The sequence below is a fragment of the Mycobacterium sp. IS-1556 genome (assembly GCF_001499985.1).
Lineage (GTDB): Bacteria > Actinomycetota > Actinomycetes > Mycobacteriales > Mycobacteriaceae > Mycobacterium.
Genome location: NZ_LQIM01000001.1, coordinates 1 through 111,533, shown reverse-complemented (window position 1 = coordinate 111,533; position 111,533 = coordinate 1). Strand labels below are relative to the sequence as shown.

The window sequence follows — 111,533 nt, the reverse complement described above, 5'->3', positions numbered from 1 at the left end:
TGGGGCGGCCTCGGCAACTGCGCATTCCGCGCAGTGTGGTCAAGCTCGTCGCACCGTACGGGGTGACCGCATTCGGCGATACGTGGTTGCCGCTGTCGAACGCCAAGGCCAAGGACGAACTGGGTTGGACGCCCATTCCCCGGGTCTGACTAATCCCCGGTGAAGTTCGGCGGCCGCTTCTCGAACGTCGCGCTGATCCCCTCGGTCAGGTCCTGCGACGGGAGGAACGCGGAGTTCCACGCGGCGACGTAACGCAGGCTCTCCGAAACGCGGGCGATGCGCTGCTGGTCGAGCACGTCCTTCACGCCGGCGACGGTCAGCGGAGGGTTGGCGGCGATCTCGGCGGCGGTCCGGTGCGCGGCGGCCAGGGACGCCTCGGCATCGTCGTATACGTCGTTGACCAACCCGATCTTCTCCGCACGCGCCGCGTCGATGTCCTTGCCCGTCAACGCGAGTTCGCGCAAGTGCCCGTCGTTGAGGATCAGCGGCAACCTGGCCAGGCTGCCGACGTCGGCCACCATCGCGAGCTTGATCTCGCGCACTGAGAACTTGGCGTCGGCGCTGGCGTATCTGATGTCGACCGCCGAGATCAGATCGACCCCGCCGCCGATGCACCAGCCGTGCACCGAGGCGATCGTCGGCGTTCGGCAGTCGGCGACCGCGCTGATCGCGCCCTGCATGCGTAGGACCGTCGCGTGGAATTCGGCGCGCGGCCGGGCGCTCGCACCCCCGGACAGCACGCCTGAGAGCGTTCCGCCCATCGCGGGCAGGTCGAGCCCGTAGCTGAAGTGCTTGCCCGAGCCGGTCAGTACGATCGCGCGCACCTCGCGGTCGGCGTCGAGTTCGGCGAACACCTCGGGCATCTCGGCCCAGAACGCGGGCCCCATGGCATTGCCCTTGCCGGGACCGGTCAACGTCACCCGCGCGACGTGATCGGAGATGTCGACGGTGAGCGATTCGTAAGCACCGGTTTCAAGACCCATGGGGCAACACGCTAGTTCGTCACGAATGGGCGCTTGCGCGAAGACCCGGTCTACGGCGGCGGCTTGCCCAGCAGGATCTCGCTCACCGTGGCGCTGGGCAGGAACTGGCAGGCGGCCTCGGCGAGCATCTGGCCGATGCCCTCCCCGTTGGGCCCCAACGGGTTGTTCTCCTGCTCGAGGATCGCGCGGATCACGGCAAGCCGGGTCGCCTCGTCGAGCCCGTTGAACTCCTCGCACGTCATCGACACGGCGTTCGGGGGAGGCGGGACGACCGGGACGTCGGTGTCACGGGTCGGCAGCGGTAGGCCGGGAATCTCGAAGTCGGGCAGACCGGGAATCGACGGCATCGCCGTCGGCGCCGGAGAGGTCAACGGCGGCCCCGGTTCGGTGGTCATCGCGACGGAACCCTCCGTCGTGCGCTGGCATGCCGTCGTGACGCCGACGAACACCAGCATCGCCGCCGCAACTCGCACGCGCGTCCTCATCCCGGCAACGATATGCCCAACGGCGACGTAGCGTGGCGGCATGCCCGAGGACTTGCGCCCAGGACCCGATTCGCCACCAACCGACGAACTGCGCAGCGCGGAGAAGTCGTTCGCCGTGTTGCAGCACGTCCTGCACGGCATCGCCGCCGACGATCTGCACAAGCAGACGCCGTGCCGGGAGTTCGACGTCGCCGCGCTGACCGACCACCTGCTCAACTCGATCACCATCATCGGCGGGATGGCCGGCGCCGAATTCGGTGAGCGCGACCGCGACGCGTCCGTCGAGCAGCAGGTGGTGTTGGCGGCGCGGCCCGCGCTCGACGCCTGGCAGCGCCGCGGCCTGGACGGCACGGTTGAGTTCGGCGGAAACGAGGCTCCCGCCAAGGTGATGGTCGGTGTGCTGTCGCTCGAGTTCCTCGTGCACGCTTGGGATTACGCCGAGGCGGTCGGGCGTGAGGTCGACGCTCCGGAGTCGTTGTCCGACTACGTGCTGGGGTTGGCGCGCAAGATCATCACGCCGGAGGGTCGCGTCAACGTCGGCTTCGACGACCCGCTCGAAGTCGCCGACGAGGCCGATGCGCTGACGCGCTTGCTCGCGTACACCGGCCGCCGCGCCTAGCGTCGAGATTGCAAGCAGGGCTGTGGTCACAACCAACAGCCCTCAGCGCAATCTCGTCCCTAGCATCGCGACGATTACACCCGCTCGAGGTAGAAGTACAGGTGCCTGCCCTCATCGAGGGCGCCCTTGCCGTTCATGATTCCGACGACGGCGTTCTCGTCGACGACCTTGAAGTGGTCATGCACCGGAGCGCCGTCGTAGACCATCGACGCGACCACCTCGCCGCGAAACTCCTCCATCCACAAGCTCGCCTCGCCCTTCATGGCTTCGGTGTTGGAGAACTTGTTGCCGTCGTCGTCGAGGCACACCAGCGGCTTGGCGTCGGTGGCCGACACGAACGTCTTGCCGAACCAGTTGAGTCGCTCCATGAAGCCGTTGGCCTTGTGGCCGGTGTGAAACTCGCCGCCTTTCCACTCGCCGATCATGAAGTCGATGGTGGCCGGCTGCAGCGTGGCCCAGAACTCGTCGAGTTCGGCGTCCGAGATCTGGCCGCTGCGCTTCGTGAGGTCGGTGAACGTCTCGCGGGCAGTGCGCGTCGAAGTCATGTGTTTCCTTTCCACTGGCGGGCGAACTCGATGAACGCGTCGTTCTCGTGCGTCGCGGCGACGGTGACACGCACCCCGTCGTCGCCGTAGGGCCGCACGATGATGCGGTGGTCCGCCGACGCCTCAGCGAACTCTTGAGCGCGCCCTGGCATCGGCAGCCACACGAAGTTGGCCTGCGAGTCCGGCACCGTGTAGCCGGCCTCACGCAGTGCCGCCGTGACGCGGACCCGTTCGGCGACGACCGCATCGGTGCGCTCGAGCAATTCGTCGGCGGCATCCAGGGACGCGATCGCGGCGGCCTGGGAGATGCTGGTCGCGGTGAACGGGACGTACACCTTGCCGAGCGCGGTGATGACGTCCGGGTCGCCGACCGCGTAGCCGATGCGCAGCCCGGCCAGCCCATATGCTTTCGAAAACGTCCGTAAGACAACAAGGTTCGGGTGTGCGCGGACCAGGCCGAAGCTGTCCGGCAGCATGGGCGCGCGGATGTATTCGACGTAGGCCTCGTCGAGCGCGATCAGGATGTGCGGCGGCACCGCCGCGACGAAACTGGCGAGCGCGGCCGGCTCGACGACGGTGGAGGTCGGGTTGTTCGGATTGCACACGAAGATCAACCGGGTGCGGTCGGTGATCGCGGCGAGCATCGCGTCGAGGTCGTGCGTGTGGTCGGTCAGCGGCACCGGCACGGCGGTCGCCCCTGCCGTGCGCACCTGCAGCGGATAGATCTCGAAGCTGCGCCAGCCGAACAACACCTCGTCGCCGACGGTCGAGGTGATCTGGATCAGCTGCTGGCACAAGCTGACCGATCCGCAGCCGACCGCGATGTGCTCGGGAGCGAAGTTGACGTGTTTGGCGAGCCGCTCCTTGAGTTCGACGTAACCGTTGTCGGGATAGCGGTTGATGTTGCCGGCGGCCTTCTCGATCGCAGCCCGCACGCTCGGCAGCGGCGGATGCACCGTCTCGTTGCTGGCGATCTTGATCGCGCCGGGAACGGTTCTGCCGGGGGTGTACGCAGGCAGATCAGCCAGTTCGGGGCGCAGCCGGACGGTCACCGCACCAGTTTATGGGTCGGGCGAATGCGCTTTGCCTCGCGCGGTGGCCGATGTGTACGCTGTCGGATCGGCGGTAATCGTCGAGGAGGCGTGCCAGAGCGGCCGAATGGGGCTCACTGCTAATGAGTTGTCGCCCTCAAAGGCGACCGGAGGTTCAAATCCTCTCGCCTCCGCCGCGGCTGACCCGTCAGCCACACAACTCAAGATTGACCAGGCGCCCGTAGCTCAACGGATAGAGCATCTGACTACGGATCAGAAGGTTAGGGGTTCGAATCCCTTCGGGCGCGCTTTTTCTTGCCGCCGAACCTGAAGTAGTGCTCGACTTCCAGCCAGACTTCGCACACAAGCTCAGGTTCGTCGTCGGCGTCGCCACCACTAGATTGGCCGGTATGCGGCTGCTGCTCATCGCCGATACCCATGTCCCCAAGCGCGCCCGAGATCTGCCCGCCAGAGTGTGGGACGAGGTGGCCAAGGCCGACGTTGTCGTCCATGCCGGCGACTGGGTCGAGCCGTCGCTGCTGGACACTCTGGAGGCCCGCGCCACGCGACTGGTCGCATGCTGGGGCAACAACGACGGCGCCGAACTACGAAGGCGACTGCCCGAACGCGCCGACGTGACGCTCGGCGGGCTGCGGTTCACCGTCGTCCACGAGACCGGTGCGGCGACCGGTCGCGAGGCCCGCATGGCCAAGGCGTACCCCGACACGGACGTCCTGGTGTTCGGTCACAGTCACATACCGTGGGACACGACGGCGAAAACCGGTCTGCGCCTGCTCAATCCCGGCTCACCCACCGACCGTCGCCGCCAGCCCTACTGCACCTATATGACGGCGACGGTGCATAACGCCACGCTGACCGACGTCATCCTGCACACCTTGGACCGCCATGCGTGACCGACCGGCGCGGGTGGCCGACGTGCACGAGATTGCCGCGTCGATGCCGCACACCAGACGCATCGAGGGTCCTAAGGGCAACCCGATCTACCAGGTGGGGGGCAAGTCGTTCGTGTTCTTCCGCACGCCGCAACCCGACGCCGAAGATCCCGAGACGGGCGAACGCTACGCCGATGTGATCATGATCTGGGTGGAGTCGGAAATGGACAAGCTGGCGCTCGTGCAGGACCCCTCTTCGCCGTTCTTCACCACCGACCGCTTCGAGGGCCACCCGTCGGTTCTGGTGCGGGCCAGCAGGTTACCCGAGATCGGCAAGGTGGAGCTGACCGAACTGATTCAGGACGCGTGGTTGTCGCGGGCCTCGCGCCGCCGTGCGGAGCAGTGGCTCGCCGAGCACCAGAGTTAGGGCACGATCACGTCGGCGTGCTCAGCGCCGCAGATGAAAACGGCCATGCGGGCGGGCTTGTCGCCCGGATTCTTCCACCGGTGCCGCGTGCCGTTCTGTACCACCGTGTCACCCGGGTGCAACGTCACCTCGGCGCCGTCGTCGAGTTCGAGCACCACCGTGCCGTCGAGAACCACCTCGAAGTCGACGGTGGGAGTGGTATGCATGCCCGGATCGGTGTAGTCCATGTAACCCAGCATCCCGGGCAGCTTCTCCTCCATCTCGGCCATCGCCTCGTCGACGTCGAGACCGGCCGGCGCCTCGGCCGTGTGCGACGGCGGCAGCGTCAGCATCGCGAACCGGAATCCGCCAACGGGCGGGAAGTAATTGCGCCACTGCGGCATCGAGCCGTCATCGGGGAATCGGCAGGGCTCGTCGCCGCCCCACAGCAGATGGTTCTCGAAGCCCCGCATCAACATGGTCTCGATGGGCGCGACGTGAGTGTCGCTGACGAAGACGGACTTTCCGGACGGGTCGTGTCCGGTCACCACTCGACGTACGTGCATGGGCTCAGTGAACCAGCCACACGCCGATGCCGGGGTGAATATGGCGTCACCCGACTCAGGGAATTCCGCCGTCGACGCGGATGATCGAGCCCGACGTATAGCTCGACGCATCCGACATCAGATACAGTGCGGCGCCGACGATCTCGGGTGGCTCGCCGAGCCGCTTCAAAGCGAAATGCTGCGCGCCCGCCGTCGTCGCCGGAATGTCCCAGGCCTTGCTGATGTCGGTGAGGAACGGGCCGGGCATCAGCGTGTTGACCCGCACCGTCGGGCCGTACGCCAGCGCGAGCCCCTCGGTCAACGCGTTGAGGCCCGCCTTGGCCGCCGAGTACGGCAGCTGCTCAGGGCGGGGCCGGCGCGAACCGCTCGAGCTGACGTTGACGATCGAGCCGCCACCGTCGGCGACCATCCGTTCGCCGACGAGGGCGGACAACCGGAACGGGCCCTTCAGGTTGAGGTTGATCACCGCATCGAACAGCTTCTCCGGCACCGACGCCAGCGACTCGTACAGCGGTGACATGCCGGCGTTGTTCACCAGGACGTCGACCTTGCCGAACCGTTCATAGGCCGCGTCGACCAATCCGTCGAGCTCATCCCACCGCCCGACGTGCACCTGATACGGGAGCGCGGCGCGACCCGTCGCCGCGGCGATCTCCTCGGCCGTCGCCACGCAGGAGTCGTACTTGCGGCTGGCGATCACCACATCGGCGCCGCAGCGCGCGGCGGCGAACGCCATCTCCCGGCCCAGCCCGCGGCTGCCGCCGGTGATCAGCACGACGCGGTCGGTCAGGTCGAACAGTTGGTCGGCGTACCCGCGAGAAGACACCGCCATATGGTGTCACGGTGCAGTTGCTCATCATCCGACACGCGCTGCCCCTGCGCAGCGAGCCCGGCCAGGGCTCCGACCCCGACCTCTCCGAAGAAGGTGTCGAACAGGCCAAACGCCTACCCGATGCGCTCGCCCGGTTCCCGATATCGCGGCTCGTCAGCAGCCCGCAGCGGCGCGCGATCCAAACGGCGCAGCCGGTCGCCGACGCGTTGGGGCTCGAAATAGACATCGACGACCGCCTCGCCGAGTACGACCGCGACCTGTCGCACTACACCCCGGTCGAAGAGATCTCCGAGGAGGACATGCGCCGCCTGGCCAACGGCGAGCTGCCCAGCGGGGTGGACCAGTCGGCGTTCATCACCCGCGTCAAGGCCGGGGTCGCCGACATCGTCAAGGCCGCCGACCGGGAGGACACCGTCGCGCTGTTCAGCCACGGCGGCGTCATCAACGCATTGGTCCACGACGTCATGGGCACCGAGCGCCTGCTGTGCGTGCAGGTCGACTACGCGGGCATCACCCGGCTGCTGTGGTCGTCGTCGCGCGAGACGTTCTTCGTGGCGGGGGTCAACGCGACCGAGCACGTGTGGGATCTGCTGCCGAGAAATCAGCAGTGGTAGACAAGTCCGGTGACCACTGAGCCGCGCCCGTCCGAGCCCGCCCGGCTGGAAGGGCTCGACCTCGACGCCCTGGACCGTCACCTCCGTTCGGAAGGCATCCCGCGGTCGGGTGACCTACGCGCCGAGTTCATCTCCGGCGGCCGGTCCAACCTGACCTTCCTGATCGCCGACGACGCCTCGAAGTGGGTGCTGCGCCGCCCACCGCTGCACGGGCTGACGCCGTCGGCGCACGACATGGCCCGCGAGTACAAGGTCGTCGCCGCTCTGCAGAACACCGCTGTACCCGTCGCCCGCGCCGTGACCATGCGCAACGACGACTCCGTGCTGGGAGCGCCGTTCCAGATGGTCGAGTACGTGCCGGGCCGCGTCATCCGCCACACCAACGAACTCGAGGCGCTGGGCGGCAAGGACGAGATCGACGCCTGCGTGGACGCCCTGATCAAGGTGCTCGCCGACCTGCACGCGCTGGACCCCGAAGAGGTCGGCCTCGGAGACTTCGGCAAGCCCACCGGATACCTCGAACGACAGGTCAAGCGCTGGGGTGGCCAGTGGGAGCTGGTGCGCCGCGACATCGATGGCGGGGACGAACGCGACGACGACGTCAAGCGGCTGCACTCGGCGCTGGGCGAGGCGATCCCGCCGCAGCGCCGCAGCGCGATCGTGCACGGCGACTATCGCATCGACAACACGATGCTCGACGCCACCGACCCCGCCAAGGTGCTGGCGGTGCTGGACTGGGAGATGTCGACCCTCGGCGACCCGATCAGCGACGCCGCGCTGATGTGCGTCTACCGCCATCCGATGTTCAACCTCGTGCACGCCGACGCGGCGTGGGCCTCACCGCTCATCCCGACGGCCGACGAACTGGCGCAACGCTATTCGGTGGCATCCGGTCAGCCGCTGGACCACTGGGACTTCTACATGGGGCTGGCGTACTTCAAGCTGGCGATCATCGCCGCGGGCATCGCCTACCGCGGCCGGGTGGGCGGCGCGGACGCGGAGTTCGTCACCATGGTCGACGATGCGGTGGCGCCGTTGATCGCCGCGGGTCTCGAAGCGGTCTCGCGCCGAGCGTGAGACCAGTGCGAGCGAGGCCCAAAGGCCTACGGCCGCGGACCCAGTCCCTTGAAGTTCTTCTTGGCCGCGCGACGCAGCTGAACGATCCTGGCCGTCCCTGCCGCGACAGTCAGCAACCCGCCGCACACGGCGGCCAACAGAATCGCCACGCCGACAGGCAAATGCCACTCCCACGCGAAGAAGTTGATGGTCGTCGAGTCGGTGTTCTGCATGATGAACACCAACAACACGATCAGGATCACGAAGCCTGCGAACAACGCCGACCACAGCGCCGCGGCGCGGGTGAACTTCACCGCCGACTCCGGTTTGACGAGGTAGTCACCCGGGGTCGCGGTCGGATCGGGTGGTGTCCCGCGCGAGGACTCCGGCGACGGGACGGACGGCGGCACTTCAGCGGGATCGCTGGTCATGCCCACATCTTTGCCCGTTCCGGCACTCGGGAAACCCAGTTCGGAGAATCGCGGCGAGATTCGGGCTGAAACAAACCCGGGTGGAGCTGCGGTGCGATGGATAGTTTGGGCCTATGACAGCCTCGTCCGCGGCCCCGCGACGCCGGCACCGTCCTTTCGTTGTTCTCGTCCTGGTCGCGGGAATGCTGTCGGCCTGCGGAAGCTCCAACCCGCTCGGCGGCGGCGAGATCTCCGGTGACCTCAATACGATCGCCGTCGGGTCGGCGGACTTCACGGAGTCCAAGATCATCGCGGAAATCTACGCCCAGGCGCTGGAGGCCAACGACTTCACCGTGCGCCGCCAGTTCGGCATCGGCAGCCGCGAAACCTACATCCCTGCCGTGCAGGATCACTCCATCGACCTGATCCCCGAGTACACCGGCAACCTGCTGCAATATTTCGACGAGGACACCACCGCCACCACCCCCGACGACGTATTGCTGGCGCTGTTCGAGGTGCTTCCCGGCGACCTGTCGATCCTGTACCCGTCGCCGGCACAGGACAAGGACACCCTCGCGGTGACCGAGGGGACCGCGCAGCGGTGGAACCTCAAGACCATCGGCGATTTGGCCGAGCATTCCGCCGAGGTGAAAGTCGGTGCGCCGTCGGAGTTTCAGACGCGCGTCACCGGCCTGGTCGGGCTCAAAGACGCCTACGGCCTCGACATCGCACCCGCGAACTTCGTCGCGATCAGCGACGGCGGGGGCCCGGCGACCGTCGACGCCCTCAACAGCGGGACGGTCACCGCCGCGAACATCTTCAGCACCTCACCGGCGATCGAGCAGAACAACCTCGTCGTCCTCGAGGACCCCGAGAACGTCTTCCTCGCCGCCAACGTGGTGCCGCTGGTGGCGTCGCAGAAGAAGTCCACTCAGCTCAAGACGGTGCTCGACGCGGTCAGCGCGAAACTCACCACCGAGGCGTTGATCGCGCTCAACACCTCGGTGGAGGGCAACCGGGGCGTCGACCCCGACGAAGCGGCCCGAAAGTGGATCACCGACAACGGATTCGACAAGCCGGTGGGCAGTTGATGAGCGCTTGCGCGAAGAACAGACAACCATGATCACGTTCTCCGACGTCACGAAGCGCTACCCGGACGGCACCGTCGCGGTCGACGACCTCACCTTGGAGGTACCCGAGGGCACGCTGACGGTCTTCGTCGGTCCGTCGGGCTGCGGCAAGACCACCTCGATGCGGATGATCAACCGGATGATCGAGCCGACCTCGGGCACGCTGACCGTCGACGGCCGGGACGTCAGCGAGGTGGATCCGGTCAAGCTACGGCTGGGCATCGGTTACGTGATCCAGAGCGCCGGGCTCATGCCGCACCTGCGGGTCGTCGACAACGTGGCCACCGTGCCGGTGCTGCGCGGCCAATCACGGCGCAGCGCACGGCGATCCGCGTTGCAGGTGATGGAACGGGTGGGGCTGGACACCAAACTTGCCGACCGCTATCCCGCCCAGCTCTCGGGCGGTCAGCAACAGCGGGTCGGGGTGGCCCGGGCGCTGGCCGCGGACCCGCCGATCCTGTTGATGGACGAGCCGTTCAGCGCCGTCGACCCGGTGGTGCGCGAGGACCTGCAGACCGAAATCACCCGCTTGCAAAGTGAATTGCGCAAGACCATCGTGTTCGTCACCCACGACATCGACGAGGCGGTCAAGCTCGGCGACAAGGTCGCGGTGTTCGGCCGCGGCGGCGTGCTCCGCCAATACGCCGACCCGGCGTTCGTGCTGTCCAACCCGGCCGACGAGGAGGTGGCGGCGTTCGTCGGCGCCGACCGCGGCTACCGCGGCCTGCAGTTCTTCCACGCCACCGGACTGCCGCTGCACGACATCGACCACGTCCCCGAGGATCAGGTCGACGGGCTGAGCCTACAGCCGGGCGCGTGGACGCTGGTCACCAAGGGAAACGGCAAGCCGTACGCGTGGATCAACGCCGACGGTGTGGCGCTGCACCGCAGCGGAAGTTCGCTGCACGACAGCACCATCGGCGGCGGATCGCTGTTCCGGCCGGACGGCACGCTACGGCATGCGCTCGACGCGGCGCTGTCCTCGCCGAGCGGCCTCGGCGTCGCGGTCGACGAGCACGGACGGGTGATCGGCGGGGTGAAGGCCGACGACGTGCTGGCCGCACTCGACAAGCAGCGTCGTCTGCCGGAGTTGGGGTAGCGCATGCGCTACCTGCTCACCCACCTCGATGACCTGTGGGCGTTGACGCTGATCCATCTGCGGCTGTCGCTGATCCCGATCGTGCTCGGCCTGATCATCGCGGTGCCGTTGGGCGCCGCGGTCCAGCGGACCACCACGCTGCGACGGTTGACCACGATCACCGCCAGCGTCGTCTTCACGGTTCCGTCGCTGGCGTTGTTCGTCGTGCTGCCCCTGGTCATCCCGACGCGCATCCTCGACGAGGCGAACGTGATCGTCGCGCTGACGCTCTACACCGTCGCGCTGCTGGTGCGAGCGGTGCCCGAGGCCTTGGACGCGGTGTCGCCGACGGTGCTCGACGCCGCGACCGCGGTCGGTTACCGGCCCTTGACCCGGATGGTCAAAGTCGAACTGCCGCTGGCGCTTCCGGTACTGACAGCCAGCCTGCGGGTGGTCGCCGTCACCAACATCTCGATGGTGTCGGTGGGCTCGGTGATCGGCATCGGCGGGCTGGGCACCTGGTTCACCGAGGGTTATCAGGCCAACAAGAGCGATCAGATCGTCGCGGGCATCATCGCGATCTTCCTGCTGGCGATCCTCATCGACACGTTGATCATGCTGACGGGCAAGGCGCTCACACCCTGGACGCGCGCCTCGCGCACCGGTCGAGTCAAGGCGGTCTCCGCGTGAGCCCGATGAGCTTCTTGGCCGAGGCGCTGTCCTACACCTTCACCGCGGCCAACTGGGACGGACCGGCCGGGCTGACCGCCCGCCTGCTCGAACACCTGCTGTACACCGTCGTCGCGGTGTTCTTCTCGGCCCTCATCGCGGTCCCGATCGGGATGCTCATCGGCCACACCGGCCGCGGGATCTTCCTCGTCGTCACCGGGGTCAACGCGTTGCGGGCGCTTCCGACGCTCGGCGTCCTGCTGCTCGGCGTGCTGCTGTGGGGGCTGGGCCTGATACCGCCGACGGTCGCGCTGATGTTGCTGGGTATCCCGCCGCTGCTGGCAGGCACCTACGCGGGAATCGCCAACGTCGATCCCGCGGTCGTCGACGCCGCGCGGGCGATGGGTATGACCGAGCGGCGCATCCTGCTGCGGGTGGAGGCGCCGATCGCGTTGCCGCTGATCCTCGGCGGGTTGCGCACCGCCACACTGCAGATCGTGGCCACCGCAACGGTTGCCGCGTACGCCAGCCTCGGCGGGCTGGGCCGCTACCTCATCGACGGCATCAAGGTGCGGCAGTTCCAACTGGCGTTGGTCGGCGCGCTGATGGTGACGGCGCTGGCGTTGCTCCTCGACGCCGCGCTCGCGTTCGCGGTGTGGGTTTCGGTGCCGGGGACCGGTCGGCTCAGGAGATCGCCCATGCCCCAGCCGCTGCTCAGTGACGAAGTCGTCCTCGAATCCCGCCCGCGCGCAACATCACAGAACGCCGGGAAAACCGCCGTCCAAGCACGTTACGAACGGGGCGATCCTTCGCATACGGTATAGGGGTGAGTGAAGCAGGTGGCTCCGAGAAGTCATGGCCGGCGATCCTGACCTGGCGGGCGCATGACGTACCGCGGATGGAATCGGTCCGGCTTCACGTGTCGGGTAACCGCATCAAGGCCTACGGCAGGATCGTGGCCGCCGCGACATCGTCGCACCCGGCGTTCTCCGCCTCCTACGATCTGGTGACCGACGAGGCCGGCGGCACCAAGCGGCTTTCCATGACGGTCACTCTCGCCGAGCGGGAACGGCAGCTGTCGATCGCTCGCGACGAAGAGAACATGTGGCTGGTCCAGCAGCACACCGGGGAGTCGCGGCGCGCTGCGTACGACGGTGCGCTCGACGTCGACGTGATCTTCAGCCCGTTCTTCAACGCGCTGCCGATCCGGCGGACCCGGCTCTATCAACGCTCGGATTCGATCAGCTGTCCGGTGGTGTACGTGCGACTGCCGGAGATGTCGGTCGAAGCCGCGGTGATCAGCTACAGCAGCGCCGAGGACGGCATCAAGCTGCACTCGCCGGTCGCCGAGACGACGATCAGAGTGGACTCCGACGGGTTCATCCTCGACTACCCAGGGCTGGCAGAGCGGATCTGATCACCCCACCGGCGCGGCCCGCGGCGGCGAGTTCCTCGCGCCACCTGTCCTGCCCGACGACGACCGTGACGATGTCGGGCCTGCTGAAGCTGTCGTAGCGGATCCGGGCGGCGTGGCCGGTCTCGACGAGGTCGGTCAACGGTTTGCGCTCGGCGAGTGCGTCGCGCGCATGGTGAAGCAGGCTCAGCGTGCGTTCCAGGACCGGCAGCAGTTCGTCGGCGTTGGCCTCACACATCGCCCGCACCAGATCCGGTGCGGTCGCTGCCACCCGGGTGCCGTCGCGAAACGACCCCGCCGCGAGCGCGAACGCCAGCGGCACCTCTCCCGCGGTCGCGGCGAGCGCCTCGGCCAGCAGGTGTGGCAGGTGCGAGATCGTCGCTGCGGCGGCGTCGTGTTCATCGGATCGGGCCGGGACGACGACTGCGCCGCAATCCAACGCGAGGTCCATCACCAGGGTCCAGACCTCGGGGTCGACGTGGTCGTCGACGCTGATCACCCAGGGCGCCCCGACGAACAACCGGGCGTCGCCGGCCGCCCACCCGGAGTGCGCCGTGCCCGCCATCGGATGACCTCCGACGAACCGCTCCAGCAGGCCGAACGACTGAACTTCCTGCAGCACAGCGGTTTTCACGCTGGTCACATCGGTCAGGGGGCATCCCGGCGCCGTTTCGCGGATACGGCCGAGCATTTGGGCCAGCGCGGGCACCGGCACCGCCAGCACGATCAGCGCATTGCCTGCCGCCGCGCGGCCGAGCGTGGCATCGAGGTCTTCGCTGGCGTCGAACCCGTCGACCACCGCCGCCTGGACGGCCTCCAGCGACCGGTTGTACCCGAAGACCTCGCGCCCGGCGGCCGCCGCCGCACGCATCACCGAACCCCCGATCAGCCCGAGACCGAGCACGCAAACCGGTGTGTTCGTCACCCTTCAAGGTTGGCACATCGAGAGCCGTCGGCAGACGTCAGGCTTGGTGCCTTTTCCTGGTCAAGGGCCTGGTCGGCGACTACCGTAAGCCGACATGGGAGCACAGCGTGCACCGGCGCGGGAGCAGTCCGTCGAGACCCCCGACGGCTTCGGCGTGGCGGTCGTCCGGGAGGACGGCAAGTGGCGTTGCGCTCCGCTGCGCCGCGCGGCGTTGAGCAGCCTGACTGCCGCCGAGACCGAGCTCCGCGAGATACGCAGTGCGGGAGCGGTGTTCGGGCTGCTCGACATCGACGATGAGTTCTTTGTGATCGTGCGGCCCGCACCGTCGGGCGCTAGGTTGTTGCTCTCGGATGCGACCGCAGCGCTGGACTACGACATCGCCGCAGAGGCGCTGGAAAAGCTCGACGCCGACATCGAGCCCGAGGAACTCGAGGAGGCCGAGCCCTTCGAGGAGGGTGACCTGGGCCTGCTTTCCGACGTCGGCCTGCCCGAGGCGGTGCTCGGCGTCATCCTCGACGAATCCGATCTCTACGCCGACGAACAATTGGGCAGGATCGCGCGGGAGATGGGATTCGCCGACGAACTGTCGGCGGTGCTGGATCGTCTGGGTCGGTGAACCTGATCGACGACGAGGCGCTGATCCGCGCCGCCCTCGAGGCTGCGTCCGCCGCAGGACCCCGCGACGTGCCCGTCGGCGCGGTCGTCGTGTCCGCCGACGGCACCGAACTGGCCCGTGCCGCCAACGCGCGAGAAGCGTTGGGCGACCCCACCGCACACGCGGAGATCCTCGCGATCCGCGCGGCCGTGGCGGTGCTCGGGGACGGCTGGCGGCTGGAGGGTACGACGCTGGCGGTCACCGTCGAGCCCTGCACGATGTGCGCGGGCGCGCTCGTGATGGCGCGCGTGGCGCGCGTGGTGTTCGGCGCGTGGGAGCCCAAGACCGGAGCCGTCGGCTCGCTGTGGGATGTGGTGCGCGACAGGCGGCTGACGCATCGGGCCCAGGTGCGCGGCGGGGTGCTGGCCGAGCAGTGCGCGGCACCGCTGGAGGAGTTCTTCGCCCGGCAGCGATTGGAGTAGATGGGCGGGTGCCCGGTAAGCTGCCACACGGTGGCGTGTCCGAGCGGCCTAAGGAGCACGCCTCGAAAGCGTGTGACGGGTAACCCCCGTCCGAGGGTTCAAATCCCTCCGCCACCGCCACAACGACTCAGGCACTATTGTCGGATTTCGTCACTGAAGCAGAGGTCGAGGCGACCGCGGTGACCAACGCGAGAGAATTGGTTACATATGCGTGCGCTTCATGACCAAGGCCCGTCCGCCTCGGCCGGTGCCGGCGCTGCCGTGCGCCCCTTTTCGGTGCTCCTCGTCGAGGACGATCGCGGCGACGCGATTCTGGTCGAGGAGTTGATCGCCGATGCCGCCGTCGAAATCGATGTCTCGTGGGCGGCCTCGATGGAGGACGCCGAACGGCAGTTGGACACCTCTCGGCCGGATTGTGTGCTGCTTGATTTGAACCTGCCCGACGCGAACGGCATCAAGGCCCTCGACCGGATCACCAGGCGCGACATCACTTTGCCGATCGTGGTGTTGACGGGGCTCAACGATGAGCACTTCGGCATCTCCGCCGTCGCCGCCGGCGCTCAGGACTACCTCGTCAAGGGCCGAGTCGAACCCGAGACGCTCCGCCGCGCGCTGCTCTACGCGGTGGAACGCAAACGCGCCGAGCTCACCTCGGTCGAACTGCACGCCAGCGAGCTGCGCGCCATGGAGAACGCCCGCCTCGAGCGTGGGCTGCTGCCGTCTCCGCTGCTACTTGACTCGCCCGGCGTCGACATCGTCGCCGAGTACCGGCCCAGCAGACAGCATGCGCTGCTCGGCGGTGACTTCTACGACTTCGTGCAGACGCCGGACCGCACCGTGCACGTCATGGTCGGCGACGTGGCCGGGCACGGCCCCGACGAGGCCGCGCTGGGCGTAACGCTGCGCATCGGCTGGCGCGCTCTGACGTTCGCCGGGTTGCGCGGCAACGAACGCATGCGACAACTCGAACGGATTCTGAGCACCGAACGGCCGGGTTCGAGCATCTTCGCGACGGTGATCAGCGTCGCGATGTCGACCGACAGCCTCAGCTTCAACGTGGTGTCGGCAGGCCATCCCGGCATGCTGCTGCACGGTCCAGACACCGTGGAGTGGCTGGAGCCGAAGGTCGGTCCCGCCCTCGGCCTCTATGGCCACGAGTGGCCGCTGAACGTCCTCGAGCTGCCGCCGGGGTACGGCCTGGTGTTGCTGACCGACGGGCTGTTCGAGGGACGCTCCGGTGAGGGCACCCAACGCCTCGGCGAGAAGGGCCTGCTCGAAGTCGCGCGCGGCTATGCGCATCTGCCCGGCGCCGAGTTCGTCAGCGCGCTGATCGACGATGTGGAGCGTCGGGCGCAGTCAGTGGGCGGCATCAGCGACGACATCGCTGTCGTGCGGGTGGAGCGGACGACGACCGGATGAGATCACGCCTCACCGTCCAGGGCTGGCAGAACCTGGTGTTGTCGATGATGGGTGTGGTGGTGATCGCCGGTGCGATCGCCGGTGCCCTGCTGCTGAACCGGACCGACGACGTCTCGCGTGAGCTCAACCTCGGCATCCAACCCGCCCGCGTTGCGGCGTACCAGCTGCAGGCCGCTCTCCGTGACCAGGAGACCGCGATTCGCGGATACGCCATCGCCGCCGACCGCCAGTTCCTCGAACCGTATTACGCCGGCCAGGAGGCCGAGCGTGCCGCCGCGCAGCAGGTCCGCGACGGAATCGGCCACCGGCCCGAGTTGCTCGCCGACCTCGAAGCGATCGAAGAGGCCGCTGCCGCGTGGCGCTCGACGTTCGCGGACCCGGTTCTCGCGTCGGTGACGCCGGGGTCCCCGAAGGTTCTGGACGCCGAGACGGCCGCGCGCGGCAATGCCGAATTCGACAGCCTACGAGCGTTGTTCGAAGCCCAGAACCGCGATCTGACCCAGGCCCGGCAGGACGCCGTCGATGAGCTCGCCCGGGTGCAAACCTGGCGGAACAGCGTGCTCATCACGGTTGTGGCGACATTCTTCTTGGCCGCGATCGCGTTGGCGGTGCTGGTGCGTAGCGCCGTCACCCGGCCGCTGGAAGCGCTCGCCGCGGCCTGCCGCAAGATCACCGAAGGCAGCTTCGGCGAGAAGATCACGGTGGGGGGTCCGCGCGACATTCAGTCCATCGCCGCGGACGTCGAGGACATGCGGCAGCACATCGTCGACGAACTCGAAGCGGCGCGGCAGGCGCGGACCCAGCTGGCCGACCAGGCCCTCGAACTGCAGCGATCCAATGCCGAACTCGAGCAGTTCGCCTATGTCGCGTCGCATGACCTGCAGGAGCCGCTGCGCAAGGTGGCGTCGTTCTGTCAACTGCTGGAGAAGCGCTACGGCGACAAGTTGGACGAGCGCGGCGTCGAGTACATCCGGTTCGCCGTCGACGGCGCCAAGCGGATGCAGGTGCTGATCAACGATCTGCTGACGTTCTCCCGCGTCGGAAGGCTTCATTCGGTGCACGACGACGTCGACCTCTCAGCCGTGTTGGACGACGCGATGGACAACCTGGCCACCACGATCGAGGAGGCCGGCGCCGAGGTGGTGGTCCACAACGGACGGCCGCTACCTTCGGTCAAGGGTGACCCGACCCTGCTGACGATGCTCTGGCAGAACCTGATCGGTAACGCGGTGAAGTTCCGCAGACCGGGCGTCGTACCGCGGATCGTCATCGACTGCGCGACGGGTGAGGACGCGCAGGACGGGTCGTGGGTGTTCACCGTCACCGACAATGGCATCGGGATCCCCGACGAGTTCACGGAGAAGGTCTTCGTGATCTTTCAGCGCCTGCACGGCCGCGAGTCGTCGTACTCCGGCACGGGTATAGGGCTTGCGCTGTGCCGCAAGATCGTCGAGTACCACGGCGGCAGCATCTGGATCGACACCACCTACACGGACGGCACCAGGTTCCGTTTCACCATTCCCTGCGTCGTCGACGAGCCCGTCGAGGCCGATATGGAAGGATCAACCGCATGACATTGGACGGTCGAGCGATCGACGTTCTGCTGATCGAGGACGATCCGGGAGATGAGCTGATCACCCGGGAAGCCTTCGAGCACAACAAGATCAAGAACACGCTGCACGTCGCCCACGATGGCGAGGAGGGGCTCGACTTCCTCTACCAACGCGGCCAGTTCGCCGACGCGCCGCGCCCCGATCTGATCCTGCTCGATCTGAACCTGCCGAAGTACGACGGCAGGCAGCTGCTGGAGACCATCAAGTCCGACGCGGACCTGAGCCTCATCCCGGTGGTGGTACTCACGACATCGTCGGCGGAGGAAGATATTCTGCGCAGCTACAAGCTGCACGCCAACGCCTACGTCACCAAACCGGTTGACCTCGACCAGTTCATGAACGCCGTTCGGCAGATCGACGAGTTCTTCGTTCAGGTGGTTCGGCTGCCCCAGTCGTGACGCCCGTCGGTGACCTCGAAGTCGATCCGCACGGTGGTGCCGCTCGCTGAACCCGCGACGTCCACCCCGTCGCCGACGGCCCGGATGATCGGCAGCCCGCGACCGCGCGTGGTCGGTTCGGTGCTCGGTGTTCGCCACGCACCGTGATCGGAGACGCAGACGATGATCCGCTCGTCCTCGACGGTCGCGTCGATGACGATCACGCCGTCGTCGCAATCCCGATAGGCATGTTCGACGCAGTTGGTGGCCGCCTCATTGACCGCCAGCACGACATCGGCGACGACGGGATCGGGGACTCCGATCGGGGTCATCCAGTCGAGCAGTCGGTGGCGGATCTGTGCCAATCGATCCGCGGTGGCCGGTACCTCGATACGCAACGGGTCTGCCGGCCGCAGGCGCACGTCGATCACCACGCCCGTGTTGTACCCCGCTTGGCCCGATTCCTCACGCATGCCACGCATATGCGATCGATCTCGAAACGGTAGCGAGGCCTAGATCACACCTCGCGCACCGTCGAGACGGCGATCACGGGGCCTCGCCGCCGGCGCCTTTCGAGCGCCTCAGCCGTAGAACATCACGCGGTAGTCCGGGGTCCAGGCACCTTCGAGGCAGCTCAGCGGAACGCCGTCCGGCGACTGCGCCACCCCGGTCGCGTCACCGCAGGGCAGCCGATTGGTCCGGATGCCGACCAGCGGTGGTGATGCGATCCATCGGCTGCGCGAGTTGCATGCGAGGGTGTTGCCCGACGCGTCGATCCCGAAGTTGTAGCGGGTGTTCTGCACGCAGTGCGTGCCCTCCACCGCAGTCCGGTCGATATACGGGACGCAATCCGCGCCGTCGCAGTAACCCGGGGACGCCGGCGCATTCGCGGCGGTGAACATCGGCGCGGCGACGAACCCGCACGCCAGCGCAGCTGCAGCCATGAGCCTCATGGGGTTAGCGTATGTGCCCCGCACCGGCGGCGGGCACGGAATAGGCTCATATGCCATGAAGCGCGTCATCGTTGCTTTGGCCGCCGCCGCTGCCGGTGCCGGCGCTCTCGTCTGCGCCCCGCCGGCCGGCGCCGACGTCGTCGCCTATCTGGTCAACGTGCACGTGCGACCCGGCTACAACTTCCCGAACGCGGACGCGGCCATCGGCTACGGAAACAGCATCTGCGACCGGGTCGCAGCCAAGATGGGTTACGCCCAACTCGTCGATCAGGTGAAGGCCGACTTCCGCACCGCCGACTATTACCAGGGCGCCTACCTGATCAACCAGGCCGTCAACGAGCTGTGTCCGGCGCAGATCTGGCAGCTGCGGCAGTCGGCGGCCGGCTACACCGGATGACGAACGGCGGCGCCCCGGTCCGGGACGCCGCCGCCTTTCGTGCACGCTTTATCTACGGGCAGCTGACCTCGATCTCGAACGGCTTGTTGACCGGCTGCAGCGGGTTCGCCATGTCGACGCCCGTCGCGGTGCCGCTGATCTTGTAGGTGTTGCCGTCCTTCTCCACCTTGGCGTCGCCCTGGCCCGTACCGCTTTGGTAGCCCAGCGTCACGCCGTTGACGTTGCCCAGGCCGACGGACTGCACGGTGGGCTCGTCGCCGGAGCTGACCACCGCGCCGATGCCGGTGGTCGCGTCACCGATCGCGATATTGGTGTTGCCGCCGACCGAACTGCACACGACCGTGCCCGTTACGGCCTGATCCTGGCCGTCGATCGTGACGGTGGTCTTGCCTTCCGCTGCTGCGGCCGTTGACGTCTCACCCGTCGTCTCTGACTTCTTGTCGTCGGAAGAACAGCCGGACAGTCCGGCGATGACGAGAGCCGCGCCGCCTACCGCGACCAGGAAACCACGCTTCACCACAGTTCTCCTTTTGTTGTCGTGACCCGTCAAGATCGGATCATCTAGAGCAGTATGGTTCGCGGCACCCCTGCGAACAGCGGTTTCGCGGAAAAATTGATCTTGCCCCCGTTAGCAGGACACCCGGATGTGGAATGGGCCGGAAGTGCGAAAGCTCGGCGAGTCGGTCTTGAAGCCGTGGGCGGTGCCCGAGATGTCGTAGGTCCGGCCGGTCATCTGAACCTCAGCGGCCTCAGCTCCCGCGCCGCCCGCCCCGGCGTTGTAACTACCGGTGAAGCCGCCGACGTTGTTGATGCTGACCGACTCCGCGGCCAGTTCGTCTTCGGCCGACACCATCGCCGTGACCCCGGACGTCTGATCGCCGGTGGTGATGGTGGTGAGCCACCCCGTCGTGTCGCACTGCACTGTCTCGGTGACGCCGGCGTCGTGGCCGTTGACCGTCACCTGCGCCGTGCCCGCGACGAGTTGGCCGGCCGGCGGTTGGTAGTCCGGCGGATCCGACGAGCATCCGGCCATCACCAGCACGGTCGCGGCTGCGCAGCACGTGGGGAACCACCGGTTTCTCACAGTGCAGAATCTACGGCGTGGCCGTGCCGAATTCTCCCGCTCCGCAAGAGTCGTCGGCACCGTCGTTCAGCGTGGTGACCGAATTGCCCGGACGCTTCGGCCGCACGGGCGTCATCCGCACCCCGCACGGCGAGATCCACACCCCGGCGTTCATTCCGGTGGGCACCCAGGCGACCGTCAAGGCGGTGCTTCCCGAGATGATGAAAGAACTTGGTGCCCAGGCGATCCTGGCCAATGCCTACCACCTCTATCTGCAGCCCGGCGCGGACATCGTCGACGAGGCCGGCGGGGTGGGCGCGTTCATGAACTGGTCGGGGCCGACGTTCACCGACAGCGGCGGGTTCCAGGTGCTGTCGCTGGGCGCCGGGTTCCGCAAGGTGCTGGCGATGGATACCGAACGCGTGCAGGCCGACGACATCATCGCCGAGGGCAAGGAGCGGTTGGCCAACGTCGACGACGACGGGGTGACGTTCCGGTCGCATCTCGACGGCTCGACCCACCGGTTCACCCCCGAAGTGTCGATCGGCATCCAGCATCAACTCGGCGCCGACATCATCTTCGCGTTCGACGAACTGACCACGCTGGTCAACACCCGCGGCTACCAGGAGCGGTCGGTGCAGCGCACCCACGAGTGGGCGGTGCGCTGCCTGGCCGAACATGAGCGGCTGTCGACCCTTCGCCCGGACAGGCCGCGGCAGGCGCTGTTCGGTGTGGTGCAGGGCGCGCAGTACGAAGACCTGCGCCGGCAGGCGACCCGCGGGCTGGTGTCGATCGGGTTCGACGGCTACGGCATCGGCGGGGCACTGGAGAAGCAGAACCTGGCCACCATCGTCGGCTGGGTCTGCGAGGAACTGCCCGTCGACAAGCCGCGCCATCTGTTGGGCATCAGCGAGCCCGACGACCTGTTCGACGCGGTGGCCGCCGGCGCCGACACGTTCGACTGCGTATCGCCGTCGCGCGTCGCGCGCAACGCCGCGCTCTACTCGACCACCGGCCGCTTCAACATCACCAACGCACGGTTCCGGCGCGACTTCACACCGATCGACGCGGACTGCGACTGCTACACCTGCGCCCACTACACCAGGGCTTATCTGCATCACCTGTTCAAGGCCAAGGAGATCCTCTCGGCGACGCTGTGCACCATCCACAACGAGCGGTTCGTGGTGCGCCTCGTCGACCGGATGCGCGCGGCGATCGACGCGGGCGAGTTCGAGGAGCTGCGCGCCGACGTGCTGGGCCGGTACTACTCGACGCGCACGCGGTAGTTTCACGCCATGCCAACCGAGCTCACCGCCGAGCAGGCCGCCGCGCGGCTCGCGACCGACGACGCCCTGGGGATACCGCTCGGACCCGGCCAGCCGCCGGCGGTCCTGCGGGCGCTCGGTGAGCGCGAGGACTGGACGGATCTGGGGGTGTACGGCGCGTTGCTCGCGGTCGGTACGGAGCTGTTCGCCCGTCCGGGCGTCCATTACCTGTCGGGGTTCTTCGGTCCGCTCGAGCGGGCCCTGCGGGACGCGGGTGCCAATGTCGAGTTCGCACCCGCGGACTTCCGCCGGTTCGGGCCGCTGCTCGAGCAACAGTCGCCGCGCGTGATGACGACCGTCGCCGCCCCGCCCGACGCCGACGGGTGGTGCTCGTTGTCCCTGCACGCGGGCGGCACGGTCAACGAATTGCGCCGTGCCGGAAGCGATCCCGAGCGGCTGCTGATCGTCGAGGTGTCAACCGCCTACCCGCGGACATTCGGGCTCGATGACCACCGGCACGCGCTGCACGTCGACGAGATCGACATCCTCGTGCAATCGACCGATGCGCCGCTTGCACTACCGGGCGGTGACGCGGCGCCCACCGAGGCCGACACGGCGATCGCGCGCCACGCGGTCGAGTTCATCACCTCCGGTGCGACCCTGCAGACCGGTATCGGTTCGATTCCCAGCCAGATCGCGACCCTGCTGGCCGAGGGCGACGGTGGCGAATACGGTTTGCACAGCGAGATGTTCACCGACGGCTGCATGAAACTGCATCGCGCGGGCAAGGTCACCAACACCGGCAAGGGCATCTACGACGGTGTCAGCGTGACGACGTTCGCATTCGGGTCGGCGGAACTGTACGCCTGGCTCGACGGCAACCGCGACGTCGCATTCCTGCCCGTGGAGATCGTCAACGCGCCCGGTGTGATCGGGGCCAACAACGACATGGTGTCGATCAACGGTGCGCTCGCGATCGACATTCAGGGCCAGGTCGTCGCCGACACGATCGGCGGCAACCAGTTCAGCGGAGTCGGCGGCGCCGAGGACTTCGTCGCCGGTGCAGGTCTCGAGCTGTCGGACCGCTCGCTGATCTGCCTGCCTTCGACGTTCGAGAAGGACGGCGAACCGCAGTCGCGGATCGTGCCGTGGTTCGGTCCGGGCGCGGTGATCACGACACCGCGACACCACGTCGACGTGATCGTCACCGAGTACGGCGCTGCCGAATTGGAGGGCAAGACGGTCCGCGAACGCGGTGAGGCGCTCGCCGCGATCGCACATCCGCTGTTCCGCGACGACCTGCTTGCGGCTGCCGAGCGCGCTGCGAAGGGCCGCTCACCCGTCATTTAGTCGGCGCGAGTGACCCCTAAACCCCGCGAGCGACCGCGCTTGTACAACGACGCGCCGCCGATGGCGGTGCAAACACGGTCGCTCGCGCCGGTCAAGTGACCGGGTAGATCCATGGCCGGCGGGGCAGTTCGGCCGGGTCGAAATCGGCCAGCATGCCCTCGAGGTCGCGGGCCTGCCAGCCCAACGACGCGCTGATCTGCGCGAGCGCGCGCTGGACGCCGATCTCGGCGAGGGTCACGGCGCCGTCGCGCTTGGCCAGCCGGGCGCCGTCCTCGTTGAGCACCAGCGCGACGTGGGCGTACGTCGGCTCCGGAAATCCGAGCATCCGCGCCAGGTACGCCTGGCGCGGCGAGGAAGGTAGGAGGTCGTCGCCGCGCACCACCTGGTCGATGCCCTGTGCCGCGTCGTCGACGACGACCGCGAGGTTGTACGCGGGCACGCCATCGCCCCGGCGGACCACGAAATCGTCGACGATGCCGGTGTAGTCGCCGTGCAACAGGTCGTGGATGGTGTGCACGATCGCGTCGGTGCGCAGCCGTAACGCGGGCGCCCGTCCGATCTCGTCCCGGCGCGCCGCGCGCTCGGCGTCGGTGAGGTCGCGGCAGGTTCCCGGGTAGGCGCCCTGGGGTGCATGCGGTGCCCGCGGCGCTTGCGCGATATCCCTTCGGCTGCAATAGCATTCGTACAGCAGTCCGCGGCTCGTCAGCTCCTCGATCGCCGAGGAGTAGCGGTCGGGCTGCTCGGACTGCCACTCGACGGCGTCCCACGTCAACCCGATCGCGGCGAGGTCGGCGAGTTGCCGCCGGCCGATCTCGGTCGAGGTGCGGTCGTCGAGGTCGTCGACGCGGATCAGGAACCGGCGGCCGGAGGACCGGGCGAACAACCACGCGAGGACCGCGGTGCGCAGGTTGCCGATGTGCAGGTCGGCAGAGGGGCTCGGGGCGAACCTGCCAGCGCTCACCACCGAAATCTAGCCATTCGGCGCATGCCGTCGATCAACGGCGCCTGCCGCGAGGCGATCCGGGGTACTCGCCTGAAGCGCTGGTACTTTGCTCGTGCACCGAGAAACACGGCCCTCCGCCGGCGCTCGCCGTGCCTAGGCGTCCCGGGGGCCGTGCCCGACGGACGCGAGGAGGCACGCGCGTGCACCCCGAAGGCTCCAGCAACCCGCAGCACGAGCCCGAGCAGGAGTCGCCGCCGGGCCAGGTGAAAAAAGCCATCGCGGCGTCGGCCGTCGGCAACTTCACCGAGTGGTTCGACTACGGCCTCTACGCCTACGGCGTCTCCTACATCTCCGCGGCCATCTTTCCGGGCGACGGAGCCACGGCGACGCTGCTGGCGCTGATGACGTTCGCCGTCTCGTTCCTGGTCCGGCCGCTCGGCGGATTCGTCTGGGGGCCGCTCGGCGACCGACTCGGTCGACGGCGGGTCCTCGCCATCACGATCCTGGTGATGGCCGGCGCAACGCTGTGCGTCGGGCTCGTTCCCAGCTATGCCGTGATCGGGCTCTGGGCCCCCGCGCTCATGGTGATCTTGCGGATGATCCAGGGCTTCTCCACCGGTGGAGAGTACGGCGGGGCCGCGACCTTCATGGCGGAATACGCGCCGACCCGTCGTCGGGGAATGCTCGGCAGTTTCCTCGAATTCGGCACCTTGTCGGGCTTCTCGGTGGGCGCGCTGTTCATGCTCGGATTCTCGCTGGTGCTCACCGACGACCAGATGAACGTATGGGGCTGGCGGCTGCCGTTTCTGCTCGCCGCGCCGCTCGGCCTGATCGGGCTGTATCTGCGCACCAGACTGGACGAGACGCCGGTGTTCAAGGAGTTGGCGAAGTCGGGCGAACGAGAGCGCGACGTCGGCGGCGAGTTCAAGGATCTCCTGGTCCAATACTGGGGCCCGATCCTGCGGCTGGGCGGTCTGGTCGTCGCGCTCAACGTCGTCAACTACACGCTGCTCACCTACATGCCCACCTATCTGGAGCAGTCGATCGGCCTGTCCACCGACATGTCGTTGGTCGTCCCGATCATCGGCATGCTCTCGATGATGGTGTTCCTGCCGTTCGCCGGCCTGGCGTCGGACAGGATCGGGCGCAAGCCGATCTGGTGGGTCTCCCTTATCGGGCTGTTCGTCGCGGGTATCCCGATGTTCATGCTGATGTCGACCGGCGCGGTCGGAGCCGTCATCGGCTTCGCCGTGCTGGGGTTGCTCTACGTTCCGCAGCTGGCGACGATCTCGGCCACCTTCCCGGCGATGTTCCCGACGCAGGTGCGCTATGCCGGTTTCGCGATCGCGTACAACGTGTCGACCGCGATCTTCGGTGGTACCGCGCCGGCGGTCAACGACTGGCTGGTCAACGCGACGGGCCACAACCTCGTGCCGGCGTACTACATGATGGCCGCCTGCGTCGTCGGCGCGATCGCACTGCTCAAAATGCCGGAGACCGCGCGGTGCCCGATCAACGGCACCGAGATACCCGGCACGCCCGAAGCGCCGCCGCAGTTGGATTACGAGCTCGAGGGCAGCCGCGGCTGACTACAGCGGCTGCAAGCTGATCGGGTTCTCGTGCCGGCTCGCGTTGGGATCGTTGCAGGCCCCGGGTTTCGACGTGTAGGTGGCGGTGCCCGCCAGGCTGGCGGGGTCGAACGCGTACGACAGATCCCCCGGCCCGGTACTACCGTCGGGACACGTCCAGCCGTTCGGGACGTCGTGGCGCTCGACGATCCACGGCCCGTCGGCCGCCCGGCTGATATGGGCGATCATGCCTGTGGAACTCGACACCGTCCCGGCGCAAAAGCCTTCGGGGTTGCATTGCGTGGTGATCGCCCACGTGTTGGACGTTGCGCCGTTGACGAATCGGTAGTTGCCCTCGAGGCGTCCGTCCGCCCATGCGGGGCTTGCCAATCCGATCGCGACGCCGGCGATTGCGGCCGCTGCTGCCGTCGCGCGTGTGAGCATCATGCAGGCAGCATCACACGTTCGGGACGCGAAGATACGCCTTCCGACGAAAGTACTTCCTCAGCCCAGCCCGGGGACGATGTCACCGAGCTTGAAGGTGACAGGTTGCTCGAGTTGTTCGTAGGTGCACGACCGAGGGTCCCGGTCGGGCCGCCAGCGATTGAATTGTGCGGTGTGGCGGAATCTTTCGCCTTCCATGTGGTCGTAGCGCACCTCGACGACCAGTTCGGGTCGCAGCGGGACGAACGACAGGTCCTTGCCGGCGTTCCAGCGTGAACCCTCGTTGCGGCGGGGCGTGCGGTCGCCGGCCATGTGTGCGGCCCAGTTCCATGGGTGATCGGCGAATGTCGTTACCAGCGGCTGTAATTCGGTGAACAGCTCGCGGCGCCGGGCCATCGGGAAAGCGCCGATGACGCCGACGGATGCGAGCGTTCCATCGTCCTTGTACAGCCCGAGCAGCAGCGAACCGATCGCATCCTCGCCGGACTTGTGCACCCGGTAGCCGGCGACCACACAGTCGGCGGTGCGTTCGTGCTTGATCTTGAACATCACTCGCTTGTCCGGCTGATAGGTCAGTTCCAACGGCTTGGCGATGATGCCGTCGAGGCCCGCGCCCTCGAACTCGTCGAACCAGCGCTCGGCGGTGGCCAGGTCGGTGGTCGCCGGGGTGACGTGGAACGACGGCCCGGCGTCGGTGAGCGCGTCGATGAGCGCGGCGCGCCGCTCGCTGAACGGCCGGCCGGTGTAGTCGTCATCGCCGAGCGCGAGCAGGTCGAACGCGATGAACGATGCCGGGATCTGCTCGGCAAGCATGCGCACCCGGCTGGCGGCGGGATGCAGGCGTAGCTGAAGCGCCTCGAAATCCAGGCCGCGGTCGGTAGCGATGATGATCTCGCCGTCGATGACGCAGCGATCGGGTAGTTCAGCCTTGGCTGCGTCGACGACCTCGGGGAAGTAGCGGGTCATCGGACGCTCGTTGCGACTGCCCAACTCGACCTCGTCGCCGTCACGAAAGCAGATGGTCCGGAAGCCATCCCATTTCGGTTCGTAGGAGGCGTCGGCGGGAATCGACGTGACCGGTTTGGCCAGCATCGGCGACACCGGAGGCATCACGGGCAGGTGCATCCCGCCATTGTCGCAGCGAGCCCTGCGGCAGCGTAATCCCTTGTGCCACAGTGGTTTCATCAGTCACAAACAGAGCCGAGTTGTCAGTGGTTCGAACTAGCGTTCGGGTATGTCGTTCGAACGGATCGGTGAGCGGATCGCGGTGATGAGCCGCGAGTTGACCGGGTTGCTGGCCGAGTCGTTCGAGTCGTTGAGCACCGCCGAGCAGTTCGCGGTGGCCGCGCAGTGGGAGACGTTCACCCGCGCGCAGGCCGCGGTGGGGCACCGGTTGGTCGCCGAGCTCGAGCGCACGCCGATCGCCGAGTTGGGTGCGCCTAGCGTGGCCTCGGCATTGACCGTGTTGTTGCGGATCTCGAAGACCGATGCGAACCGTCGGGTGCGACAGGCGCGCGAGTTGGCGCCGCGGCGGGCGATGACCGGGGAGCAGTTGGAGCCGGTGCTGGCCCGGACTGCTGCTGCGCAGGCGCGCGGGCAGATCGGTGTCGAGCATGTGCGCATCATTGGGAAGTTCTTCGCCAAGCAGATACCGGTGTCGGTGCCCTTTGACGTGCGCGAGGCCGCCGAAGCGCAGCTGGCCGATATCGCTGCCAAGCTCACCCCGGAGGAGTTGCGCGAGGCCTGTGAGCGTCTGGCCGCCTATCTGCATCCGGACGGGGATTTCTCCGACGAGGAGCGCGCGCGTCAGCGCTGGCTGCGGTTGGGGCGCCAGCGCGCCGATGGGATGCGCGAAGTGCGCGGGTTGCTCGATCCGACGACCGGCGCGGCGTTGGAAGCCGTTCTCGCCAATGCGGCCGCGCCGGGGATGAACAACCCCGCCGACGAGAAGCCGTGTGTGGACGGCGAACCCTCACCCGAAGCGGTGTCGTCCGATACGCGGACGGTCGGGCAGCGCAATCATGATGCGTTGAGTGCGATGTGCCGGGCGTTGTTGGCGTCGGGGACGCTGGGTAGCCATAACGGGTTGCCGGCCACGATGGTCATCACCACCACGCTGCGGGAGTTGCAATCCGGAACCGGTCACGGCGTCACCGGCGGGGGCAGCTTGGTGCCGATGAGTGAGGTGATCCGTCAAGCCTCGGCGGCCTATCACTATCTGGCGGTCTTCGACGAGCACACTGAAGAACCGCTGTATCTGGGGCGGGCCAAACGCCTGGCCACCCCCGGACAACGGCTGGTGCTCTACGCCAAAGACCGCGGCTGTACCCGGCCGGGATGTACTGCGCCGGCCTATCACTGCCAGGTGCATCACGCGGTCGCGGACTGGGCTGATGACGGTAAGACAGATATCACCGATCTGACGTTGGCCTGTGGGCCCGACAATCGGCGGGTCAAACCCGGCGGGTGGCGCACCCGAAAACGCAAAGACGGCCGCACCGAATGGCTGCCCCCACCACAACTGGACACCGGCCAAGCCCGCGTCAACAACTTCCACCACCCCCAGCGCTACCTCATCCCCGACGACGGAGACGACGAGACTGCCGACGGAGACGCCGAGTAGACGCGAATGGCTCCGAGGCATCTTGAAAGTGAGCCATTTGGCGGCTGCTGGTGCCCCGATGACTTAGCCCGGTTTGGCGGGTCTACCTGAGTATGGACAGCGGGCATGTTGCAGTGCATCGGGCGCCGGAACGGATCGCGAACGGATGGACGACACCATGACGAAGCAGGAAGGTCCCGGCATTCCGTCACCATCGATGCAGCAGGACGAAATCGCGCTGCCGGAAATCGTCTCGCATGACGAATGGCAGGCCGCCCGTGAAGATCTGTTGGAAGAAGAGAAGGCGTTGATGAAGGCGCGGGATCGCCTCGCTGCAAAGCGTCGGCGGCTACCCATGACCCCCGTGCGCAACGACTACCGCTTCGTCGGGCCTGACGGCGAAGTCGACCTCCTGGGCTTGTTCGCCGGGCGGCGTCAGCTGATCGTCTACCGCTTCTTCTATGCCCCTGATGTTGAGAACTGGCCGGACGGGGCGTGCTCGGGCTGCTCGCTTTTCGCCGACACCGTGATCCATCCAGCGCACCTGGCTGCCCGTGACACGAGTCTGGTGTTTGTCACCGCGGCCCCGCAGGAGCGCATCAGAGGGCTTCAAGCGCGGATGGGTTGGGAGCAGATTCCCTTCTTCACCCTTGTCGGCGACGAGTTCTCTCAGGACTTCGGTGTCGCGGAGATGTTCGGGCTCAACGTCTTCATCCGCGACCGCGATCGCGTCTTCCGCACCTATTTCATCAACGGGCGCGGCATCGAGGAGATCGGTCCGGTCTGGTCGTTCCTCGACATCACACCGCTCGGCCGACAAGAAGATTGGCAGGATGTCCCGCCAGGCAGACCGCAGGGTCCCCCGTATGAATGGTGGCGCCTGCACGACAACTACGGCGACATAGTCTCCGGCGGCAATGACCGCCGATGACATTGCCCGGTGTCGTCGGTCTCAATTGCCGTGGACGCAATAATGGGCCGGGTGGACCTTCCGGTACTGCCGCCGCTCGAACCGATGCTGGCCAAGGCCCAGGCCAAGGTGCCACCCGAAGCGGGCGTGTGGTCCTTCGAGCCCAAGTGGGACGGCTTCCGCGCGCTGGTGTTCCGCGACGGCGACAAGGTGGTGCTGCTGTCCCGCAGCGGTAAGGACCTGGGCCGCTACTTTCCCGAGGTCCTCGAGTCGGTGCGCGAGGAACTGGCGACGCGCTGTGTGCTCGACGGTGAGATCGTCGTGCCTCGCGAGATCGGCGGCCGCATCCGGCTGGACTGGGAGTCGCTGAGTCAGCGTATCCACCCCGCCGGCAGCCGGATCAAGATGCTGTCCGAGCAGACGCCGGCCCACTTCATCGGTTTCGATGCGCTTGCCACCGGCGACACGGCGCTGATGAAGGAACCTTTCCGGGTCCGCCGCGAGGCGCTGCTCGATGCGGTGACCGATCGGCTAGCTGTTCGGGAGTCACAGTGTCACGTCACCCGCACCACCGAGGATCCCGAACTCGGCGCCCGATGGTTGGAGGAGTTCGAGGGCGCCGGGCTCGACGGTGTGATCGCCAAGCGCCTCGACGGTCCATACCTGCCGGGCAAGCGGGAGATGGTGAAGGTCAAGCACGCCCGCGACGCCGACTGCGTGGCGATCGGGTACCGCATCCACAAGAGCGGCGAGGGCATCGGGTCGATACTGCTGGGCCTGTATCGCGACGACGGCGAACTGCAGATGGTCGGTGGCGCGGCCTCTTTCACCGCGAAGGACCGGCTCAAGCTGCTCGCCGAACTGGAGCCGCTGCGTGAGGGCGACGAGATGCGTGAAGGGGATCCCAGCCGGTGGAACTCGGCCGCCGACAAGCGGTGGATTCCGATCCGGCCGGAGAAGGTGTGCGAGGTGGCCTACGACCAGATGGAAGGCAACACCGTGGACGGAGCCGGGTCGCCGGCGACATCAGGACCCGGCCGGCGTTTCCGGCATGCGGTGAAGTTCCGGCGCTGGCGGCCGGACCGGGATCCCAAGAGCTGCACCTTCGACCAGCTCGAGGTACCGCTGAACTACGACCTGTACGACGTTCTGGAGTCCTGAAATGGCAACGGCTGCTGAGGAAATCGACGTCGACGGCGTCCAGGTCCGGCTGACCAATCGCGACAAGCCCTACTTCCCGAAACTCGGCAAGGCGGGCACCAAGGGCAAGCTCTTCGAGTATTACCTGTCGGTGGCTGACCGGATGGTGATGCTGTTACGAGACCGGCCCACGCATCTGCAGCGTTTCCCCGACGGCATCGACGGCGAGGAGATCTACCAGAAGCGGGTGCCGCAGAAGCATCCCGACTACCTGCAGACGTGCCAGGTCACCTTCCCGTCCGGCCGCACCGCCGATGCGCTCAAGGTGACCCACCCATCAGCGATCGCATGGGCGGCACAGATGGGCACGATCACGCTGCACCCGTGGCAGGTGCGGTGCCCGGACACCGAGCATCCCGATGAGCTGCGCATCGACCTGGACCCGCAGCCCGGGACGGATTTCGGTGACGCCAGTTCGGTCGCGGTGGACGTGCTCAAACCGCTGCTCGACGAGTTGGGTCTGGTCGGCTATCCGAAGACCTCGGGCGGCCGAGGCGTACATGTCTTCCTGCGAATCAGAACCGACTGGGACTTCATCGCGGTGCGTCGTGCAGGCATCGCGCTGGCCCGCGAGGTCGAGCGCCGTGCACCCGATGCGGTCACCACTTCGTGGTGGAAGGAAGAGCGGGGTACGCGCATCTTCATCGACTACAACCAGAACGCCAGGGACCGCACGTTCGCCTCGGCGTATTCGGCGCGCAAGACTTCGATCGCCACCGTGTCGACACCTTTGACGTGGGACGAATTGCGCACCGCCGAGCCCGATGACTTCACGATCTCGACGGTGCCGGATTTCGTTGCGGGACGGCCCGATCCGTGGGCCGACATCGACAGCGATGCGCAATCGCTCGAACCACTGTTGAAGATGGTGAAAGCCGACGAGGAGCGGGGACTGGGTGACCTGCCGTATCCGCCGAACTACCCGAAGATGCCCGGCGAGCCGCCGCGCGTGCAGCCCAGCAAGAAGGTCGCATCCAACTGGGACGCCGACGGTAACCCGGTGAAACCCGACTGACGAAAACGCGCCATCGGCCGCGATGTGCTCTTAGCATCGACAAATCGCCAGCAGATGGTCATCAATTCACATCGCCATACGGGTCTGCGTAGCCGGCCTGACGGCGGTCGCTGTATTGAGCGCGCCGGTCGGCATCCCCTCCGCGGGGGCTCAATCCTGTCCCGACATCGAGGTGGTGTTTGCGCGCGGGACGGGTGACCCGCCCGGTGTGGGCGGCGTGGGACAGGCGTTCATCGACTCGTTGCGCTCGAAAGTGGGCGGCCGATCGGTCGGCCAGTACGCGGTCAACTACGCCGCCACCATGAACTTCCTGCGAGCCGCCGAGGGCGCCGCAGACGCGAACGGTCACGTCGGATACATGACCGCGAACTGCCCGGCCACCCGGTTGGTGCTCGGCGGCTTCTCGCAGGGCGCGGCCGTCATCGACCTGATGCTCGGCGTGACTCCCGGTCTGGGAGCCATCCCCGGATTGGGTGCGATACCGGGCCTGGAGGCCGTGCCCGGCCTGGATCTCGGCGCCGTTGCCGCGCCGCTGCCTCCGCAAGCCGCCGACCATGTGGCCGCCGTCGCGGTGTTCGGCAACCCACTGGCCAAGGTCGTCGGCCCGCTGAACGCGCTCAGCCCGGTCTACGGCGGCAGGACCATCGACTTGTGCAACGCCAACGACCCGATCTGCGGCGAGGGCGATATGGACAACCGGGCCGCGCACCATCAGTACGTACCCGGAATGACCGATCAGGCAGCAACTTTCGTCGCCGGTCTCCTCTAGTCTCCGGTGCGCTGGACGCGTGATTCGAAATCGCTGTTGAAGGGGCAACCGCCCGTGACGGTGTAGTGCCCGCGTCCGGTGAGCAGGGTGATCGGATCTTGCGGCGGCTGCGGCAGCGGGTAGCTCAGGCTGATTTCGCGGTGAGCGGGCGCACCGTTCTTGCACTGGGAGTCCGTCGAGGTGTTGGTCAGCGTCCACTGGTTCTGTTCGAACGCCAGGACTTTGACGTCGTTGGGGTTCAACCAGTAACTCAGGCACCGCTGACCGCTGCGCAGGCAGTACGTCTGGATGTCGAAACTCACTTCGGCGCTACGGTTTCCGTCGACATACGTGTCGACTTCCTGATAGCGGCCGTGCAAGGACTGCGCTGGGGACGCGACGCGCGCCGGCTGACTTGCCGGGTCGGCGACCGACGCGCCGGCCTCGGGGTCACCGGTGCGGGTAAAGGTCACCGGCTGGTTACTCGCGCAGCTTCCGCTGGTCGACCGGAGGACGAATTCGCCCTCCAGGCTTCCGTCGGGCTGAGACTGCAGCGAGAAGACCTCCCAGAGTTCGACCGGCTCGGCGCCCTGGCACGTGCCCTGTTTCGCGTTGACGGCCTCCCAACGGCCGTCGATCTCGTCGAGCACCAGAGTCGACGTTGTTGTGCGTGAACCGTTGACCTTTGTCGCCGACGCGACACACCCGCCGTCGCGGCACGCCGATCGGATCACCCATTTCTCGTTGCCGCCCTGCGCGTTCTGATAGGGCTCGCCGTTGGGCTTTGTCGGCGAGCCGAATTCGACGGCGAACGTCCCGTCGAGAGGTGCATCCGGCGACTGTGCGACGGGTCGGTCGGCGCCGTCGTCGCTGATCACGGTGAGGATGGTGGCCGCGGCGGCGATGATCAGAATCACGCTGATGGGCACGACGATCGCGGTCCGTCGCCACCAGGGCAGCGACCCGTCTTCGTCGGGTGTCCGGTCCGAAGGGCCGCCGGGAGGCGGCGTTTCGGCCTGGCTGACCGAATCGGCAGGCGGCGCCTGAGTCGCCGCGTAAGCCTGTTCGTCATGCGCAGCAGGCGCGGCATGGGTTGGCGCCCACGCTTTCTTCACATGTTCGGGTGGCCCGGCCTGTGTGGGGGCCGCGGGTGCATCGGCCTGCTGCTCCTGCGGACGAGCTTGGGTCGCCGCCCAGGCTTGCCCCGCCTGAGCCGTACTGGCAGCTGCGGTGGGCGCGGACGGGGCGGGTCCTGCGGCTGTCGGCGCTGAATGTGGTTGTGCCGGTTGGGTGGAGACGGCGGGATCGGTGATGGCCTTGCTTGCCGCTTGGGCCAGTTCGACGGTCGTTCCGTAGCGTTCCTCAGGGTCTTTTGCCATACCGGCCGCGATCACGGCATCCAACTCCGGCGTCACCTCCGGCCGCGAGATCGACGGTCGCGGTGGCGGAGTCGTCAGGTGACCCGCGATCTGCTGTTCGACGCTGTTGCCGGGGAAGGGGCGGCTGGACGTGAGGCACTCATACAACACGCACGTCAACGCATAGACGTCCGCGCGGGTGTCGGTTTGGCCGGTGGTGAACCGCTCGGGCGCCATGTATGGCCATGTGCCGACCACGTTGCCGGTGGCGGTCAACTTGGTGTCGCCCGTCGCACGTGCAATCCCGAAATCGATCAGATACGAGAAATCATCTTCGGCGACGAGGATGTTCGAGGGTTTGACGTCGCGATGCACGAGCCCGATTCGATGCGCAGCATGGAGCGCCGAGGCAATCTGGGCGATGATCTTCACCGCCCGTTCCGGCTCCAATGGGCCGCGGGCAAGCAGATGTTCGAGATCCTGGCCATCGATCAGCCGCATGTCGACATACAGGCGACCTTCGATCTCGCCGAAGTTGTGAATCGGCACCACGTGGGGATTGGTCAGCCCTGCGGCCGCGAAAGCCTCGTGCCGGAAGCGCTGTTCGAACACCGGGTCGGCGGCGAGATGCGCCGGCAGCACCTTCACCGCGACCACACGCTGTGTGGCCGTGTCGAATGCCTTCCAGACCTCGCCCATGCCGCCGCGGCCCAACAACTCGACCAACCGGTATCGGCCGAACGGCGCTCCGTCCACTACGCCTCCCGCGGACAGCTGCGTACCAGCGGATTCACAGTCATCACCATAAGCCGGTCGGGGGCTGCTCGTTCGCTCTTGGAAGGGTTGCTCTACCTGTACACCCACCGCTCAGGCGCCGTGGAAATGCCACGCGCCGCGGGCCAGGTCCGGCGCGCATGGTTCGCATTTGCACCAAAATTTGCTGTTTTTGCAGTTTTCGGAATGCTCGCAACTTTCGGCTGAAACAATTCGACGATCTGACCACTCGGGGGTCACCAGGTCAAAGGGGACAGTCGATGAACTCGTCACACCAACCCAAGCCGCGCTCGTCGATCGTTGTCGTGTTGGCCGCCGCTTTTGCCCTTGTCTGCGCGTCGGCGGCGCCGACGGCGCAGGCGTTCCAGATCCAGAACCATGACCGCATCACCCGCGACGCACTGGCGCCGCTGGGAGTCGACGAAGCCACCATGGGCCAGATCCTCGTCGGCCCACCGCCGGGCGCCGGCGTGGTAGGCAGCGACGCATTCTTCGCCGACGAGTTCCGCCACATCGACAACGCAAAGGACCCCGCCGACATCTGCGCCAGAACCCAGGAAGCGTGGAACTTCTTCACTCCGCTCATCCTCAACGGCGCGCAGCCCGCCGGTCCCGGTGGCAGCGACCTCGTCGACGGGCCCGGAGCCCGCGCCGCATTCGGCGGCCTGGCCCACGCTCTGCAGGACTTCTACTCCCATTCGAACTGGGTCGAGGACAACATCGCCGTCGGCCAGCTCGATCGGATGCCGCCACCGCTGATGCCGACATGCGATCCGGCGAGCCTGCCTCCCGGGCTGCACACCGGGTTCTACGCCTTCGGAGGCGACCACCACGACCCGCTCGGCGGCTGCCCGCCCGGTGGTCCGCCGCCCGGCTTCGTCGAGTGCCACTCGACGCTGAACAAGGACTCGTGGGACACCCCCCGCGGCATGATGCTCGTGCCCGGCACCAATCCGCCGATCAACAACTACGACCTGGCTGCACGGCTGGCGACGAAGGCCACCGCCGACCTGTACTGGCAGATCCGCAACCTCGTCGTCAGCGATGCCGGAGAGTGCGCCGCCGCCAACCTCTTCCAGGTCGAGCGACGTCAAGCCTGCTGGTGAGAAGAGGTTGACGTGCCTGGCGCAGTCAGTATCCCGCGCGTCCGCCACCTAGCGGCTGCGCTGGCTTCGGTGGCGGCCGTCGCGTTGATTGCGGCCGGCACCGGTGTGCAACCAGCGCTTGCCCAGCCGGACACGACCGCCCCGACCGAGACCGCGTACGCCCCCGCAGAAGAGGCGCCTGCCGAAGTCCCGACCTACGAAGCACCGCCGGCGGTTGAGGCACCGCCTGCGGTTGAAGCACCACCGGCGGTTGAAGCGCCACCGGCGGTTGAAGCACCACCCGCTGTTGAAGCCCCGCCGGCGGTTGAAGCACCGACGCCCGTGGCACCGGAGCCGCCGCCGGAACCTCAAGCGCCCCAAGAGCCGACGACGCAAGCCCCAGTCGTCACCGAAGAGACGCAAGCACCGGAGATCGCGACGACGACGGCCGCGCCGAGTCCTACTCCGACGTCGCAGGCAACACCGACGACGCAGGCGACGACCGAGGTCACGACGGCAGCGACGACACCGTCGGCGTCGGCCACCACGTCGCCGTCCGCGGGCCCGGCAACGACGTCGGGAACCCCGACGGTCACGAGTGCACCAGCCGGCCTGGAGCCCGAGACGACGACGGGCACCGCGTCGCCGAGTGAGACGGTGCCCGCGGGGGGATCGCAGCAGTCGAGTCCCGAGGAAACCGCTCCCGTCGGCGGAACGACGGATTCGTCGGGGGTAACGCAGTCGCCAAGTGCAGAACTGGCGGCGGGCGTGACCGAAACCCCTGAGCCGCAGAGGTCGGAAGCATCCCCGCAGGACATCAAGATCGCGCAGTTGGCTGCCCCCGTCCAGGAAATTCCACCGCCTGCGCCGCCCGCGGAGATCGACCGCCTCCGGAACCTGGTCGTCCCCGCGGCAGATCCCGGCGCCAACGCCCCGGCGAGCGGTGCCGCTGAGGCGGGCGGTGCGACCGCGCCGTTGAAAGTGTTGCAATGGCAGCCGGACTGGGTCGAGTACGACCGGTACTTCAGGCCGCTGATCTTCAACCCCTACCCAGAACCGCTGCAGCTGGTCTACGAGGTAGCCGGGGTGCCTCGGATCCTGCTCATCCCGCCGCTGGGGCGCATCGTCACCGAAGTGCGCGATCTCGGGTCGTACAACTTCACCGCACTGCGCCTCAATCCTTTTGGAATTCCGATCGACGTCGCCGTCGGCAACTTCTTCGGCGGTGGCTACTTCCCCGGACCCGGTCTGCCACCTCCACCGCCGCCTCCACCCGTGCGGACGCTCACCGATGTCCCGGTCCAGGTCAAGTACACGGACGCGACATACCGGCCGATCGTGGTCCGAAAGATTGTCGACGTCGGCCCTGACCCGGCCGTCGGCGGTGCGCACAAAGTCCTACTCGACGGCGTCACCCCGGCGTGGGGGGAATGGAAGCAAAACGACAGCGGGGTACCGCAATTCGAGGTGCACCAAACTCAGAGCTTCCCGGGTATGGAAGGCCCCGGGGAGGGACCGTTGCCCGGCGATTACGACTTGCAGCTGGTAAGTGATTCCTCGCCCACGGGCCTCAGTGGCAAGGACATCACGTTGATCGTCGCGGCCGCGCTGGTGGCGGCGCTGGGTCTGGGCGGGATCTTCCTGACGCTGTTCCTGGGTAGACGCCGCCGCATCAGGCACTGAGGGAACCGCCGTCGGTAATGCGACGGAAACGCCGCGCATCCGGTGGCCCACCAGGTTTCCTTGACGCATGCGCGTGTCGACGGCCGTCCGCAAGTGGTCCGCGGGACTGGCGCTGCTCGCCCTCGTCGCCGGCGGCGTCGGCATGGCGGCCGTGATGATCCTCGGAAGTGTCAACGCGCCCGAGCAGGCGCAGCGGGCGACAACGCCGCGCACGACGTTAGCCCCGCCGCCGGCGAAGGTTCCGACACCGGCGGAGTTCACGGTCAACGTGATCGTCACAGACCGGCAGTGCCCACCGGAAGCGTCCGCCTGCACCTACAGGTACACGATCGAGCCGAAATACATTGGATTGCACCTGCTTCCGGAGACACCGTTCACCGTCTTCTACGAAGTCGTCGGCGGCGCGGTACCGCAGAAGGGTGAATTCACCGTCCATAAGGATCAGGCCAAGATCCTCAAAGACGTTGTCCTGGAAGGGCCGCCCAACGCCCAGCTGAAGGCGACCGTCAGGGGCGTCAACGGTGCTGCGGTGCCTCCGCCGCGCCCATGAAACGGCTTTCGGCTAAGACCCGGGTCAGTTGGTCGGCCCGACCCCGCGGGCCTGGGGTAGCGGCAGGTCGTTGTAGGTGGCGATACCGGGTGCCGCGGCCACGACCGCCGGTATCGCGTGGATCGGCGGCATTGCGGTCATGATGTGCCCGAGCACGAAGAAGTCCTCGATCGACTTGGCGTTCTCGATCATGTCCGGCGGCGGCAGGAACCCGACCTGCATGTTGACCGTCGGCCGGCCGTCGACCGTGATCTTCCAGCCGTCACCGTCGAGCTGCCAGTCCGGATCGAGGGTCTGACCCTTTTTCCACCGGACGTTGATGTCGACGACGGTCTTCCCGTTCACCACGCCCTGCCAGCTGGCGTAGACGCCCGCAACATGTCTGGCCGGGATGGTCCACGACGCCATCACGAGATCCTCTGTGGTCTGAGCATATTCGGAGACACATTTGATCTCGTCGAGCTCGACGCCGATCGAGTCGGCGACCAGTCGCACCGCTTCGGCGAACACCGCGGTGCCGTTGGCGGCCATCGGGGCCAGGTTCGGGTCGTCGATCGCGGTGCCGAACCCGGTGGGCCGCTCCGTGTCGGGGGAGTCGTAGAGCGTCGTGTCGGCGGATTCGGAGATGGTGACCTTGTCGACCCGATCGCAGGCCGTCGACGCCACGATGGCGAGCAATTCGGCGAAGCCGGGGCTGACACCGGAACCGAACAGCGTCGCACCGCCCCGCCGGCACGCCTCGTCGAGTTTGTCCCGGCCGGCACCGAGGTTGTGGCCGGTGATGAAGGACGCCGACGCCACGACGTTGACGCCGGCCTCGAGGATGCGGACCAGTTCGTCGACGTCGATCCACATCGGGTTGTAGACCACCGCGTCGGGCTTCAGCGCGAGCAGCGCGTCGACGTCGTCGGTGGCCTGCACGCCGAGCGGTGCGATGCCGGCGAGCTCACCGGCGTCCCGGCCCACCTTGTCCTTCGACCACGCGTAGAGGCCGACGAGTTCGTAGTTCGGGTTCGTGGCGATCGCCTCGACCGAACTCTTGCCGACATTGCCGGTGGTCCACTGAACGACGCGATAAGGGGTGTTTGGCACGCGCACAGCATAGGGAAACGCGACGCGTCGCGAAGGCGTTTTTACCGACCGGTGAAAAATACGTTCGGCACGCTTTAGGGTGACCGTGATGAGCGGCCGCACCAGAGGTCGTCCACCCCGGATCAGCCGAGACCAGATCGTCGCGGCGGCGCGCGGCGTGGCGGGCCGAGACCTGACGATGCAGGCGGTGGCCGACGCGCTCGGGGTCAGCCGCAAGGCGTTGCACTACTACGTCGGTGACCGGGAGGGGCTTCTGACGCTGGTGGTCGCCGACCTGTTCGAACGCGAACTGACCAGCGTTGAGTTGCCGGTCGACGACGATTGGCGTGCGGTGCTGCGCGCGTACAGCGTCGCGTTCCGCGACGGCCTGGTTCAGGTCGGGGTCGCGACCGATTTCACGCGGTTGCGCGGAATCGGCGCCGCGGCCGCCTTGGCGCTCGCTGACCGGGTGCTCGACGCGCTGCTCGCCGCCGGCTTCGCGCCCGACGCCGCGCGGTACGCCTTGACCGCGGCGTCCAACATCGCGCAGTCGGCGGCGCACAGCAGCGTCGCGCAAACCGCGTCGGGGGTGCATCGGCACCGCGCCGACACGTCCGCGGCGCTCGAACACGAACCGCAGGACATCTACCCGGCGCTGCGCACGGTGCTGGCGTCGGCCGAATCGCAACGCCACGACGCCGAGCATCAATTCGACTTCGAACTGGGCCTGTTGATCGCCGGTCTCGACCGACTTCTGGACGCCTAGAGGGGCGTCAGGATGGCCTTGCCGGTGCGCTCCTGCCCGCTGCGGTCGATCCACGTCAGGTCGATCACGTCACCGGAGTAATGACGGTCCAGCACGTATGTCAGCGTGGTCGCCGAATCGAGGGGAGTGCCGTCGAGCACGACCAGCACGTCACCGGCGGCCAGTCCGGCTCGGTCGGCGGGCCCGCCGCGCAGCACCTCGGCGATCTGCACGCCAGGGCCGCGTTGCGCCGAGCGGACGCCGACACCGAGCAACACCGGCGGCCCGATGTGCACCTCGGCGGAGGGGGCGCGGGACCGGATCTGGTTCGCGACGGGCAGGGCGTCATTGATCGGGATCGCGAAGCCCTCTCCGCCCGGGCCGAACTGGTAGTTCACCGATGCCGCGGTGGTGATTCCGACAACCTGTCCGGCGCTATTGACCACGGGTCCACCGGAATCACCCGCGACCACCGGCGCGGCGAACTCGAAAAGCCCGGCGAGTTGGTCCTTGCTGCCGGTCAACGTGTCTTCGGCGTTGACAGTGCGGCCGAAGGCGGTGATCTGTCCGACCTCGCGGGTCAGCGGTCCGTTCGTGCCGTTGGCGTTGCCGATCGCCACGACGGGTTCGCCGGGCACCAGCTGCGCGGAGTCCCCGATCGGTGCGACGGGCAACCCGTTGGCGCCGATCAGTTGCAACACCGCGATGTCGCGCCTGCGGTTGTAGCCGACCAGCTCGGCGGGATAGGACCGGCCTCCGACGCTCGCGGTGATCCGGTCGGCACCCGACACGACGTGGAAGTTGGTCAGCACGTGGCCAGCCGGATCGATCACGAAACCCGCGCCGTTACCGACGGCGCCCTGGTAGTCGATCTCGGTGTCGATGCGCACGACGGCCGGCTCCACCTGCGCCGCCGCGGCGATCGGGTCGGCGGGGGCCGCCGTGGCGGGGAAAACCGGTATGACCATGGCCAGCGCCGCGGCCAATGCGATCAGTAGCGGCGCGAACGGACGACGGACGGGGATTTTGCCCATGAACCCATATTGCCCGATGCGCGGGCGGCTAATCGTCTACGACGACGCCGCCACGTAGCCGCCTGCGGCGACGGCGGGTCGGCTCAGGTCGGCGATTGCGCAGCTTGCCGTCGGTTTGCTCGGCTTCTTCAGTGGCGGTCGAGGCGGGTTCCTGGGCGTCGGAGTCGGGCTCCTCAGCGACGGTCTTGTCCTCGTCGTCCGCGTCGGCGTCGGGCTTCTCAGACGCTGAGGCGTCCTCGTGCTCGGCGTCCTCGGACGCTTCGACCCCGGCTTCTTCGGCCTTGGCCTCTTCCGCCTCTTTCTCCTCACCAGCTTCCTCGGCGTCCTTATCGGCGCGCTTGCCCCGGCCGCGCCGCTTCTTCGGCGCCTTGACCTTGAGAGGTTTCGGCGGCGGTGGCGGCATCTCGGCGACCCAGGCCAGGTAGAACGCGAAGACGCCGAGCAGCGCGATCGCCGCGGCGGCCCCGTATATGCCGAACAACCACCGGCCCGCGTCGTCGAGCGACAGCCAGATCTCGCTGATCGCCGCGCCGAGGATCAGGACGCCCGCCAACACGTGCAACACGATGGACCAGGTCCGCAGCCTCAGCGCCAGCAGCGGTGTGCCGAACTCCGGCCTGCGGGTGCGCAGCAGCGTGAAGACCACCGGCAGCGCCGCGAGCCCGATCAGCGCGCCGACCACAATGCGCATCGCGGTGCCCAATGTGTGGGGGATGTCGCCCGATAACTCATACCAGCGAGGCAGGACGAAGAAGAAGTACAGAACACCGGCCACGACGGTGAACGATGCGTGCCAGATCACCGCGACGGTGCGGCTCATACTCCTCCTAGACATTTGGTTGGACGGGGTGCGACCGGGCGAGGCCTGCAGATCGCACCCCGTGCCGAGTGCGGAGGATGCGGGATTTGAACCCGCGAGGGCTATTAACCCAACCCGCGTTCCAGGCGAGCGCCATAGGCCACTAGGCGAATCCTCCGCGGGCCATGGTAACCGACCCTGCCGATGAGCCCGTCCGGATGCGCGTGGCTCTGGTATTAGACTCGCCGTGGACCCCGCGCGGCGTCCATCCTGTGAACTCCCCCAGGGCCGGAAGGCAGCAAGGGTCAATGGGCTCTGGCGGGTGCGCGGGGTCCCCTTCTTCCACCGTTCGAAAGGCTTCCGGTGTCTTTTCTGTCGCTCGGCCGAGATGACCTCTCCGCACAGCACGAGCAGCAGAAGCGCAACTACGCCGAGCTGCAGGCCAAAGGCCTCAAACTGGACCTCACCCGGGGTAAGCCGGCGCCCGCGCAGCTGGAGCTGTCGAACGGGCTGCTGGACCTGCCCGGCAAGGACGACTTCCGCGACGGTGACGGCACCGACACCCGTAACTACGGCGGTGTGCACGGGCTACCGGAGTTGCGGGCGATCTTCGGCGAGCTGCTGGGCATCCCGGTGCAGAACCTCATCGCCGGCAACAACGCCAGCCTGGAGCTGATGCACGACGTGGTGGTGTTCTCGATGCTGCACGGCACCGCCGACTCGCCCCGGCCCTGGAGCCAGGAACCCACGCTGAAGTTCCTGTGCCCCGCTCCCGGCTATGACCGGCACTTTGCGATCACCGAGAGCCTGGGCATCGAGATGATCACCGTGCCGATGCGCGAGGACGGCCCGGACGTCGACCTGATCGAGGAACTCGTCGCCGCCGATCCGGCCATCAAGGGCATCTGGTGCGTGCCGGTCTACTCCAACCCCACCGGCGTCACCTACTCCTGGGAAGTTGTGCGCCGGCTGGTTCAGATGCGAACGGCCGCAACGGATTTCCGAATCATCTGGGATAACGCGTACGCGGTGCACACGCTGACCCACGACTTCGTCCGGCAGATCGACGTGCTCGGGCTGGCAGAAGCCGCCGGCAACGCGAACCGGCCGCTGGTGTTCGCGTCGACGTCGAAGATCACGTTCGCCGGCGCTGGGGTGAGCTTCCTCGGCGGGTCGCTGGGCAACATCGCGTGGTATCTGCAGCATGCGGGCAAGAAGTCGATCGGCCCCGACAAGGTGAACCAACTGCGGCACCTGCGCTTCTTCGGCGACGCTGACGGGGTGCGCCTGCAGATGCAACGCCACCAGCAACTGCTCGCGCCGAAGTTCGCCGCCGTGCTGGAGATCCTCGAGGACCGCCTCGGCGAATCCAAGATCGCGTCGTGGACCGACCCCAAGGGCGGCTACTTCATCAGCCTCGACGTGCTGCCCGGAACGGCCAAGCGCACCGTGGCGCTGGCGAAGGACGCCGGCATAGCGGTGACCGAGGCCGGTGCGACATTCCCGTACCGGAAAGACCCCGAGGACAAGAACATCCGGATCGCACCGACATTCCCCGCCGAACCGGAGCTACGCGCGGCGATCGACGGTCTGGCCACCTGTGCCCTGCTGTCGGCCACCGAGTCGCTGCTCTCGTAGGCCCGTTTGTGAATCTGACGACGAAATCCGCCCGAAAACGTCGCCAGATTCACAATCGAAACCCCCGCGAATACAACGCGCTCTCGACCCTGGCCACATAGGTGGAGCGCCGATAACGCAGCAGGTCTCTGCTGACCCGGATGATCAGCCAATCCAGCCCGGTCAATACGAACTGCTTGTCGATATCGCGCTGCCGCACTGCGGGATCGGTCCAGTGTTGCGGCCCGTCGTATTCGATACCGACTTTGAAATCCTCATACGCCATGTCGACGCGTGCGACGAACTGCCCGTACTCGTCGAATATCCGGACCTGCGTCTGCGGGGCCGGAAGGCCCGCATCGATCAACGCCAGCCGGGCAAGCGTCTCTTGCGGGGATTCCGCACCGCCGTCCATCAGCGGAAGCACGCTGCGCAGTCGCGGAATGCCGCGGGCCCCCGCGTGTGCAGCGATCACCGCCTCCACGTCGACGTGTTTGAGACCAGTCGCATTGGCCAGAGCGTCGAGACGTTGCACTGCGACGGTCCGAGACTCGAGATGGCGACCGAGGTCGAACGCGGTGCGGGCCGGCGTCGTCACACGCATCTCGCTTATCGTCACGAGTTCGTTCGGCAGCACCCGTTCAGTCCTGACGACGAGTTTCGGTGGCGGCCTCCGATTGTCGTGGACCAGCTCCGCGGCCTCCGACGGATCGATCCACTTGGTACCCAGGACCGCCGCCGCCGACAGGCCCGCAACGACTCCGCGCCGCTTCGACCACAGCCAGGCCGCCTGGGCACGATGCTGTGCCGACACGGTGGCGTCGCGTGGGACGTAGATTCCCGGATACATCGGTGCGTACAGGCGGCGCATCGTGCGCTCGGAGATGCTGCCTGTCGACAACACTTCGGTTCCGACGAACGGCCACGGCAGCTCGGTCATGCCCGTACGGTGCACGCGTGGACCGACGGATCAGGGCTGCGGTCGGCGAGTCATCCACAGAGTTGCGCCGCCCGGCCGAGCCCGTTTGTGAATCTGACGACGCGTATCGCCTCCCAACCGTCGTCAGATGCACAATCCAGCGACGCAGTGGTGGCCCACTGGGCCGTCAGACCGCATCGGTAGCCTGCTGAGCGTGGCGCTCTACCGCAAGTACCGGCCTGCGACGTTCGCCGAAGTCGTCGGACAGGAACATGTCACCGAGCCCCTTTCGACGGCCCTTTCGTCCGGCCGGATCAACCACGCGTACCTGTTCTCCGGTCCGCGGGGGTGCGGCAAGACCTCGTCGGCGCGCATTCTGGCCCGCTCGCTGAACTGTGCGCAGGGTCCGACGGCCACCCCGTGCGGGGTGTGCGACTCGTGTGTGGCACTCGCGCCCAACGGGCCGGGCAGCGTCGACGTCGTCGAACTCGACGCCGCCAGCCACGGCGGCGTGGACGACACCCGCGAGCTGCGCGACCGCGCGTTCTATGCACCGGCGCAGTCGCGGTACCGGATCTTCATCGTCGACGAAGCGCACATGGTCACCACGGCCGGCTTCAACGCGCTGCTCAAGATCGTCGAGGAGCCGCCGGAACACCTGATCTTCGTGTTCGCGACCACCGAACCGGAGAAGGTGCTGCCGACGATCCGCTCGCGCACGCACCATTACCCGTTCCGGTTGCTGGCCCCGCGCACCATGCGGTCGCTGCTGGAGGGCATCTGCGCGCAGGAGGGCGTGACCGTCGACGATGCGGTGTATCCGTTGGTGATCCGCGCCGGTGGCGGATCGCCGCGTGACACGCTGTCGGTGCTCGACCAGCTTCTGGCGGGAGCCGAGGGAAATCACGTCACCTATGCGCGGGCTCTGGCGCTGCTCGGTGCGACGGACGTCGCGCTGATCGACGACGCGATCGACGCGCTTGCCGCCAACGACGCCGCCGCCCTCTTCGGGGTTGTCGAGGCGGTGATCGACGCCGGCCACGACCCGCGCCGGTTCGCAACCGACCTGCTGGAGCGGTTCCGCGACCTGATCGTCCTGCAGTCGGTGCCCGACGCGGGAGCGCGTGGCGTCGTCGACGGGCCGGAGGATGTGCTCGAGCGGATGCGTGAGCAGGCGACGCGCATCGGGACTGCGACGCTGACCCGCTACGCCGAGGTGGTGCACGCCGGGCTCGGCGAGATGCGGGGCGCCACCGCGCCTCGACTGCTTCTCGAAGTGGTGTGCGCGCGGCTGCTGCTGCCGTCGGCCAGCGACACCGAATCGGCGCTGCTGCAACGTGTCGAGCGAATCGAGACCCGGCTGGACATGTCGATCCCGGCCGGAGAGGGCGCCGCGGCGCAGGGCAGCGGGCCGCCGAGGCAGTACGCCCGCAAGAGCAGGGCGGCCGAACCGCCTCAGGCTGCGCCCGAGCCCTCGGCGCCCACCGAACCGGCGTCGGAAGTCAAGGCCCCGGAAGTCAAGGCCCCGGAAGTCAAGGCCCCCGAAGACAAAGCGCCCCAAGAGAAGGCGCCGTCACCTCCACCGGTGCGTCCGCCGTCGGACCCGGTGGTGGAGGCGCCGGCGGCGGCCGGCGAGCCGAACGCGGCCGCCGTGCGCAGCATGTGGTCGACGGTGCGCGACAAGGTCCGCGAACGCAGCCGCACCACCGAGGTGATGCTGTCGGGCGCGATCGTCCGCGCGATCGAGGGCGACACGCTGGTGCTCAGCCACGACTCGGCGCCGCTGGCCAAACGGTTGGCCGAACAGCGCAACGCCGACGTCATCCGCGAAGCGTTGAAGGACGCTCTCGGGGTGAACTGGAAGATCCGCTGCGAGACCGGTTCTGCGGATCCTGCGCCCGCTCAGACCAAGCCGGTTGCCGACGTGGCGGCGCCGCAGCGCGACGAGGACGAGGAAGACATGTTGGCCGAGGCCGGCAGCGACACCTCCGACACCCCGCGCCGGGATCCCGAGGAAGCCGCGCTCGAGCTACTGCAGAACGAACTGGGCGCGCGGCGCATCGACGGCTGACGCCTACGGCGTCCACCAGGGCCGCAGCGGCAGCCCGCCATCGCGCCCGTCGCTGTCCAGCTTGACCGCCAGAACCTGGTGTAGCTGAACCACATTCGTCTCGAACCCGAGGCGCGACCCGGCCATGTACAAGCCCCACACCTTGGCGGTGGCCAGGCCGACCTCGGCGACCGCCTCGTCCCAGTGCTCCACCAGGTTGCGACACCAGTCGCGCAACGTCAGCGCGTAGTGGTTGCGCAGGTTCTCCTCGTGCACTACCTCCAGGCCGACGTCCTGCGCCTCGCTGATGATCCGTCCGGACCCGGTCAGCTCCCCGTCGGGGAAGACGTAGCGGTCGATGAAGCCTCCCGCTGTCGCCCCCGTCCTGTTGTCCGGACGCGTGATGCAGTGGTTGAGCAGCAACGCGCCGGCGCGCATCCTCGACTGCAGGAAAGCGAAGTAGGCCGGATAATTGTGCACGCCGATGTGCTCGGTCAGCCCGATCGACGAGACCGCGTCGAAGCCGTCCTCGCGCACATCGCGGTAGTCACCGTGCCGAACCTCGGCCAGATCGCCGAGGCCGTCCTCGGCGATCGCGTTCTGCGCCCAGGACGCCTGTTCTTTCGACAGCGTGACGCCGATCGCCTTGACCCCGTGGCGCGCGGCGTAGCGCACCATGCCGCCCCAACCGCAGCCCACGTCGAGCAGCCGATCGCCGGGCTTGAGCCGCAGCTTCTCGAACACCAGCCGGTACTTGTTCTCCTGCGCTTCCTCCAGGGTGGCCCCGTGGTGCGGATAGCACGCGCACGTGTAGGTCATCGACGGGCCGAGCACCCACTCGTAGAACGTGTTTGACACGTCGTAGTGGTGGTGGATCGCCTCGGCGTCACGGGTCTTGCTGTGCCGCAGGCCCTCTGCGATTCGACGCCAGCGTGGCAGTGCCTCCTGCGGCGGCGGCGCGATCGGCTTGAGGTGCTCGATACCGATGGAACGCACGATGTTGGCGAGCACCCGCGCCGGCGGTCGTTTGAAATCCATCTTGTCGGCGAGCGCCTTGAGCAGCTCGTAGGGATCACCCGGGTGCACGCCGTGCGGTTCCAGGTCGCCCGACACGTAGGCCCGCGCCAGTCCCAAATCGCCGAAAGCGGTCGCCAGATAGGTCGTACCGCGAGGGGTCAGCAATTCGAGGCCGAGCGGCGAATCTTCGGGCCCGGCCGAACTCCCGTCGTATGCCGTGAATCTCAGCGGTAGGTTCCCCGCGGCGAGGATCTCCAGAATCTCCGCCAGCGTGAGCTTTCTGGCCGGCGCGTGAGAATGTGCGGCGTTTTCTTTGAAGGTCGTCATCGTCTTTGCACCGCCTTCGCATACAGATCGAGGAGCCGGGAATCTGGATCGTAGGCTTTTTTGACGATCTTGTAGGTTTCCCCGCCGTAGAGATCGTCAAACTCGTCGCGGCCGTAGTACGAATCCGAGTACAGCGATTTGTGTCCGTCGAGTTCACTGACCTTGCGTTCGATCAGCTTGTTGGTGTGGCCCTGCTCGGCAGGCCAGTTGGGTCCGATAGGCACCGAGGACCAGAACCCCACGTTGACGTAGGTGTGGCCCGGCCGCAGAGGATAAAGCGGCCAGCCGCCACCTGTTCTCGGGTCGTCGCGAAGACGCAACGGGCACAACCAGATCGGCTCGATCGGAACATCGGCGAGGAACCAGTGCAGGAATTCGGCGACCCGCTCGATCGGCACCTCGACGTCCTGCACGACGCGTTCGCGCGGCGGCCGCCCGTTACGCTTCTCGATCCGGTCGGCGATGTCGAACCGCTGATCGTAGGCGATGAGCTTCCAGTAGAAGCTGCTGCGCCGGTAGCGCCGTGGCCACCACCGCCGGATCCGCGGGTTCTGTGCGCCGAACGCCCGTGAGCACCAGAACCAGTCGGTGTCCCACCGCCAGAGGTAGTCGTGGATCGTCAGCCGGTCGTGTTTTTCGGCGCCGTTGTCGCCCGAATGCTGGATCGAGCGGTAGTAGATCTGCTGGCCGGTGTAATCGCTGACGGGTCCGGGCGTCGCGGTTTGGAAGCCAAGCGTCAGGTACGCCTCGTCGGCGGAGAACACCACACCGTCGAGATAGTCGACCGGGGTGCCCCCAGAGTCTCCGTAACCGCCGGTCTCGACGATGCGGTCCATGGCGGCGACGAGATCCTCGATGGTGTTGAACCGCAGGTGGCGAACGGCGACGAACGGGTGGACCGTCTCCAGCTCGATCTTCAACCGGACCGAATAACCCAACGTGCCATAGGAATTCGGGAAAGCCCGATACAAGTCGACGTGCTGGTCCGGCGACGCGGTGAGCACCTCGCCGGTGCCGGTCAGGATATCCATCTCCAGCACCGACTCATGCGGTAGGCCGTTGCGGAACGATGCGGACTCGATGCCGAGCCCGGTGACGGCGCCACCGAGCGTGATCGTCTTCAGTTGCGGTACCACCAACGGGGACAAGCCGTATGGCAGCGTCGCGGCGACCAGGTCTTCGTAGGTGCACATGCCCGCCACATCGGCGGTGCGGGCCTCGGGGTCGACGGCGATGACACCGGTCAGGCCCGAGACGTCCAACCCCTTGACGGTGGTCTTGGCGCGGGCTCGAAACAGGTTCGACGTGGGCTTGGCGAGTCGCACGGTCGCATCGGGCGGGATCGCACGGTAGCTGGACAGTAGCCGCTGCACGCCCGCGGCATGTGAAGCACGTGCGTCGGTTCGGGCAACAGACACGCATATACGCTAGTCCGCGGTGGCACCTGATGCGACCCAACCAACCCCTTCAACCAAGGAGCTCGTAGGAGATGGGACAGGTCAGCGCGTCCAGCACGGTTCTGATCGACGCGGCGCCGGAGGCGGTGCTGTCGGCTGTCGCGGATTACGCGACCGTGCGTCCGAGAATTCTGTCGCCGCACTACAGCGAGTACAAGGTGCTCGAGGGCGGCCAGGGCGCGGGAACCGTGGCGAGTTGGAAGCTGCAAGCGACGAAGTCGCGCGTGCGCGACGTGACAGCCAACGTCGACGTTGCGGGTCACACGGTGATCGAGAAGGACGCCAATTCGTCGATGATCACCAACTGGACCGTCGCGCCCGCAGGGCCTGGCTCCTCGGTGACCGTCAAGACGTCCTGGCAGGGCGCCGGCGGTATCGGCGGCTTCTTCGAGAAGACGTTCGCGCCGCTCGGTCTGCGCAAGATCCAGGCCGAGGTGCTGGCGAACCTGAAAAAGCACGTGGAGGAAAACCCACGTTAAGCGGTTGATCACAAGCACCAGGTGCGAGCAATCAACCCCGTTAGAGGGCAACAGGTGCGTTAGAGGGCAACAGGCGCGCTAACTGGCGCCCAAGAAGCCCGCTATGCCGCGCACCACGGCGTCGGCGTACTTCTGCCGGCCTTCCGCCGTCTTCATCAGCGCCGAGTCGACCGGGTTCTTCATGTTGCCCAGCTCGACGAGTATCGACGGGTACTGGGCGAGGTTCAGCCCGGCGATGTCCGAGCGTGGGTTGAGGCCGTCGGAGCCGATGTAGGTCGACGGCACGAAGCCCGACGCCTGCAACTGGTCGCGCATGATCGCCGCGAACCGAGGAGACGGCCCCGCCTGCGCGTCGTTTAGCGGCGGGGACGAGTACAGCACGTGAAATCCGCGCCCGGTGGGCGGGCCGCCGTCGGCGTGAATGCTCACGATCGCGTTCGGCTTAAGCGAGTTGGCCATCGCGGCGCGCTCGTCGACGCAGGGGCCTACTGCGGTGTCGTTGCCCCGCGACATCGCGGTGCGCACGCCGAGCGCGGTGAGCGCTTGGCGGATGCGCAGGGTGGTATCCCAGGCGAAGGTGTGCTCGGCGTAGCCGTCGCCGGTGGAGGTTCCGCTGGCCTGGCAGTCCTTGGTGCCGCCGCGGCCGGTGGGCACCTGTCGGCTGATCGATGCGTCGTTGGCGCCGTTGTGGCCCGGGTCGAGGAACACGATCTTGCCCGCGATACTGGCGGGCGCGGCGGCGACTTCGGCGGCTGGGCTGACGAGGGTCGATGCGGCAACGAGCAGTCCGGTGGCCACTGCGGCGCAACCGCGCATTGCTCGAGTGGCGCCGACACGCAGGCGGGCAGGCACGGGCGTCACCGTAGCCGCAACCACGACTACGCTGAAAGGCCAAACCGCCGCGAGCGGGCGAGGCGAGACCAAGTCGAAACCCGTCCGCAATCAACACGCAAGGGGACCAGTCATGCAACCCGGAGGCCAACCGGATATGTCGGCCCTGCTCGCGCAGGCGCAGCAGGTGCAGCAGCAATTGATGGAGGCGCAGGAGGCGCTGGCCAACTCCGAGGTGCACGGGCAGGCCGGCGGCGGTCTGGTGCAGGTCACGATGAAGGGCAGCGGTGAGGTGGTCGCCGTGTCGATCGACCCGAAGGTCGTTGACCCCAACGACGTCGAGACGCTGCAGGACCTCGTCGTCGGCGCGATCGCCGACGCCTCCAAGCAGGTCACCATCCTCGCCCATGACCGGCTCGGGCCGCTGGCGGGCGGGATGGGCAATATGGGCCTGCCGGGAATGTAATTGTCCCTCCATGTTTGAAGGACCCGTCCAGGATCTGATCGACGAGCTCGGCAAGCTGCCCGGTATCGGGCCGAAGAGCGCGCAGCGGATCGCCTTCCACCTGCTGTCGGTGGAGCCACCCGACATCGACCGGCTGACCGCCGTGCTCAACAAGGTGCGCGACGGGGTGAAGTTCTGCGCGGTGTGCGGGAACGTCTCCGACGACGATCGCTGCCGCATCTGCAGCGATCCGCGGCGCGACGCGTCGCTGGTGTGCGTGGTCGAGGAGCCCAAGGATGTGCAGGCCGTCGAGCGCACCCGTGAGTTCCGCGGCCGCTACCACGTGCTGGGTGGTGCGTTGGATCCGCTGTCGGGGGTCGGGCCGGAACAGCTGCGAATCCGCGAGTTGCTCAACCGGATCGGGGAGCGGGTGGACGGGGTGGATGTCACCGAGGTGATCATCGCGACCGACCCCAACACCGAGGGCGAGGCCACGGCCACGTACCTGGTGCGCATGCTGCGCGATATCCCGGGGCTGACCGTGACGCGGATCGCGTCCGGTCTGCCGATGGGCGGGGATCTGGAATTCGCCGACGAGCTGACGTTGGGCAGGGCGCTGGCTGGCCGCCGGGCCATGGCATAGGTTGGCCGTCATGCCGGACGAGGAGTTCAAGGTCGAGGTCGAGCTGGGCAGCGATGAGCACCGGCTCTCGTTCTGGGAGAAGCTGCGAACCCTGGACCTGGACGACGGCGCGCGCCGACGGCTCGGGTCGCGGGTGACGGTGACGCGCGACGGCGATCGCATCCAGCTGTACACGCACACGCTCGCGGATGCGCAGGAGGCCGAACGCACGCTGCGCGCGTTGGTGGCCGACGACCACGTGAGTGCGCAGTACACCCTGAGCCGGTGGGACCCCTCGAGCCAGGAGTGGGTGGATCCGGTCAGCGGGCACGAGGTGACCGACGATGCGCGCGAGGCGCCCGCGCCGGACCCGAGCTACGTGATCCTCGAGGCCTACAAGCCGCAGTTCCTGCGCGACCTCGGGCTGTAACCACCGCCCTTGTAGCCCGAGCCGATCGGCGCCGTAGGGCCCGCCCGCCTAACCTCAGGAGTCACAGCTATCGACGCTTGGTAGACGTGTTCTCGCACTTTCCCTGCCAAACGTCGATCGGTGTGACGTGTCGGTGGTCCCGTGCACGATGCCGTCATGACTGAAATCTTCATCGGCAGTGAGGCTGTCGCGGCGGGACGGCTGACCCGTCATGAACTGAAGCGGTGGTACCGCCCCGTCTTTCGCGGTGTGTACGTGCCCAAAGATGTTGAGTTCTCATTGCGGGATCGGGCGATCGCGGCATGGTTGGCGTCACGCCGCAAAGGTGTCATCGCGGGAGTCGCGGCATCCGCCCTACACGGCGCCCCGTGGGTGGATCCATCGCAGCCGATCGAACTCGTCGGCGTGCGGATTCGTCCACAACCGGGTCTGATTCCGAGAGCGGATGACGTCGACGTAGACGAGGTCACCAGGATCGGCGGACTGCCGGTGACGTCTCGAGTCCGAACGGCCTTCGACATGGGTCGCCGGCTTCACCGGACCGAGGCGTTGGGTCGTCTTGACGCGCTCATGTGGAATCAGCGCTACGACATCGACGAGGTTGCGCAACTAGGTCAAAGGCATCGACACGCTCCCGGATTGAACCGGTTGTACGAGTTACTTCCACTCGTCGACGGCGGAGCCGCCTCGATACCGGAATCCCGAATCCGACTGTGGTTACACGACGCCGGCCTGCCGCGGCCGGAGACACAGATTCCGGTAATCGTCGGCCATCGGCCGCAAGCGTGGCTGGACATGGGTTGGCGGGAATACAAGGTCGCCGTCGAGTACGACGGGGACCACCACCGCAAGAACCGGCGCCAGTACGTCAAGGACATCGCGAGGCTGCGAATGCTGGAGGCGCTCGGGTGGATCGTCATTCGGGTGATCGCGGAGGACAAGCCTGAGGACGTCATTGCACGGGTCGAGGCTGCGCTGATCGGTCGGGGCTGCAACCTCGACCTCGACGACATGCAAAGGTTCAAGCGCAGTTTGGCCGCCTAGTGTCCAACTTTGAGCTCGATTCACGGACGGTTTCGCCCAGCTTCGGTGATGAATCTGTCCGCAGCCTGGCTTTCTAGCTGGAACGCAGTCACACTGATCAACTTTCTGCGGGCAAAGTGCGAGAACGCGTCGGCAAAACGTCGATAGTTGTGACTCGCGGAGGGCAAGTTGCACAATTGACAGCTCGGCCGCGCTACACAGAGCGCGCAACACAATTCAAAGATGCAACAACTAAGACGCCCGCCGCGGTGCGGCCAGGCGTTCACGGCGGAGCCGGTCGACCTCGGGCAGCTCGATCGGCGCCAGCTCGCCCACCACCTGGCTCAGCAGATGGTCGGCCAGCTCCGGATTGCGGGCCAGACACGGGCCGTGCAGATAGGTGGCGACGACGCTGCCCTGCACCGCGCCGTCGTAGCCGTCGCCGGCCCGGTTGCCCGCACCCTTCTCGACGCGGGCCAACGGCTGCGCATCACCACCGAGAACCGTTCCGCCGCGGTGGTTCTCGAAACCGGTGAGCCGCTGCGACAAGCCGGCCAACAACGGCTCCGACACGACCTCGCCGATCGTGCGCTGGTCCTGCGGCGAGGTGGTGACGTCGAGCAGGCCGACGCCGTCGACACGTTCACCCGACGACGTCTCATACCAGTGCCCGAGCACCTGGATGGCCGCGCAGATCGCCAGCACCGGCGCACCGCGTCCGGCGGCCTGCTGCAGACCCGGATACCGCAGTAGGTGCCTGGTGGCCAGCCGTTGCGCGTAGTCCTCGGCGCCGCCGAGCGTGTACAGGTCCAGTTCGGCGGGCACCGGGTCGGTCAGCGTGATCTCCACGACCTCGGCGTCGATTCCGCGCAGCCGCAGGCGTTCTCGCAGTACGACGGCGTTGCCGCCATCACCGTAGGTGCCCATCACGTCGGGCAGCACCAGCCCGATGCGCACCGTCGACTCAGCCACCGGGCAGCCGCCTGTTCAGTTGCAGAAATGCCGTGTAGTTCGCGATCACCTCGACGTGCCCCGGCGGGCAAGACTCGATCGCGTTGAGCGTGTCGTGCACCAGCGTGTGCTCGACGCCGGCGTAGCCGAGGCGCACCGCGAGGTCGGTGCCGCGTTCACCGGCGGCCACGACTTGCGTGTCGCCGAAATGCTCGAACCGCACATCCCACAGCCACGACAGATCCTCCCCGTCGGGCACCTGGCCGTTGACCGAGATCACCACGCCCGCACCGTGTTTGTCGACCATCGACAGCGCCTCCTGCCAACCCGCCGGGTTCTTCGCCAGCAGCACGCGCACGGTGTGCTCGCCGAGTCGAACAGTGCGGTACCGGCCCGCGACTTCGTCGACGGCGGACACCGCCGCAACAGCTGCGGCGGCGTCGGCGCCCATCGCGACCGCGGCGGCCACCGCCTGGGTGGCGTTGCCACGGTTGACCGCGCCGGGCAACGCCAGCGTCATCGGTAACGAAAACCCCTCCGGTCCATGAATATTCGACTCGTCGAACCACCATTGCGGGCTCGGACGCTTGAAATCCGTTCCGGTGGAATACCAATGCGAACCGTCGCGCACGATGATCTCACCCGATCGCGGACAGCTCACCGAGTCGTTCGCCCAGCTGCCACCCGCGGCCACCCATACGACGTTCGGGCTGTCGTAGGCGGCCGACGTCATCAGCACGTCGTCACAGTTGGCGACGACCACCGCCGAGGGATGACGGGCCAGCCCGCCGCGCAGCGTGCGCTCGATGTGGTTGATCTCGCCGACGCGGTCCAGTTGGTCCCGCGACAGGTTCAGCAGCACGACGACGGTGGCTTCAACCGCGTCCAATACGTGGGGCACGTGCATCTCGTCGACCTCGAGCGCGGCCAACCCGGCGTCACGCGCACCTGCGAGGGCCGCGACCAGACCGGCGTCCATGTTGGCGCCCGTGTCGTTGGTGGCCACTGCGCCGATCGTGCGCAGCGCCGCGGCGACCATCCGGGTGGTCGTCGACTTGCCGTTGGTTCCGGTCACCACCACAGTGCGGCGGTCCCGGCCCAACTGGCGCAGCAACGACTTGTCGAGGGCCAACGCGACCAGCCCACCGATCATCGCGCCCGCACCTCGACCGGTGACCCGCGACGCCCAGCGTGCGGCTGCGCCCGCCGCGAGTGCTGCCCGTCCCCGAGTGGTGACCATCCCCGGGATTCTAAGGAGCCGACACGCTGGCGAGCGATTCGGCGAGGTCCCGGCTTTGTCACTGCTGCGTGCCATCCTGACGAAGTGACCCGAACTGGCGCCGGATGTCGCCGGCCGGGCGGCTCCTGGGGCCGGCCGGCGAGCGAGGACGGTGCCGGCTGGGCGGTCGTCGACGTGGAGACGTCGGGCTTCCGGCCGGGACAGGCACGCATCGTCAGCGTCGCCGCGCTCGCACTCGGCGACGACGGCAACGTCGAACACAGCCTCTACAGCCTGCTCAACCCGGGCGTCGACCCCGGGCCCACCCATGTGCACGGGCTGACGGCCGCGATGCTGGAGGGCCAGCCGACATTCGCCGACGTCGTCGACCACCTCGTCGAGCTGCTCGCCGGGCGCACCCTCGTCGCACACAACGTCGGTTTCGACTACTCGTTCCTGGCCGCCGAGGCCGAGCTGGTCGACCGCGAACTGCCCACCGATACCGTGATGTGCACGGTCGAACTGGCCCGCCGCCTCGACCTCGATGTCGAGAACCTGCGGCTCGAGACACTGGCCGCGCACTGGGGCATCAGCCAGATGCGGCCGCACGACGCGCTCGACGACGCGCTGGTGCTCGCGCAGATCCTCAAACCGGCGCTGGTGCGGGCCCGCGAACGCAAGGTGTGGCTGCCGGTGCATCCGGTCACGCGGCGACGCTGGCCGAACGGCTTCGTCACGCACGACGAGCTGCGCCCGCTCAAGTCGGTGGCGGCGCGGCTACCGTGCCCGTATCTGAATCCGGGCCGCTTCGTCGCGGGGCGGCCGCTCGTGCAGGGCATGCGCGTCGCGTTGTCGGCGGAGGTGAAGCACACGCACGAGGAGCTCATCGAGCGGATCCTGCATGCCGGACTCGCCTACACCGACGCCGTGGACCCCGAAACCTCGCTGGTGGTCTGCAACGACGCCTGCCCGGCGCAGGGCAAGGGCTACCAGGCCAACGAGTCGGGTGTTCCGCTGGTCACCGACGCCGACTTCATGCGCTGTCTCGACGGCGTCGTCGGCGGCACCGGCATCGAGGAGTTCACCGACACCACGCTGGCCGGCGACCAGTTCGCACTCTTCTGATCGCCGCCTTCGGCGGCAGTGTTCTGATCGCCTCAGAGACAGCCTTTCAGCGGGCGGCGCGGTTGACCGCCGACACCACCGCGCGCAGCGATGCGGTGGTGATCGACGGTGCGATACCGACGCCCCACACAGTCTTCCCGTCGATCGACGCCTCGACGTACGCCGCGGCCTGGGCCTCCTCGCCGGCCGACAGCGCATGCTCGGAGTAGTCCAGCACGGAGATCTGGTAGCCCAACGCGCCTAATGCATCGCAGAACGCCGCCAGCGGACCGTTGCCCGCGCCGACGATCTCGCGCTCGACCCCGTCGACCTTCACCACCGCATCGATGGTGTCCGTGCCGCCGTCGACCTCGGACGCCGTCACCTTCTGGCGGATCCGTTCGAGCGGGCGGACCGGGGCCAGGTACTCCTCGGCGAAGACGTCCCACATCTCCTTCGGCGAGACTTCACCGCCCTCACCGTCGGTGATCTGCTGGATCGCCTGGCTGAACTCGATCTGCAGCCGCCGCGGCAGCGCCAGGCCGTGGTCGGCCTTCATGATGTAGGCGACACCGCCCTTGCCGGACTGCGAGTTGACCCGGATCACCGCCTCGTAGGTGCGGCCGACGTCGCGCGGGTCGATCGGCAGATAGGGGACCTGCCAGAGGATGTCATCGACGTCGGCGTCCTGCTCGTCGGCGGCGACCTTCATCGCGTCCAGACCTTTGTTGATCGCATCCTGGTGGCTGCCGGAGAACGCGGTGTAGACCAGATCGCCGCCGTACGGGTGGCGTTCGTGCACCGGCAACTGGTTGCAGTACTCGACGGTGCGGCGGATCTCGTCGATGTTGGAGAAGTCGATCTGCGGGTCGACGCCACGGCTGAACAGGTTCAAGCCCAGCGTCACCAGGCAGACGTTGCCGGTGCGCTCACCGTTGCCGAACAGGCAGCCCTCGATCCGGTCGGCACCTGCTTGGTAGCCCAATTCGGCTGCGGCGACGGCGGTTCCGCGGTCGTTGTGCGGGTGCAGGCTCAAGATGATGCTGTCCCGCGGGGTCAGATGCCGGTGCATCCACTCGATCGAGTCGGCGTAGACGTTGGGCGTCGCCATCTCGACGGTGGCCGGCAGGTTGACGATCAGCGGCACATCGGGTGTGGGCCCGACGATTTCGGCGACGGCGTTGCAGACGTCGACTGCGTACTCCAACTCGGTGCCGGTGTAGGACTCGGGGGAGTATTCGAAGCGCCACTTGGTGTCCGGGTATTTCTCGGCCTGTTCGACGCACAGCCGAGCGCCGTCGGTGGCGATCTTCTTGACGGCCTCGCGGTCGGCGCGAAAGACCACGCGGCGCTGCAGGATCGACGTCGAGTTGTAGAAGTGCACGATCACGCGGGGCGCGCCCTGGCACGCCTCGAACGTCCGCTCGATCAGTTCCGGCCGGCACTGCGTCAGCACCTGGATCGTGACGTCGTCGGGGATCATGCCCTCGGAGATGATCTCGCGGACGAAGTCGAAGTCGGTCTGGCTTGCCGACGGGAAGCCGACCTCGATCTCCTTGTAGCCCATGCGCACCAGCAGGTCGAACATGCGGCGCTTGCGGGCCGGGCTCATCGGGTCGATCAACGCCTGATTGCCGTCCCGCAGGTCGACCGCACACCACATCGGCGCGGTCTCGATCACCTTGTCCGGCCAGGTGCGGTCAAAAGGAAACGGAACCGGGCCCGATGCCGGGCTGCCGCCGGGCACCTCCTCGGCGAAGCTGCGGTAGCGGCTGACCGGCATCGCCGACCCGCGTTGGGTGTTGTACGCCGGCTGGCCGGGGTGAGGCGGACCGGACGGCTTGGTGATCTGGCGTACCGACGAAAACGCGTCGGGTGAATCGGGTGATGGTTTCGAGAATGTGGTCACGGTGGTCGCTCCGGGAGTTTCAAAGGGGACTCGACCGGCGCATCGCGAACACCCGCGACGGGAAGCCGGTCTGGATCAGACCCCGTCGCGGCTGCCGAGAAGGAGCACCCGCTGCACGGGGGCCACTGTACTCCGGGCCCCGACGCGCCACAAAATGGACTCCTGCAGGCCGCGACCGCGCAGCTAGGTACGGTTCCGAGCCTCAACGTGTACGTGGGGTGAGCGCTCGCCGCCGCGGCGCTGGCTAGAGTGCAAGCGGTGATAAGGCTTGACCGGCGATGGTGGCTGGCGATCGGCGTCGTCGTGGTCGCGATTGTGGCGCTGGTCTACTCCCAGCTGCAACAACCGCCGCAGGAGTGCCGCCCGGTGCTCGATCTGCTCGAGTTCAACAAGTCCCAGAACGACTTGATCAGCTCGAAGAGCGAGGGCGCGCAGGGTCCGCCGACCGCGGCCGAGGAGCTGGCGTATCAGCAGTGGGCCGACGGGTTGGCTGAACGCGCGCGGAAGATCGACGCGCCCGAGCTGCGGTTCACCGCCGTGGAAGTCGCCGACCTCGCCACGGCGTTCGTCGCGAAGATGCCGCGAGCACGCGCCGCGGTGGAGGCCCAGGCGCCGGGCGCACCGGCCCCACAGGTCTACTACGAGATGTCGGCCCTCGACGTCCAGATCCAGCGCAAGCTCGCGGAGCTCACCGAGGCGTGCTCGAGCTGAGCCCACATAAGCTCACTGATCATGTGCACACGCGTGGTTTACCTCGGAACGAACGACCGCAACGTCACGGGTCGCTCGATGGACTGGAAATCGGAGATCGGCACGAATCTGTGGGCGCTGCCGCGCGGTGTCCACCGGACCGGCCAGGGCGGCGCGAACTCCGCCGAGTGGACTTCGAAGTACGGCAGCGTTGTCGCCAGCGGCTACGACATCAGCACCACCGACGGGGTGAACGAGGCCGGCCTCGCTGTGAACCTGTTGTGGCTGGCCGAATCGCAGTATCCGGCGGCGACGGCCGGCGGCCCCGCGGTCTCGCTCGCGCTGTGGGGCCAGTACGTGCTCGACAACTTCGCGACGGTTTCCGAGGCGGTGCAGGCGCTGAGCGCAACCCCGCTGCGGGTCGCCACCGCGGAGGTGCCGGGCGAGGAGCGGATGGCGACGCTGCACCTGGCGATGTCCGACGCCGGCGGGGACAGCGCGATCGTCGAGTACATCGACGGTCAGCAGGTGATCCACCACGGCAGGCAGTACCGGGTGATGACCAACTCGCCGACCTTCGACAAGCAGCTCGCGATCAACGAGTACTGGAAGGAGATCGGCGGCACGGTGATGCTGCCGGGCACCAACCGCGCCGCCGACCGGTTCGTGCGGGCGTCGTTCTACATCGACGCGGTCCCCAAGACCGACGACCCGCTGCTGGCGGCCGCCGCGGTCCTCAGCGTGGTGCGCAACGCGTCCACCCCGTACGGCATCTCGACATCGGACGAACCCAACATCTCGACCACCCGCTGGCGCACCGTCGTCGATCACAAGGCGCTGCGCTACTTCTTCGAGTCGGCGCTCTCGCCCAACACCTTCTGGGTGGAGCTGCGCAACATCGACTTCTCGCCTGGCGCCCCGACTCTGCGGCTCAACCTGGGCGAGGGGGAGCGCACGATCTACGCCGGCGACGCCAGCTCCGAGTTCGAGCAGGCCGATCCGTTCCCGTTTCTCGGAGTGCCCTGACGGTGTTGTAGCCACTGTGCTTTTCGAGCATCGACTCCAAGCGTGAGATCAGCTACAGCACCACGCCTTTGGTCGTTGTCGAGTTTGCCGGCGGTTGAACTCGCGCCGCATCATGATGACCGCGGACAACTGTGGCGGCCAGTTCGGCAGCATGTTGGACAACAGAAATCGTTGTCGCGGCAACGTCTGCGCGCCATAATCACGGGACATTGATGTGGCGGATGAGGACGATGACCACCTCGCGCACGCGGGTTTTCGTCCGACCAATGTCTGGTGGAGCGCCGATGGAAAATCGTCTGACGACGTGAAGCCTGACTCTCTTGCAAGCCCTCAATTTGCGCCCGATGAGGCGCGGGCCCAGGCGCGCCGGTGGAGATCGGCCTATCACCGGCGGGTTCTTGCCGTCGATGCGTTGACCCTCGCCGCGGTCGTCATATTCGCCGAATGGATCGGAACGCGGCTGGCGCACCGCCATTTCGCCGATTTCACCACGGCAACGGCTTTCTCGGTGGGCATCTACATCGGATGGCTGATAGCCCTCGGTTACGCCCGCTCACGGGATATTTCGCTGGTCGGCCAGCAGGCCGAGGAGTACCGGCGCGTTGCTGCAGCGACCGGGTGGACATTTGCGCTCGCCGCAGCGTTCGAAATCTTTCTCGACATGCCGATCTCGCGCATCCAGTTCGGCGTGACTTTCGGACTCGGCTTGGTCGGCCTTTTCCTCACCCGCTACCTACTTCGGGCGGATGTACGCCGACGCAGGAAGAAAGGCACCTACATCTCGCGTGTCGTCGCGCTTGGCGATCTGGATTCGGCGCGGACATTGTGTGAGTACTTTGCGCGCTCGCCGACGGCCGGCTATCGGGTCGTGGGGCTCTGCATTCCCGACGCCGGAGACCAGATCGGGCAGAACGTGAGCCTGCCCACCGGCACTGTCCCCATCCTCGGTTACGACGACGACAGCCTCATCGAGTCGGCCGTGCAGGCCGCCGGAGCAGACACCCTCGCGGCCGTCTATTCCGAGCAGCTGGGGCCTGAGACGGTCGAGTATCTGGCTTGGCGTATGCAGGCGATCAACACCGAACTGATCGTCGTCCCGGCATTGACGGAGGTGGCCGCGCACCGACTCCAATTGCGACCGCTCGAGAATCTGCCGCTGTTCGTCATCGACGCGCCGACACACGATGCGCCGTCGATGATCACAAAACGCATCCTCGATCTCGTGCTGGCCACCGTTGGACTGGTGGTGGCGCTTCCGGTCATCGCACTAGCGGGGTTGGCCATCAAGCTCGACGACCGGGGACCGGTCTTCTACCGGCAGCAACGGGTCGGCATGGACGGCAAGCCATTCAAGATCATCAAGTTGCGCAGTATGTATGTGGATACCGATAAGACGGCGCAACCAGAGAGTCACCGTCACGGCAGCATTTTTCACAAACGCACGTCCGATTCCTGCGTGACCCGCGTCGGAAAATTCCTCCGTGCCAGCAGCGTCGACGAGTTGCCGCAGTTGTTCAATGTGCTCGAAGGCTCGATGAGCATAGTCGGGCCGCGACCGCTGGCTGTGGGAGAAGCAGAGGCCCGTGAGCACTTCATCGAACACCGGTCACACGTCAAGCCGGGAATGACCGGTTTGTGGCAGGTGTCCGGGCGGTCCGATCTGGAAGACAAAGACCGCATACGACTCGACGAGTCGTATGCGGGCAACTGGTCGGTTGTCGGGGACCTGTTGATCATCTGGCGCACGGTGGGCGCCGTTCTCAAACGCAAGGGCGCATACTGAAGTACACGGGCTACCAGCCCATCGCGCTGCGCACTTCTTCCGGCCAGGAAGCCGGATCAAGACCGTGAGTTCGCAGCATTCCCAAGGCAATTCGCTCCATGCCGAAACCTACGCAGGCGCTGTGTGCAACGCCACCATCGGCGGTGCGCAGGGCGAACGTTTCACCGAAGTGGTCTCGGTGGCAATTGGCCGACACCACGGCGGTGCCCTCGTGCAGGTCGCCGTAGAGCCGCACCACTAGTTCAGTCTTCAGATTCTCGTCACGCTGGTTGGCGGCCAACAACTTGCCGACCCGGCCGAAGAACGGGTCGTTGGCCGCTACGGGGCGGGCGTCCAGGCCGAGTTCGGTCAGTACCGCCATGCCGTGGTCCACCCAGCTGTCACGGTGTTCCTGCGCCTGATCGGGTGTTCCGACCAACACGTACTCGTGCATCCGGAACGCCTGCATGCGCGCCGGGTCAATGGCCGGCTCGTGCCGGAAGCAGTACCCATAGATGTTCATCAGCACACCGCCGTCGGGCAGGCTCGACGGCAGCGTGGCATAGCTTGGATGGCAGGCCGCCGAAACCAGCATGGTCCCAGCGGAACTCAGATGCCCGTCCCACGGCAGGCCGGCATCGCGATCAGCCAACAGCGCGCGGTGCTCGGCGTTTCCGCCGGTGAATGTCGAGATCGCACCGGTCAGATCCGGGAAAGACGCGATGTAGTCGGTCTTCTCGAATTGCTCGCGCGGGAATACCGGTGGAAACCGCAGCACCTTCGCCCGATCCCCATGTACCTCGGCGCCCTTGCGTTCCACCACGTGGTCGACACCATCGACGATGCTCTCGAAAACCGCTCCACGGCCGTACAGTCCGTCGATACCCATCGGCACCAACAAGCCCGCCGCAATCAGTTCATCGCGGAACTGGTGGCGGGCCGACTCGAGTTGCGCATCAAGGTCACGAGCTTCGGTCATCTGCCAAATCCTATCGCCGGCCAGTGGAGGCCGGACGTGATCCGCGGCCCACCGAATCGTGGTTCCTTGGCTCGCCCCGCACCGCTGTTCGGGGCCGGCACGGAACTGGGTGACGACGCACAGCAGCAGACCTCGGTCGTGTTCCGCTCGCGAATTATGCTGATCAGCATGCGGGAAAGAATTCAGAAGGCATTGGCCGACCACGGAAGAATGTCGGTCGACCCGAACGGCGTCGACGCCGACGCCGACCTCTATGAGCTCGGGCTCACCTCGCATGCCTCGGTCAACGTCATGCTTGCCCTCGAGGACGATTTCGACATCGAGTTCCCCGACGAGGCGATGAAGAAGTCCACTTTTGCTTCGATCAACAACATCGAAGCCGCCGTCACGAGTCTCATCAAGTAGCACCCACCAGGGCGCGCCGCGCTACTTCGAACAGGAAGACCCATGAACCCGCCGGAGGTGCAGCTACCGGGTCACCTGATCCGCGTGGGGTGCGATGTGGTGGCCCTCGAAGAGATCGAGAATTCGTTGTCCTCGTTCGGAGACCGGTTTCTGGCCAAGATCTACACCGCTGCCGAGGTCGCCACCTGTGCCGGTTCGAACCGGCTGGCCCGTCTTGCCGCCCGGTTCGCCGCCAAGGAGGCCGCCATGAAGGCGTTCGCACGGCCGGACGCCGCGCTTTCGCCGCTCGAAATGGAGGTCGTCCTTTCGGGCGATCTGCCGACGTTGCGGCTCAGCGGTTCGGCCGCCCAGCTGGCCGTGACGCAGCGGTGGCTACAGGTCTCGATGTCGATCACCCATGCAGACTGTCACGCGGCAGCCGTGGTGGTAGCGGTCTGCGCCGAGTAGCAGCGGTGCCCGGGGGAATGGTCGTACCGTGTATCGAGAGCGACTCGCAAATGCCGACGTCTGATAGATGTGCGCCAAGATGCAAAGTTTGGACCAATCCGGGGTCTCTTCGGGGGATGACCGGATGAACGCGGGCATGACGGGGTTATCCGGTGTGCCGACGTGGTTCGGACCCGAGGAATCGCGGCTTTTCGGCGTTCTACACGTCCCGGGCGGCGGGGTTGCGCGGGCGGGCGTGGTCATCTGTCCACCGCTCGGCCGTCAGCACCTGGATACCTACACCGGACTGAAGCTGCTGGCGCAACGATTGTGCGCAACGGGATTTGCAGTGTTGCGCTTCGATTACCCGGGCACCGGGGACTCGATGGGCGACCAATGTCGGGACAGTGCCGTGGATGACTACGTGGAGGGCATTCGGACGGCAGTGCGGTATCTGCAGGCTTGCGGCGCGCAGAGTGTGTCGCTGGTCGGCCTGCGGGTCGGTGCGTTGCTCGCCGCGACAGCGGCGCCCTCGATAACAGGTCTCGGCGGCCTGGTCATGTGGGACCCCGTCACCAATGGTCGCCGATACCTGCGCGAACAACAGGCGCTCTATCGGGTGACCGTCGGCGGCGAGGAGGGTTCCGAATTACCACCCGAGCCGGGCGCGGTCCCGCTTCTCGGTATCACCCTCTCGTCCACAGCTGCCGCCGCCCTTGGCGGGCTGAAGATGCCGGCGGATGTCGGATCGACTTCGGTGCTTGTGTTGAGCCGGCCGGAACACACTGGTGACCGCTTGCTCGCCGACCTGCCCGCATCGGGCGACTGCATGGTCCAGCAAATTGCCGGGCAACCCGAGTTCGTGGAACCACCCAGCATTGTGGTCAGGATCCCGATGGAAACCCTGGCGATGATCGAGAAATGGCTCGACGCGACGCTGACATCGGAGACGTTCGCATTCGAGCCGGAGTTCGCCGGTATTGCCGTCGCGGACGAGTTGCCCGACGGCCGCAAGATCATCGAGTCGATCACCGAACTCGGCCCTAACCGGCTGTTCGCCATCCGGACCGCGATCAGTGACGTTACCGAGGGTGGGCCGACGGTGTTATGTCACAACACCGCGTGTGAACATCGGGTCGGCTCGGGGCGAATCTGGCCGGACACGGCCCGGGAACTGGCTGCGCTGGGCGTGAGCGTGGTCCGCTACGACCGTCGGGGGGTAGGCGACACCGGTGTCGCAACCGGCGAGTTCCCATGGATGCATTCACCAGATGCCCAGGCTGATGTGACCGATGCGATTGCGGCCCTGGCAGTGCCGGAAGACCGTCTGGTGATGGCCGGAATCTGTTCGGGTGCTTGGAATTGCGCGTATGGGGCGTTGCAGAGCGGCGCCAAACTGGTGGTTCTGCTGAACATTCTGCTGTATTCGTTGCGGCGCGCCGACGGCGGATCGGAGCGGATCGCGCAGGTGACTGACGCTGTTGTCGGCGATCACGACCCCCAGGAGCGGCGGCTATGGGGAATGGTCAAGCAGGGACTGCGAAATTGGCTGCCATATCAGGGTTGGTTGTTCCTCGGTCGCCTTGGTTACACCCAGGCTCCGGAGGTGCTGCTCAAGGCGCTCGGCAAGAGCGGAGTGCCGACTGAGTTGGTTTTGTCACCATCGGATTTCGAGTGGTACGTAGAGCATCGCGGCCTGATCGGGGCCAAGCGGCTGGCACGTCGTGGTTGGGCGCCGAAGCTGACTTTGCCGCCCGCCGGTGATCATGCGGTGCTACACCGCGGTTTGCAGAACTTCATGCGTGAGTATCTGCTCGCCGCGGCGCGCCGCGAATTCGCCGACCAGCTCTGAAGCGCGGGAGCCGATATCAGACCGTTGCGAACAGAGAACGCAGCGCGGCAGTGGTTGCGGTGATGTCGAATTCCTGCTCGACCAGGTCGCGCCCCGTGCGGGCGTAGTCGTCGAGTGCGGGGCCCGACGATATCAATTGTTCCAGCGTGTCGCGCAGGCTCTGCACGTCGGCCGGGATGGCCAGGAGGCCGGTCTTCTCGGGTATGACCAATTCCGGGATGCCCGAGAGACTTGTTGACACGGTCGGTATTCCGCTCGCCAGCGCCTCCATGAGGGCGACCGGCAGACCTTCCATCTGGCCGTCGGCGGCCAGGATGCTCGGCAGTACGAACAGATCGGCCTCGGCCAATGCCTGCTTGACCGTTGTCTCGGACTGCCCGCCATGGAATCTGACCCGTGATCCGAGTCCGAGTTCGGTTGCCAGCTTGTGCAATTCGTCGTTCAGCGGTCCGTTGCCGATGAGGTCCAGTTCGGTCCGGTCCAGGCCGGGCCCGCCCAGCGACAACGCCCGCAGCAGCACTTCGTGTCCTTTGTACTCCTGCAGCGAGGCCACACATAGCGCCCGGATCGGACCGCTGTCCGGGATTCTCCTGGGACGGAACGGATATGCCGCCGAATCGATTCCACAGTGGATGACGTGCACCGGTGTCGAGGTATAGCGCTCCAGCAGTCGACGGTTGTACTCCGACACCGTGACGATGAAATCGGCACCATCGAGTTTGCGACCCAGCATCGACTGATCGACGTAGAGGTCGTGCGCATGCACGGTGACGCTATAGGTGACACCGGCCAACCGCGCGCAGATCCATGCGGCGAGGGCGGGATATGTGGCGTAGTGGGCGTGGATGTGCCGGGTGGGACTCGAGGAGTGCAGATCGCGGGCGTGCGCGGTGGCGATCGGCACCGTGATCAGGGCACGGATCAGCAACCCTGGCCGCGCCGCGTAACCGCGCACCACCGCGGCCAGAATCGACAGCGTGGCCAGCGGATGCCGCAGCAGCGCCCACCCCAATCCGGCCACACAGGCACCGACACCGGGCCGTACCAACTTGTCCATCCACCGCCTGGCGATGTCGTGGACCTGTGCGTCCGGCGATGGAAACAGCGACCGCAGTCCAATTTCACGTCCGTCGGTGGTAGACAGCGCATCGAGTTCCCGGACGATGAAGGTCTCCGAGATAACCGGGAACCGGGATACCAGATAGTCGATCTGTTTGCCGCTCAACGTCCACGCTCGATCAGTTCTCGGTAGAGGTCCTGCAGCCGGTGGGCCCACGAGGTGGCCGAGAACTCGGCGCGGGCGCGCTCAATGGCCAGCTGTCCCAGCGACTTTCGCAGCCCTGGGTCGTCCAGCAACCGCGTCACGGTGGCGGCCAGTGCGGCCGGATAGTCGGGTTCGAAAAGCAGCCCCGTGGAGCCGTCGACGATGATGTCCGGAATGCCGCCGATCCGCGATGCAGCGATGGCCTTGCCCGATGCCGACGCCTCGATCAGCACCGTGGGCAGATTCTCACCGTAGGTCGACGGCAGCAGTACGACGTCGGCAGCCCGGTAGACCTGCGGCATGTCCGAGCGAACGCCGGCGAAGATCACAGAGTCGGTAACGCCTACTTCGCCGACCAGCCTCCGGAGTTCGGCCTCGTCTGGGCCGCCACCGACCAGAGACAGGATGGCGTCCGGATGCGTCTGCAATATCTGCGGCCATGCCGCGATCGCCACCGGGATGCCCTTGAAATCGCGGAAGGCGGCCGGTAGCACGACCAAAGGTCCAGGGCCACCGCCGAGTTCGCGGCGGACCGTCGGATCCGGTACGCCGGGGTGGAAATTGCCGACGTCGATTCCGTTGTGCAGCACATCCCAGTTGGCCGGGATCCGGCCTCGGCGATGCACCTGGGCCCACGACACCCGGCTCGCCTCAGAGACGAACAGCACCCGATCACCCCGGGTCGCCGCTTCGGTCGCGATCTGCTCGCGCCAATGCTCGCGCCCCGGCCAACGCTCCGTCACATGGTGGAACGTGCAGACCACCGGGCGCCCGGTCAGCTTCGCCGCCGGTACCGCGAACGTTGCCGACATCTCCAAGTGAGTGTGCACCAGATCGTAACCACCACTGCGAATCTCGCGGGCCAATCGGAAAACGCCGGTGACGTCGAGAAGTCGGCGGATTCCGAGTGAGCGGGGATGCACACCGGCTTCAGACAGTATCTTCATGGTCTTCTCGGAATTGACCGATGCGTCGTCCAGGCCGACGAAGTCCATCTGGACATCGGTGTTGCGCATTGCGAGGGCCATCGGTGCCAGCAGGGTTTCGGCACCGCCCATACGGAACCCGTCGATGAGGGTCATCACCCGAATCGGCGTCATTTGAGAACCCGCAGCTTGTTCCACGGGATCTTCGTCATCCCGTCATAGTCCCATTGAATACCGGCCGCACTGTAGGTTCGCCCGACGGTTCCGGGGGCGGCTGTGTTGTCCCGTTCGAAGCTGATGCTCAGTGGTGATCCGCTGACATCGACGATGTAGGCGCCGTACTTCTGGAGAGCCTCGGCCACTGTGTGTTGCGCCGGGGAAAGTCCCAGGCTGTTGATGTCCACGCTGGGGTCCAGTTGTATGCGCGCCCCTTCGGGAATGCAGTCGGGGCTGGTCGATTGGCCGTCGGTCTTGAGCGCCGGCGGCCGGAACACCTTGGCGCACACGTTGTAGCTTTGCATGGCGAGCGCATGCGGAATCGAACCCTGGGCGATCTCGGCTACCCGCACCACTCCGGCCAATCGGGATGCACCCGAGCCTGTGCTCGCACCGCCCCAGCCCGAGCCGTCGAGACTGTTCACAGCGCCGAATTCGGTTGTCCAGGAACCGTTTGCCTTCTTGGCGCGCCAGAACTCGTAGATCGTTCGGCTGTCCGGGTCGATCACCACCATCGCGCCGTCGGAGCCGTCCTGTGGCCGTGCATCGTCAGGGATCGGTACTCGAAGGCCATCAAACGGGCAGGGGCCCCATTCGGTGATGAGGCACGGGACGGAATAGCGGGGGGTGTGCGCGTTCGCGGTGTAGATCGGGATTCCGAATTCAACAGTCGCCGCGGACGCGCTGTTGTCCCAGTGCACCGCCCGGATCATCGCCGCGCTGTTCGGGTCGACCTCGGCGTCCGCCGGGATCGGTGTGCGAAATGGGCTGTCTTCGGCAAACGGTTGGGGTTGGTCGGCCCGCACCGGGGTATCTGCGACAAGCCTCGCGATGATGAGGAGCGCGCCGACGGCCGCAGCGACGAGCGCAGCGATGGCGACCTGCCACCGTGTTTGCTTGCTCATCATGGCTCACATCTCCGGACTGACATGTTTGGTGGCCGCCGTCACCGCATCGCTGATCGAGGCCGCGGCCACGGACCAGGAGCGCTGTACCGCAGCCTGCCCCGCCTCGCCGAGCTTCGCCGCCAACTGCGGATCCCGCAACAGTTGAAGCATTGCGGTGGCGAGTGCCCCGGCGTCGTTCGGCGGGACCAGCAGACCGGTGACACCGTCCTCGATCGCGGCCGGTAGGTCGCCGACGGTGGTGCCGATGACCGGACGGCCGAACGTGTATGCCAGGTGCGCCACGCCGCTCGCGCTGGCCCGGATATACGGTGTGACGACGACCCGGGCGGATTCGACGAGCTCGGATACCTCCTCCATTGCGCAGTAGCCCGGCCGCGCGTCCACGCCGTTGGCCGCGGCCCGGGCCAGCAGTTCCGGAGCGTCCACGTCGGCACTGACCGCCCCCGCGAGGATCAGGCGTGCGGTCGGCATTTCGGCTCTGACCAACCCGAACGCATCAATCAGGACGTCAATACCCTTGTAGGCGGTCCAGGTGCCGAAGAACAGGGCGATCGGCTCGGTCTGGGCCACCGGCGCCGGTGGACGGCCGCGCTGCACGGCACCGGCGTCGCCATGCGGAATGACCACGACCTCGCCGTTGGGTTGCCAGTGGTCGAGGACGATCTGCCGGGTCCGCGGCCCCAATACGAATGCGACGTCCATCTGGCGCCATGCTGCGGCGAAAGAGGCCTGCAGCAACCGCCCCTCTTTCGGCGTGCTGGTGTCCTTGGCGTCGGATCGCGGAAGCGGCTCGTGGGCGATGATGCCGAACACCGTGCGCGGCAACAACTTGCAGATCATCACCACGAACCACGGCTCGAAGGTGAAGCGCCACTGCGAGAACAGCACCGCGCGCGGAGGTCGACGGCGCAGCTGATAGGCCAGCACCAGCCAGGCGAGCACCAGCTGGCCGGCCCGCCGGCCCCGGCGCACCAGATACCTCAGGTAGCCGTGGTCACCGGTAGCGTGGGGGTGCCAGGTCGGCAGCACGGAGCGGATCTCGAATCCGGCTTCTGCGGAAGAGATTTCGGGATCGGGGCCAGTCCACAGCTCGACTTCGTCGCCGTGGTCAGCCATAGCGTTGCCGAGTTGGGCAGCGAACTGGAAGAGCCCGCCTGACGGCGAGAACTCGACGAGGACCGTGCGGTTGTCCGTCACGCCGCGACCCCGACGCGCTCAGGTGGCACCACGGTCGCGCGTGGCCAGAGTCGGTTCAGCAAGCGGCCCAACAGCAATCGCGCCAACACCAACGCGGCCAGCCCCCAGCCCGCGGCATAGGCCAGCGCCGACTTCGACCGCAAGGAGACGCGTTCCACGTGCACGTCGGTGATGGTTTCGACGGTGTATTGCATCGGGCCGATGTGGTCGTTTATCCGCGTGCGTGCCACGGCCAACGCGTCGGCCAGGCGTCGTTCGGCGCCGTCGGCATCCTGCGCGGTGACTGAGAACGTAGCGATACCGCGGATCGGGTCGGAGTGGATCTCCGCCGGGGCGTCGTTGTTGTACATGACTTCGATCAGGGTAGGCAGGAATGCCTCGCGGGCTCGGACATTCATCGCGTACGAGGCCCAGCCGTCGAGCGGGCCGACCGGCATCATGATGACCTTCTGGCTGGCCCGGACCGCCGGGGTGCTCGCGATGAGCATGCTGCTGCCGGCTACGGCGGCGCCGACGACGACCGCCATCACCCACAGCGCGGCGGTGCGGAGCATATTGCGGATGACTGCCGGTTGCACGGTTTCGGCAGGGCCGAGGGCGCACGCCAGTGCCAGCACGATGGCGAATGACCGGAAGTAGGCCAGGTGAAGGAAGATGCTTGCCACCGACCAGGTGACGATGCCGGTGAGCGTTGCCGCGGCCAGCGCCCGATCGACCGATCCGGGGTCCGCAGCGATTCGCAGCGCCACGATTGTGAAGATGCCGCCGACCATGATCAGCCAGGTGAACAGCCCGGTCACCCCCGATTCGGCGAGGAACTGGGCGTAGAGGTTGTGCGGGGCGACGAGCCCTTCGTTGACGGCCGTCCTCACCCGGTCGGTGTAGTAGGGCACCTCATGGCCGAAGGCTCCCGGGCCGAATCCAAAGGCGGGCCGTTCCTGGAACATTCGCCAGGCCATCTCCTGAGACGCCGCACGGCCGAGGACCGAGGGATCGATGTCATAGCTCCGCTGAGCACCGGACCCACCAAGCACATCGTTGAGCAGGGCGATCATTCGGTCGCCGATGCCGGGGATCGCGAACGTCAACAGCATGACCGGTGGTATCCAGATCAGCTTCTTCGGCTTGCCGGAAGCGATGAACCACAGCGCGACAGCTGCCCCTGCCGTCAACAGCGTGCCACGGGATTGGGTGAGATAGACGCCGATCAGCATGAGGATGCTGCAGAGCAGCCATGCCACCGACTGCGGCTGCCTGCCGGCGCGACGACTGCGCTGCGCCAGCGCCCAGCCCATGGGCAGACCCAATACCAGCTGGCGGCCCCAGAAGTTCGAGTCACCATACGGGCCGGCATACCGCTGGGTGGTGATCAGCTCCCCCTGGGCTTCTGAGATCAGGGCCAACCCGCCGAACGTCGCATCTCCACCGGTCAGATAACTCGCGATCGACAGCAGCGACAGCACCGCCAGCGTCACGGCCACCGCCATCGCCACCGCCCAGGGCTTCCCGGTGACCTGGGTCAGCATCAGGATGACGAGCAGGAACGCGAGATCGACCGCCGTCCGCCAGAGCTCGGCGGTTGACGCGGCGGTGTCGACGCTGCCGACCAGTGCGATCACCTGGCCTGCGACATACACCGCGATCAGGGCGACGCCGATGACCGTCCAGCGATTGAGGCGAGCCCGGGCCTGTGGGTCCCGCAGCGCGACGATCAGCGCGAGAACACCAAGCGCCACACTGCCTTTGAAGACGGGAGCCGAGGTGTATTGAGTGGCCACCTCGGACAGGTTGGCCACTTCCGCGACCACCATGCCGACGAGGACGCCGACTATCCATGGGCTCGAGCCGGACACCGCTATGTGCGGCTTCGGCGTGTGCGCAGCCAGGCCACGCCGATTCCAGCGGCAGCGCCGAGCATCAGACCGCCCAGCGCGCCGGCCAAAACCAGTTGGCTGCGTGGTGTCGACATCGCGGATGCATCACTGGGCGGCGAAACCACCCGGACCTGAAACGGAGCCGAGACCGCGGTGACTTCGGGTGTGGCCTTGGCGAGGAGATCAGAAGCCGCGGCTTGGGCGGCTTGAGCCGATGGTGCATCGGCGGTGATCGACACCATTGTGGTGTCCGGTAACGCGCCGGCCGTCAACGTAAGGCTCGATTCCTCGATCCCCGCGGCCGACGCCGCGCTGGCCGTCCAGCGCGGGTCGGAGTAGACCGCCGCCGCGGTGCGCGAAACCTGCCCCTGGGTGAGGACCTCCCAGTAGGCCGATGCATCGGCGGTGGTCAGGTCGGGCCCAGGGACCAAGGCCACCTGTGCGGTCGCGCGATATGTCGTCGATACGGGCATCAACAGACCGGCGATGCCACCGATGACGAGGCCAATAGCCGCGCAAATTGCGACGATTGGGTTCAGCCAGACGCGCTGTGGGTGACTCATGGACAGTCCTTTTCGCCATGGGCGTGACCTCTTCGCCATGATCCTGCCAACCGGCTGACGACCGGCCGGGCCAGCTCCGGCGCAACGACGGCAAGCGCCGCTGCATAGATGACGATGCCTAGTGGCACCAGGAGGACAAGTTGGACCGGTGCCGGCCAATGAACAACCAGAAGGCCGATGCCAAACAGGATGGCGGCCATGGGGATTGTGGCGACCACAGGTCGCCCTACGACCGAAAAGATTTGCTTCCACCCCAGTGGGATGACCCGGCGGACAACGGTCATCCGGATCGTGAAATGAACCAATTCGACACTGAGAAGGGCGACCGCCACCAGCGTGGCGCTGTGGCCGGCCGCCCACCAGATCGGTCCGACCAGTAGGACGAGTTTGGCCGCGTTGATCGCGGTGAGCATGCCGGGGCGCCCCGCGGCTTTGAATACGTCGCCCGCGTGGTACGAGGCCGAATAAATCGCGGTATACAACGCCAGCACGACCAGAATGTTCTTGGCGCCGTCGTACTGCGAGCCGTACAAGGTGTGCAGCAGGGGGTCGGCCACCACCGCCAAGCCGACACCGGCCGGCAAGGTCAGCGCCAGGACGATGCCCAAGGCCTTCTGGTACTGCGACGACATGGCGTCGCGATCGTGCTGCAGCCGCGACATCGAACTGAACAACACGTCGCTGATGACGGCGCACAGGTTGAGCACGACGAGCTCAGGAACCCGGTAGGCCAGGGTGTAGAGGCCGAGTTCGGTGGTGCCGAGTCGGGTTCCGACGGCGAGGTAGTCGACGTTGTAGATGGCGTAGGCGAGCAGCGTGACGCCGGTGACGGGAATGCCGAAGCGAAGCAGCTCCTTGGCTTGATCCAGATGGAGCCGCGGCCACACGAAGGTCGGTGCGGCCCACCAATACAAGACCGCGGTGACCAGCACGCCCGCGAGTTGGCCATACACGAGGCTCCACACCCCGTGGCCGGTGGCCGCGAGCCAGATGGTGAGCACCGTCTTGACCACCGCGCCGGCGAACTCTGGGAGCAGTCGGCGCTGGAAGCTCAGGTCGCGGCGCAACCAGGACAACGGCACGACGCTGGCCGCCGAGATCACCAACGCGATCGCGAGGACCCGGATCAGCGGCGCGAGGTCGGGATGGTGTAGCAGCTGCGCCGTGATGCCGGCGGTCGAGGCGAGCAGCGCCCCGGCGATCACCCCGAATCCGATGGAGAGCGTCAATCCGGTTGGGGCGATGCGGTTCCAGGGCCGGTGACTTTGAATGAGCGCCTCTGCGACGCCGAGATCCTTGACGTAATCGAAGAGGTTGACCAGCAGCAAAGCCAAGGCGAAGACGCCGAATTCGGCCGGGGTGAGCAGGCGCGCGACCACCACCGTCATCAGCAGCGTGGAGCTCTTGCTGATAGCGAAGACGGTGTAGTTCCAGATCGTCTGCGCACCGAGGTTGGCTCGCTTGGCCGGCGGCGGATCCGGCGTGTCGATCGGTGGGTCGGGGAGATTGGTCGGCGTCATGGCGTTGCGGTTCGGTGAAGAACCGTCTCTCGCCACCGAATCGCTCCCGTCGACTTCGCTGAGGTTGCGTTGGCGCACAGCTCGGTTGGTGACAGCCTGCTATTGAGCGCCGGACCAGTGTATGTCAGCGGACGCTCGATTCAGTTGGAAACAACGTCGCCGATCGGTGATCGTCGGCTCGGTGCAACGGTTAACTTGATTCGAGTGGGCGACTAGAGCAATCGAGGCAGGTGTGCGGTGTCGGTGACACTGATGAGTGCGGTCGATCCATATCCCAGCGATGCCGGAAAAAAGGTGGTGCTGGCGGGTTTCCTCGAGTACTTCCGGGATCGGCTGGGTCCCCAGAGCGTCCACTACCTACTCGTCGGCGGCCGGGCCCAGCCGGAGTTTCCCGTCAGGTTGCACCCGCTGCCCCGACCGACCCGAAAAGCGGCGCTGGCAGCGGTGGCCAGTCGAGTACCGACCGGTCGGGCTACCTTGCAGGAGTCCTTGTTGTACTCACCGGAAGTTGGCCGCGCGCTCCAGAGTTTTCTGGAGCGGATCGGACCGGACCTGGAGATCTACGACACCATCCGGATGGCGCAGTACGCCGACGAGGGATGTGCGGACCGGCAGCTGTGTTATCTCGATGACCTGTTCTCCGAGCGGTATACGGCCATGCTCGACGCGGCGGATCGCTATCCGGACGTGACGATCCGGCCGCTGGGCAATTTCGCCGAACATGTGCCTCGCCGGCTGCGGCCACTGGCCGACAGCAAGCTTCCGCAACGGGCGCTGCTACGCATGGAGGCCACCCTGGCCCGCCGCAGCGAAGACCGCGTGGCGTTGCGGTTCCGCCGAAACCTGTTGGTGAACAACGGGGAGGCCGCCCGGTTGGCGGCCCGGGTCGCGGATCGTGGTTCGGCCGACGTGGTTGCGGTGCCGCCATTGGTCAAGCCGCCGCAGTACCGCCGGCGCCAGTACGGTGGAGCACCCGTCTTCGTCTTTCTCGGTCTGTTGTCGTTGCCGCACAACGAAGATGGCGTGCGGTCGTTCCTGGCTGACGTGTGGCCGACGGTGCTGACCCGGATGCCGAAGGCCCGGTTGCGCATCATCGGTCGGGGCTGCAGCCCGGAACTGGCCGAGGTGGCGGCGCGGTTCGGCGGTTCGGTGACGCAGGAGGGCTATGTCGACGATCTCACCGAGGTGTTGTCTTCGGCGGCCGGGCTGATCAACCACCTGCGATTCGGCTCGGGGATCAAGCTGAAAGTGATCGAAGCACTGGGGCGGGGGCTACCAGTGATATCGACGAGCGTAGGTGCGGACGGATTCGCCACCGGACACGACCATGGAGTGCTGGTTGCTGACCAGGGCGCACAGTTCGTCGAGGCCATGTGCGAGTTGACCGATTCCGGACGTAACCGCGAGATATCCGACAGTGCCCGTGGACAATTCGAAACCACCTATGCGCGAGACGCTGTATTCGCCTGCTACGACAAGGCTTTCGCGCTTCGCTGACGGTCGAAAGGTTCATTGCCGCGATATGACGCCCTGCACCTTGTTGACTTCTGCGATCAGCGCCTCGATGGCGAGTGAAAGTTCGTGCCGCTCAGGTTCAGTCACCTTGTCGTAGGGCACGAAGCCGGCGTTCCACTGGTGCTTGTCCAGCAGCCCCTGGACCTGGGCGAAGGCCGAGTCGACCTGCGCACCGAGCTCGTGGTCGCGCTCGTCGATGATCGGCCGGACTGAGCCGACCGCAACACGGGCACCATCGAGGTTGGCCTGGATGTCCCAGAGGTCGGTGTGGCTGAAGACCTCTTCCTCGCCGGCGATCGTGTTACCGACGATCCTGTCCAGCAGACGTTGCGCTCCGCCGGTGATCTCGGTGGCGTCGATCGTCCATTTCGGATCCTTGACCAGAGCGTCGAGTTCCTTGACGTCGGCCACCAGCTGTTCGGCGATCGCGCCGGTGTCCGGCTGCAGGTTGCTCACCCACAGATCCTTTTCCAAGCGGTGGAACCCGGTCCACCGCTCGCCTGGGCGCAGATCGGCCTCGCGCAGGTCGATCTGCCGGTCCAGTTCGTTCGGGAACGAAGCGGCGATCTGCTCGATGCGCCCGTAGTAGGTGCGCGCCTGGGAATACAGCTCCTGGGCGCCTTGCCAGTCACCCTTCTTTGTAGCGCCGGCGAACGTCTCGGTGACGGTCACCAGATTGGTGGTCTGGCCGGTGACGTAGGCCTTGTAGCTGTCGATGGCTTCCTTGAACTTGTCCTGGGCGTCCGCCGCAAGCGCGTTGCCGGTGACGGTGAAGTCACCGCGGATGCCGTCGCCGACCATGCCCGGCTTGCAGGCGGTGTAGTACCTGCCTGGCTCCGGCAACTGCACGATCAGTTTGCGCTGCAGGCCCGGCGAGATGTTCCCCACCGTGCCCATGACCCGGTCACCGGCGCCGTAGACGTAGAACTCGGTGACCGCGGTGCCGTGGTTGGTGATCACGAATGTCGTCGTGCCGGTGTCTGCGGACGCCGCCGACAGCTGGCATGACTCGTCGCCGGCGGCCACGGTGATCTCATTGCCATCGGCCTTGCCGTCAGGGACCGTCGGCTTGGGCGCACACCCGGAGATCGACATTCCGGTGAGGCCGACCAGCAGGACGGCGGCCGTCAACCCCGCTTTTGCGTTGTGCACAGTGCAAGCCATCTCGTGGACCTTTCCAGCAGTGCAGGCACCACCACCAGATAACCAAGCCGACAGCAAAATTGCAGCATTGCGTTTTGTCTTTCCAAGGGGATTTTCCCGCCGAGAATTGCGAGAAACGAGTGCTGGTCAGCCAATTGCCCGTCGGTCGGCGGTGCCCGCCGGTATCATCCGTTCCCTGTCGGGATTACGAAGGCTGGACATCCGAAAGCAGGTCGAACAGCGTGCACCGGCTGAGCCGCAGCATCCTGGCGCGTGTGCTGTCGTCGGCGATGTTGGTGCTCCTGCCGGTAGCGGCCGCCGGATCGCTCATGGCCCCCGCGCACGCGCAGCCGCAGCCGCCCCCACCGGACCAGCCGAGCCTGACGCTGCCCTGGCAGGAACTCGGTTTGAACTCCGAGATCTACCTCGATCCCGATCACCCGTCGAGCTTCACCATGCCGGTCCCACGGGGGCTGACCGCTGTGCGGTTGCGCGGCACCATTGACGCGTCCCTGAACATCGATGCCGGCACCCTCCTGATCACAGGCAACGGCAACCTCCTCGCGGCGATCGAACTGCCCCCCGGCGCGACCGGCAGACCCGCAACGCCGCTCGATGTCGACCTTTCGGCCGCAGGCGGGGGTGGTTCGTCGGTCGACTTGTCGTTCGCCGTTCGGCCACGCTTCGATCCGCAATACTGCGGGCCGCGGCGGCAGTTGGTGCTGAACAACCTTTCCACGGTCTTCACCGGGCTCGAGGTCGCTCCGACGACGATCGCGAACTTCTTCCCGCCCGTTCTCCAGCGCGCCACGATCTTCACACCGACCGATGCCGATGCCGATGAACAACAAGCGGTCCTGTTGCTGGTATCCACCCTGGCGCGGCTCTACCAGAACCAGCCGATGGTCATCAGCGTCATCAACCAACCCCGTGGCGCGACACCGCCGCCGGCGGGACAGCTGGCGCGCACCATCCTCGTCGAGAGGGGTGGTACCGCGGGCCTGAAGGTCGAAAACCGCGAAACCCCAGAGGTATTCCTTCGTGTCTCCGGCAGCGGCGGCGAGCTGTCGACCCAGGTGTCGCTGCTTGTCAATCAGCTGCAGGCGCTGGCGCAGGTAGACACGGTGCGGGTGGACCAAGCGGGGTCATCAGCCGCAGCGCCGAGCGGTGACACGATGACGTTCCGGCAGTTGAACATTGAGGGCCAAACCGACGTCATTTGGACCAGCAGTCTGTCGGTCGGCGTCGACCGTGCCGCGCTCGGGCCAGAGCGCGTCGACGGCGTGCAGGTGCATCTGCTCGCCGATTACACACCCGTGGCCAGAGACGACGCAGCATCGGTGGTGATCCGGTCCGGCGGGGTGGTTGTCTATCGAGCGGCGCTCGACAACACCGGTCTGCTGGATGCGACGTTCGATTTGGACAGCGAGAAGATCGGTCAATTCATCAACCTCGATATGGCCCTCACCTACACCCCGCGCGAAACGTGCGGGGCGCTCATCGCTCCGCTCACCTTCGAAGTCGATCCGCGGTCCACCTTGAAGGTGCACCGTGGTGGCCCCCCGCTCGATGGTTTCGGCGCCGCACCATCGGAGTTCAGCCCCGGTTTCATGGTCGCGATGGACGGGACCGGTCCCGATCAGCTGGCCTACGTCGCCCGGCTCGTCGCGTCGATGGCGCGTTCTTCCAGCAAACCGCTGTCACCGCAGGTTGTGGATCTCAACACCGCCGCGGACGCCAGCACAGGAGCGTTGATCGTGGCCAACACCGAGGCGCTGAAGCAGACCTCTCTCGACCCTCCTATCAGCGCCGACGGCACGACGGTAGAGGTGGGGCTGCCCACTGTGCTTCGTGCGGAGATCGGGGGTGGTCTGGGGTCGATCCAGGCGTTCGCCGATCAGCCTCGGAATCGGTCCGTCATCCTCGTCACGACGACCGGCGCCTGGACACTGGTCGACCCGCTGTTCAGCTATCTCGACGGCTTGAACGACGACCTCTCTGCGCTCACTGGGGACGTGCTCTTCGCCGGTCCGGCGGGTGAGCCGACGAACCTCGCCATCCGAGCCGATGGCAAGGCTTCGGATACGGCGGAATCGCCGCAGTCGCTGAACCGGTCGATCGTGATTGGCGCCGGACTGGCTGTGGTGGCGGTCATCGCGATGGCCGCGGCGGTGCTGTGGTCGAGGAGGCGTCGCACCACCAGGGCTTCGGCAGACTAAGCCGGAGCCTGGCGCGACGGACCGTCGATCTCGGTTGCCAGTGTGCGCAGCAGCGGACCTTCGAGCTGGGCCGCCAGATTCCGTAACACCGGGCCGTATTCAGGATGGGTCAGGGCGAACGCGAACTGCGCGACCAGGTAGTCGGATGGATTGCCGGTGTCACACCAGTGCCCCTGGATCACCTGACCGTAGACGGCATGATCCTTGGCGTACGTGTTGATCGCGTCGGTCAGGTAGATCTCACCCGTTCGGGTCTGCGCATACCAGCGTTCCGTCTGCTCACGCAGCTCGTCGACGACACCGGGTGTGATGACATAGCCGCCGATGGCGGCGTACTCCGACGGAGCCTCGTGTGGTTGTGGTTTCTCGACGATTCCGGTGACCCGCAACAGCCCGCCGTCGAGATCCTCTTTGACGATCGGCACGCCGTACCGGCGTGAGTTCTCGGGCGCCATCGGCATCAGCGCCAGGACTGGGGAGGCGGTCTGCTCGTAGGCCTTGATCAGTTGCTGGGCACGGGGCACCTCGGCGACGAAGACGTCGTCCGGCCAGAGCACCAGGACCGGCTCGTCACCGAACGAGCGTGAGGCGTTGAGCACCGGGGTGCCGTTACCGTACGGACCGTACTGGTAGAGGTACGTGATGTGGCCATGCTGGGACAATTTGCCGACGTCGTCGACCGCGTCGGCATACGCGTCCTTGCCGTCCGCGCGTAGTTGGTCGACCAGCGCCGGATTAGGGCGAAAATGCTCCTGTATCAGGGTCTTTCCGCCCGACACCACAATCGTTATGTCGGTGATGCCCGAGTTGATCAGCTCGCGCACAGTGTGTTCGATGACGGGCTTGTCGCCGACCGGCAGCATCTCCTTGGGGATCGCCTTGGTCATCGGCAGCAGACGTGAGCCGATGCCGGCCGCGGGGATGACCGCTTTGCGGATGGTCTGTCGCGCCATATGTGCCTCTCTCCGTCAGGCTTGGCGGCTCGAGCTAGCTCGGACCAGGCGACCAGCGTGGTTGATTCACCGAATATCCGCCGCAAGTTCCGCGCATATCGTATTCGCCGCAAGGCGATACTTTTGTGCCCAATTCGAACCGCACCCGAAATGGTGAGTTTGCCGACATTTCGCGGTGGCCTCGCACCCGAGATCACTCGCGGCGAATGGCGTAATCCGCTGTCGAACGCGATCTGGGTTCAGCGGCCGCTCGCGATGAGCCGCGCACCGCTGGTAGCGGCCGGTCGACCGCTCGGGCCCTCGGGGACGTCCGCCGGACTACCGGCGGAAAAAATCGCGCGCACCCCTCCCTTATCCTTGTTGGGACTCAATCCCGGCTTGTTGAGAGGTAGACAGTGGCGCTCGTCGTGCAGAAGTACGGCGGATCCTCGGTGTCCGACGCCGAGCGGATCCGTCGCGTCGCCGAGCGGATCGTCGAGACCAAGAAGCAGGGCAACGACGTCGTCGTGGTCGTCTCGGCGATGGGCGACACCACCGACGACCTGCTCGACCTGGCCCATCAGGTTTGCCCCGCGCCACCCGCGCGCGAGATGGACATGCTGCTGACATCCGGAGAGCGAATCTCCAACGCTCTGGTCGCCATGGCCATCCATTCGCTGGGCGCGCAGGCGCGGTCGTTCACCGGATCGCAGGCCGGCGTGATCACCACCGGTATCCACGGCAACGCCAAGATCATCGACGTCACACCGGGCCGGTTGCGCGACGCGCTCGACGAAGGCGTGATCGTGCTGGTCGCCGGTTTCCAGGGCGTCAGCCAGGACAGCAAGGACGTCACCACGCTCGGCCGGGGCGGCTCGGACACCACCGCCGTCGCGTTGGCCGCGGCGCTCAAGGCGGACGTGTGCGAGATCTACACCGACGTCGACGGCATCTTCACCGCGGACCCGCGAATCGTGCCCAACGCGCGTCACCTCGACCGGATCAGTTTCGAGGAGATGCTCGAAATGGCCGCCTGCGGCGCCAAGGTGCTGATGCTGCGGTGCGTGGAGTACGCCCGCCGCTATCACGTGCCGATCCGCGTGCGCTCGTCATACTCAGACAATCTCGGCACCCTGGTGTCCGGATCGATGGAGGACATACCCGTGGAAGACGCCATCCTGACCGGAGTCGCGCACGACCGCAGTGAAGCCAAGGTGACCGTCGTCGGCATCCCGGACGTGCCCGGTTACGCCGCCAAGGTGTTCCGCGCGGTCGCCGACGCCGACATCAACATCGACATGGTGCTGCAGAACATCTCCAAGGTCGAGGACGGCAAGACCGACATCACGTTCACCTGCCCCCGCGACAACGGCCCCGCGGCGGTGCAGAAACTGAGCTCGCTACAGCGGGAGATCGGTTTCACCGGTGTGCTCTACGACGATCACATCGGCAAGGTCTCGCTGGTGGGGGCCGGTATGAAGAGCCATCCGGGCGTCACCGCGAAATTCTGTGAAACGCTGGCCTCGGTCGGGGTGAACATCGACCTGATCTCGACTTCGGAGATCCGGATCTCGGTGCTGGTGAAGGACACCGATCTGGACAAGGCGGTCGCCGCGCTGCATGAGGCGTTCGGACTGGGCGGCGAAGAGCAGGCCGTCGTCTACGCGGGAACGGGGCGTTAGCCGTGGTGAATTTAGGAGTGGTGGGCGCGACCGGCCAGGTCGGCCAGGTGATGCGGAACCTGTTGGAGGAGCGCGACTTTCCGGCTTCGTCGGTGCGGTTCTTCGCATCGGCGCGGTCACAGGGCAAGAAGCTCTCGTTCCGCGGCCAGGAGATCGAGGTCGAGGACGCCGCGACCGCCGACCCCGCCGGTCTGGACATCGCGTTGTTCTCCGCAGGCGCGACGATGTCGCGTGTGCAGGCCCCGCGGTTCGCCGAGGCCGGCGCGGTGGTGGTCGACAACTCGTCGGCGTGGCGCAAGGACCCCGACGTGCCGCTGGTGGTCAGCGAGGTGAACTTCGCGAGAGATGTGCGGGGCGTGACCCTGAAGAAGGGCATCATCGCGAACCCGAACTGCACCACGATGGCCGCCATGCCGGTGCTCAAGCCGTTGCACGAGGAAGCGGGCCTGGTGCGGATGATCGCGTCGACCTATCAGGCGGTGTCGGGCAGCGGCGTCGCCGGCGTCGACGAGTTGTTCAGCCAGGTCAGCGCGGTGGCCGCGAACAGCAGGGACTTGGTGGCCGACGGTGGGGCGCTGGACTTCCCGGCGCCTTCGAAGTATGTGGCGCCCATCGCGTTCAACGTCGTCCCGCTGGCGGGTTCGTATGTCGACGACGATTCCGGTGAGACCGACGAAGACCAGAAACTGCGCAACGAGAGCCGCAAGATCCTGGGCATCCCGGACCTTGCGGTCAGCGGGACGTGTGTGCGCGTGCCGGTGTACACCGGGCATTCGCTGTCGCTGAACCTCGAGTTCGCTCAACCGCTTTCGGTGCAGCGCGCTGCCGAGTTACTGGAGTCGGCTCCGGGTGTGAAGGTGGTCGACGTTCCGACGCCGCTGGCGGCCGCCGGTGTGGACGACTCGCTGGTCGGCCGGATCCGCCAGGATCCCGGTGTGGAAAACGGCCGCGGGCTGGCGTTGTTCGTGTCCAGCGACAACCTTCGAAAGGGTGCGGCGCTCAACACGATTCAGATCGCCGAGCTGCTGGCCGCCGAACTCTGACGCCACTGCCTTGCGCCGAAACCGACGTTTAGGTGGGAAAGTACGAGTAGTTTCCGCCATTTCGTCGATCTCGGCGTTAGGCCTCGTCGCGGCGCCGTCGGCGGTCGCCCAGCCCGCGCCGATTCCCGACCCGGTGCTACCTCCGCTGGCGTCGGGTCAGGTGATCCGGATCGGTCCGACGGCCGGAACCGGCACGCCGACACGTGATTACGGCGTCGGTGCCACCGATCTGTGCGAGTTCATGGAGTTTCCCAGCGGCATCCTGCAGGTGTGCGGTGACAGCTTCGCCGGCCAGGGTGTCGGCTACGGCGGCTGGTTCTCGCCGATCGCGCTGCACGTCGAGACGGATTCGATCGACGACCCGACCGGTGTGCGCTATGACGGTGTGACGGGCACCGACCGACCGCTGCTCGCCGACCCGACGCCGGCGGGCATGTCGCAGTTGCCTGCAGGCGTGGTCCAGATCAACCGCGAGAACTACATGATGGTCACGACGGTGCGCGAACTGGAACCGGAGTCGTCGCGGTTGGTGAAATCCGATCCGGCGCAAGGTAGTTGGCCGACGGTGGACGGATCGGAACGGGCGGCTTCATACGCGGGGGGCCGACAGTCGCAGATCAGCGGCTACTACGATCCGATCCCGCGTCCCGATTCGCCCACCGGATGGGTCTACATCGTGGCCGACAACTTCGACCGCAGCGCGCCGCTGGTTCTGTACCGCGTCGCACCCGAGGCGTTCGAGGACCGGTCCAGCTGGCAGGGCTGGTCGGCTGTCTCGGGTTGGGGACATCCGCCGACGGCCCTGTGGCCGGACGCGGTGGGGGAGATGAGCATTCGGCAGATCGACGGCAAGACCGTGCTGTCGTACTTCAACGCCACAACCGGCAACATGGAGATGCGCGTGGCCGACGACCCTACCGGGCTGGGCACCGCGCCGGTGACGACCGTCGTCGTCGCGACCGAGTGGCCGGATCCGGTGGACCATCTGGGACCGCCGGAGAACAACCGGCTGGCTCAACCGTACGGCGGCTACATCTCGCCCGGCTCGACCCTCGACGAGGTGCGGGTGTTCGTCAGCCAGTGGAACACCGGTCCGCGCGGTGGTTCGCCGTACCGGGTGATCCAGTTCGCGGTCAACCCGTTCAAGCCGTAGCCGACACCAGGTGCGCCCTCGACGAGCGTCAGTGGGCGCATTCACAGCTTGCTCACAGGTGCCGCATGACCCGCACATCAGAAGTGCCCGCAAGATGGCAGCCATGAGTCAAACACCTAGCGAACCCGGGACTGAACCCGTCGTCACCGCATCACCGCAGAATCCCGTCACGCCGGCCGCGCGTGAGGAACCGCGCCGTTCCCGACTCGGCGCCGTCGCCGCTTGGGTCGGCATCGTCGCCGGCGTGGTCTTCGTCGTCGCGGTGATCTTCTTCTCCGGATTCATCATCGGCGCGCACTCCGGTGGCCACCACGGCGGCGGCCGACCCGGCGGGCACGACCGTGATTTCGCGATCTTCCACCGTGGCCCGCCACCGGGATTCCCGATGGGTTCGCGCGGCGATTTCCAGGGTCCGCGGTTCGGCGGCCCGGGAGGTGCGGAAGGCCCACGATTCCAACCGCCTCAGCAGCCGCAGTCGCCCGAGGCGCCGACCACCACCGCGCCGGCGCGGCCATAGTCACCTCCGCCTCGAGGGCCCGGTACCTGCCGGGCCCTCGAGCCGGCATTGGTGCCGAACGCCGCGATGTTTTGGATCGAGGCGCTCAGGGGACCACCACCTGGACGGAGGCGGTGCAGCCCGCTGCCGCCCGATTCGAGGAGTGACGCCTGATGACCGACAAGTACACGACCAACGACGCAGGTAATCCGGCACCGAGCGATGACAATTCGCTGACCGTCGGGCCGGACGGTCCGATCCTTCTGCAGGACCACTACCTGATCGAGCAAATGGCGAACTTCAACCGGGAGCGCATTCCGGAACGCCAACCGCACGCCAAGGGTGCCGGCGCGTTTGGCTACTTCGAGGTGACCAACGACGTCAGCCGCTACACCAGGGCCGCGGTGTTCCAGCCGGGCGCGAAGACCGAGATGGTGGCCCGGTTCTCCACCGTGGCCGGTGAGCGCGGCAGCCCCGACACGTGGCGCGACCCGCGCGGGTTCGCGCTGAAGTTCTACACCTCAGAGGGAAACCTCGACCTGGTCTGCAACAACACGCCCGTTTTCTTCATGCGCGACCCGTTGAAGTTCCAGCACTTCATCCGTTCGCAGAAGCGACTGCAGAAGAACAACCTGCGTGACAACAACATGCAGTGGGACTTCTGGAGTCTGTCCCCGGAATCGGCGCATCAGGTCACCTGGCTGATGGGCGACCGTGGCATTCCCAAGACGTGGCGGCACATGAACGGCTACAGCAGCCACACCTACAGCTGGATCAACGCCGACGACGAAATCTTCTGGGTGAAGTACCACTTCAAGACCGACCAGGGCATCGAGTTCCTGACGCAGAACGAGGCCGACGTGCTGGCGGGCCAGGACACCGACTATCACACCAAGGACCTGTATTACGCGATCGAGAACGGCGACTACCCGAGCTGGACGCTCAAGATGCAGATCATGCCGTTCGAGGAGGCCAAGACCTACCGGTACAACCCGTTCGATCTGACCAAGGTGTGGCCACACGGCGACTACCCGCTGATCGACGTCGGCAAGATGGTGCTCAATCGCAACGTCACCGATTTTCACACCGAGATGGAGCAAGCGGCGTTCGAGCCGAACAACATCGTCCCGGGCACCGGGTTGAGTCCGGACAAGATGCTGCTGGCTCGCGGCTTCTCTTACGCCGATGCGCACCGCGCCCGGCTCGGGGTGAACTACAAGCAGATCCCCGTGAACTCGCCGCACGTGGAGGTGAACAGCTACTCCAAGGACGGCGTGATGCGGGTGCAGAACGTCACCGACCCGGTGTACGCGCCCAACTCCTCTGGGGGCCCGCAGGCCGACGAGGCCCGCGCCGCCGAGGTGCGCTGGATGTCGGACGGCGAGATGGTCCGTGCGGCGTACACGCTGCGCCCGGACGACGACGACTGGGGCCAGGCCGGCACGCTCGTCCGCGATGTACTCGACGACGCTGCGCGGGAACGCTTGGCCTCCAACATCATCGGCGCCCTGTCCGACGGTGTGCGGGAGCCGGTGCTGTCCCGGGCGTTCGAGTACTGGCGAAACGTCGACGCCGATCTCGGCAAGAAGATCGAAGAAGGAGTTCGAGCCAAGCTCGATGGCAACGGAAGTTGACGAGGGGCACCTTGCCGTCTCGGAGTGGACTGGCATGATCGAGGCCATGAGCATCGAAGTCGTTTTCACCCAGGAGTCCACTGCAACCGGAGGCGGCCGCGAGGGGCACGTCAAGTCCTCGACCGGCAAGATCGATCTGAACACCAACCACCCGAAGGAGATGGGTGGCAGTGGCGAGGGCACCAACCCCGAGGAGCTGTTCTCCGCCGGATACGCCGCATGCTTCCTCGGCGCGCTGAGGCTGGTGGCGAAGAACAACGACGTCAAGCTGGACGACGCGACCGGCATCACCGCCCAGGTTGGCTTCGGCAAGGACCCCGAGGGCGGCTTCGGCATCAACGCGCACCTGATCGGCTACCTGCCCGGCCTCGAGCAGAGCGCGGCCGACGACCTGATGAACAAGGCGCACCAGGTCTGTCCGTACTCGAAGGCCACCCGCGGCAACATCGACGTCAAGCTGTCGGCGAAGGTTTGAGCCGGTGCGGATCGCCGCCCTAGCCGGCGTCGGTCTTGCGCTCGGATTGTCGATTGTGGCGCCGGCCGACGTCGCCTCGGCGCGCCCGTCGGATCCCGGCGTGGTGAACTACGCCGTGCTGCCGAAGGGCTCGGTGGGCAATATCGTCGGCGCCACAATGCGATTCGAGACGACGTTCACCGATCCGGTGCAGTCGTTCCGCGTTGACAACCCGGTGTGCAACAACTGGGCCGACATCGGCCTGCCGGACGTCTACGCCGACCCCGACCTGGCGTCGTTCAACGGTGCCGTGACACAGGAGTCGCCCACCGACGCGACACATCTCGTCAAGCAGGCGGTCGGGGTGTTCGCGACGAGTGACGCGGCCGACCGGGCCTTCCGCCGCGTCGTCGACCGCACCGTCGGCTGCAACGGCCAGACCACCGCCATGCACCTGGACGACCTGCGCACCCAGGTCTGGACGTTCACCGGCGGACCCGCCTCGGCGACGGACGCCGACTGGGTCAAACAGGAGGCCGGCACGGATCGGCGCTGCTTCACCACCACCCGTAAGCGGGAGAACGTCCTGCTTCAGGCGAAGGTCTGCCAATCCGGGAACGGCGGCCCCGCGGTCAACGTGCTGGCAGGGGCGATGCAGAACACGCTCGGCCAGTAGCCGAGCGGCGCAGTTCACCACATGTAACGAACACGTCATCGAAAAAATCGCGAGACTTTGTCGGTCACGTCTGGAAGATGGTTGAAAGGGGGCGAGCGGTCCAGACCCGGAAGGGGACGGTTGGGTGACCTTCACCATCACGACCGAGGTGGACGACGCGCACCCGTCGCGAGCCGCTTCGGCAGAGCTGACCAGCATTGAGGCCGCTGCGCTGCACGTCGGCGCCGGCTGCTTGCGGGACGGCCCGGTGGGTCAGGTGGGTCTGGAGATCGAGGCGCACTGCTTCGACCTGGCCGACCCGATGCGCCGGCCGACCTGGCAGCAACTCACCGACATCATTTCCGGACTTCCGGTACTTCCGGGGGGCAGCAGGGTCACCGTCGAACCCGGCGGGGCCGTCGAACTGTCCGGCCCACCATTGCCGGGTCCGATGGCCGCGATCGACGCGATGCGCGCCGACCGTGCGGTGCTGCGGGCGGCGTTCGCCGGTGCCGGCTTCGGCCTGGTGCTGCTCGGGGCCGACCCGCTGCGCGCGCCGCAGCGGATCAATCCCGGTGCCCGCTACCGCGCGATGGAGACCTTCTTCGAGGCCAGCCGGACCGGCGCCGCGGGCGCGGCGATGATGACGTCAACGGCCTCAGTGCAGATCAACCTCGACGCCGGGCCGCGGAACGGCTGGGCGGATCGGGTGCGGCTGAGCCACGCGCTCGGGCCGACGATGGTTGCCGTCGCGGCGAACTCACCGCTGCTGAGCGGACGGTTCTCCGGCTGGCAATCCGCGCGGCAACGGGTGTGGAGTCGACTGGACGCCGCGCGTTGCGGTCCTGTGCTCGGCGAAAGCGGCGACGACCCGGCCTGCGACTGGGCCCGATATGCGCTCAAAGCGCCGGTCATGCTCGTCAACACGGCCGCCGATGCCGAACCGGTCACCGAGTGGGTGCCGTTCGCCGACTGGGTCGAAGGACTTGTGCCGCTCGGTGGGCGCCGACCCACCGAAGCCGATCTCGATTACCACCTGACCACGCTGTTCCCGCCGGTACGGCCGCGTCAGTGGCTCGAGATCCGGTATCTCGACAGCGTGCCCGAAGCCGTCTGGCCGGCGATCGTGTTCACGCTCGTCACGCTGCTCGACGATCCGACCGCCGCCGACATCGCCGCCGAAGCCACCGAACCCGTCGCCACCGCGTGGGATCTGGCCGCCCGCGTCGGCCTGGCCGACCGCCGGTTGCGGTCCGCTGCCGAACAATGCGTGCAGGCCGCCGCCGAACGCGCGCCGGCCGAACTCGAGGAATCGATGCGACAGTTGGTGCGTTCGGTCGAACAGGGACGGTGTCCGGCCGACGAATTCAGCGACCGTTCCGTGAGATACGGGATCGCGCCGGCGGTCACCCAACTGGCCCGAGGAGAAATGTGACTTCTCGCGACAGCATCGCGCGCGAACTCACCAGGGCACGCGAGCGCACCTTGCGGCTGGTCGATTTCGACGACGCCGAACTGGGCCGCCAGTACAGCCCGCTGATGAGCCCGTTGGTGTGGGACCTCGCGCACATCGCGCAGCAGGAGGAGCTCTGGCTGCTGCGCGACGGCAACCCGGATCGGCCGGGCATGCTGTCGCCCGAGGTCGAGCGGCTCTACGACGCGTTCGTCAACTCCCGTGCCAGCCGCGCGAACCTGCCGCTGCTTCCGCCGTCGGACGCCAGGGCCTACTGCGGCACCGTGCGCAACCGGGTGCTCGACACGTTGGACGCGATGCCCGACGACGATCCGGCGTTCAACTTCGCACTGGTCATCAGCCACGAGAACCAGCACGACGAAACCATGCTGCAGGCGCTGAATCTGCGCACCGGCGCGCCGCTGCTCGACGCCGGTGCCCCGCTACCCCAGGGCCGGTCCGGCGTCGCAGGTACCTCGGTCCTGGTGCCGGCCGGCGAGTTCGTCCTCGGCGTCGACGCGGTCACCGAGCCGCACTCGCTGGACAACGAGCGCCCGGCCCACGTCGTCGAGGTGCCCGCCTTCCGGATCGGCCGCGTCCCGGTCACCAACGCCGAGTGGCGCCGGTTCGTCGACGACGGCGGCTACGACAATCCGCAATGGTGGTCGCGGCGCGGCTGGGCGCACCGGCAGGAGACGGGTCTTCGGGCGCCGCAGTTCTGGAACGAGGACGGCACCCGCACCCGGTTCGGCCACGTCGAGGACATCCCCGGTGACGAACCCGTCCAACACGTCACCTTCTTCGAGGCCGAGGCCTACGCGGCATGGGCCGGCGCCCGGCTGCCCACCGAGACCGAGTGGGAGAAGGCCTGTGCGTGGGATCCGGCGGCCGACGCGCGGCGGCGCTACCCGTGGGGCGCCTCGGAACCGACGACGCACCTGGCCAACCTCGGCGGCGACGCGCTGCGGCCCGCTCCCGTGGGTGCCTATCCGGTGGGCGCGTCGGCGTACGGCGCCGAACAGATGCTCGGTGACGTGTGGGAGTGGACCACCTCGCCGCTGCGGCCGTGGCCGGGTTTCACGCCGATGATCTACGAGCAATATTCGGCGCCGTTCTTCGATGGTGACTACAAGGTGCTGCGCGGCGGGTCGTGGGCCGTGGCGGCAAGCATCCTTCGGCCCAGCTTCCGCAACTGGGACCACCCGATCCGGCGGCAGATCTTTTCGGGCGTGCGCCTCGCCTGGGACGCCTGATGTGCAGACATCTCGGGTGGCTCGGCGAACCCGTGTCGGTGGCGTCGCTGGTCCTCGAACCCGCCAACGGCCTTCTGGTGCAGTCATATTCGCCACGCAGGCAGAAGTTCGGGCTGATGAACGCCGACGGATGGGGGGTCGGCTTCTTCTCGGCCGATGTGCCTGACGGCACGCCCCGCCGGTGGCGCAGCGCGTCGCCACTGTGGGGGGACGGCTCGTTCGCGTCGGTCGCGCCGGCGCTACGCAGCGGTTGTGTGGTGGCGGCCGTGCGGTCGGCCAGCATCGGCATGCCGATCGAGGCGACGGCGTCGGCACCGTTCACCGACGGGCACTGGCTGCTGTCGCACAACGGGCTGGTGGACCGCGCCGCCCTGCCGTTGTCGCCGCGCGCCGAGTCGACGAACGACAGCGCCCTGCTGGCGGCGCTGATCTTCGACCGCGGGCTCGACGCGCTGGGCGACACCATCGTCGAGGTCGCTGCCGCCGACCCCGGGGCCCGGCTCAACGTCTTGGCGGGCAACGGTTCTCGGTTACTGGCCACTACGTGGGGGGACACCCTGTCGGTGCTGCGCCGAAGCGATGGCGTCGTGCTGGCCAGCGAACCCTACGATGACGATCCGGCCTGGGCGGAAATTCCCGACCGTCATCTCGTGCACGTGCACGGCCCGGATGTCGACCTGATTCCCCTGAAAGGATCGTGATGACAGTCAAGCGAGGAGCGGACACGGATCACGCATCCACCCTGACGCTGTCGAATCACCTGTCCGCCGACTCGGCGGCGGTGGCGCTGCGCCGCGATGTGCTCGACGGATTGACACAGCAGCCGAAGTCGTTGCCGCCCAAGTGGTTTTACGACGCCGTCGGAAGCGACCTGTTCGACCAGATCACCCGCCTGCCCGAGTATTATCCGACGCGGACCGAGGCGCAGATCCTGCGGGAGCGAGCCGCCGAGATCGCCGCGATCTCCGGTGCGGACACGCTGGTCGAACTCGGCAGCGGCACGTCGGAGAAAACTCGCATGCTGCTCGACGCCCTGCGGGACCGTGGGTCGCTGCGCCGGTTCATCCCGTTCGACGTCGACGTGGGAGTGCTCGCCGCAGCCGGGTCGGAGCTCAGCATCGAGTATCCCGGCATCGAGATCGACGCTGTGTGCGGCGATTTCGAGGAGCACCTCGACCGGATTCCGCGGATCGGGCGCCGTCTGGTCGCGTTCCTCGGCTCGACGATCGGCAACTTCACGCCCGGTCCGCGCGCAGACTTCCTCGCGGCGCTGTCGCAGACGCTGCGGCCCGGCGACACGCTGCTGTTGGGCACCGATCTGGTCAAGAACGCCGGCCGGCTGGTGCGGGCCTACGACGACAGCGCGGGCGTCACCGCCGAGTTCAACCGCAACGTGCTGGCGGTGGTGAACCGGGAACTGCAAGCCGACTTCGACCCGGGCGCGTTCGAACACGTCGCGAAGTGGAACTCCGACGAGGAGCGGATCGAAATGTGGTTGCGCGCCAGTACCTCTCAGCGGGTGACGGTACGCGATCTCGACCTGACCGTCGACTTCGCCGACGGCGAGGAGATGCTCACCGAGGTGTCGTGCAAGTTCCGCCCCGACGGGGTCGCCGCCGAACTCGCCGCCGCCGGGCTGCGGCGCACCAACTGGTGGACCGACGCCGCAGGGGATTTCGGCTTGTCGTTGTCGGCGAAATGAGCCTCGGTGAACAGTGGCGGTCCGCGCGACCGGCCGTCGCGGGGCTGCATCTCGACAGCGCCGCCTGCTCCCGCCAGAGCTACGCGGCGATGGACGCCGCCGCCCAGCACGCCCGGCACGAAGCCGAGGTCGGCGCATACGTCGCCGCCGAGGCCGCCACGCCGGTACTGGACGCGGGGCGCGCGGCCGTCGGCGTGCTCACCGGGCTCAGCGGCAGTGACGTCGTGTTCACCACAGGCGCCAACAACGCGCTGGACCTGCTGCTGTCCGCCTGGCCGGGCCCGCGCACCCTGGCCTGCCTGCCCGGCGAGTACGGACCGAATCTGGCCATCATGTCCGCCAACGGTTTCGACGTCCGCCCCCTGGCGGCCGACGGGGACGGACGCCTCGACGTCGAGGCCTCGGCCCGCGGGCTCGCCGAAAACCCGCCCGCCCTCGTGCATCTCACTGCACTGGGCAGCCACCGCGGCACCGCCCAGCCGTTCGCCGCGCTGACGCAGGTATGCCGTGACCTCGACGTGCCAGTGGTGGTCGACGCCGCGCAGGCGCTCGGGCACCTCGACTGCGCGGTCGCGCCGTCGGCGATTTACGGATCCTCGCGGAAATGGCTCGCGGGCCCGCGTGGAGTGGGCTTCCTGGCGATCGAACCGGCGCTTGCCGAACGGCTGCGGCCGCGGTTGCCGCCGCCGGACTGGAATCTGCCCTTGACGCTGATGCAGCGCCTCGAGCAAGGTGAAGCGAATGTCGCGGCCCGGGTGGGGTTTTCCGTCGCGGTCGGAGAGCATCTGGCCGCGGGACCTGCTCGCGTACGTGACCGCTTGGCCGAGGTCGGCCGGATGACGCGTGACGCGTTGGCCGGCATTCACGGCTGGCGGGTGGTCGAGGCAACCGACGCGCCGACGGCCGTCACCACGCTGGCGCCGACGGCCGGCGCCGATCCTCAGAAGGTGCGGGCCTGGCTGATCGCCGAGCGTGGCATCGTCACCACCCATGCCGAGGTGTTGCGAGCTCCGTTCGAGATGACGACACCGGTGCTGCGGGCATCGCCCCACGTCGATGCGACCCCAGAAGACCTGGCGCAGTTCGCCGAAGCGCTGGTGACTGCGACCGCGAAGGCCTAGTCGTCGAAGCCTTCGTCCCAGGTGTGCACGGGTTCGTTGCTGTGCATCCGCGTCCCGTACCGGCGCAGCATCTCCGCGAGCGCGGCTGGCCGCGCCATACCGCGTTCCTGCAACGCCCGCACCGTCTCGACCTGCCAGGTGGCGCCGTTGCGACCGGACTTGGCGCGGCCCTCGATCACCCCGAGATACCGGTCGCGCACCTCGGCCGCCACCTCCCAGCGGCGCAGGCCCTCGTCGGCCATCGGCAACAACTGGCGCAGCACCAACTCGTCCGCCGTCACCTCGCCCAGGCCCGGCCAGTACAGCCGGGCGTCTATCCCGTGCTGCGCGGCCTGCACGAAATTGTGCTGTGCCGCAGGGAAACTCATTTTGGTCCACAACGGGCGGTCCTCCTCGGACAGCGTCCGTAGCGTGCCGTAGTAGAACGCGGCGTTGGCCATCATGTCCACCACGGTCGGACCCGCGGGCAACACCCTGTTCTCCACCCGCAGGTGCGGACGGCCGTGCACGACGTCGTACACCGGCCGGTTCCAGCGGTAGATGGTGCCGTTGTGCAGCCGCAGCTCGGCCAGCTTCGGGGTGCGGCCCTCGGCGAGCTCGCGGACCGGGTCCTCGTCGGACAGTTCCGGCAGCAGCGACGGGAAGTAGCGCACGTTCTCCTCGAACAAGTCGAAGATCGACGTGATCCAGCGTTCGCCGAACCAAACGCGGGGCCGCACGCCCTGCGCTTTGAGCTCGTCGGGTCGGGTGTCGGTGGCCTGGGCGAACAATTCGATGCGGGTCTCGGCCCACAGTTCGTGGCCGAAGAAGTACGGCGAGTTGGCGCCCAGCGCGAGCTGCGGCCCGGCCAACACCTGCGCGGCGTTCCAGTTCTGCGCGAACTCGGCGGGCGACACCTGAAGGTGCAGTTGCATGCTCGTGCACGCGGACTCCGGCGCGATCGACGCGGTCTGCAGGCTCAGCCGTTCCGGTCCGACGATGTCGATCAGGATGTCCTCGCCACGCGCGGTGAAGATCGAGTCGTTGAGCGCCTGATACCGCGTCGACTCGCTCATCCAGTGGCCCGACAGGTGCTCGGGTAGCAGCGTCGGCAGAATCCCGATCATCACGATGTGCGCGTCGTGCTGGCTGGCTTTGATCTCGGCCGCGTTCAGGCTCGCGCGCACCTCGGATTCCAGTTCGAGTGCAGCCCGCCCCGGCAGCCGGCGTGGCGGCACGTTGAATTCGATGTTGTAAGCGCCCAATTCGGTTTGATACGCCGGATCGGCGATCGCCTGCAACACCTCCTGATTGCTCATCGCGGGCTGATAGGCCGAGTCGACCAGATTGCACTCGATCTCCATGCCGGTCAACGGCCGCTCGAACTCGAAACTCGACTGCGCGAGCATGGTCTCGAAGACGTCGAGGCACTGCTGCACCTTGCGGCGGTACTCCCGGCGGTGCGCGCCGCTGTAGCCGGTGCCCTTGACTTCTTCACCCACACCCCCATTGTCGGCGAGCGCAGGTATTTGCACCGAGACACGCCGCTATTCGTCGACGTTCGCGCACACACGCCGGGAAGTCGGCGGCATAAACCCCGCCGCGGCGGGTAGTCGGAGGCGATGGACGTCACCGTCACCTTCATCGGCAATGCCACCACCTTGATCTCCGGCGGCGGCATAACCCTGTTGACGGACCCGAACTTCCTGCACCAAGGCCAGCACGCCTACCTGGGCTACGGCCTGCTGTCCAAGCGGCGCAAAGGACCGGCGCTCGACATCGACCAGTTGCCCGCGCTCGACGGGGTGGTGCTGTCGCACATGCACGGCGACCACTGGGACCGGGTGTCGCAGCGCCGACTCGACCATGCGCTGCCGATCGTGACGACACCGCACGCGGCCACGCGGTTGGCTCACCGCGGGTTCGGCCGTGCCGTGGCACTGGACACCTGGCAGCGTCACGCATTCGTCAAGGGCACGACGTCGGTCACCGTCACCTCACTGCCCGGCCGGCATGCGCCCACCCCGATCGACCGCTTGCTGCCGCCGGTGATGGGCAGCATGGTCGAATTCTCCGACGGGGCGGCGCGCCGGCGGCTCTACATCTCCGGAGACACGCTGCTGGTCGACGAATTGCGCGACATACCAGTGCGATTCGAATCGATCGACCTCGGCGTATTGCATCTGGGCGGTACTCGTCTGCCCTTCGGCAGGCACCTGCCGTTCGGGCTGACGGTGACGATGGACGGTGGTCAGGGCGCCGACGTCGTCGAGTTGGTCGACCTGCCGAAGGTGATCCCGGTGCACTTCGACGACTACGGGGTGTTCGCCTCCCCGCTGTCCGACTTCCTCGACGAGATGAAGAGGCGCGGGCTGGGTGAGCGGATCATCGAATTGGAACGCGGTTCGTCGGTCACGGTCTGATACTGACCCGGTGTCAGGTCCATGGTCGGGCGACGACCAGGGTGGCCTCGAACAGGTTTCGACGGTCGACCGGGTCGCGTCGCTCACAGGGATTCGTGCTGTCGCGGCGCTGCTCGTCATGGGGACCCACGCCGCCTACGGCACGGGGGCATACAACCGCGGTTATCTCGGGTTGACGTTCGCGCGCATGGAGATCGGTGTCGCGATCTTCTTCGTGCTCTCGGGCTTCCTACTGTTCGGTTCGTGGGTGCGCGCCGCCGCGACCGGGACCGCACCGCCGAGCCTGCGCCGATATTCCCGCAGCCGGGTGCGCCGCATCATGCCGGCCTACGCGGTGACGGTCCTGCTGGCCTACGTCGTCTACGAATTCCGTCCGATCAACCCGAATCCGGGGCACAGCTGGAACGGGTTGCTGCGCAACCTCACGCTCACGCAGATCTACAGCGGCAACTACCTCACGACGTACGTGCACCAAGGCCTCACGCAGATGTGGAGCTTGGCGGTCGAGGTGGCGTTCTACGCCGTGCTGCCCGCACTCGCTTACCTGTTGCTGGTATGGCTGTGCCGGCGTCGCTGGCGACCGGGCGTGCTACTGGCCGGCCTGGCCGCCGCGGGTGCGCTGAGCCCGCTGTGGCTCGTCGTCATGCACCAGACCGACTGGCTGCCGAACGGTGCAGGGTTGTGGCTGCCGCACTACCTCGTGTGGTTCGTTGGCGGGATGGCGCTTGCGGTATTGGCGCACAACAACGTTCGGTGCTACGCATTCGCGGCGCTGCCGGTCGCGCTCGTCGCCTATCTGGTGGTGGCCACCCCGATCGCCGGACGGACCGACGCCCCGGCGCTCGACCTTGGGCAGGATCTGGTCAAGGTGATGTTCTACGCGGCGATCGCCACGCTCGTCGTCGCACCGCTGGCGCTCGGCGACACCGGCTGGTACTCGCGGTTGTTGAGCAGCAGGCCGATGGTGTGGCTGGGCGAGATCTCCTACGAGATCTTCCTGCTGCACGTGCTCGTGATGGAGATCGCGATGGTGTCGGTGTTGCGCTGGCAGGTCTACACCGGTTCGGTGGTGGTGCTGTTCGTCGTGACACTGACGCTCACGATCCCCGCCGCGTGGCTTCTGCACCGGCTCACCCGTCCCCGCCGCAGGGTTTGACCTGCGGCGACGCGGGTATCAAGGTCAACATGAAACTGATCGGTGTGCTGATCGCGCGGCATCCGGCGTTGTACGACGTGCTCGACGCCCTCATCGAGTACGGGCAGCAGCGGTGGCCGTCGGTGTGGCGCGCCGTGGAGCGTCAGCAGCGCGCGACCACCACCTGAGGGCTCATCAACCCGCCGCGCAACTCCAGTTCGATGCCCGGTCCGGCATGTGCGGCCAACGCCCGCAGCGCCGACGGGCTGTACGCGCGCATCGAGCTGATCACGCCGTCATGTATGGACGGGAACACCGGCGCGAACGGAAGCATGGTCGCCAGGCGCAGCAGATGGAGCGGCGTCGGTGGCCGAGGAAGATCGATGATCAGCAGCTTGCCGGCCACCCGCGTGCCTTCGGCGATCGCGCGCGCGGCTGCCGAGGGCGGCAGGTGGTGGAAGGACAGTGCGAACACCGCCAGGTCGAACTCGCCGTCCGGGACCTCGATCGCGGTGGCGTCCATCTGCCGGACCGCGGCGCGGGGGTGCCGGCCCAGGTCGCTGTCGGCCATCGCCTCGACGGAGGCCGCTTCCACGTCGGTGATCGTCAAGTGCGCGGTCGGATGCCAGTCGAGCAGCTTGCGCGACAAACCCCCGTGCCCCGCACCGAGTTCGAGGATCTTCGGGTCGGCTACGTCGGCGACCTCGGCGAGCGCGATCTCGGCGAACTTGCCGGTGGTGCCGAACCGCTCGCCGGTCCATTCCAGCGCGCGGATAACCCTGCGCTTGCGGGCGGCGTCGGCAGGACGGTCCGAGTCGCGGTCCAGGTACTCGAGCCGGTCGGTTTCAAGCAGTCGGTCCAGGCACGAGGCGTCTGGTCCACCGCGGGGCATGCGGTCAATGTCGGCGAGCGGTCCGGTCATGTAGTCCATCATGAAGGAATGCCAGCCGAATTCGTCGCCGCGATCGATCAGGGCACCACGAGCACCCGCTGCATGATCTTCGACCACGGCGGCGTCGAGGTCGGCCGCCATCAACTCGAACACGAGCAGATCCTGCCGAAGGCCGGTTGGGTCGAACACAATCCGGTCGAGATCTGGGAGCGCACCGCGTCGGTCATCATGTCGGCGCTGAACAAGACGAACCTGGCGGCGACCGACCTGGCCGCGCTGGGCATCACCAACCAGCGGGAGACCGCGCTGGTCTGGAACAAGCGGAGCGGACGGCCGTACTACAACGCGATCGTGTGGCAGGACACCCGCACCGATCGCATCGCCTCGGCGCTGGACCGGGACGGCCGCGGCGAGGTGATCCGCCGCAAGGCCGGCCTGCCGCCGGCGACCTATTTCTCGGCCGGCAAGGTCCAGTGGATCCTGGAGAACGTCGAGGGCGTCCGGGAGGCCGCCGAGACCGGCGACGCGATCTTCGGTACACCCGACACGTGGGTGCTGTGGAATTTGACCGGTGGTCCGCGCGGCGGCGCGCACGTCACCGATGTCACCAACGCCAGCCGCACCATGCTGATGGACCTGGAGACGCTGGACTGGGACGACGAACTGTTGTCGTTCTTCGGGATTCCGCGGCAGATGCTGCCGGAGATCAAACCGTCGTCGTATCCGGAGTCGTACGGCATCACTCGCGACGACGGGCCGGTCGCCGGTCAGGTGCCGCTGACCGGGATCCTCGGCGACCAGCAGGCGGCGATGGTCGGCCAGGTGTGCCTCGATGCCGGTGAGGCCAAGAACACCTACGGCACAGGGAACTTCCTGCTGCTGAACACTGGTGAGAAAATCGTGCGCTCCGAGAACGGCTTGCTGACCACACTGTGCTACCAGTTCACGGACCGAGATGGGCCGGCCAAACCCGTTTACGCGCTGGAGGGTTCGATCGCGGTCACCGGTTCGGCCGTGCAGTGGCTGCGCGACCAGCTGGGCATCATCAGCGGCGCGGCGCAGAGCGAGGCGCTGGCGCGCCAGGTCGAGGACAACGGTGGCGTGTACTTCGTGCCCGCATTCTCGGGATTGTTTGCGCCGTACTGGCGTTCGGATGCCCGCGGCGCGATCGTCGGCCTGTCGCGGTACAACACTAACGCGCATCTGGCGCGGGCAACCCTCGAGGCGATCTGCTACCAGAGCCGCGACGTCGTCGACGCGATGGAGGCCGACTCCGGCGTGCGCATGGAGGTCCTCAAGGTCGACGGCGGCATCACCGCCAACGATCTGTGCATGCAGATTCAGGCCGACGTGCTCGGCGTCGACGTCGTCAAGCCTGTCGTCGCCGAGACCACCGCGTTGGGCGCGGCATACGCCGCCGGTCTCGCCGTCGGGTTCTGGGAGAACGCCGATGACCTGCGGTCGAACTGGCAGGAGGGCAAGCGCTGGACGCCATCGTGGAGCGACGAGCAGCGCGAGTTCGCTTACGCCGGTTGGCAGAAGGCGGTGCAGCGCACGCTGGACTGGGTCGACGTCGAGTGATTTGTGGAGCGCTAGCGGCGCTGACCGCCGCGAACACTCCACAAATCGCAAACCGGACGGTTTACTCAGACTCGCCGAGGATGCCGTAGATCTCGCGCCGGGCGTTGTTGACGATGTCGACGATCCGCTGTTGCTGCTCCTCGCCGGTGGCGAAGGCCGCCTGCGCGACGGCGCCCATCAGCTGGGCGACCGCGGTCTGGAGGTTGACGTGGCTCGGGTCGACGTTGTCGGCGATCTCCTCCCACGGCGCGGTCTCGATCTTCTCCGCCGCAGTGCGTCCGTCGTTGGTGAGCTCGAAAAGCTTCTTGCTGCCGTCACTTTCGGTCGCCTCGATGAGCCCTTCGTCGACGAGCAACTGCAGTGTCGGATATACCGACCCGGGGCTCGGCCGCCACAGGTTCTGGCTGCGCTCGGCGATCTCCTGGATCATCTCGTAGCCGTGCATGGGCCGTTCGGCGAGAAGTTTGAGGATCGCCGAGCGCACATCGCCGCGACGGCCACGGCCGCGACGGCGGCCGCGGTGCAGGCCGCCGGGGCCGAATCCCGCGCCGAAGCCGGGGCGGAAGCCGAAGCCGCGCGGGTCGAAGCCGAACTCGAAGCCGCCGCGACCCGGACCGAACCCGGGTGGGCCGCCGAAGCCTGGCCCGCCGTCGTGCTGGCGGAGTTGTTCGCGCAGGTTCTCGCGGAACTCGCGCCGGGCCTGCCGCCGCTGCTGATGCAGGGCGCGCCGGTCCAGTGGGGTGAAGCCGAAGCCGCCGGGCGGCGGCGTGAATGGGTCTGTCATGTTCGTTTCCTTTAATCGTGAGAAAGCGCGTCGTGCGCTTCCGATACGTAGACGATATATCGGAAACTATCGTGATGCAACGTCGCGGCGTCGGTCCCGGTCGTCCATCCCCTCGATGACGGACCGCGCCCAATCCGCTTCCATCGCATTCAGCTGCAGCCCGTATTCGAGCGCGGCTCGGCCGTAGAAGAGCCCGTCACTGTCGTCCCAGGCGATCGAGTCACGTAGCTTCTCGAGCCGGATGATTTCGGCGTCGGCGCGCTCGGCCATCGCCGTGAGGTGCGCCCGCGCCTGCTCATCAGTGACTTCACCGAGTAGGAAGATGCGCAGAAGCGCTGGGCTGCGAAACGGCGGATCATCCTGGGGGTTGACGATCCACCGCCGCAACTCGGCCCGGCCGGCCGCGGTGATGCGGTACTCCTTGCGGCCGCGGGGCCCGATGGCCGAAACCTCGATCAACCCGGCGTCGGCCAGCTTGTTCAGTTCGCCGTACAACTGGCTCTGGGTGGCCGGCCACACGTTGGCCATCGACTTCTCGAAGTGCTTGAGCAGGTCGTATCCACTGCCTGGCTGTTGGGCCAGGAGGCCCAGTGCCGCAATCCGCAAACTCACCGCTTCAGCATACTTCACTCTTGACATGTCAGGAGTGACATGTCAGTGTCGGTTCACCGACTTCAGGAGGCCCAGATGACCGAGACGACCGATTCGACGCTTTTCGGCACCGACGACTTCTTCCGGCGCGACAACTACGCCCCGGTTGCAGACGAACTGACCGAATACGACCTTCCGGTGCACGGCGCGATACCGGCGGAACTGGACGGCTGGTATCTGCGCAACGGGCCCAACCCGCGCCAGGCCACGGTGCACTGGTTCACCGGTGACGGCATGATCCACGGCGTCCGCATCGAAGGCGGACGGGCCAAGTGGTACCGCAATCGGTGGGTGCGAACGGACAGTTTCATCTCCGAGTTTCCGCTCTACAACGCCGACGGCACCCGCAATCTGCGGGCCAGCGTCGCCAACACCCACGTCGTCAACCACGCGGGCAGAACTCTCGCGCTCGTCGAATCGTCTCTGCCCTACGAGATCACCAACGATCTGGAGACTTTGGGTGCCTACGATTTCGGCGGCAAACTCGTCGACTCCATGACCGCGCATCCCAAGATCTGCCCGACGACCGGCGAGTTGCATTTCTTCGGTTATGGCAACATCTTCGCCCCGCACGTCACGTATCACCGCGCCGACGCCGCCGGCGAGTTGACCGTCAACCGGCCGCTCGACGTGCCGGCGCTGACGATGATGCATGACTTCGCGCTGACCGCGTCGTACGTCGTCTTCATGGACCTGCCCATCGTGTTCGACCTCGACATCGCCATGAAGGCCGGAAGTGACATGCCGTATCGGTGGGACGACGATTACGGCGCTCGGTTCGGCCTGCTGCGCCGCGACGATCCGTTCGGCGAGGTGCGGTGGTTCGAGATCGACCCGTGCTATGTGTTCCACGTCGCGAACGCGTATGACAGCGGGGATTCCGTTGTGCTGCAGGCGGTCCGCTATCCCGAGCTGTGGCGGGGCACCGGCGGCTTCGAGGCCGACGGTGTGTTGTGGAGTTGGACGATCGATCCGTCCACGGGCACCGTCTCCGAACGGCAGCTCGACGAGCGCGCGGTTGAGTTCCCGCGCATCGACGACCGGTTGGCCACCCTGCCGGCCCGCTATGCCGTCGCCGTCGGTGACGGCCGGCTCGTGCGCTACGAGCTGTCGACCGGCGCCGCGGTGGAGCACACCTTCGGTACCGCAGAAGCCCCCGGTGGCCCCGGCGAGGCGGTGTTCGTCCCGTCGGCATCGGCGCCCGCCGACGAGAGCAGCGGCTGGTATCTCGGCTACGTCTACGACCCCGCGCGTGACGGCAGCGACCTCGTCATCATCGACGCCTCCGACTTCTCCGGCCCGCCGGTGGCGAGAATCGAGCTACCGCAACGGGTTCCCTACGGCTTCCACGGCAACTGGATCGCCGGGTGACGCACTCGCGGCGCGGTGGGTGTTCGGGCTGACGCCGTAGGCCCGCTTGAATGCGCTGCTCAATGCGAAGGGCGTGCTGTAGCCGACCCGCCGCGCGACCGCCGCGATCGTCGCCCCGCTTGACTGCAGCAGATCGGCGGCGAGGGCGAGCCGCCAACCGGTCAGGAACGCGATGGGTGGTTCGCCGACCAGATCTGTGAACCTGCGAGCGAACACCGCCCGCGAGGAACCCACCGCCGCAGCGAGATTCGCAACCGTCCAGGGATGCTCGGGATTGTTGTAGATCAGTTTGAGCGCGGGTCCGACGACGGGGTCCTGCTCGGCGTGCCACCACGTCGGCGCGTTGCCGTCACGACCGAACCAGGCCCGCAACACCGCGATCAGCAGCACATCGAGCAGGCGGTCCAGGTAGGCCTCCTGCCCGGGGCCGTCACAGCCCGCCTCGGCGCCGAGCAGGTCCACCAGCGGCGTGTCCCACTCGTCGGCACGCAGCACCAGCACCGCGGGCAGCACATCCAACAGGCGGGCGCTGACCTCGCTGCGGCCCTCGTAGGCGCAGATCACCGACCGGGTCGCGCCCGACGCACTGTTGCCCCAGGTCCGCACGCCGATCGACATCGCGAACTCGAGGGTGTCACCGGTCAGCGTCGTGCAGCGCTGACCCGGATGGATGACGATCATCGGGGCGGTCGACGGATCATCGGCGAACACGTAGTGATCGATGCCGCGGGTCAATGCGACGTCGCCGGGATGCAACCATGTCGTTCCGCTGGATTCGCCCACGATGGCTGCGCTGCCGTGCGTCTGACAGATCAGGGTCAGCGGCGCGTCATCGCGTATGAGCAGCGACCACGGCGGGTCCATCCGCATCCGCAGCACAAACGCGCCGCGCGCCCGCACCCCGTCGAGCAAGCCGACAACGGCGTCCACGTTGTGAGCCTATCCCGCGGGTGCGCGGTAGCCCGCCAGGAAGACCGCGACACCGGCGGCGACATGCTGGTCGACATCGATTGCCTCGAGCACATCGGGCCCGCCGTGAAACAGCGCCTGGTCGATGCACCTGCCGACGATCAGGAACGCGAAATGTTCGGCGGCCAAGCGGGGTTCGGGCGCGTGGAGCAGACCGCGGCCGTGCAGGTGACCGAAGGAGTCGGCGTAGGCGGACAGCGTTCGGGCGGGCGCGCGCTCGTAGTACAACCGCGCCAGCGCCGGCGATCGGTTGGCCTCGCCGATGATGAGTCGGCGCAACTGCACGACGGGTTCCTGCAGTACCGCGCGCAGATAGTCACCCGCAAGAGCGGTCAGGTCCGCCTCGAGATCGGAGGTCTCGGCCAGCGCTTCGATGCGGTCGGCAAACGGGGCGACCGTGTGCTCGAGAGCGTCGTCGACGATCGCGAGAAGCAGTTCCTGCTTGTCGCCGAAGTGTTTGTACACAGTCTGCTTGGACACCTCGGCCGTCGCGGCCACCTGATCCATGCTGGTGCCCTGGTAACCGTGGCCCAGAAACAGCGCACGGCCCGCGGACAGGATCGATGCGCGCTTGCGGGCGGATCGGCCGAGTGCCTCCGTCGTCACGACCATATAGTACTGGACAGTCCAGTTCTCAGTACTGTACCGTCCAGTCTATTCGGAGGGAGCGCTCGATGACCACGACTGACTGTCCACCCCTGGATGTGCGGGTGACCAAGTCACTGCTGGGCTACGGCATCATCGCCGGACCGATCTACGTTGTCGTCGCGGCCGCGCAGGCACTCACTCGAGACGGCTACGACCCGACGCGGCATGCGATCAGCCAACTCGCCAACGGCCCATGGGGGTGGATTCAGATCGTCAACTTTCTGATCACCGGTGCGATGACCGTCGCCGCGGCGGTTGGTGTGCGCCGCGCACTCGGTGGGGGACGCCGGTCCGCTTGGGCGGCGGCGCTGCTCGGCGCCTACGGCGTCGGACTGCTCGGCGCCGGCGTCTTCCGCGCGGATCCGTCGGACGGCTTCCCACCCGGCACGCCGCCGGGGATGGGCGAAGTGAGTTGGCACGGCATGGCGCACTTCGCGATCGCCGGCCTCGCGTTCGGGTGTCTGGTGGCCGCCTGCTTCGTGATCGCCGGCTGGTTCGCAGGCACCGGTGACCCGGCGTGGGCGTGGTTCTCGCGGACCACCGGCGCCGTCTTCGGGCTGAGTTTCCTCGCGCTGGCCGGAACAGGCGGAGCCGCAGCGGTTCTGACCTTCACCGCGGCCGTCGTGCTGGTGTGGGGCTGGTTGGCGGCGGTGTCGACCAAGCTCTATCGCGGCGTGCGGGCCACCTAGACGCGCGCGTATGCGCGCAGGACGCTCGACGATGGCATGCCGCTGCGCGCACCGGTTGACTGAAGCCATGACAGCCACTCCCTTCGTCATCCTGACCTCGATTGCCGCGCTTGCCGCGGCGGCCGCCGCCGGCATGATGTATGTGTTTTCGACCTTCGTGCTGCGCGGACTCGATCGGACCGGTCCGGTCGACGCGATCATTGCGATGCGCGGCATGAACGCCGAGGCGAACACCAATGCGCCTTTCCTGCTCGGCTATTTCGGTCCTGCGGTCCTCGCGGTCGCCGTCGGCGTGATGGCCGTCGTGAAGTGGGGCCAGCCTGGCAGCGTCTGGGCGCTGGTGGGCGCCGTCTTCGGTGTGCTCGCCGCGATCATCACGATCGCATTCAATGTGCCGCTGAACAACCACCTCGACACCGTCGACCCCGCCGGCCTTTCGGTCGCCGAGGCGGCACGTGAATGGCGGGAGTACTACTCGCCGTGGACCGCATGGAATCACGTGCGCACGGCCACCAGCATCACCGCGGCGATCCTGATGGTGATAGCTCTGCGCTACAACTGAATTCAGCGGGGCGGGGTGAACCCGCCGGAGTCCGGACGCGGCATCGGTTGCGGTGGGAGGTTCACCGGTGGTGGCGTTTGATACCCCGGCCACTGCTGCTGGCGTGCCGACTGCGCTGCCTGCAGGCGAGCCAATTCCCGGCGATGCCGCTCGGCCAGTACCGCGGCGAGTACGAGCTGCGGCGGCGTACCCGGCGGCGGTGGCGGTGAGATCTGCGCGACGACGCCGGCGGTGATCCGGTATGCCATCTGTTCGCGAACCGCAGGGTTCAATTGCGCTGTCCGGCCGAGGAACTGGCGCGCCAGCTCCGCCTGCTCGGGCCGAAGTCCGGACAGCTGTAACGACGATGCCCACCAGGCGAGCTGCGGCGGCATCGGCGGTGGGGGCGACATCCGCGGAGCGCGTTCGCTGATCACCACGGTGCCGGCGAAGATGTCCCCGAGCCGTTTCCCTTTGGCCGACAACAAGCTGCAGATCACCGCGGGACCGCCGGCGAGCATCCAGATTTCGATCACGCCGGACAGCGCGCGAAAGAACGCCTGCCGGAAGCGTTCCGGGCCACCGTCTTCGGACACCACCCGCAGCCCCATCGCGATCTTGCCCAGCGACCGACCCCGTGTCGCGGTCTCGAATACGAGCGGATACCCGAGCAGGGCCAGCACGGTGAAGATGATCATCACCGCGGCCGACAGCGCCGGATCGAACTGGGTGATCGTCAGCGAAAAGAGCAGCAGCCCGATCAGATAGAGCAGGAAGACCACGGTGACGTCGATGAGCGCTGCGACCGCGCGAACCGGAAGCTGGGCGATCTGAACATCAAGGACCACCGCGTCCCCGGTCACGACTGGTTCCTGCGGCCCGACCATGAAACCTCACGCTACTAGGATTCGGATTCGTGGATGTCGACGCGTTCGTGCTGGCGCACCGCCGGACGTGGGACCGGCTCGAACAGCTGGTCAAGCGGCGCCGCCGGCTCACCGGCGCCGAAGTCGACGAGCTCGTCGACCTCTACCAGCGCGTGTCGACGCACCTGTCGATGCTGCGCGCCGCATCCGCCGACCCGGTGGTGGTGGGCCGGTTGTCGGGCCTGGTGGCGCAGGCGCGTAGCGCGGTGACCAGTGTGCACGCACCGCTGTGGCGGGAGTTCGTCCGGTTCTGGACGGTGTCGTTTCCGGTGGTCGCCTACCGGTCCAGGCGGTGGTGGCTGAGCACGGCCGTCGTGTTCCTCGTCGTCTCCGCGGTCATCGCGTTGTGGGTGTCGGGCAGTCCGGAGGTGCGGGCGTCGATCGGCACACCGGACGAGCTCGACCAGCTGATCAACAACGACTTCGCCTCGTACTACAGCGAGAACCCGGCCGGCTCGTTCGCGCTTCAGGTCTGGGTGAACAACGCCTGGGTTTCCTTGCAATGCCTCGGCTTTGCGATCCTGCTCGGCATTCCGATCCCGTACATCCTGTTCCAGAACGCCGCCAATCTCGGCGTGAGTGCGGGGTTGATGTTCGGCGCGGGCAAGGGCGACATCTTCCTCGGTCTGATCACCCCGCACGGCCTGCTCGAGCTGACCGCGGTGTTCCTGGCGGCGGGGGCGGGGATGCGGTTGGGCTGGACGGTGATCTCGCCGGGGGACCGGCCGCGCGGGCAGGCGCTCGCCGAACAGGGCCGCGCGATCGGTGCGGTGGCGGGCGGGCTGGTGGCGGTGCTCCTGGTGTCTGGCCTCATCGAGGCACTCGTGACACCTTCGCCGCTGCCGACTGCGGCCCGCATAGGCATCGGCGTGGCGGTCGAGATCGCTTTCCTGGCTTACATATTCCACTTCGGACGTCGAGCCGAGAGGGCCGGCGAAACCGGAGACGTCGAGCACGCGCCCGATGTGGTGCCGACCGGCTAGTGTCCTGAGTCGTTACTTCGTCGTCAGTGAGAATTCGAGGTTCGCGCGTTCGGTGTGGTCCGTTTTCGGCTTCCTATGCTCGGATTGCACACACGGCTGTGGTCGTTTCTCAGATCAGCACAACCCTGAATGCAATCTCGGCGCTAGGACCATCTCGCAGACCAGCACCACCCGGCCCCGTGCATGCGTACAGGCACCCCAAGTTCTGCTCCCGAACTAATGACTCACGACACTAGAGCCGGCCGGTGGCTTTGAACGCCAGGTAGTGATCGGCCAACGCGGGTGCGAGCTCCTCAGGCGGGGCGTCGATGACGCCGACACCGCGGCGCCGCAACCGCGATGCGATCGCCCGCCGCTCGTTGCGGGCGCGCTCGGCCGCTGCGGCGTCGTAGACCTGCGGCGCATCGGAGCGTCCGCCGGCGAGGACCTCGACCCGGGGGTCGGCGACCGCAGCGACGATCACCCCATGCTTTGCCGTCAGCTGTGGCAGCACGGTCATCAGGCCTTCGTCGAGCGCGGACGCGTTGAGGTCGGTGAGCAACACGACCAGCGCACGCCGGCGGACCCGGCGCAGAACCGCGGCGACCATTGCGCCGGCGTCGGATTCGATCAGCGCGGGTTCGATGGGGGCCATTGCGGCCACCAGTTGGGGGAGGAGTTCGGTGCGCGAGGCGTTGAACACCGCCGCCCTGGTGACGCGGTCGTGGGCGAGGAAGTCGACGTGGTCACCGGCGCGGGACGCCAGCGCCGCGAGCAGCAGCGCGGCGTCCATCGACCAGTCCAACCGTGGCCATCCGGAGAGGTCGTTCGCCGTGGGATCGACGCCGACGCGGCCGGCCGACGTGCGGCCCGTGTCGAGCACGATGACCACGCGTTGATCCCGTTCGGGGCGCCACGTGCGGACCACCACGTCCGCGCGACGGGCGGAGGCGCGCCAGTCGATCGACCTGACGTCGTCGCCGATGACGTACTCGCGTAGTGAGTCGAACTCGGTGCCCCGGCCACGGATCAGCACCGGCGTATTACCTTCGAGTTCACGCAGTTTCGCCAGTCGCGACGGAAGGTGCTTGCGGGACAGGAACGGCGGCAGGACCCTGATCCGCCATGGCACCCGGTGCGAGCTCTGTCGTCCGGCCAGCCCGAGCGGTCCGGTCGCGCGCACGGTGACCAATGCCGAGTCCTGGTCGCCCCGGCGCACGGGCTGCAGTGTCGTGACGAGGCGGAGTTGTTGGCCGGCAGCCAGATTGACCGGGTGAAGACGGGGGGAGGCACGCGCGCTCGGCGGCCAGGCGTCGCGGACGACCCCCTTGATGCGGCGCGGGCCGGCGTTGTCGACCAGCAGTACGGCTGCCACCTGCTGTCCCAACCGTGCGGCGGTGTCGCCGGACCGGCGCAAGCGTACGCGCCGGGTGTTGCCGGCCAGTGTGACGTCGACCGCGATGAGCACGAGCAATGCGATCAGCAGCACGACGAACGTGAGGGCCGGGCGTGGTGAGACCGCGATCGGCAGGACGCAGATTCCTGCGACCAATCCGGCACGTCCGGTGAGAATCACCAGCGCGGCACCGGTACTGCCGCGAGGATGCCGTCGAGCACGCCGTCGGGGGTGGCGCCCTCCAGTTCGGCCTCGGACCGAAGCTGGATGCGGTGGCGCAGGGTCGGGCGCGCCATCGCCTTGACGTCGTCGGGCGTGACGTAGTTGCGTCCCGAGAGCCAGGCCCACGACCGGGCGGTCGCCAGCAGCGCGGTCGTCCCGCGCGGCGAGACTCCGAGTTGCAGCGAAGGCGAGTGCCTTGTCGCGGAGGCGATGTCGACGATGTAGCCGAGAACCTCGTCGGCTACCAACACCTCCCGTACGGCCGCACGTCCCGCGGCCAGTTCCGCGGCTCCCGCGACGGGCCGCACGATCGACAGGTCCCGAGGGTCGAAGCCGTGCGCATGCCGGTTCAAGATCGCGACCTCCTGTTCCCGCGACGGCAGCGGCACGTTGAGCTTGAGCAGGAACCGGTCCAACTGCGCCTCCGGGAGCTGATAGGTGCCCTCGTACTCGATCGGGTTCTGCGTGGCGGCGACGATGAACGGATCCGGCAGCGGGCGCGCTTCGCCTTCGACGCTGACCTGGCGTTCCTCCATCGCCTCCAGCAGTGCCGCCTGGGTCTTGGGCGGTGTCCGGTTGATCTCGTCGGCCAGCAGCAGGTTGGTGAACACGGGTCCGGACCGGAACTCGAATTCCGCGGTGCGCGCGTCGTATACGAGTGAGCCGGTGACGTCACCGGGCATGAGGTCGGGGGTGAACTGCAGCCGCTTGAAGTCGAGCTGCAACGCGGAGGCGAGCGTGCGGACCAACAGCGTCTTGGCGACCCCCGGGACTCCTTCGAGGAGAACGTGGCCGCGGCACAGCAGCGCGATCACCAGTCCGCTGACGACCGCGTCCTGTCCGACTACTGCCTTGGCTATCTCCGAGCGCAGCGCCAGTAGCGCGGTTCGCGCCGAATCGTGTCCGCCTGCCTGAGTCACGAGCGTGCGACCTGCCTTTCGATGTTGTCGAGTTCGCGTGCGAGACTGACCAGTTCGGCGTCGTCCCGGGGTGGTGGGCCGAACAACGCGTAGGCCACCGACTGCGGTTGGACGCCACAGTGTGCCGAAATCCCTTGGACGACCGCGGCCGGGTCGGTGTTGACGCCAAGGCCGAGGCGGGGCTGCATCCGCTGCAGCGCGGCGGTGCGCAACGCCGCGGCCGCGCTGTCGCGGGCCCGCCGCGAACGGTACAGGCGGCCCCGTCCTTCCACGGTCTCGGAGGCTCGCACCACGACGGGGAGTCGTTCGGCCACGAGTGGGCCGATGCGCCGGCTCTTCCAGGCGGCCAGCAACACCACCACCGCGACGAGCTGCCAGATGATCCACTTCACCTGCTCAGGCGCGAGGTCGAATAGCGTTGCCCCACCCTCTGCTTCGCCCTCGGTGAATTGCGGCGCATACCAGATCATCCGCTGATGTGTGCCCGTGAGGTTCATGGCCAGCGCGGCGTTGCCTTCCTCGAGCAACCCGCCGTTCGTCATGAATTCGGAGTTTCCGACGACCGTGATGTCCCGGCCGTCGGCGGTGTACCGGACCAGCGCGCCGTCGTAGCAGCGCGTCACGCTGGTGTCGTCGTCTGATGCGTCGTAGGCGTCACTGACTCCGAACTGCACCGCCCCGGCGCGGGTCGCCTCGCGCAGATCGCAGTTCGGCCGCTCACCGCCCCCGAAGGTGGTTGCCCCGCTCAACTTGATCGCCGGCGCCAGCAGTTCCCGGCTACGCGAGATCGGTTGTACGAGAAGACGATCACCGGGCAGCCCGGCCAACCGGCGCAGCGCGGCACGGTCGACGAGGTGATAGGTCTGCACCACCACCAGCAGGGTGTCGGGGCCGGCGGCCGCCTCGACCGCGGCCACATCGGGTGCCTCGACGACGTCGACACCGTGCTCGCGTAGCAGCGTCATCAGCGCCCGAGCGCCGTCCGGCGAAGTGGAGTCCGGATCCATCCGCCCCCCTGGCCGGGGTGCGGTCAGATAGGCGCTGAGCGTCGCGAATGCGACGATGACGGCCAGCGCCAGCAGCACCCAACGGGCACCGCGCCACCGCTGGCCGATCGTCGGTTCCGTGGCGGTGCCTCGCCCGCCCGGGGTGGCTTCGACGATCAACGGATTTCCGCCCAACCGTCGGATACGGCGGGAGCGGACGCAGCGGAGGCGGCCACTGGCGACCGCGACCTCAGGTGGTCGTCGAGACCGGTGATCAGCGCGTAGGCGTCCTCGGTGCCTGGTCGGTCGCCGTAAGTGACGTCGTTGAAAGCCGTTGCAGCGGCGTCCAATTCACCGGTGAGATGCGGCAGCTGTCGTCCCGCGTCACGCGCGAGTTCGGTGGCGGTGCGGCCGGGGACGGGATCCAGCACACCGGTTTCCTCCAACTGGCGGGCGACGGCGCGCAGCCGGTGCCGGATCGCCGCCGTCCAGTCCGCCGCCGCGGCCGAACGTTCGGCGGCGGCCCGGTGCTGTGCCGCGGTCAGCTCCTGGCCACCGAACAAGGCCTCATCGCGGCCGCGGCTGGTCCTCATCGACCGTCGCGCGATCCGGACCGCCACGACCACCGCCACCGCGACCAGGATCAGCAGCACCGTGACCGTCACCCACCCCCCGGGCACCGATGCGCCCTGCACCGCCAATCGGTACAACAGGTCCTCGATCCAGTCGATGGCCTGCTCGGTGAGGGACCCCTTGGGGTAGATCGGCTTTGCGAGTTCGCGCTGCGCGGCCTCGTGCGCGGCATCGCGGTCGATGTCTATCGTCGGCACGTCAGTTCTGGCGGGTCAGCCAAAGATGGTCGGTGGAGTCGGACGGGGCGGCGGGGCCGTACCCCGCGCCGGTTTGCAGCACGAGATCGAAGGCCTCTCTGCGGATCCGGCCGTCGGTGTACTGCAGCGCGACCACGCCGGCGTTGAACGGTGCGGTGATGATCTGACCTATCGCACCGCCGACGGTCAGCAGGATCAGCGCGAGCATCGCGGCAGCCGTCGTCGTGGCCGCCATCAGCACGATCTGTCCGCCGAGACTGAACGGGAACGCGACGGCACCCGCGACGAGTTGAGCGACGATCACCGCCAGCAGCCGAATGCCCAACACCCGCCAGAAGTCTCGCTTGATCAGCGCGAACGACCGTTGGACGGCGGCGACGATGCCGAGCCGCTCGAGCACGATGATGACCGGCGCGAAGGTCAACATCGTGCCCAGGTACACCAGCGCCGCAATCAGCGCCAGTACCAACGGGATTCCGATGATCACCGCGGCGGCGCCGCCTGCGGCGACAGCTATCCAGACGATGAGGCCGACGACCGCGGCGATCAGCAGCAGTGCACCGATCATCTCGAGGACCGTGAACCCGATCAGTGCCCACAGCCGGCCCCGAAGTCGTTGCCACGCTTCGCCGATCGTGATCCCGGAGCCGAAGACGGCCCTGCCGACGACGACGGTGAGCAACCCGCTGAGCAGGATCGACGACAACCCGGTTGCCACCGATCCGGCCAGGCTCGACATCATGGAGCCGAGCAGCACCCCCGTCGACACCTCTTCTTCGCCGCTGAGTGCCGGCACCAGCTGACCGCCGACGGCCAGCGGGCCGATGGACAGGATCAACGCGAGGACCTGCGTGATGACCACGACGATGGTGGTCAGGCCGAGCGTCGCTTTCGGGTTGGCCCGGATGTAGCCGACCGCGCCGTTGAAGATGTCGGACAGGCTCAGGGGCCGCAGGGGGATGACCCCCGGCTTCAGCGCGAACGGCCCGTATCCCGGCGGCGGCCCGTAGCCCGGCGGCGGCCCGTAACCCGGGGGCGGCCCGTATCCCGGGGGCGGCCCGTATCCCGGGGGCGGCCCGTAACCCGGCGGCGCCGCGTAGCCCGGCGGTGGATAGCCGGGTGGTGGCCCGTACCCCGGCGGCGGACCTGCGGTACCGGACCCGCCGGCGTGGGTGCTCATGGCCACCATCCTGTCGAGGGCGATGCGAATTGACAACGTCGTCGCGCGGCCGTGCCGGACTTCGGCGGCGTAGTTTTGGCTCATGGCGGAACTCAAGGACCGGTTGCGGGCCGACCTGACGACGGCGATGAAGTCCCAAGACAAGCTGCGCACCGCGACGTTGCGGATGCTGCTCGCCGCGATCCGCACCGAGGAGGTCTCCGGCAAACAATCGCGAGAACTGACCGACGCCGAGGTGCTCAAGGTCCTTGCCAAGGAGTCCAAGAAGCGCGCGAGTCCGCCGAGA

The 111,533-nt window shown here is 67.0% G+C and carries 114 protein-coding genes, 4 tRNA genes and 1 other RNA gene (1 of these 119 running past the window's edge); 70 read left to right on the top strand and 49 right to left on the bottom strand.

The window, feature by feature from the left end; translation table 11 throughout:
• On the top strand, positions 1 to 149 hold the 3' end of the coding sequence (locus AU187_RS00585) for an NAD-dependent epimerase/dehydratase family protein (RefSeq protein ID WP_059100735.1). Its footprint begins 763 nt before the window's first position; the window shows 149 of its 912 coding nt (coding positions 764-912); its start codon lies off the left edge, out of view; its stop codon occupies positions 147 to 149.
• Here the strand turns inward: AU187_RS00585 and AU187_RS00580 are convergent, their stop codons facing one another.
• Entirely contained in the window at positions 150 to 983 is an 834-nt protein-coding gene (locus tag AU187_RS00580; protein WP_059100736.1) for a crotonase/enoyl-CoA hydratase family protein, read from the bottom strand. It lies immediately after the preceding gene.
• Between the two features lie 50 nt (positions 984 to 1,033).
• Complete coding sequence (locus tag AU187_RS00575; protein ID WP_059100737.1) at positions 1,034 to 1,468, bottom strand: hypothetical protein; 435 nt, start codon at positions 1,466 to 1,468, stop codon at positions 1,034 to 1,036.
• Positions 1,469 to 1,508: 40 nt separating this feature from the next.
• Between AU187_RS00575 and AU187_RS00570 the strand changes: the two genes are divergently transcribed.
• Positions 1,509 to 2,087: a TIGR03086 family metal-binding protein gene (locus tag AU187_RS00570; RefSeq protein WP_059100738.1), complete on the top strand. Its 579-nt coding sequence runs from the start codon at positions 1,509 to 1,511 to the stop codon at positions 2,085 to 2,087.
• Between the two features lie 74 nt (positions 2,088 to 2,161).
• Here the strand turns inward: AU187_RS00570 and AU187_RS00565 are convergent, their stop codons facing one another.
• Positions 2,162 to 2,632 carry a DUF4334 domain-containing protein gene (locus AU187_RS00565; RefSeq protein WP_059100739.1) on the bottom strand — a complete coding sequence of 157 codons (471 nt, stop codon included), beginning with the start codon at positions 2,630 to 2,632 and terminating at the stop codon, positions 2,162 to 2,164.
• Positions 2,629 to 3,684 carry a histidinol-phosphate transaminase gene (gene hisC / locus AU187_RS00560; RefSeq protein ID WP_059100740.1) on the bottom strand — a complete coding sequence of 352 codons (1,056 nt, stop codon included), beginning with the start codon at positions 3,682 to 3,684 and terminating at the stop codon, positions 2,629 to 2,631. Before hisC ends, AU187_RS00565 begins: the two co-directional genes overlap by 4 nt.
• Before the next feature lie 84 nt (positions 3,685 to 3,768).
• On the opposite strand from hisC, the gene AU187_RS00555 reads away from it, so the two are divergent.
• The 4 genes from AU187_RS00555 to AU187_RS00540 all read left to right on the top strand — a co-directional run bounded on the left by AU187_RS00555 (position 3,769) and on the right by AU187_RS00540 (position 4,983).
• A tRNA-Ser gene (locus AU187_RS00555) sits at positions 3,769 to 3,857 on the top strand.
• A 41-nt stretch (positions 3,858 to 3,898) separates the two neighbouring features.
• Positions 3,899 to 3,971, top strand: a tRNA-Arg gene (locus AU187_RS00550).
• A gap of 102 nt (positions 3,972 to 4,073) precedes the next feature.
• Positions 4,074 to 4,577, top strand: a complete 504-nt coding sequence (locus tag AU187_RS00545; RefSeq protein ID WP_059101877.1) for a metallophosphoesterase family protein — start codon at positions 4,074 to 4,076, stop codon at positions 4,575 to 4,577.
• A complete protein-coding gene (locus AU187_RS00540) occupies positions 4,570 to 4,983 on the top strand; it encodes an MmcQ/YjbR family DNA-binding protein (protein WP_059101824.1) in 414 nt (137 codons plus the stop codon). Before AU187_RS00545 ends, AU187_RS00540 begins: the two co-directional genes overlap by 8 nt.
• Here AU187_RS00540 and AU187_RS00535 read toward each other — a convergent pair.
• Positions 4,980 to 5,528: a cupin domain-containing protein gene (locus AU187_RS00535; protein WP_059101823.1), complete on the bottom strand. Its 549-nt coding sequence runs from the start codon at positions 5,526 to 5,528 to the stop codon at positions 4,980 to 4,982. The genes AU187_RS00540 and AU187_RS00535 overlap by 4 nt on opposite strands.
• 55 nt (positions 5,529 to 5,583) lie before the next feature.
• The gene (locus AU187_RS00530; RefSeq protein ID WP_059101822.1) at positions 5,584 to 6,360 is read right to left on the bottom strand and encodes an SDR family NAD(P)-dependent oxidoreductase; all 777 of its coding nucleotides are present in this window, start codon (positions 6,358 to 6,360) and stop codon (positions 5,584 to 5,586) included.
• A gap of 11 nt (positions 6,361 to 6,371) precedes the next feature.
• Here AU187_RS00530 and AU187_RS00525 point away from each other — a divergent pair, with 11 nt between their 5' ends.
• Positions 6,372 to 6,974 (top strand): histidine phosphatase family protein, encoded by a 603-nt coding sequence (locus tag AU187_RS00525; protein WP_059101821.1) that lies wholly within the window; start codon positions 6,372 to 6,374, stop codon positions 6,972 to 6,974.
• Between the two features lie 9 nt (positions 6,975 to 6,983).
• Entirely contained in the window at positions 6,984 to 8,051 is a 1,068-nt protein-coding gene (locus AU187_RS00520) for a phosphotransferase family protein (RefSeq protein WP_059101820.1), read from the top strand.
• Between the two features lie 26 nt (positions 8,052 to 8,077).
• Here AU187_RS00520 and AU187_RS00515 read toward each other — a convergent pair whose 3' ends face one another.
• Positions 8,078 to 8,461 carry a LapA family protein gene (locus AU187_RS00515; RefSeq protein WP_059101876.1) on the bottom strand — a complete coding sequence of 128 codons (384 nt, stop codon included), beginning with the start codon at positions 8,459 to 8,461 and terminating at the stop codon, positions 8,078 to 8,080.
• Between the two features lie 113 nt (positions 8,462 to 8,574).
• On the opposite strand from AU187_RS00515, the gene AU187_RS00510 reads away from it, so the two are divergent.
• From AU187_RS00510 to AU187_RS00490, 5 genes are read left to right on the top strand one after another with little or no spacing between them, the layout of a single operon-like run.
• A complete protein-coding gene (locus AU187_RS00510; protein ID WP_059101819.1) occupies positions 8,575 to 9,531 on the top strand; it encodes an ABC transporter substrate-binding protein in 957 nt (318 codons plus the stop codon).
• 28 nt (positions 9,532 to 9,559) lie between these two features.
• Positions 9,560 to 10,669, top strand: coding sequence for an ABC transporter ATP-binding protein (locus AU187_RS00505; protein WP_059101875.1), 1,110 nt, complete (start codon positions 9,560 to 9,562; stop codon positions 10,667 to 10,669).
• Between the two features lie 3 nt (positions 10,670 to 10,672).
• Entirely contained in the window at positions 10,673 to 11,338 is a 666-nt protein-coding gene (locus tag AU187_RS00500; RefSeq protein ID WP_059101818.1) for an ABC transporter permease, read from the top strand.
• Positions 11,339 to 11,343: 5 nt separating this feature from the next.
• Positions 11,344 to 12,141 (top strand): ABC transporter permease, encoded by a 798-nt coding sequence (locus tag AU187_RS00495; protein ID WP_059101817.1) that lies wholly within the window; start codon positions 11,344 to 11,346, stop codon positions 12,139 to 12,141.
• A gap of 2 nt (positions 12,142 to 12,143) precedes the next feature.
• Positions 12,144 to 12,734, top strand: coding sequence for a putative glycolipid-binding domain-containing protein (locus AU187_RS00490; RefSeq protein ID WP_059101816.1), 591 nt, complete (start codon positions 12,144 to 12,146; stop codon positions 12,732 to 12,734).
• On the opposite strand, the gene AU187_RS00485 is transcribed toward AU187_RS00490, so the two are convergent.
• Entirely contained in the window at positions 12,697 to 13,656 is a 960-nt protein-coding gene (locus AU187_RS00485) for a prephenate dehydrogenase (protein ID WP_172800120.1), read from the bottom strand. The genes AU187_RS00490 and AU187_RS00485 overlap by 38 nt on opposite strands.
• A gap of 94 nt (positions 13,657 to 13,750) precedes the next feature.
• Between AU187_RS00485 and AU187_RS00480 the strand changes: the two genes are divergently transcribed.
• The 6 genes from AU187_RS00480 (at position 13,751) to AU187_RS00455 (ending at position 18,163) form a co-directional block, all read left to right on the top strand.
• Entirely contained in the window at positions 13,751 to 14,272 is a 522-nt protein-coding gene (locus AU187_RS00480; protein ID WP_059101815.1) for a tRNA adenosine deaminase-associated protein, read from the top strand.
• Positions 14,273 to 14,274: 2 nt separating this feature from the next.
• Positions 14,275 to 14,733, top strand: coding sequence for a nucleoside deaminase (locus AU187_RS00475; RefSeq protein ID WP_156425460.1), 459 nt, complete (start codon positions 14,275 to 14,277; stop codon positions 14,731 to 14,733).
• A 29-nt stretch (positions 14,734 to 14,762) separates the two neighbouring features.
• Positions 14,763 to 14,853, top strand: a tRNA-Ser gene (locus tag AU187_RS00470).
• An 87-nt stretch (positions 14,854 to 14,940) separates the two neighbouring features.
• The gene (locus AU187_RS00465) at positions 14,941 to 16,152 is read left to right on the top strand and encodes a PP2C family protein-serine/threonine phosphatase (protein ID WP_172800119.1); all 1,212 of its coding nucleotides are present in this window, start codon (positions 14,941 to 14,943) and stop codon (positions 16,150 to 16,152) included.
• Positions 16,149 to 17,726: a sensor histidine kinase gene (locus tag AU187_RS00460; RefSeq protein ID WP_059101814.1), complete on the top strand. Its 1,578-nt coding sequence runs from the start codon at positions 16,149 to 16,151 to the stop codon at positions 17,724 to 17,726. The genes AU187_RS00465 and AU187_RS00460 overlap by 4 nt, the downstream gene beginning before the upstream one ends.
• Entirely contained in the window at positions 17,723 to 18,163 is a 441-nt protein-coding gene (locus AU187_RS00455) for a response regulator (RefSeq protein WP_059101813.1), read from the top strand. Before AU187_RS00460 ends, AU187_RS00455 begins: the two co-directional genes overlap by 4 nt.
• On the opposite strand, the gene AU187_RS00450 is transcribed toward AU187_RS00455, so the two are convergent.
• A complete protein-coding gene (locus AU187_RS00450) occupies positions 18,136 to 18,615 on the bottom strand; it encodes an ATP-binding protein (protein ID WP_156425454.1) in 480 nt (159 codons plus the stop codon). The two genes, AU187_RS00455 and AU187_RS00450, sit on opposite strands and share 28 nt — an antisense overlap.
• Positions 18,616 to 18,723: 108 nt before the next feature.
• Positions 18,724 to 19,095 (bottom strand): hypothetical protein, encoded by a 372-nt coding sequence (locus AU187_RS00445; protein WP_059101812.1) that lies wholly within the window; start codon positions 19,093 to 19,095, stop codon positions 18,724 to 18,726.
• 55 nt (positions 19,096 to 19,150) lie between these two features.
• On the opposite strand from AU187_RS00445, the gene AU187_RS00440 reads away from it, so the two are divergent.
• On the top strand, positions 19,151 to 19,492 hold the full coding sequence (locus AU187_RS00440; protein ID WP_059101811.1) for a DUF732 domain-containing protein: 342 nt from the start codon (positions 19,151 to 19,153) through the stop codon (positions 19,490 to 19,492).
• A gap of 52 nt (positions 19,493 to 19,544) precedes the next feature.
• Here the strand turns inward: AU187_RS00440 and AU187_RS00435 are convergent, their stop codons facing one another.
• Together AU187_RS00435 and AU187_RS00430 are read right to left on the bottom strand one after the other, a co-directional pair.
• A complete protein-coding gene (locus AU187_RS00435) occupies positions 19,545 to 20,009 on the bottom strand; it encodes a lipoprotein LpqH (protein WP_059101870.1) in 465 nt (154 codons plus the stop codon).
• Positions 20,010 to 20,120: 111 nt separating this feature from the next.
• On the bottom strand, positions 20,121 to 20,576 hold the full coding sequence (locus tag AU187_RS00430) for a lipoprotein LpqH (RefSeq protein WP_059101810.1): 456 nt from the start codon (positions 20,574 to 20,576) through the stop codon (positions 20,121 to 20,123).
• Positions 20,577 to 20,593: 17 nt separating this feature from the next.
• Here AU187_RS00430 and tgt point away from each other — a divergent pair, with 17 nt between their 5' ends.
• Positions 20,594 to 21,841: a tRNA guanosine(34) transglycosylase Tgt gene (gene tgt, locus AU187_RS00425; RefSeq protein ID WP_082691730.1), complete on the top strand. Its 1,248-nt coding sequence runs from the start codon at positions 20,594 to 20,596 to the stop codon at positions 21,839 to 21,841.
• A gap of 9 nt (positions 21,842 to 21,850) precedes the next feature.
• Complete coding sequence (locus tag AU187_RS00420) at positions 21,851 to 23,170, top strand: acetyl-CoA hydrolase/transferase family protein (protein WP_059101809.1); 1,320 nt, start codon at positions 21,851 to 21,853, stop codon at positions 23,168 to 23,170.
• Between the two features lie 91 nt (positions 23,171 to 23,261).
• Here AU187_RS00420 and gluQRS read toward each other — a convergent pair whose 3' ends face one another.
• On the bottom strand, positions 23,262 to 24,131 hold the full coding sequence (gene gluQRS / locus AU187_RS00415) for a tRNA glutamyl-Q(34) synthetase GluQRS (RefSeq protein WP_082683813.1): 870 nt from the start codon (positions 24,129 to 24,131) through the stop codon (positions 23,262 to 23,264).
• 182 nt (positions 24,132 to 24,313) lie between these two features.
• Here gluQRS and AU187_RS00410 point away from each other — a divergent pair, with 182 nt between their 5' ends.
• Entirely contained in the window at positions 24,314 to 25,702 is a 1,389-nt protein-coding gene (locus tag AU187_RS00410; protein ID WP_059101807.1) for an MFS transporter, read from the top strand.
• Here AU187_RS00410 and AU187_RS00405 read toward each other — a convergent pair whose 3' ends face one another.
• Positions 25,703 to 26,128, bottom strand: a complete 426-nt coding sequence (locus tag AU187_RS00405) for a hypothetical protein (RefSeq protein WP_059101806.1) — start codon at positions 26,126 to 26,128, stop codon at positions 25,703 to 25,705. It lies immediately after the preceding gene.
• Between the two features lie 57 nt (positions 26,129 to 26,185).
• A complete protein-coding gene (locus tag AU187_RS00400; protein ID WP_059101805.1) occupies positions 26,186 to 27,250 on the bottom strand; it encodes an ATP-dependent DNA ligase in 1,065 nt (354 codons plus the stop codon).
• Between the two features lie 109 nt (positions 27,251 to 27,359).
• Between AU187_RS00400 and AU187_RS00395 the strand changes: the two genes are divergently transcribed.
• From AU187_RS00395 to AU187_RS00375, 5 genes are all read left to right on the top strand, one after another.
• Entirely contained in the window at positions 27,360 to 28,748 is a 1,389-nt protein-coding gene (locus AU187_RS00395) for an HNH endonuclease signature motif containing protein (RefSeq protein WP_059101804.1), read from the top strand.
• A 145-nt stretch (positions 28,749 to 28,893) separates the two neighbouring features.
• The gene (locus AU187_RS00390) at positions 28,894 to 29,658 is read left to right on the top strand and encodes a DUF899 domain-containing protein (protein WP_231740443.1); all 765 of its coding nucleotides are present in this window, start codon (positions 28,894 to 28,896) and stop codon (positions 29,656 to 29,658) included.
• 42 nt (positions 29,659 to 29,700) lie between these two features.
• Positions 29,701 to 30,798, top strand: a complete 1,098-nt coding sequence (locus AU187_RS00385) for an ATP-dependent DNA ligase (protein WP_059101803.1) — start codon at positions 29,701 to 29,703, stop codon at positions 30,796 to 30,798.
• 1 nt (position 30,799) lies between these two features.
• Entirely contained in the window at positions 30,800 to 31,852 is a 1,053-nt protein-coding gene (ligD, locus tag AU187_RS00380) for a non-homologous end-joining DNA ligase (RefSeq protein ID WP_059101802.1), read from the top strand.
• A 115-nt stretch (positions 31,853 to 31,967) separates the two neighbouring features.
• Positions 31,968 to 32,621, top strand: a complete 654-nt coding sequence (locus tag AU187_RS00375) for a cutinase family protein (protein WP_286131834.1) — start codon at positions 31,968 to 31,970, stop codon at positions 32,619 to 32,621.
• Here AU187_RS00375 and AU187_RS00370 read toward each other — a convergent pair.
• A complete protein-coding gene (locus AU187_RS00370; RefSeq protein ID WP_059101800.1) occupies positions 32,618 to 34,714 on the bottom strand; it encodes a serine/threonine-protein kinase in 2,097 nt (698 codons plus the stop codon). The genes AU187_RS00375 and AU187_RS00370 overlap by 4 nt on opposite strands.
• A 278-nt stretch (positions 34,715 to 34,992) precedes the next feature.
• Between AU187_RS00370 and AU187_RS00365 the strand changes: the two genes are divergently transcribed.
• The 3 genes from AU187_RS00365 (at position 34,993) to AU187_RS00355 (ending at position 38,050) form a co-directional block, all read left to right on the top strand.
• Positions 34,993 to 35,838: a hypothetical protein gene (locus AU187_RS00365; RefSeq protein ID WP_059101799.1), complete on the top strand. Its 846-nt coding sequence runs from the start codon at positions 34,993 to 34,995 to the stop codon at positions 35,836 to 35,838.
• Positions 35,839 to 36,159: 321 nt separating this feature from the next.
• Complete coding sequence (locus AU187_RS00360) at positions 36,160 to 37,500, top strand: hypothetical protein (RefSeq protein ID WP_286131833.1); 1,341 nt, start codon at positions 36,160 to 36,162, stop codon at positions 37,498 to 37,500.
• A gap of 67 nt (positions 37,501 to 37,567) precedes the next feature.
• On the top strand, positions 37,568 to 38,050 hold the full coding sequence (locus AU187_RS00355) for a hypothetical protein (RefSeq protein ID WP_059101797.1): 483 nt from the start codon (positions 37,568 to 37,570) through the stop codon (positions 38,048 to 38,050).
• A 24-nt stretch (positions 38,051 to 38,074) separates the two neighbouring features.
• On the opposite strand, the gene AU187_RS00350 is transcribed toward AU187_RS00355, so the two are convergent.
• Positions 38,075 to 39,142, bottom strand: a complete 1,068-nt coding sequence (locus AU187_RS00350; RefSeq protein WP_059101867.1) for an NAD(P)H-dependent amine dehydrogenase family protein — start codon at positions 39,140 to 39,142, stop codon at positions 38,075 to 38,077.
• A gap of 88 nt (positions 39,143 to 39,230) precedes the next feature.
• Between AU187_RS00350 and AU187_RS00345 the strand changes: the two genes are divergently transcribed.
• Positions 39,231 to 39,887 (top strand): TetR/AcrR family transcriptional regulator, encoded by a 657-nt coding sequence (locus AU187_RS00345; RefSeq protein WP_059101866.1) that lies wholly within the window; start codon positions 39,231 to 39,233, stop codon positions 39,885 to 39,887.
• On the opposite strand, the gene AU187_RS00340 is transcribed toward AU187_RS00345, so the two are convergent.
• The 3 genes from AU187_RS00340 to AU187_RS00330 all read right to left on the bottom strand — a co-directional run bounded on the left by AU187_RS00340 (position 39,884) and on the right by AU187_RS00330 (position 41,877).
• The gene (locus tag AU187_RS00340) at positions 39,884 to 40,900 is read right to left on the bottom strand and encodes a S1C family serine protease (RefSeq protein ID WP_059101796.1); all 1,017 of its coding nucleotides are present in this window, start codon (positions 40,898 to 40,900) and stop codon (positions 39,884 to 39,886) included. The genes AU187_RS00345 and AU187_RS00340 overlap by 4 nt on opposite strands.
• 28 nt (positions 40,901 to 40,928) lie before the next feature.
• Positions 40,929 to 41,720: a lipid uptake coordinator LucA gene (gene lucA / locus AU187_RS00335; RefSeq protein ID WP_059101795.1), complete on the bottom strand. Its 792-nt coding sequence runs from the start codon at positions 41,718 to 41,720 to the stop codon at positions 40,929 to 40,931.
• A 71-nt stretch (positions 41,721 to 41,791) separates the two neighbouring features.
• Positions 41,792 to 41,877, bottom strand: a tRNA-Ser gene (locus tag AU187_RS00330).
• Positions 41,878 to 41,945: 68 nt separating this feature from the next.
• On the opposite strand from AU187_RS00330, the gene ffs reads away from it, so the two are divergent.
• An RNA gene (ffs, locus tag AU187_RS24800) (signal recognition particle sRNA small type) lies at positions 41,946 to 42,040 on the top strand.
• 22 nt (positions 42,041 to 42,062) lie between these two features.
• Positions 42,063 to 43,337, top strand: coding sequence for an aspartate aminotransferase type Ic (locus AU187_RS00325; RefSeq protein ID WP_059101794.1), 1,275 nt, complete (start codon positions 42,063 to 42,065; stop codon positions 43,335 to 43,337).
• A 49-nt stretch (positions 43,338 to 43,386) separates the two neighbouring features.
• Here the strand turns inward: AU187_RS00325 and AU187_RS00320 are convergent, their stop codons facing one another.
• Positions 43,387 to 44,256: a hypothetical protein gene (locus AU187_RS00320; RefSeq protein ID WP_059101793.1), complete on the bottom strand. Its 870-nt coding sequence runs from the start codon at positions 44,254 to 44,256 to the stop codon at positions 43,387 to 43,389.
• A 193-nt stretch (positions 44,257 to 44,449) separates the two neighbouring features.
• On the opposite strand from AU187_RS00320, the gene AU187_RS00315 reads away from it, so the two are divergent.
• Positions 44,450 to 46,306, top strand: a complete 1,857-nt coding sequence (locus AU187_RS00315) for a DNA polymerase III subunits gamma/tau (RefSeq protein WP_059101792.1) — start codon at positions 44,450 to 44,452, stop codon at positions 46,304 to 46,306.
• Between the two features lie 3 nt (positions 46,307 to 46,309).
• Here AU187_RS00315 and AU187_RS00310 read toward each other — a convergent pair whose 3' ends face one another.
• Positions 46,310 to 47,629, bottom strand: coding sequence for a class I SAM-dependent methyltransferase (locus AU187_RS00310; RefSeq protein WP_059101791.1), 1,320 nt, complete (start codon positions 47,627 to 47,629; stop codon positions 46,310 to 46,312).
• Positions 47,626 to 49,047 (bottom strand): FAD-binding oxidoreductase, encoded by a 1,422-nt coding sequence (locus AU187_RS00305; RefSeq protein WP_059101790.1) that lies wholly within the window; start codon positions 49,045 to 49,047, stop codon positions 47,626 to 47,628. Before AU187_RS00305 ends, AU187_RS00310 begins: the two co-directional genes overlap by 4 nt.
• Before the next feature lie 71 nt (positions 49,048 to 49,118).
• Here AU187_RS00305 and AU187_RS00300 point away from each other — a divergent pair, with 71 nt between their 5' ends.
• On the top strand, positions 49,119 to 49,565 hold the full coding sequence (locus tag AU187_RS00300; protein ID WP_059101789.1) for an SRPBCC family protein: 447 nt from the start codon (positions 49,119 to 49,121) through the stop codon (positions 49,563 to 49,565).
• A 78-nt stretch (positions 49,566 to 49,643) separates the two neighbouring features.
• On the opposite strand, the gene AU187_RS00295 is transcribed toward AU187_RS00300, so the two are convergent.
• Positions 49,644 to 50,417 carry an Rv3717 family N-acetylmuramoyl-L-alanine amidase gene (locus AU187_RS00295; protein ID WP_059101865.1) on the bottom strand — a complete coding sequence of 258 codons (774 nt, stop codon included), beginning with the start codon at positions 50,415 to 50,417 and terminating at the stop codon, positions 49,644 to 49,646.
• A gap of 112 nt (positions 50,418 to 50,529) precedes the next feature.
• Here AU187_RS00295 and AU187_RS00290 point away from each other — a divergent pair, with 112 nt between their 5' ends.
• The 4 genes from AU187_RS00290 to AU187_RS00275 all read left to right on the top strand — a co-directional run bounded on the left by AU187_RS00290 (position 50,530) and on the right by AU187_RS00275 (position 52,937).
• The gene (locus tag AU187_RS00290; protein ID WP_059101788.1) at positions 50,530 to 50,862 is read left to right on the top strand and encodes a YbaB/EbfC family nucleoid-associated protein; all 333 of its coding nucleotides are present in this window, start codon (positions 50,530 to 50,532) and stop codon (positions 50,860 to 50,862) included.
• Between the two features lie 10 nt (positions 50,863 to 50,872).
• A complete protein-coding gene (gene recR, locus AU187_RS00285; RefSeq protein ID WP_059101787.1) occupies positions 50,873 to 51,484 on the top strand; it encodes a recombination mediator RecR in 612 nt (203 codons plus the stop codon).
• 10 nt (positions 51,485 to 51,494) lie between these two features.
• On the top strand, positions 51,495 to 51,893 hold the full coding sequence (locus AU187_RS00280; protein WP_059101786.1) for a hypothetical protein: 399 nt from the start codon (positions 51,495 to 51,497) through the stop codon (positions 51,891 to 51,893).
• 156 nt (positions 51,894 to 52,049) lie between these two features.
• On the top strand, positions 52,050 to 52,937 hold the full coding sequence (locus tag AU187_RS00275) for a DUF559 domain-containing protein (protein ID WP_059101864.1): 888 nt from the start codon (positions 52,050 to 52,052) through the stop codon (positions 52,935 to 52,937).
• 231 nt (positions 52,938 to 53,168) lie between these two features.
• Here the strand turns inward: AU187_RS00275 and AU187_RS00270 are convergent, their stop codons facing one another.
• Complete coding sequence (locus AU187_RS00270) at positions 53,169 to 53,888, bottom strand: type 1 glutamine amidotransferase (RefSeq protein ID WP_059101785.1); 720 nt, start codon at positions 53,886 to 53,888, stop codon at positions 53,169 to 53,171.
• Positions 53,881 to 55,107, bottom strand: coding sequence for a Mur ligase family protein (locus AU187_RS00265; RefSeq protein ID WP_059101784.1), 1,227 nt, complete (start codon positions 55,105 to 55,107; stop codon positions 53,881 to 53,883). The genes AU187_RS00270 and AU187_RS00265 overlap by 8 nt, the downstream gene beginning before the upstream one ends.
• An 84-nt stretch (positions 55,108 to 55,191) precedes the next feature.
• Here AU187_RS00265 and AU187_RS00260 point away from each other — a divergent pair, with 84 nt between their 5' ends.
• Positions 55,192 to 56,211, top strand: a complete 1,020-nt coding sequence (locus AU187_RS00260) for a DEDDh family exonuclease (protein WP_059101783.1) — start codon at positions 55,192 to 55,194, stop codon at positions 56,209 to 56,211.
• Positions 56,212 to 56,257: 46 nt separating this feature from the next.
• On the opposite strand, the gene leuA is transcribed toward AU187_RS00260, so the two are convergent.
• Positions 56,258 to 58,099 (bottom strand): 2-isopropylmalate synthase, encoded by a 1,842-nt coding sequence (gene leuA, locus AU187_RS00255; protein WP_059101782.1) that lies wholly within the window; start codon positions 58,097 to 58,099, stop codon positions 56,258 to 56,260.
• Positions 58,100 to 58,357: 258 nt separating this feature from the next.
• Between leuA and AU187_RS00250 the strand changes: the two genes are divergently transcribed.
• From AU187_RS00250 to AU187_RS00240, 3 genes are all read left to right on the top strand, one after another.
• Positions 58,358 to 58,810: a hypothetical protein gene (locus tag AU187_RS00250; protein ID WP_353612184.1), complete on the top strand. Its 453-nt coding sequence runs from the start codon at positions 58,358 to 58,360 to the stop codon at positions 58,808 to 58,810.
• Positions 58,811 to 58,831: 21 nt separating this feature from the next.
• Positions 58,832 to 59,815 carry a linear amide C-N hydrolase gene (locus AU187_RS00245; protein ID WP_059166154.1) on the top strand — a complete coding sequence of 328 codons (984 nt, stop codon included), beginning with the start codon at positions 58,832 to 58,834 and terminating at the stop codon, positions 59,813 to 59,815.
• A 214-nt stretch (positions 59,816 to 60,029) separates the two neighbouring features.
• Positions 60,030 to 61,598 carry a sugar transferase gene (locus tag AU187_RS00240; RefSeq protein WP_172800118.1) on the top strand — a complete coding sequence of 523 codons (1,569 nt, stop codon included), beginning with the start codon at positions 60,030 to 60,032 and terminating at the stop codon, positions 61,596 to 61,598.
• 10 nt (positions 61,599 to 61,608) lie between these two features.
• On the opposite strand, the gene AU187_RS00235 is transcribed toward AU187_RS00240, so the two are convergent.
• Positions 61,609 to 62,556: an amino acid--[acyl-carrier-protein] ligase gene (locus AU187_RS00235; RefSeq protein WP_059166152.1), complete on the bottom strand. Its 948-nt coding sequence runs from the start codon at positions 62,554 to 62,556 to the stop codon at positions 61,609 to 61,611.
• Positions 62,557 to 62,724: 168 nt separating this feature from the next.
• On the opposite strand from AU187_RS00235, the gene AU187_RS00230 reads away from it, so the two are divergent.
• From AU187_RS00230 to AU187_RS00220, 3 genes are all read left to right on the top strand, one after another.
• Positions 62,725 to 62,961 carry an acyl carrier protein gene (locus AU187_RS00230; RefSeq protein ID WP_059166219.1) on the top strand — a complete coding sequence of 79 codons (237 nt, stop codon included), beginning with the start codon at positions 62,725 to 62,727 and terminating at the stop codon, positions 62,959 to 62,961.
• A gap of 42 nt (positions 62,962 to 63,003) precedes the next feature.
• Positions 63,004 to 63,408, top strand: a complete 405-nt coding sequence (locus AU187_RS00225) for a 4'-phosphopantetheinyl transferase superfamily protein (protein WP_059166151.1) — start codon at positions 63,004 to 63,006, stop codon at positions 63,406 to 63,408.
• 79 nt (positions 63,409 to 63,487) lie between these two features.
• A complete protein-coding gene (locus tag AU187_RS00220) occupies positions 63,488 to 65,239 on the top strand; it encodes a serine aminopeptidase domain-containing protein (RefSeq protein ID WP_286131832.1) in 1,752 nt (583 codons plus the stop codon).
• 16 nt (positions 65,240 to 65,255) lie between these two features.
• Here the strand turns inward: AU187_RS00220 and AU187_RS00215 are convergent, their stop codons facing one another.
• Genes AU187_RS00215 through AU187_RS00185 form a run of 7 tightly spaced genes read right to left on the bottom strand, consistent with a single transcriptional unit; the run spans position 65,256 to position 73,707 of the window.
• Positions 65,256 to 66,464, bottom strand: coding sequence for a glycosyltransferase family 4 protein (locus AU187_RS00215; protein WP_059166150.1), 1,209 nt, complete (start codon positions 66,462 to 66,464; stop codon positions 65,256 to 65,258).
• The gene (locus tag AU187_RS00210; protein ID WP_059166149.1) at positions 66,461 to 67,603 is read right to left on the bottom strand and encodes a glycosyltransferase family 4 protein; all 1,143 of its coding nucleotides are present in this window, start codon (positions 67,601 to 67,603) and stop codon (positions 66,461 to 66,463) included. Before AU187_RS00210 ends, AU187_RS00215 begins: the two co-directional genes overlap by 4 nt.
• A complete protein-coding gene (locus tag AU187_RS00205; RefSeq protein ID WP_286131831.1) occupies positions 67,600 to 68,550 on the bottom strand; it encodes a hypothetical protein in 951 nt (316 codons plus the stop codon). The genes AU187_RS00210 and AU187_RS00205 overlap by 4 nt, the downstream gene beginning before the upstream one ends.
• 6 nt (positions 68,551 to 68,556) lie before the next feature.
• Positions 68,557 to 69,750 carry a glycosyltransferase family 4 protein gene (locus AU187_RS00200; RefSeq protein WP_059101774.1) on the bottom strand — a complete coding sequence of 398 codons (1,194 nt, stop codon included), beginning with the start codon at positions 69,748 to 69,750 and terminating at the stop codon, positions 68,557 to 68,559.
• Entirely contained in the window at positions 69,747 to 71,561 is a 1,815-nt protein-coding gene (locus AU187_RS00195) for an O-antigen ligase family protein (protein ID WP_059166147.1), read from the bottom strand. Before AU187_RS00195 ends, AU187_RS00200 begins: the two co-directional genes overlap by 4 nt.
• 44 nt (positions 71,562 to 71,605) lie before the next feature.
• Complete coding sequence (locus tag AU187_RS00190; protein ID WP_059101772.1) at positions 71,606 to 72,187, bottom strand: YveK family protein; 582 nt, start codon at positions 72,185 to 72,187, stop codon at positions 71,606 to 71,608.
• Complete coding sequence (locus AU187_RS00185) at positions 72,184 to 73,707, bottom strand: lipopolysaccharide biosynthesis protein (RefSeq protein WP_059166217.1); 1,524 nt, start codon at positions 73,705 to 73,707, stop codon at positions 72,184 to 72,186. Before AU187_RS00185 ends, AU187_RS00190 begins: the two co-directional genes overlap by 4 nt.
• A 252-nt stretch (positions 73,708 to 73,959) precedes the next feature.
• Here AU187_RS00185 and AU187_RS00180 point away from each other — a divergent pair, with 252 nt between their 5' ends.
• A complete protein-coding gene (locus AU187_RS00180) occupies positions 73,960 to 75,204 on the top strand; it encodes a glycosyltransferase family 4 protein (RefSeq protein WP_286131830.1) in 1,245 nt (414 codons plus the stop codon).
• 12 nt (positions 75,205 to 75,216) lie between these two features.
• Here AU187_RS00180 and efeO read toward each other — a convergent pair whose 3' ends face one another.
• Positions 75,217 to 76,386, bottom strand: a complete 1,170-nt coding sequence (gene efeO / locus AU187_RS00175; protein WP_059166145.1) for an iron uptake system protein EfeO — start codon at positions 76,384 to 76,386, stop codon at positions 75,217 to 75,219.
• Between the two features lie 221 nt (positions 76,387 to 76,607).
• On the opposite strand from efeO, the gene AU187_RS00170 reads away from it, so the two are divergent.
• Complete coding sequence (locus tag AU187_RS00170; RefSeq protein WP_286131829.1) at positions 76,608 to 78,584, top strand: hypothetical protein; 1,977 nt, start codon at positions 76,608 to 76,610, stop codon at positions 78,582 to 78,584.
• Here the strand turns inward: AU187_RS00170 and AU187_RS00165 are convergent.
• Positions 78,581 to 79,537: a UTP--glucose-1-phosphate uridylyltransferase gene (locus AU187_RS00165; protein WP_059166144.1), complete on the bottom strand. Its 957-nt coding sequence runs from the start codon at positions 79,535 to 79,537 to the stop codon at positions 78,581 to 78,583. The genes AU187_RS00170 and AU187_RS00165 overlap by 4 nt on opposite strands.
• 395 nt (positions 79,538 to 79,932) lie before the next feature.
• On the opposite strand from AU187_RS00165, the gene AU187_RS00160 reads away from it, so the two are divergent.
• The 12 genes from AU187_RS00160 (at position 79,933) to egtE (ending at position 92,162) form a co-directional block, all read left to right on the top strand.
• Positions 79,933 to 81,198 carry an aspartate kinase gene (locus AU187_RS00160; RefSeq protein ID WP_059166143.1) on the top strand — a complete coding sequence of 422 codons (1,266 nt, stop codon included), beginning with the start codon at positions 79,933 to 79,935 and terminating at the stop codon, positions 81,196 to 81,198.
• Positions 81,199 to 81,200: 2 nt separating this feature from the next.
• A complete protein-coding gene (locus AU187_RS00155; protein WP_059166142.1) occupies positions 81,201 to 82,241 on the top strand; it encodes an aspartate-semialdehyde dehydrogenase in 1,041 nt (346 codons plus the stop codon).
• A 67-nt stretch (positions 82,242 to 82,308) separates the two neighbouring features.
• On the top strand, positions 82,309 to 83,394 hold the full coding sequence (locus tag AU187_RS00150) for a DUF4185 domain-containing protein (protein ID WP_286131851.1): 1,086 nt from the start codon (positions 82,309 to 82,311) through the stop codon (positions 83,392 to 83,394).
• A 103-nt stretch (positions 83,395 to 83,497) separates the two neighbouring features.
• Positions 83,498 to 83,911: a hypothetical protein gene (locus AU187_RS24795; protein ID WP_502687720.1), complete on the top strand. Its 414-nt coding sequence runs from the start codon at positions 83,498 to 83,500 to the stop codon at positions 83,909 to 83,911.
• Between the two features lie 152 nt (positions 83,912 to 84,063).
• The gene (locus AU187_RS00140; RefSeq protein ID WP_059166140.1) at positions 84,064 to 85,524 is read left to right on the top strand and encodes a catalase; all 1,461 of its coding nucleotides are present in this window, start codon (positions 84,064 to 84,066) and stop codon (positions 85,522 to 85,524) included.
• A gap of 46 nt (positions 85,525 to 85,570) precedes the next feature.
• Positions 85,571 to 85,999, top strand: coding sequence for an organic hydroperoxide resistance protein (locus AU187_RS00135; RefSeq protein WP_172799347.1), 429 nt, complete (start codon positions 85,571 to 85,573; stop codon positions 85,997 to 85,999).
• A gap of 4 nt (positions 86,000 to 86,003) precedes the next feature.
• Entirely contained in the window at positions 86,004 to 86,654 is a 651-nt protein-coding gene (locus AU187_RS00130; protein ID WP_059166139.1) for a sensor domain-containing protein, read from the top strand.
• A gap of 124 nt (positions 86,655 to 86,778) precedes the next feature.
• Positions 86,779 to 88,068 carry an ergothioneine biosynthesis glutamate--cysteine ligase EgtA gene (egtA, locus tag AU187_RS00125; RefSeq protein ID WP_082691726.1) on the top strand — a complete coding sequence of 430 codons (1,290 nt, stop codon included), beginning with the start codon at positions 86,779 to 86,781 and terminating at the stop codon, positions 88,066 to 88,068.
• Positions 88,065 to 89,339 carry an ergothioneine biosynthesis protein EgtB gene (gene egtB, locus AU187_RS00120; protein WP_059166138.1) on the top strand — a complete coding sequence of 425 codons (1,275 nt, stop codon included), beginning with the start codon at positions 88,065 to 88,067 and terminating at the stop codon, positions 89,337 to 89,339. The genes egtA and egtB overlap by 4 nt, the downstream gene beginning before the upstream one ends.
• Positions 89,339 to 90,040 (top strand): ergothioneine biosynthesis protein EgtC, encoded by a 702-nt coding sequence (egtC, locus tag AU187_RS00115; protein ID WP_059166137.1) that lies wholly within the window; start codon positions 89,339 to 89,341, stop codon positions 90,038 to 90,040. Before egtB ends, egtC begins: the two co-directional genes overlap by 1 nt.
• The gene (egtD, locus tag AU187_RS00110) at positions 90,040 to 91,041 is read left to right on the top strand and encodes an L-histidine N(alpha)-methyltransferase (protein ID WP_059166136.1); all 1,002 of its coding nucleotides are present in this window, start codon (positions 90,040 to 90,042) and stop codon (positions 91,039 to 91,041) included. The genes egtC and egtD overlap by 1 nt, the downstream gene beginning before the upstream one ends.
• The gene (gene egtE / locus AU187_RS00105; protein ID WP_059166135.1) at positions 91,038 to 92,162 is read left to right on the top strand and encodes an ergothioneine biosynthesis PLP-dependent enzyme EgtE; all 1,125 of its coding nucleotides are present in this window, start codon (positions 91,038 to 91,040) and stop codon (positions 92,160 to 92,162) included. The genes egtD and egtE overlap by 4 nt, the downstream gene beginning before the upstream one ends.
• On the opposite strand, the gene AU187_RS00100 is transcribed toward egtE, so the two are convergent.
• Positions 92,159 to 93,643 carry a glutamate-cysteine ligase family protein gene (locus AU187_RS00100; protein ID WP_059101856.1) on the bottom strand — a complete coding sequence of 495 codons (1,485 nt, stop codon included), beginning with the start codon at positions 93,641 to 93,643 and terminating at the stop codon, positions 92,159 to 92,161. The two genes, egtE and AU187_RS00100, sit on opposite strands and share 4 nt — an antisense overlap.
• Before the next feature lie 120 nt (positions 93,644 to 93,763).
• Here AU187_RS00100 and AU187_RS00095 point away from each other — a divergent pair, with 120 nt between their 5' ends.
• The 3 genes from AU187_RS00095 to AU187_RS25300 are packed head-to-tail and all read left to right on the top strand — an operon-like array spanning position 93,764 to position 95,887.
• Positions 93,764 to 94,564, top strand: coding sequence for an MBL fold metallo-hydrolase (locus tag AU187_RS00095; RefSeq protein WP_059166134.1), 801 nt, complete (start codon positions 93,764 to 93,766; stop codon positions 94,562 to 94,564).
• A gap of 10 nt (positions 94,565 to 94,574) precedes the next feature.
• Positions 94,575 to 95,720: an acyltransferase family protein gene (locus AU187_RS00090; RefSeq protein WP_059166133.1), complete on the top strand. Its 1,146-nt coding sequence runs from the start codon at positions 94,575 to 94,577 to the stop codon at positions 95,718 to 95,720.
• 29 nt (positions 95,721 to 95,749) lie between these two features.
• Positions 95,750 to 95,887 (top strand): hypothetical protein, encoded by a 138-nt coding sequence (locus AU187_RS25300; RefSeq protein WP_156425457.1) that lies wholly within the window; start codon positions 95,750 to 95,752, stop codon positions 95,885 to 95,887.
• Here AU187_RS25300 and AU187_RS00085 read toward each other — a convergent pair.
• The gene (locus AU187_RS00085; RefSeq protein ID WP_059101756.1) at positions 95,863 to 96,630 is read right to left on the bottom strand and encodes a class I SAM-dependent methyltransferase; all 768 of its coding nucleotides are present in this window, start codon (positions 96,628 to 96,630) and stop codon (positions 95,863 to 95,865) included. The two genes, AU187_RS25300 and AU187_RS00085, sit on opposite strands and share 25 nt — an antisense overlap.
• A gap of 9 nt (positions 96,631 to 96,639) precedes the next feature.
• On the opposite strand from AU187_RS00085, the gene glpK reads away from it, so the two are divergent.
• The gene (gene glpK, locus AU187_RS00080) at positions 96,640 to 98,172 is read left to right on the top strand and encodes a glycerol kinase GlpK (protein ID WP_059166132.1); all 1,533 of its coding nucleotides are present in this window, start codon (positions 96,640 to 96,642) and stop codon (positions 98,170 to 98,172) included.
• 61 nt (positions 98,173 to 98,233) lie between these two features.
• Here the strand turns inward: glpK and AU187_RS00075 are convergent, their stop codons facing one another.
• Together AU187_RS00075 and AU187_RS00070 are read right to left on the bottom strand one after the other, a co-directional pair.
• Positions 98,234 to 98,956 (bottom strand): PadR family transcriptional regulator, encoded by a 723-nt coding sequence (locus tag AU187_RS00075; RefSeq protein WP_059166131.1) that lies wholly within the window; start codon positions 98,954 to 98,956, stop codon positions 98,234 to 98,236.
• A 66-nt stretch (positions 98,957 to 99,022) separates the two neighbouring features.
• Positions 99,023 to 99,568 carry a PadR family transcriptional regulator gene (locus tag AU187_RS00070; protein ID WP_156442306.1) on the bottom strand — a complete coding sequence of 182 codons (546 nt, stop codon included), beginning with the start codon at positions 99,566 to 99,568 and terminating at the stop codon, positions 99,023 to 99,025.
• A 75-nt stretch (positions 99,569 to 99,643) separates the two neighbouring features.
• On the opposite strand from AU187_RS00070, the gene AU187_RS00065 reads away from it, so the two are divergent.
• A complete protein-coding gene (locus tag AU187_RS00065; RefSeq protein WP_059166129.1) occupies positions 99,644 to 100,978 on the top strand; it encodes a carotenoid oxygenase family protein in 1,335 nt (444 codons plus the stop codon).
• Here the strand turns inward: AU187_RS00065 and AU187_RS00060 are convergent.
• Both AU187_RS00060 and AU187_RS00055 read right to left on the bottom strand, forming a co-directional pair.
• A complete protein-coding gene (locus AU187_RS00060) occupies positions 100,928 to 101,908 on the bottom strand; it encodes an AraC family transcriptional regulator (RefSeq protein WP_059166128.1) in 981 nt (326 codons plus the stop codon). The genes AU187_RS00065 and AU187_RS00060 overlap by 51 nt on opposite strands.
• A 9-nt stretch (positions 101,909 to 101,917) precedes the next feature.
• Positions 101,918 to 102,559 carry a TetR/AcrR family transcriptional regulator gene (locus AU187_RS00055; RefSeq protein WP_286131828.1) on the bottom strand — a complete coding sequence of 214 codons (642 nt, stop codon included), beginning with the start codon at positions 102,557 to 102,559 and terminating at the stop codon, positions 101,918 to 101,920.
• Between the two features lie 62 nt (positions 102,560 to 102,621).
• On the opposite strand from AU187_RS00055, the gene AU187_RS00050 reads away from it, so the two are divergent.
• The gene (locus AU187_RS00050; protein WP_059166127.1) at positions 102,622 to 103,284 is read left to right on the top strand and encodes a DUF998 domain-containing protein; all 663 of its coding nucleotides are present in this window, start codon (positions 102,622 to 102,624) and stop codon (positions 103,282 to 103,284) included.
• Positions 103,285 to 103,351: 67 nt separating this feature from the next.
• Positions 103,352 to 103,846 (top strand): anthrone oxygenase family protein, encoded by a 495-nt coding sequence (locus AU187_RS00045; protein ID WP_059166126.1) that lies wholly within the window; start codon positions 103,352 to 103,354, stop codon positions 103,844 to 103,846.
• Between the two features lie 2 nt (positions 103,847 to 103,848).
• On the opposite strand, the gene AU187_RS00040 is transcribed toward AU187_RS00045, so the two are convergent.
• Complete coding sequence (locus AU187_RS00040; RefSeq protein ID WP_059166125.1) at positions 103,849 to 104,712, bottom strand: RDD family protein; 864 nt, start codon at positions 104,710 to 104,712, stop codon at positions 103,849 to 103,851.
• A gap of 29 nt (positions 104,713 to 104,741) precedes the next feature.
• On the opposite strand from AU187_RS00040, the gene AU187_RS00035 reads away from it, so the two are divergent.
• The gene (locus tag AU187_RS00035) at positions 104,742 to 105,734 is read left to right on the top strand and encodes a stage II sporulation protein M (protein ID WP_059166124.1); all 993 of its coding nucleotides are present in this window, start codon (positions 104,742 to 104,744) and stop codon (positions 105,732 to 105,734) included.
• Positions 105,735 to 105,966: 232 nt separating this feature from the next.
• Here AU187_RS00035 and AU187_RS00030 read toward each other — a convergent pair whose 3' ends face one another.
• Genes AU187_RS00030 through AU187_RS00010 form a run of 5 tightly spaced genes read right to left on the bottom strand, consistent with a single transcriptional unit; the run spans position 105,967 to position 111,247 of the window.
• Entirely contained in the window at positions 105,967 to 107,289 is a 1,323-nt protein-coding gene (locus AU187_RS00030) for a DUF58 domain-containing protein (protein ID WP_059166123.1), read from the bottom strand.
• Complete coding sequence (locus AU187_RS00025) at positions 107,286 to 108,251, bottom strand: AAA family ATPase (protein WP_059166122.1); 966 nt, start codon at positions 108,249 to 108,251, stop codon at positions 107,286 to 107,288. The genes AU187_RS00030 and AU187_RS00025 overlap by 4 nt, the downstream gene beginning before the upstream one ends.
• The gene (locus AU187_RS00020) at positions 108,248 to 109,417 is read right to left on the bottom strand and encodes a DUF4350 domain-containing protein (protein WP_286131827.1); all 1,170 of its coding nucleotides are present in this window, start codon (positions 109,415 to 109,417) and stop codon (positions 108,248 to 108,250) included. Before AU187_RS00020 ends, AU187_RS00025 begins: the two co-directional genes overlap by 4 nt.
• Positions 109,414 to 110,067: a DUF4129 domain-containing protein gene (locus AU187_RS00015; protein ID WP_059166121.1), complete on the bottom strand. Its 654-nt coding sequence runs from the start codon at positions 110,065 to 110,067 to the stop codon at positions 109,414 to 109,416. Before AU187_RS00015 ends, AU187_RS00020 begins: the two co-directional genes overlap by 4 nt.
• Position 110,068: 1 nt before the next feature.
• Positions 110,069 to 111,247, bottom strand: a complete 1,179-nt coding sequence (locus tag AU187_RS00010; RefSeq protein WP_172800132.1) for a hypothetical protein — start codon at positions 111,245 to 111,247, stop codon at positions 110,069 to 110,071.
• 82 nt (positions 111,248 to 111,329) lie between these two features.
• Here AU187_RS00010 and AU187_RS00005 point away from each other — a divergent pair.
• On the top strand, positions 111,330 to 111,533 hold a 204-nt coding region (locus tag AU187_RS00005), incomplete at its 3' end, for a GatB/YqeY domain-containing protein (RefSeq protein ID WP_172800116.1).

What these genes read in the sequence shown, in the direction of transcription:
- AU187_RS00580 (WP_059100736.1), bottom strand. Translation starts at nt 983, where the DNA reads ATGGGTCTTGAAACCGGTGCTTACGAATCGCTCACCGTCGACATCTCC.
- AU187_RS00575 (WP_059100737.1), bottom strand. Translation starts at nt 1,468, where the DNA reads ATGAGGACGCGCGTGCGAGTTGCGGCGGCGATGCTGGTGTTCGTCGGC.
- AU187_RS00570 (WP_059100738.1), top strand. Translation starts at nt 1,509, where the DNA reads ATGCCCGAGGACTTGCGCCCAGGACCCGATTCGCCACCAACCGACGAA.
- AU187_RS00565 (WP_059100739.1), bottom strand. Translation starts at nt 2,632, where the DNA reads ATGACTTCGACGCGCACTGCCCGCGAGACGTTCACCGACCTCACGAAG.
- AU187_RS00545 (WP_059101877.1), top strand. Translation starts at nt 4,074, where the DNA reads ATGCGGCTGCTGCTCATCGCCGATACCCATGTCCCCAAGCGCGCCCGA.
- AU187_RS00540 (WP_059101824.1), top strand. Translation starts at nt 4,570, where the DNA reads ATGCGTGACCGACCGGCGCGGGTGGCCGACGTGCACGAGATTGCCGCG.
- AU187_RS00535 (WP_059101823.1), bottom strand. Translation starts at nt 5,528, where the DNA reads ATGCACGTACGTCGAGTGGTGACCGGACACGACCCGTCCGGAAAGTCC.
- AU187_RS00530 (WP_059101822.1), bottom strand. Translation starts at nt 6,360, where the DNA reads ATGGCGGTGTCTTCTCGCGGGTACGCCGACCAACTGTTCGACCTGACC.
- AU187_RS00515 (WP_059101876.1), bottom strand. Translation starts at nt 8,461, where the DNA reads ATGACCAGCGATCCCGCTGAAGTGCCGCCGTCCGTCCCGTCGCCGGAG.
- AU187_RS00510 (WP_059101819.1), top strand. Translation starts at nt 8,575, where the DNA reads ATGACAGCCTCGTCCGCGGCCCCGCGACGCCGGCACCGTCCTTTCGTT.
- AU187_RS00505 (WP_059101875.1), top strand. Translation starts at nt 9,560, where the DNA reads ATGATCACGTTCTCCGACGTCACGAAGCGCTACCCGGACGGCACCGTC.
- AU187_RS00500 (WP_059101818.1), top strand. Translation starts at nt 10,673, where the DNA reads ATGCGCTACCTGCTCACCCACCTCGATGACCTGTGGGCGTTGACGCTG.
- AU187_RS00495 (WP_059101817.1), top strand. Translation starts at nt 11,344, where the DNA reads ATGAGCTTCTTGGCCGAGGCGCTGTCCTACACCTTCACCGCGGCCAAC.
- AU187_RS00480 (WP_059101815.1), top strand. Translation starts at nt 13,751, where the DNA reads ATGGGAGCACAGCGTGCACCGGCGCGGGAGCAGTCCGTCGAGACCCCC.
- AU187_RS00465 (WP_172800119.1), top strand. Translation starts at nt 14,941, where the DNA reads ATGCGTGCGCTTCATGACCAAGGCCCGTCCGCCTCGGCCGGTGCCGGC.
- AU187_RS00460 (WP_059101814.1), top strand. Translation starts at nt 16,149, where the DNA reads ATGAGATCACGCCTCACCGTCCAGGGCTGGCAGAACCTGGTGTTGTCG.
- AU187_RS00455 (WP_059101813.1), top strand. Translation starts at nt 17,723, where the DNA reads ATGACATTGGACGGTCGAGCGATCGACGTTCTGCTGATCGAGGACGAT.
- AU187_RS00450 (WP_156425454.1), bottom strand. Translation starts at nt 18,615, where the DNA reads ATGCGTGAGGAATCGGGCCAAGCGGGGTACAACACGGGCGTGGTGATC.
- AU187_RS00445 (WP_059101812.1), bottom strand. Translation starts at nt 19,095, where the DNA reads ATGAGGCTCATGGCTGCAGCTGCGCTGGCGTGCGGGTTCGTCGCCGCG.
- AU187_RS00440 (WP_059101811.1), top strand. Translation starts at nt 19,151, where the DNA reads ATGAAGCGCGTCATCGTTGCTTTGGCCGCCGCCGCTGCCGGTGCCGGC.
- AU187_RS00420 (WP_059101809.1), top strand. Translation starts at nt 21,851, where the DNA reads ATGCCAACCGAGCTCACCGCCGAGCAGGCCGCCGCGCGGCTCGCGACC.
- AU187_RS00405 (WP_059101806.1), bottom strand. Translation starts at nt 26,128, where the DNA reads ATGATGCTCACACGCGCGACGGCAGCAGCGGCCGCAATCGCCGGCGTC.
- AU187_RS00400 (WP_059101805.1), bottom strand. Translation starts at nt 27,250, where the DNA reads ATGCACCTGCCCGTGATGCCTCCGGTGTCGCCGATGCTGGCCAAACCG.
- AU187_RS00395 (WP_059101804.1), top strand. Translation starts at nt 27,360, where the DNA reads ATGTCGTTCGAACGGATCGGTGAGCGGATCGCGGTGATGAGCCGCGAG.
- AU187_RS00390 (WP_231740443.1), top strand. Translation starts at nt 28,894, where the DNA reads ATGGACGACACCATGACGAAGCAGGAAGGTCCCGGCATTCCGTCACCA.
- AU187_RS00385 (WP_059101803.1), top strand. Translation starts at nt 29,701, where the DNA reads ATGGGCCGGGTGGACCTTCCGGTACTGCCGCCGCTCGAACCGATGCTG.
- ligD (WP_059101802.1), top strand. Translation starts at nt 30,800, where the DNA reads ATGGCAACGGCTGCTGAGGAAATCGACGTCGACGGCGTCCAGGTCCGG.
- AU187_RS00365 (WP_059101799.1), top strand. Translation starts at nt 34,993, where the DNA reads ATGAACTCGTCACACCAACCCAAGCCGCGCTCGTCGATCGTTGTCGTG.
- AU187_RS00355 (WP_059101797.1), top strand. Translation starts at nt 37,568, where the DNA reads ATGCGCGTGTCGACGGCCGTCCGCAAGTGGTCCGCGGGACTGGCGCTG.
- AU187_RS00345 (WP_059101866.1), top strand. Translation starts at nt 39,231, where the DNA reads ATGAGCGGCCGCACCAGAGGTCGTCCACCCCGGATCAGCCGAGACCAG.
- AU187_RS00340 (WP_059101796.1), bottom strand. Translation starts at nt 40,900, where the DNA reads ATGGGCAAAATCCCCGTCCGTCGTCCGTTCGCGCCGCTACTGATCGCA.
- lucA (WP_059101795.1), bottom strand. Translation starts at nt 41,720, where the DNA reads ATGAGCCGCACCGTCGCGGTGATCTGGCACGCATCGTTCACCGTCGTG.
- AU187_RS00320 (WP_059101793.1), bottom strand. Translation starts at nt 44,256, where the DNA reads ATGACCGAGCTGCCGTGGCCGTTCGTCGGAACCGAAGTGTTGTCGACA.
- AU187_RS00310 (WP_059101791.1), bottom strand. Translation starts at nt 47,629, where the DNA reads ATGACGACCTTCAAAGAAAACGCCGCACATTCTCACGCGCCGGCCAGA.
- AU187_RS00300 (WP_059101789.1), top strand. Translation starts at nt 49,119, where the DNA reads ATGGGACAGGTCAGCGCGTCCAGCACGGTTCTGATCGACGCGGCGCCG.
- AU187_RS00290 (WP_059101788.1), top strand. Translation starts at nt 50,530, where the DNA reads ATGCAACCCGGAGGCCAACCGGATATGTCGGCCCTGCTCGCGCAGGCG.
- recR (WP_059101787.1), top strand. Translation starts at nt 50,873, where the DNA reads ATGTTTGAAGGACCCGTCCAGGATCTGATCGACGAGCTCGGCAAGCTG.
- AU187_RS00280 (WP_059101786.1), top strand. Translation starts at nt 51,495, where the DNA reads ATGCCGGACGAGGAGTTCAAGGTCGAGGTCGAGCTGGGCAGCGATGAG.
- AU187_RS00275 (WP_059101864.1), top strand. Translation starts at nt 52,050, where the DNA reads ATGACTGAAATCTTCATCGGCAGTGAGGCTGTCGCGGCGGGACGGCTG.
- AU187_RS00265 (WP_059101784.1), bottom strand. Translation starts at nt 55,107, where the DNA reads ATGGTCACCACTCGGGGACGGGCAGCACTCGCGGCGGGCGCAGCCGCA.
- AU187_RS00245 (WP_059166154.1), top strand. Translation starts at nt 58,832, where the DNA reads ATGTGCACACGCGTGGTTTACCTCGGAACGAACGACCGCAACGTCACG.
- AU187_RS00235 (WP_059166152.1), bottom strand. Translation starts at nt 62,556, where the DNA reads ATGACCGAAGCTCGTGACCTTGATGCGCAACTCGAGTCGGCCCGCCAC.
- AU187_RS00230 (WP_059166219.1), top strand. Translation starts at nt 62,725, where the DNA reads ATGCGGGAAAGAATTCAGAAGGCATTGGCCGACCACGGAAGAATGTCG.
- AU187_RS00225 (WP_059166151.1), top strand. Translation starts at nt 63,004, where the DNA reads ATGAACCCGCCGGAGGTGCAGCTACCGGGTCACCTGATCCGCGTGGGG.
- AU187_RS00220 (WP_286131832.1), top strand. Translation starts at nt 63,488, where the DNA reads ATGCAAAGTTTGGACCAATCCGGGGTCTCTTCGGGGGATGACCGGATG.
- AU187_RS00210 (WP_059166149.1), bottom strand. Translation starts at nt 67,603, where the DNA reads ATGACGCCGATTCGGGTGATGACCCTCATCGACGGGTTCCGTATGGGC.
- AU187_RS00205 (WP_286131831.1), bottom strand. Translation starts at nt 68,550, where the DNA reads ATGAGCAAGCAAACACGGTGGCAGGTCGCCATCGCTGCGCTCGTCGCT.
- AU187_RS00195 (WP_059166147.1), bottom strand. Translation starts at nt 71,561, where the DNA reads ATGGTGGTCGCGGAAGTGGCCAACCTGTCCGAGGTGGCCACTCAATAC.
- AU187_RS00190 (WP_059101772.1), bottom strand. Translation starts at nt 72,187, where the DNA reads ATGAGTCACCCACAGCGCGTCTGGCTGAACCCAATCGTCGCAATTTGC.
- AU187_RS00185 (WP_059166217.1), bottom strand. Translation starts at nt 73,707, where the DNA reads ATGACGCCGACCAATCTCCCCGACCCACCGATCGACACGCCGGATCCG.
- AU187_RS00180 (WP_286131830.1), top strand. Translation starts at nt 73,960, where the DNA reads ATGAGTGCGGTCGATCCATATCCCAGCGATGCCGGAAAAAAGGTGGTG.
- efeO (WP_059166145.1), bottom strand. Translation starts at nt 76,386, where the DNA reads ATGGCTTGCACTGTGCACAACGCAAAAGCGGGGTTGACGGCCGCCGTC.
- AU187_RS00165 (WP_059166144.1), bottom strand. Translation starts at nt 79,537, where the DNA reads ATGGCGCGACAGACCATCCGCAAAGCGGTCATCCCCGCGGCCGGCATC.
- AU187_RS24795 (WP_502687720.1), top strand. Translation starts at nt 83,498, where the DNA reads ATGAGTCAAACACCTAGCGAACCCGGGACTGAACCCGTCGTCACCGCA.
- AU187_RS00140 (WP_059166140.1), top strand. Translation starts at nt 84,064, where the DNA reads ATGACCGACAAGTACACGACCAACGACGCAGGTAATCCGGCACCGAGC.
- AU187_RS00135 (WP_172799347.1), top strand. Translation starts at nt 85,571, where the DNA reads ATGAGCATCGAAGTCGTTTTCACCCAGGAGTCCACTGCAACCGGAGGC.
- egtC (WP_059166137.1), top strand. Translation starts at nt 89,339, where the DNA reads ATGTGCAGACATCTCGGGTGGCTCGGCGAACCCGTGTCGGTGGCGTCG.
- egtD (WP_059166136.1), top strand. Translation starts at nt 90,040, where the DNA reads ATGACAGTCAAGCGAGGAGCGGACACGGATCACGCATCCACCCTGACG.
- egtE (WP_059166135.1), top strand. Translation starts at nt 91,038, where the DNA reads ATGAGCCTCGGTGAACAGTGGCGGTCCGCGCGACCGGCCGTCGCGGGG.
- AU187_RS00095 (WP_059166134.1), top strand. Translation starts at nt 93,764, where the DNA reads ATGGACGTCACCGTCACCTTCATCGGCAATGCCACCACCTTGATCTCC.
- AU187_RS25300 (WP_156425457.1), top strand. Translation starts at nt 95,750, where the DNA reads ATGAAACTGATCGGTGTGCTGATCGCGCGGCATCCGGCGTTGTACGAC.
- AU187_RS00085 (WP_059101756.1), bottom strand. Translation starts at nt 96,630, where the DNA reads ATGGACTACATGACCGGACCGCTCGCCGACATTGACCGCATGCCCCGC.
- glpK (WP_059166132.1), top strand. Translation starts at nt 96,640, where the DNA reads ATGCCAGCCGAATTCGTCGCCGCGATCGATCAGGGCACCACGAGCACC.
- AU187_RS00075 (WP_059166131.1), bottom strand. Translation starts at nt 98,956, where the DNA reads ATGACAGACCCATTCACGCCGCCGCCCGGCGGCTTCGGCTTCACCCCA.
- AU187_RS00065 (WP_059166129.1), top strand. Translation starts at nt 99,644, where the DNA reads ATGACCGAGACGACCGATTCGACGCTTTTCGGCACCGACGACTTCTTC.
- AU187_RS00055 (WP_286131828.1), bottom strand. Translation starts at nt 102,559, where the DNA reads ATGGTCGTGACGACGGAGGCACTCGGCCGATCCGCCCGCAAGCGCGCA.
- AU187_RS00050 (WP_059166127.1), top strand. Translation starts at nt 102,622, where the DNA reads ATGACCACGACTGACTGTCCACCCCTGGATGTGCGGGTGACCAAGTCA.
- AU187_RS00045 (WP_059166126.1), top strand. Translation starts at nt 103,352, where the DNA reads ATGACAGCCACTCCCTTCGTCATCCTGACCTCGATTGCCGCGCTTGCC.
- AU187_RS00040 (WP_059166125.1), bottom strand. Translation starts at nt 104,712, where the DNA reads ATGGTCGGGCCGCAGGAACCAGTCGTGACCGGGGACGCGGTGGTCCTT.
- AU187_RS00010 (WP_172800132.1), bottom strand. Translation starts at nt 111,247, where the DNA reads ATGAGCACCCACGCCGGCGGGTCCGGTACCGCAGGTCCGCCGCCGGGG.